The sequence below is a fragment of the Thermomonospora echinospora genome, from assembly GCF_900108175.1.
GTDB lineage: Bacteria > Actinomycetota > Actinomycetes > Streptosporangiales > Streptosporangiaceae > Thermomonospora > Thermomonospora echinospora.
In genome coordinates, this window is sequence record NZ_FNVO01000018.1 from 57,672 (window position 1) to 159,618 (window position 101,947).

The 101,947-nt window shown below is 72.6% G+C and carries 91 protein-coding genes (1 of these 91 running past the window's edge); 41 read left to right on the plus strand and 50 right to left on the minus strand.

Translation table 11 applies throughout. The features are described 5' to 3' along the window. Nucleotides 1-745, minus strand: the 5' portion of a protein-coding gene (locus tag C4U03_RS41345) for a S1C family serine protease (protein ID WP_200827568.1). The gene continues 521 nt to the left of window position 1, outside the view; 745 of the gene's 1,266 nt are visible here — the first part of the coding sequence; its start codon is at nt 743-745; its stop codon lies off the left edge, out of view. A gap of 215 nt (nt 746-960) precedes the next feature. On the opposite strand from C4U03_RS41345, the gene C4U03_RS30080 reads away from it, so the two are divergent. The 5 genes from C4U03_RS30080 (at nt 961) to C4U03_RS30100 (ending at nt 5,637) form a co-directional block, all read left to right on the plus strand. Further along, nucleotides 961-1,458, plus strand: a complete 498-nt coding sequence (locus C4U03_RS30080; RefSeq protein ID WP_103942548.1) for a hypothetical protein — start codon at nt 961-963, stop codon at nt 1,456-1,458. Further along, complete coding sequence (locus C4U03_RS30085; RefSeq protein WP_103942550.1) at nt 1,455-2,984, plus strand: NADH-quinone oxidoreductase subunit NuoF family protein; 1,530 nt, start codon at nt 1,455-1,457, stop codon at nt 2,982-2,984. The genes C4U03_RS30080 and C4U03_RS30085 overlap by 4 nt, the downstream gene beginning before the upstream one ends. A 110-nt stretch (nt 2,985-3,094) precedes the next feature. Further along, nucleotides 3,095-3,667: an NADPH-dependent FMN reductase gene (locus C4U03_RS30090; RefSeq protein WP_103942552.1), complete on the plus strand. Its 573-nt coding sequence runs from the start codon at nt 3,095-3,097 to the stop codon at nt 3,665-3,667. Nucleotides 3,668-3,721: 54 nt separating this feature from the next. Beyond that, the gene (locus tag C4U03_RS30095; RefSeq protein WP_103942716.1) at nt 3,722-4,750 is read left to right on the plus strand and encodes an ATP-binding cassette domain-containing protein; all 1,029 of its coding nucleotides are present in this window, start codon (nt 3,722-3,724) and stop codon (nt 4,748-4,750) included. After that, nucleotides 4,747-5,637, plus strand: coding sequence for an ABC transporter permease (locus tag C4U03_RS30100; RefSeq protein ID WP_103942554.1), 891 nt, complete (start codon nt 4,747-4,749; stop codon nt 5,635-5,637). The genes C4U03_RS30095 and C4U03_RS30100 overlap by 4 nt, the downstream gene beginning before the upstream one ends. A 160-nt stretch (nt 5,638-5,797) precedes the next feature. On the opposite strand, the gene C4U03_RS30105 is transcribed toward C4U03_RS30100, so the two are convergent. Continuing rightward, a complete protein-coding gene (locus tag C4U03_RS30105) occupies nt 5,798-8,950 on the minus strand; it encodes an ATP-binding protein (RefSeq protein WP_103942556.1) in 3,153 nt (1,050 codons plus the stop codon). 358 nt (nt 8,951-9,308) lie between these two features. Between C4U03_RS30105 and C4U03_RS30110 the strand changes: the two genes are divergently transcribed. Beyond that, a complete protein-coding gene (locus C4U03_RS30110; RefSeq protein ID WP_103942558.1) occupies nt 9,309-10,190 on the plus strand; it encodes a helix-turn-helix domain-containing protein in 882 nt (293 codons plus the stop codon). A gap of 44 nt (nt 10,191-10,234) precedes the next feature. On the opposite strand, the gene recQ is transcribed toward C4U03_RS30110, so the two are convergent. Beyond that, a complete protein-coding gene (recQ, locus tag C4U03_RS30115; RefSeq protein ID WP_268817553.1) occupies nt 10,235-12,058 on the minus strand; it encodes a DNA helicase RecQ in 1,824 nt (607 codons plus the stop codon). 89 nt (nt 12,059-12,147) lie between these two features. Further along, complete coding sequence (locus C4U03_RS42895) at nt 12,148-12,459, minus strand: DMT family transporter (RefSeq protein ID WP_200827581.1); 312 nt, start codon at nt 12,457-12,459, stop codon at nt 12,148-12,150. 161 nt (nt 12,460-12,620) lie between these two features. Here C4U03_RS42895 and C4U03_RS30125 point away from each other — a divergent pair, with 161 nt between their 5' ends. The 3 genes from C4U03_RS30125 (at nt 12,621) to C4U03_RS30135 (ending at nt 17,745) form a co-directional block, all read left to right on the plus strand. Beyond that, on the plus strand, nt 12,621-13,907 hold the full coding sequence (locus C4U03_RS30125; protein WP_103942562.1) for a hydroxyacid-oxoacid transhydrogenase: 1,287 nt from the start codon (nt 12,621-12,623) through the stop codon (nt 13,905-13,907). Nucleotides 13,908-13,948: 41 nt separating this feature from the next. Beyond that, nucleotides 13,949-16,921 (plus strand): FAD-binding and (Fe-S)-binding domain-containing protein, encoded by a 2,973-nt coding sequence (locus tag C4U03_RS30130; RefSeq protein WP_103942563.1) that lies wholly within the window; start codon nt 13,949-13,951, stop codon nt 16,919-16,921. A 110-nt stretch (nt 16,922-17,031) separates the two neighbouring features. After that, nucleotides 17,032-17,745, plus strand: a complete 714-nt coding sequence (locus C4U03_RS30135) for a GntR family transcriptional regulator (protein ID WP_103942565.1) — start codon at nt 17,032-17,034, stop codon at nt 17,743-17,745. 53 nt (nt 17,746-17,798) lie between these two features. Here C4U03_RS30135 and C4U03_RS30140 read toward each other — a convergent pair whose 3' ends face one another. Together C4U03_RS30140 and C4U03_RS30145 are read right to left on the minus strand one after the other, a co-directional pair. Beyond that, entirely contained in the window at nt 17,799-18,881 is a 1,083-nt protein-coding gene (locus C4U03_RS30140) for a M4 family metallopeptidase (protein ID WP_160147139.1), read from the minus strand. A gap of 237 nt (nt 18,882-19,118) precedes the next feature. Continuing rightward, nucleotides 19,119-19,850, minus strand: coding sequence for a GntR family transcriptional regulator (locus tag C4U03_RS30145; RefSeq protein ID WP_235018242.1), 732 nt, complete (start codon nt 19,848-19,850; stop codon nt 19,119-19,121). 304 nt (nt 19,851-20,154) lie between these two features. Here C4U03_RS30145 and C4U03_RS30150 point away from each other — a divergent pair, with 304 nt between their 5' ends. The 3 genes from C4U03_RS30150 to hemC are packed head-to-tail and all read left to right on the plus strand — an operon-like array spanning nt 20,155 to nt 21,910. Beyond that, the gene (locus C4U03_RS30150) at nt 20,155-20,415 is read left to right on the plus strand and encodes a hypothetical protein (RefSeq protein ID WP_146087574.1); all 261 of its coding nucleotides are present in this window, start codon (nt 20,155-20,157) and stop codon (nt 20,413-20,415) included. Then, nucleotides 20,412-20,900, plus strand: a complete 489-nt coding sequence (locus tag C4U03_RS30155; RefSeq protein WP_103942573.1) for an ATP-binding protein — start codon at nt 20,412-20,414, stop codon at nt 20,898-20,900. Before C4U03_RS30150 ends, C4U03_RS30155 begins: the two co-directional genes overlap by 4 nt. A gap of 56 nt (nt 20,901-20,956) precedes the next feature. Further along, nucleotides 20,957-21,910 carry a hydroxymethylbilane synthase gene (hemC, locus tag C4U03_RS30160; RefSeq protein ID WP_200827570.1) on the plus strand — a complete coding sequence of 318 codons (954 nt, stop codon included), beginning with the start codon at nt 20,957-20,959 and terminating at the stop codon, nt 21,908-21,910. 149 nt (nt 21,911-22,059) lie between these two features. Here the strand turns inward: hemC and C4U03_RS30165 are convergent, their stop codons facing one another. The 4 genes from C4U03_RS30165 to C4U03_RS30180 form a co-directional block, all read right to left on the minus strand. Continuing rightward, nucleotides 22,060-22,752, minus strand: coding sequence for a hypothetical protein (locus C4U03_RS30165; protein ID WP_200827571.1), 693 nt, complete (start codon nt 22,750-22,752; stop codon nt 22,060-22,062). Between the two features lie 30 nt (nt 22,753-22,782). Continuing rightward, nucleotides 22,783-23,706 (minus strand): 23S rRNA (guanosine(2251)-2'-O)-methyltransferase RlmB, encoded by a 924-nt coding sequence (gene rlmB, locus C4U03_RS30170; protein ID WP_103942578.1) that lies wholly within the window; start codon nt 23,704-23,706, stop codon nt 22,783-22,785. 279 nt (nt 23,707-23,985) lie between these two features. Next, entirely contained in the window at nt 23,986-25,383 is a 1,398-nt protein-coding gene (gene cysS / locus C4U03_RS30175) for a cysteine--tRNA ligase (protein WP_103942581.1), read from the minus strand. Nucleotides 25,384-25,424: 41 nt separating this feature from the next. Further along, on the minus strand, nt 25,425-26,234 hold the full coding sequence (locus tag C4U03_RS30180; RefSeq protein WP_103942583.1) for a DUF6585 family protein: 810 nt from the start codon (nt 26,232-26,234) through the stop codon (nt 25,425-25,427). Nucleotides 26,235-26,614: 380 nt separating this feature from the next. Here C4U03_RS30180 and C4U03_RS30190 point away from each other — a divergent pair, with 380 nt between their 5' ends. The 4 genes from C4U03_RS30190 (at nt 26,615) to C4U03_RS30205 (ending at nt 30,892) form a co-directional block, all read left to right on the plus strand. After that, nucleotides 26,615-28,117 carry a DUF2637 domain-containing protein gene (locus tag C4U03_RS30190; protein WP_103942586.1) on the plus strand — a complete coding sequence of 501 codons (1,503 nt, stop codon included), beginning with the start codon at nt 26,615-26,617 and terminating at the stop codon, nt 28,115-28,117. Between the two features lie 69 nt (nt 28,118-28,186). After that, nucleotides 28,187-29,137, plus strand: coding sequence for a hypothetical protein (locus C4U03_RS30195; protein WP_103942587.1), 951 nt, complete (start codon nt 28,187-28,189; stop codon nt 29,135-29,137). Next, entirely contained in the window at nt 29,134-30,384 is a 1,251-nt protein-coding gene (gene fahA, locus C4U03_RS30200; RefSeq protein ID WP_103942589.1) for a fumarylacetoacetase, read from the plus strand. Before C4U03_RS30195 ends, fahA begins: the two co-directional genes overlap by 4 nt. A 133-nt stretch (nt 30,385-30,517) precedes the next feature. Then, on the plus strand, nt 30,518-30,892 hold the full coding sequence (locus tag C4U03_RS30205; RefSeq protein WP_103942591.1) for a CBS domain-containing protein: 375 nt from the start codon (nt 30,518-30,520) through the stop codon (nt 30,890-30,892). A gap of 408 nt (nt 30,893-31,300) precedes the next feature. Here C4U03_RS30205 and ispF read toward each other — a convergent pair whose 3' ends face one another. Together ispF and C4U03_RS30215 are read right to left on the minus strand one after the other, a co-directional pair. Then, on the minus strand, nt 31,301-31,771 hold the full coding sequence (gene ispF / locus C4U03_RS30210; RefSeq protein WP_200827572.1) for a 2-C-methyl-D-erythritol 2,4-cyclodiphosphate synthase: 471 nt from the start codon (nt 31,769-31,771) through the stop codon (nt 31,301-31,303). A 23-nt stretch (nt 31,772-31,794) separates the two neighbouring features. Continuing rightward, nucleotides 31,795-32,277: a CarD family transcriptional regulator gene (locus tag C4U03_RS30215; protein ID WP_103942594.1), complete on the minus strand. Its 483-nt coding sequence runs from the start codon at nt 32,275-32,277 to the stop codon at nt 31,795-31,797. A 360-nt stretch (nt 32,278-32,637) separates the two neighbouring features. Between C4U03_RS30215 and C4U03_RS30220 the strand changes: the two genes are divergently transcribed. Then, complete coding sequence (locus tag C4U03_RS30220; protein ID WP_200827573.1) at nt 32,638-33,420, plus strand: hypothetical protein; 783 nt, start codon at nt 32,638-32,640, stop codon at nt 33,418-33,420. Nucleotides 33,421-33,668: 248 nt separating this feature from the next. Then, nucleotides 33,669-34,376 (plus strand): copper chaperone PCu(A)C, encoded by a 708-nt coding sequence (locus C4U03_RS30225; protein ID WP_103942596.1) that lies wholly within the window; start codon nt 33,669-33,671, stop codon nt 34,374-34,376. Nucleotides 34,377-35,240: 864 nt separating this feature from the next. Here C4U03_RS30225 and C4U03_RS30235 read toward each other — a convergent pair. Both C4U03_RS30235 and C4U03_RS30240 read right to left on the minus strand, forming a co-directional pair. Further along, the gene (locus C4U03_RS30235) at nt 35,241-35,921 is read right to left on the minus strand and encodes a response regulator transcription factor (protein ID WP_103942599.1); all 681 of its coding nucleotides are present in this window, start codon (nt 35,919-35,921) and stop codon (nt 35,241-35,243) included. Then, a complete protein-coding gene (locus C4U03_RS30240; RefSeq protein WP_103942601.1) occupies nt 35,918-37,138 on the minus strand; it encodes a sensor histidine kinase in 1,221 nt (406 codons plus the stop codon). Before C4U03_RS30240 ends, C4U03_RS30235 begins: the two co-directional genes overlap by 4 nt. A 162-nt stretch (nt 37,139-37,300) precedes the next feature. Between C4U03_RS30240 and phoU the strand changes: the two genes are divergently transcribed. Then, nucleotides 37,301-37,966 carry a phosphate signaling complex protein PhoU gene (gene phoU / locus C4U03_RS30245; RefSeq protein ID WP_103942603.1) on the plus strand — a complete coding sequence of 222 codons (666 nt, stop codon included), beginning with the start codon at nt 37,301-37,303 and terminating at the stop codon, nt 37,964-37,966. A 288-nt stretch (nt 37,967-38,254) separates the two neighbouring features. Here the strand turns inward: phoU and C4U03_RS30250 are convergent, their stop codons facing one another. The 3 genes from C4U03_RS30250 to mshA are packed head-to-tail and all read right to left on the minus strand — an operon-like array spanning nt 38,255 to nt 40,897. Beyond that, on the minus strand, nt 38,255-39,097 hold the full coding sequence (locus tag C4U03_RS30250; RefSeq protein WP_235018243.1) for a phosphoglyceromutase: 843 nt from the start codon (nt 39,095-39,097) through the stop codon (nt 38,255-38,257). 10 nt (nt 39,098-39,107) lie between these two features. Then, nucleotides 39,108-39,593 (minus strand): type III secretion system chaperone family protein, encoded by a 486-nt coding sequence (locus tag C4U03_RS30255; protein ID WP_103942605.1) that lies wholly within the window; start codon nt 39,591-39,593, stop codon nt 39,108-39,110. Further along, entirely contained in the window at nt 39,590-40,897 is a 1,308-nt protein-coding gene (gene mshA / locus C4U03_RS30260; protein WP_103942607.1) for a D-inositol-3-phosphate glycosyltransferase, read from the minus strand. Before mshA ends, C4U03_RS30255 begins: the two co-directional genes overlap by 4 nt. Before the next feature lie 110 nt (nt 40,898-41,007). Here mshA and C4U03_RS30265 point away from each other — a divergent pair, with 110 nt between their 5' ends. Next, entirely contained in the window at nt 41,008-41,781 is a 774-nt protein-coding gene (locus C4U03_RS30265; protein ID WP_103942609.1) for an SDR family NAD(P)-dependent oxidoreductase, read from the plus strand. A gap of 18 nt (nt 41,782-41,799) precedes the next feature. Here C4U03_RS30265 and C4U03_RS30270 read toward each other — a convergent pair whose 3' ends face one another. Continuing rightward, nucleotides 41,800-42,639, minus strand: coding sequence for a class I SAM-dependent methyltransferase (locus C4U03_RS30270; RefSeq protein WP_235018244.1), 840 nt, complete (start codon nt 42,637-42,639; stop codon nt 41,800-41,802). A 126-nt stretch (nt 42,640-42,765) separates the two neighbouring features. On the opposite strand from C4U03_RS30270, the gene C4U03_RS30275 reads away from it, so the two are divergent. After that, nucleotides 42,766-44,418 (plus strand): AMP-binding protein, encoded by a 1,653-nt coding sequence (locus C4U03_RS30275; RefSeq protein WP_103942611.1) that lies wholly within the window; start codon nt 42,766-42,768, stop codon nt 44,416-44,418. 168 nt (nt 44,419-44,586) lie between these two features. Further along, the gene (locus C4U03_RS30280) at nt 44,587-45,372 is read left to right on the plus strand and encodes a TIGR03084 family metal-binding protein (protein ID WP_103942613.1); all 786 of its coding nucleotides are present in this window, start codon (nt 44,587-44,589) and stop codon (nt 45,370-45,372) included. Nucleotides 45,373-45,382: 10 nt separating this feature from the next. On the opposite strand, the gene C4U03_RS30285 is transcribed toward C4U03_RS30280, so the two are convergent. Continuing rightward, entirely contained in the window at nt 45,383-45,898 is a 516-nt protein-coding gene (locus C4U03_RS30285) for an O-acetyl-ADP-ribose deacetylase (protein ID WP_103942615.1), read from the minus strand. A 147-nt stretch (nt 45,899-46,045) separates the two neighbouring features. Here C4U03_RS30285 and C4U03_RS30290 point away from each other — a divergent pair, with 147 nt between their 5' ends. After that, nucleotides 46,046-46,876: an NAD-dependent epimerase/dehydratase family protein gene (locus tag C4U03_RS30290; protein WP_103942617.1), complete on the plus strand. Its 831-nt coding sequence runs from the start codon at nt 46,046-46,048 to the stop codon at nt 46,874-46,876. 87 nt (nt 46,877-46,963) lie between these two features. Here C4U03_RS30290 and C4U03_RS30295 read toward each other — a convergent pair whose 3' ends face one another. Continuing rightward, nucleotides 46,964-47,743 (minus strand): dioxygenase family protein, encoded by a 780-nt coding sequence (locus C4U03_RS30295; protein ID WP_103942619.1) that lies wholly within the window; start codon nt 47,741-47,743, stop codon nt 46,964-46,966. A gap of 70 nt (nt 47,744-47,813) precedes the next feature. Between C4U03_RS30295 and C4U03_RS30300 the strand changes: the two genes are divergently transcribed. Then, on the plus strand, nt 47,814-48,296 hold the full coding sequence (locus C4U03_RS30300) for a MarR family winged helix-turn-helix transcriptional regulator (protein WP_200827575.1): 483 nt from the start codon (nt 47,814-47,816) through the stop codon (nt 48,294-48,296). 141 nt (nt 48,297-48,437) lie between these two features. Here C4U03_RS30300 and C4U03_RS30305 read toward each other — a convergent pair whose 3' ends face one another. Together C4U03_RS30305 and C4U03_RS30310 are read right to left on the minus strand one after the other, a co-directional pair. Continuing rightward, nucleotides 48,438-49,340: a M56 family metallopeptidase gene (locus tag C4U03_RS30305; RefSeq protein WP_103942624.1), complete on the minus strand. Its 903-nt coding sequence runs from the start codon at nt 49,338-49,340 to the stop codon at nt 48,438-48,440. Beyond that, on the minus strand, nt 49,337-49,741 hold the full coding sequence (locus tag C4U03_RS30310; protein ID WP_103942626.1) for a BlaI/MecI/CopY family transcriptional regulator: 405 nt from the start codon (nt 49,739-49,741) through the stop codon (nt 49,337-49,339). Before C4U03_RS30310 ends, C4U03_RS30305 begins: the two co-directional genes overlap by 4 nt. A 92-nt stretch (nt 49,742-49,833) precedes the next feature. Here C4U03_RS30310 and C4U03_RS30315 point away from each other — a divergent pair, with 92 nt between their 5' ends. Together C4U03_RS30315 and C4U03_RS30320 are read left to right on the plus strand one after the other, a co-directional pair. Next, entirely contained in the window at nt 49,834-51,192 is a 1,359-nt protein-coding gene (locus C4U03_RS30315; protein WP_103942628.1) for a cytochrome ubiquinol oxidase subunit I, read from the plus strand. Next, on the plus strand, nt 51,189-52,091 hold the full coding sequence (locus C4U03_RS30320) for a cytochrome d ubiquinol oxidase subunit II (protein ID WP_103942629.1): 903 nt from the start codon (nt 51,189-51,191) through the stop codon (nt 52,089-52,091). The genes C4U03_RS30315 and C4U03_RS30320 overlap by 4 nt, the downstream gene beginning before the upstream one ends. A gap of 45 nt (nt 52,092-52,136) precedes the next feature. Here the strand turns inward: C4U03_RS30320 and C4U03_RS30325 are convergent, their stop codons facing one another. Both C4U03_RS30325 and C4U03_RS30330 read right to left on the minus strand, forming a co-directional pair. Continuing rightward, a complete protein-coding gene (locus C4U03_RS30325; RefSeq protein WP_103942631.1) occupies nt 52,137-54,848 on the minus strand; it encodes a protein kinase domain-containing protein in 2,712 nt (903 codons plus the stop codon). A 68-nt stretch (nt 54,849-54,916) separates the two neighbouring features. Next, nucleotides 54,917-55,798: a class I SAM-dependent methyltransferase gene (locus tag C4U03_RS30330; RefSeq protein ID WP_103942633.1), complete on the minus strand. Its 882-nt coding sequence runs from the start codon at nt 55,796-55,798 to the stop codon at nt 54,917-54,919. A gap of 509 nt (nt 55,799-56,307) precedes the next feature. Between C4U03_RS30330 and C4U03_RS30335 the strand changes: the two genes are divergently transcribed. The 3 genes from C4U03_RS30335 to C4U03_RS30345 all read left to right on the plus strand — a co-directional run bounded on the left by C4U03_RS30335 (nt 56,308) and on the right by C4U03_RS30345 (nt 58,577). Further along, entirely contained in the window at nt 56,308-56,559 is a 252-nt protein-coding gene (locus tag C4U03_RS30335) for a hypothetical protein (protein ID WP_103942635.1), read from the plus strand. A gap of 712 nt (nt 56,560-57,271) precedes the next feature. Then, on the plus strand, nt 57,272-58,075 hold the full coding sequence (locus tag C4U03_RS30340; protein WP_103942637.1) for an ArsR/SmtB family transcription factor: 804 nt from the start codon (nt 57,272-57,274) through the stop codon (nt 58,073-58,075). 133 nt (nt 58,076-58,208) lie between these two features. Beyond that, nucleotides 58,209-58,577: a VOC family protein gene (locus tag C4U03_RS30345; protein WP_103942638.1), complete on the plus strand. Its 369-nt coding sequence runs from the start codon at nt 58,209-58,211 to the stop codon at nt 58,575-58,577. Nucleotides 58,578-58,615: 38 nt separating this feature from the next. Here the strand turns inward: C4U03_RS30345 and C4U03_RS30350 are convergent, their stop codons facing one another. Beyond that, entirely contained in the window at nt 58,616-60,994 is a 2,379-nt protein-coding gene (locus tag C4U03_RS30350) for an MMPL family transporter (RefSeq protein ID WP_103942640.1), read from the minus strand. A gap of 71 nt (nt 60,995-61,065) precedes the next feature. Between C4U03_RS30350 and C4U03_RS30355 the strand changes: the two genes are divergently transcribed. Continuing rightward, nucleotides 61,066-61,695, plus strand: a complete 630-nt coding sequence (locus tag C4U03_RS30355; protein ID WP_103942641.1) for a TetR family transcriptional regulator — start codon at nt 61,066-61,068, stop codon at nt 61,693-61,695. A 250-nt stretch (nt 61,696-61,945) separates the two neighbouring features. Then, complete coding sequence (locus C4U03_RS30360; RefSeq protein ID WP_103942643.1) at nt 61,946-62,761, plus strand: SGNH/GDSL hydrolase family protein; 816 nt, start codon at nt 61,946-61,948, stop codon at nt 62,759-62,761. 16 nt (nt 62,762-62,777) lie between these two features. Here C4U03_RS30360 and C4U03_RS30365 read toward each other — a convergent pair whose 3' ends face one another. The 4 genes from C4U03_RS30365 to C4U03_RS30380 all read right to left on the minus strand — a co-directional run bounded on the left by C4U03_RS30365 (nt 62,778) and on the right by C4U03_RS30380 (nt 65,275). Beyond that, entirely contained in the window at nt 62,778-63,107 is a 330-nt protein-coding gene (locus C4U03_RS30365) for a DUF2516 family protein (RefSeq protein ID WP_103942645.1), read from the minus strand. 163 nt (nt 63,108-63,270) lie between these two features. Beyond that, a complete protein-coding gene (locus tag C4U03_RS30370) occupies nt 63,271-63,717 on the minus strand; it encodes a DUF2397 family protein (protein WP_103942648.1) in 447 nt (148 codons plus the stop codon). A 16-nt stretch (nt 63,718-63,733) separates the two neighbouring features. Continuing rightward, nucleotides 63,734-64,147 (minus strand): helix-turn-helix domain-containing protein, encoded by a 414-nt coding sequence (locus C4U03_RS30375; protein WP_103942650.1) that lies wholly within the window; start codon nt 64,145-64,147, stop codon nt 63,734-63,736. A gap of 144 nt (nt 64,148-64,291) precedes the next feature. Continuing rightward, a complete protein-coding gene (locus C4U03_RS30380) occupies nt 64,292-65,275 on the minus strand; it encodes a neutral zinc metallopeptidase (RefSeq protein ID WP_103942652.1) in 984 nt (327 codons plus the stop codon). A gap of 131 nt (nt 65,276-65,406) precedes the next feature. Here C4U03_RS30380 and C4U03_RS30385 point away from each other — a divergent pair, with 131 nt between their 5' ends. Further along, complete coding sequence (locus C4U03_RS30385) at nt 65,407-67,140, plus strand: DUF2207 domain-containing protein (protein WP_103942655.1); 1,734 nt, start codon at nt 65,407-65,409, stop codon at nt 67,138-67,140. Nucleotides 67,141-67,210: 70 nt separating this feature from the next. Further along, the gene (locus C4U03_RS30390; protein ID WP_103942657.1) at nt 67,211-67,462 is read left to right on the plus strand and encodes a hypothetical protein; all 252 of its coding nucleotides are present in this window, start codon (nt 67,211-67,213) and stop codon (nt 67,460-67,462) included. An 87-nt stretch (nt 67,463-67,549) separates the two neighbouring features. On the opposite strand, the gene C4U03_RS30395 is transcribed toward C4U03_RS30390, so the two are convergent. Beyond that, the gene (locus tag C4U03_RS30395; protein WP_103942659.1) at nt 67,550-68,554 is read right to left on the minus strand and encodes an asparaginase; all 1,005 of its coding nucleotides are present in this window, start codon (nt 68,552-68,554) and stop codon (nt 67,550-67,552) included. A gap of 34 nt (nt 68,555-68,588) precedes the next feature. Continuing rightward, a complete protein-coding gene (locus C4U03_RS30400) occupies nt 68,589-69,419 on the minus strand; it encodes a BKACE family enzyme (protein WP_103942661.1) in 831 nt (276 codons plus the stop codon). 154 nt (nt 69,420-69,573) lie between these two features. Between C4U03_RS30400 and dtd the strand changes: the two genes are divergently transcribed. Next, nucleotides 69,574-69,999 carry a D-aminoacyl-tRNA deacylase gene (gene dtd, locus C4U03_RS30405; protein ID WP_103942662.1) on the plus strand — a complete coding sequence of 142 codons (426 nt, stop codon included), beginning with the start codon at nt 69,574-69,576 and terminating at the stop codon, nt 69,997-69,999. Nucleotides 70,000-70,008: 9 nt separating this feature from the next. Here dtd and C4U03_RS30410 read toward each other — a convergent pair whose 3' ends face one another. The 3 genes from C4U03_RS30410 to C4U03_RS30420 all read right to left on the minus strand — a co-directional run bounded on the left by C4U03_RS30410 (nt 70,009) and on the right by C4U03_RS30420 (nt 72,127). After that, the gene (locus C4U03_RS30410) at nt 70,009-70,464 is read right to left on the minus strand and encodes a hypothetical protein (protein ID WP_235018245.1); all 456 of its coding nucleotides are present in this window, start codon (nt 70,462-70,464) and stop codon (nt 70,009-70,011) included. Nucleotides 70,465-70,663: 199 nt separating this feature from the next. Next, entirely contained in the window at nt 70,664-71,650 is a 987-nt protein-coding gene (gene ygfZ, locus C4U03_RS30415) for a CAF17-like 4Fe-4S cluster assembly/insertion protein YgfZ (RefSeq protein ID WP_103942666.1), read from the minus strand. Between the two features lie 66 nt (nt 71,651-71,716). Then, nucleotides 71,717-72,127, minus strand: coding sequence for a Fur family transcriptional regulator (locus tag C4U03_RS30420; protein WP_103942668.1), 411 nt, complete (start codon nt 72,125-72,127; stop codon nt 71,717-71,719). A gap of 424 nt (nt 72,128-72,551) precedes the next feature. On the opposite strand from C4U03_RS30420, the gene C4U03_RS30425 reads away from it, so the two are divergent. Continuing rightward, nucleotides 72,552-73,202 carry a DedA family protein gene (locus tag C4U03_RS30425; RefSeq protein WP_103942722.1) on the plus strand — a complete coding sequence of 217 codons (651 nt, stop codon included), beginning with the start codon at nt 72,552-72,554 and terminating at the stop codon, nt 73,200-73,202. A gap of 19 nt (nt 73,203-73,221) precedes the next feature. Here the strand turns inward: C4U03_RS30425 and C4U03_RS30430 are convergent, their stop codons facing one another. Next, nucleotides 73,222-73,707, minus strand: coding sequence for an FABP family protein (locus C4U03_RS30430; protein ID WP_103942670.1), 486 nt, complete (start codon nt 73,705-73,707; stop codon nt 73,222-73,224). Nucleotides 73,708-73,941: 234 nt separating this feature from the next. Here C4U03_RS30430 and C4U03_RS30435 point away from each other — a divergent pair, with 234 nt between their 5' ends. Then, the gene (locus C4U03_RS30435) at nt 73,942-74,304 is read left to right on the plus strand and encodes a DsrE family protein (RefSeq protein ID WP_103942672.1); all 363 of its coding nucleotides are present in this window, start codon (nt 73,942-73,944) and stop codon (nt 74,302-74,304) included. Nucleotides 74,305-74,375: 71 nt separating this feature from the next. Next, on the plus strand, nt 74,376-75,401 hold the full coding sequence (locus tag C4U03_RS30440) for a TerC family protein (protein WP_103942674.1): 1,026 nt from the start codon (nt 74,376-74,378) through the stop codon (nt 75,399-75,401). A 15-nt stretch (nt 75,402-75,416) separates the two neighbouring features. Here C4U03_RS30440 and C4U03_RS30445 read toward each other — a convergent pair whose 3' ends face one another. The 3 genes from C4U03_RS30445 to C4U03_RS30455 form a co-directional block, all read right to left on the minus strand. Next, complete coding sequence (locus C4U03_RS30445; protein ID WP_103942676.1) at nt 75,417-76,895, minus strand: purple acid phosphatase family protein; 1,479 nt, start codon at nt 76,893-76,895, stop codon at nt 75,417-75,419. Between the two features lie 62 nt (nt 76,896-76,957). Next, on the minus strand, nt 76,958-77,671 hold the full coding sequence (locus C4U03_RS30450) for a type 1 glutamine amidotransferase (protein WP_103942678.1): 714 nt from the start codon (nt 77,669-77,671) through the stop codon (nt 76,958-76,960). Continuing rightward, entirely contained in the window at nt 77,661-78,899 is a 1,239-nt protein-coding gene (locus C4U03_RS30455) for a Mur ligase family protein (protein ID WP_103942724.1), read from the minus strand. The genes C4U03_RS30450 and C4U03_RS30455 overlap by 11 nt, the downstream gene beginning before the upstream one ends. A 338-nt stretch (nt 78,900-79,237) precedes the next feature. Between C4U03_RS30455 and C4U03_RS30460 the strand changes: the two genes are divergently transcribed. Continuing rightward, on the plus strand, nt 79,238-80,923 hold the full coding sequence (locus C4U03_RS30460) for a hypothetical protein (RefSeq protein WP_103942680.1): 1,686 nt from the start codon (nt 79,238-79,240) through the stop codon (nt 80,921-80,923). A 94-nt stretch (nt 80,924-81,017) separates the two neighbouring features. Further along, nucleotides 81,018-82,037, plus strand: coding sequence for a hypothetical protein (locus C4U03_RS40080; protein WP_146087575.1), 1,020 nt, complete (start codon nt 81,018-81,020; stop codon nt 82,035-82,037). A gap of 166 nt (nt 82,038-82,203) precedes the next feature. On the opposite strand, the gene C4U03_RS30470 is transcribed toward C4U03_RS40080, so the two are convergent. From C4U03_RS30470 to C4U03_RS30480, 3 genes are all read right to left on the minus strand, one after another. Continuing rightward, a complete protein-coding gene (locus C4U03_RS30470; RefSeq protein WP_103942684.1) occupies nt 82,204-82,560 on the minus strand; it encodes a DUF5955 family protein in 357 nt (118 codons plus the stop codon). Between the two features lie 10 nt (nt 82,561-82,570). Continuing rightward, nucleotides 82,571-84,391 carry a hypothetical protein gene (locus tag C4U03_RS30475; protein WP_146087576.1) on the minus strand — a complete coding sequence of 607 codons (1,821 nt, stop codon included), beginning with the start codon at nt 84,389-84,391 and terminating at the stop codon, nt 82,571-82,573. A 75-nt stretch (nt 84,392-84,466) separates the two neighbouring features. Next, entirely contained in the window at nt 84,467-87,481 is a 3,015-nt protein-coding gene (locus tag C4U03_RS30480; RefSeq protein WP_235018246.1) for an ATP-binding protein, read from the minus strand. 168 nt (nt 87,482-87,649) lie between these two features. Here C4U03_RS30480 and C4U03_RS30485 point away from each other — a divergent pair, with 168 nt between their 5' ends. Both C4U03_RS30485 and C4U03_RS30490 read left to right on the plus strand, forming a co-directional pair. After that, complete coding sequence (locus C4U03_RS30485) at nt 87,650-87,949, plus strand: type II toxin-antitoxin system Phd/YefM family antitoxin (protein ID WP_146087577.1); 300 nt, start codon at nt 87,650-87,652, stop codon at nt 87,947-87,949. Continuing rightward, nucleotides 87,949-88,344, plus strand: coding sequence for a type II toxin-antitoxin system VapC family toxin (locus tag C4U03_RS30490; protein ID WP_103942690.1), 396 nt, complete (start codon nt 87,949-87,951; stop codon nt 88,342-88,344). The genes C4U03_RS30485 and C4U03_RS30490 overlap by 1 nt, the downstream gene beginning before the upstream one ends. Before the next feature lie 72 nt (nt 88,345-88,416). On the opposite strand, the gene C4U03_RS30495 is transcribed toward C4U03_RS30490, so the two are convergent. From C4U03_RS30495 to C4U03_RS30535, 9 genes are all read right to left on the minus strand, one after another. Beyond that, nucleotides 88,417-90,498 (minus strand): hypothetical protein, encoded by a 2,082-nt coding sequence (locus C4U03_RS30495; RefSeq protein ID WP_235018247.1) that lies wholly within the window; start codon nt 90,496-90,498, stop codon nt 88,417-88,419. Nucleotides 90,499-90,796: 298 nt separating this feature from the next. Then, complete coding sequence (locus tag C4U03_RS30500) at nt 90,797-91,999, minus strand: acyltransferase family protein (protein WP_146087578.1); 1,203 nt, start codon at nt 91,997-91,999, stop codon at nt 90,797-90,799. A 7-nt stretch (nt 92,000-92,006) separates the two neighbouring features. After that, complete coding sequence (locus tag C4U03_RS30505; protein WP_103942695.1) at nt 92,007-93,191, minus strand: acyltransferase family protein; 1,185 nt, start codon at nt 93,189-93,191, stop codon at nt 92,007-92,009. Nucleotides 93,192-93,226: 35 nt separating this feature from the next. Beyond that, nucleotides 93,227-93,964, minus strand: a complete 738-nt coding sequence (locus tag C4U03_RS30510) for a polyprenol monophosphomannose synthase (protein ID WP_235018248.1) — start codon at nt 93,962-93,964, stop codon at nt 93,227-93,229. Nucleotides 93,965-93,990: 26 nt separating this feature from the next. Beyond that, nucleotides 93,991-95,634, minus strand: a complete 1,644-nt coding sequence (locus C4U03_RS30515; protein ID WP_103942699.1) for a glycosyltransferase family 39 protein — start codon at nt 95,632-95,634, stop codon at nt 93,991-93,993. A gap of 307 nt (nt 95,635-95,941) precedes the next feature. Continuing rightward, entirely contained in the window at nt 95,942-98,014 is a 2,073-nt protein-coding gene (locus tag C4U03_RS30520) for an acyltransferase family protein (protein WP_200827576.1), read from the minus strand. A 153-nt stretch (nt 98,015-98,167) separates the two neighbouring features. Beyond that, nucleotides 98,168-99,673 carry a hypothetical protein gene (locus C4U03_RS30525; protein ID WP_103942703.1) on the minus strand — a complete coding sequence of 502 codons (1,506 nt, stop codon included), beginning with the start codon at nt 99,671-99,673 and terminating at the stop codon, nt 98,168-98,170. A 208-nt stretch (nt 99,674-99,881) separates the two neighbouring features. Continuing rightward, on the minus strand, nt 99,882-101,213 hold the full coding sequence (locus C4U03_RS30530) for an alpha-2,8-polysialyltransferase family protein (protein ID WP_103942705.1): 1,332 nt from the start codon (nt 101,211-101,213) through the stop codon (nt 99,882-99,884). Further along, nucleotides 101,210-101,947, minus strand: a 738-nt coding sequence (locus C4U03_RS30535) for a glycosyltransferase (protein WP_103942707.1), incomplete at its 5' end; no start/stop codon positions are given. The genes C4U03_RS30535 and C4U03_RS30530, both read right to left, overlap by 4 nt.

The following is a 101,947-nucleotide window of genomic DNA, read 5'->3' on the forward strand; positions in this document are numbered from 1 at the left end:
TGGACCGGGACGCGGCCCGCCGCACCTGGATGGATACCACGCTGCGCTGCACCCGCGCCGCGATCCTGGTGAGGTCGGCCGTGGTCTCCACCGCCGCCGGGACGGCCTGCGGCGCCGCCCCGTCCCGTTCGCCCATCGCCCGCATCCCGGCCGCCCCGGCAAGGCCACCGGCCAGCGCCGCCGCCAGCACTCCCGCCGTCACCAGCGTCCGCCTCGTCCGCCGCCGCGCAGGAGCCGCCCGGAAGGACCCTCCGCCCTCCCGCGGGTCGGCCCGGGAGCCGTCGGCCCACAGCACGCTGGTCCGCGCGTCGGCACCGCCTGACCGGCCCGCCCACAGGCCACCGGCGGCCTGTTCCGCGGTACGCGGATCGGCCGTACGGAAAGCACCGCCCCAGGCCCCGCCGCCACGGGAGCCCTCGGCCCACGACCCGCCGCTACGCGGGTCGGCCGTACGCGATCCGCCGGACCACAGGTCACGAGCGGACCGGTCCGCCATACGCGGATCGGTAGTGCGTGCATCGCCGGGCCACGGGCCGCCGGCAGGCCGCTCGGCGGTGCGGGGGGTGCCGTTCCACAGGCCGTCGTTGCGCGGGTCGGGCGTTCCAGGGGCCGGCTGGGGGGTGGCCGTCCACCGGGGGTCGGGGGCCGAGGGAAACGGCTGCTGTGGCAGCTCGCGGGTGGGCTGGTCGTTCCGGCCCCGGGCGTGGCGCCCGTAGTACTCGCCGGGGAACGGCTCCTGGTGCATCTCGGCTCCTCGCAGTGGCCGCGGTGGCAACGGTGGCAGCGGGCGGTATGCCAGGAAGTACGGGCCGCACGGCCTCCGTGGGTCACCGCGGGACGCGAAAGATCTCCGCCGGGCCGGAGGCGCTGAACCCTCGGCCGGTTCCGCCGCGTACCACCGTCCGACGGGTTTTGGCTCGACCGAGGAGCGACGGCGGCAGAGGTGAGGTCACGGGTCCGATGACGATGCCGGACGACGCGGACAGGCTGATCGACCAGTGGTCCCGGTTCCTGGCGGCGCTGGAGGCCGACTGCCCGGTGTGCGCGGGTACGGGCGTCGTGCTGAGCGACGCCTGGCAGGCCTGGCACGAACGCGCCGGCGAGCTGAGCAGGGTGGCCCTGGCGGCGCGGCGGGCCTCGGGGATGCGGCTGGACGGCAACGGCGCCATGGTGCGGGTGCCGGACGAACTGCCGCGCCGCCGCGAGCCCGCCGAGGGGCATCCGGGCGCCGACGCGCCGACGGTGATGGCGGCCGTCGAGCGGGCGATCGACGAGCACGAGCGGGCCCGGCCGGCCGAGGCCGAGCACGTGCCGTGCCGGGCGTGCGCGGGCTGCGGCCTGGTGCTGACCCCGATCGGCCGGCGGCTGGCGCAACTGCTGCACCGGCACGGCTTCGTGACCGTTCCGGACGCGACACCACCGCCGGCGGCTCCCGGGACGAACGGAGGACGGGCATGACCGCCGTGAGCATCGTGACCATCGGCAGCCCCCGGCTGACGATGGGCTTCGACAGGTTCGACCGGATCGACCTGGACCGGCACCGGGCGCTGCACGGCGCGCTGTCGGTACCCGGCCTGGAAGAGCTGATGAAGATCACCGAGGCGGTCGACCTGCGCGGCCGGGGTGGCGCCGCGTTCCCGTTCGCCCGCAAGCTGATGGCGGTGGCCAAGCGGGTGGACCTGCCCAAGGACGACACCGACGGGTTCCTGCTGCCCGGTGAGGAGGACGACCGCTGGCGGTGGCGCGGCGGGCCGCAGGCGGTGATCGTGGTGAACGGGTCGGAGGGCGAGCCCGGCAGCCAGAAGGACAAGGTGCTGCTGACCCGCAACCCGCATCTGGTCCTGGACGGCGCGCAGATCGCCGCGACCGCGCTGGGCACCCGCGACATCGTGGTGGCGATCGAGAGCGAGACCGCCGCCCGTTCGATGCGCGCCGCCATCGCCGAACGCCGGATGCCCGCCGAGGTCGTCCGGCTGCCCGAACGCTTCATCTCCGGGGAGAGCGGCGCGGTGGTCCGCGCCATCAACGGCGAGACGCCCATCCCCCCGGGCCGCAAGGTGCGGGCGGCCGAGTCCGGGGTGGACGGCCGCCCCACCCTGCTGTCCAACACCGAGACCTTCGCCCAGCTCGCCGTGCTGGCCTCGCTCGGCCCCGACCTGTACTCCTCGGCCGGCACCGAGTCCGAGCCCGGCACCACCCTGCTGACGGTCGGCGGCTCCACCGTCGTCGAGTGCACGCTCGGCACGCCGCTGGCCGCCGTCTTCGCCCAGTGCGGCGTCCAGCCGGGGCAGGGCGTCCTGGTCGGCGGCTACCACGGCGAGTGGATCACTCCCGAGGCGGTACGGACGGCCGTGGTCTCCCGGGCCGGTTTCCAGGCGGTGGGCGGCTCGCTGGGCGCGGGCATCATCCTGCCGCTGCCCGAGGGCACCTGCCCGCTGAAGGAGGTCGCCCGTATCGCCTCCTACATGGCGGGCCAGTCGGCGGGCCAGTGCGGCCCCTGCCGGCTGGGCCTGCCCGACCTGTACCGCTCCATCGAGTCCCTGGTGGACGGCTCCGGCAGCCCCGAACTCGTGCGCCGCGCCGCCGGGATCGGCCGGGGCCGGGGCGCCTGCTCCCATCCGGACGGCACCGCCCGCTTCGCCCTGTCGGCCCTGAACACCTTCGCCCGCGACATCGAGATCCACCAGCTCAACGGCGACTGCGGCCAGCCCTGCTTCGGCGTGCTGCCGCTGCCGGTCCCCTCCGGCGGCGAGATGAAGATCGCCATCGACTGGAGCCGCTGCCAGGGCCACGGCCTGTGCGCCTACCTGGTCCCCGAGCTCGTCCAGCTCGACCGCTACGGCTACCCGGTCGTCCTGGACGCCGAGATCCCCTCCTGGATGGAGACCGACGCCCAGCGCGCCGTCGCCATGTGCCCCGCCCTGGCCCTCCGCCTCGTCCCCGTCATGGCCAAACAGGGCGGCAAACGCCCCAACCGCCAGTGACCGCCCAGGGAACGGGCCGGACGCCCGGCCGCTAGATCGGATCTAGCGGCCGGGCGGTCGCGATCTCGCGCCTTGAGGGGTGAGAGCCCGTAGGCGCGGAGGTGAGGCCGATGATCCGGAACGAGTGCCCGTTGCGGGTCGCGGTCGTCATCGGCAGTACCCGGGAGGGGCGGATCGGTGACGCCGTCGGCCGGTGGTTCGTCGGGGTGGCCGGGCGGTGCGAGGGCGTCGAGCTGGAGGTCCTCGACCTGCTCGACCATGAGCTGCCCGTTCGGCATCCCGGTGCGGTCACCCCGCAGATGGCGGCCTTCGCCGGGCGAATCGGGCAGGCGGACGGCTTCGTGGTCGTCACGCCGGAGTACAACCGCAGCTTCCCGGCCTCGCTCAAGCAGGCGATCGACTGCGCCTACGACGAGTGGCGGGCCAAGCCGGTCGGGTTCGTCTCCTACGGCTACCGGTTCGCCGGGCTGTACGCCGTGGAGCAGCTGCGGCCGGTCTTCACCGAGCTGCATGTGGTGACCATGCCCGGCGCGGTGCACATCGACCTGCGGCACTGCGACTTCGCGCGCGGCCGGCCGCCGGACGAAGGGCTCGTGCACGAGGCCGAGACGATGCTCGGCCAGCTCATCTGGTGGGGGCTGGCGCTGCGCGACGCGCGCGCCGCACGCCCCTACGCCTGCTAGCCCCTGAGGTGAGGACGAGATGTGGAGACGACGGAGGAGAAGGGAGCCGCGGCCATGAGCGAGCGGACCGCCGAACTGGCGATCGAGACGTCGCAGCTGGTCAAGACGTTCGGCGACAACCGGGCGGTGGACGGCATCGACCTGGCCGTGCCCACCGGCGCCGTGTACGGGGTGCTCGGGCCCAACGGCGCGGGCAAGACCACCACCGTCCGGATGCTGGCCACGCTGCTGCGCCCGGACGGCGGGCAGGCCAGGGTGTTCGGCCACGACGTGCTGCGCGAGCCCAACGCCGTACGCTCGCGGGTCAGCCTGACCGGGCAGTACGCCTCCGTGGACGAGGACCTGACCGGCGCGGAGAACCTGGTGCTGCTGGCCCGCCTGCTCGGCCACCGCAAGCCCGCGGCCCGGGACCGGGCGGCGGCGCTGCTGGCGGCGTTCGGGCTGGAGGAGGCCGCCGACCGGCAGGTCAAGAACTACTCGGGCGGGATGCGCCGGCGGCTGGACATCGCCGCCAGCATCCTCAACACCCCCGACCTGCTGTTCCTGGACGAGCCCACCACCGGTCTGGACCCGCGCAGCCGCAGCCAGGTCTGGGACATCGTGCGGGCCGTGGTGGCGCACGGCACCACCGTGCTGCTGACCACCCAGTACATGGAGGAGGCCGACCGGCTGGCCGGGCGGATCGCGGTGATCGACCACGGCAAGGTGATCGCCGAGGGCACTCCGGGCGAGCTGAAGTCCTCGGTCGGCGCGGGCGCCGTGCACGTCCGGCTGCGCGAGGCGTGGCAGCGCGAGCAGGCGCGCCAGGTGCTGGCGCGGACGCTGGACGCCCAGGTGCAGCTGGACGCCGACCCGGTGGCGCTGACCGCCCGGATCATGGACGGCGGCACCCGGGACCGGGCCGCCGCCCAGGCGTCCCGCGCGCTGGCCGAACTCGACGAGGCCGGCATCACCGTGGACGACTTCTCCCTCGGCCAGCCCAGCCTGGACGAGGTGTTCCTGGCCCTCACCGGCCACCCCGCCGAGCAGGCGGACGACAGCGAGCAGGACGGCGAGCGGGAGAGCGTGGAGGCGGCCAAATGAGCACTGCGAGCCCGGGGCAGGCGACCGGAACCTCCGAGTCGCCCGCGCGGACCGACCAGCCGGCGGTCCGGGACTACGTTCCCTCCGCGGAGACGATCGCCGCCGTGCTGTCGCCCGGGGCGCGGCCGGCCCGGCCCAGCGCGCTGTCGGCGTCGGTCACGTTCGGCTGGCGGGCCATGCTGAAGATCAAGCACGTGCCCGAGCAGCTGTTCGACGTCACCGCGTTCCCGATCATGATGACGCTGATGTTCACCTACCTGTTCGGCGGCGCGCTGGCCGGGTCCACCAGGGAGTACCTGCAGTTCCTGCTGCCGGGGATCATGGTGATGAGCGTGGTGATGACCACCATGTACACCGGGGTCACGGTCAACAACGACATCGAGAAGGGCGTGTTCGACCGGTTCCGCAGCCTGCCGATGTGGCGGCCCGCCCCCATGGTCGGCTACCTGCTGGGCGACATGTTCCGCTACACGATGGGCGCGACGGTGATCCTCGTGCTCGGCTTGGTGCTGGGCTTCCGTCCCGAGGGCGGCGTCGGCGGGGTGCTGGCCGGGATGGCGCTGCTGGTGGCCTTCTCGTTCGCCTTCTCGTGGGTGTGGACGATGTTCGGGCTGATGCTGCGCAGCGAGAAGTCGGTGATGGGGACCAGCATGCTGGTGCTGTTCCCGCTGACCTTCCTGTCCAACATCCTGGTCGACCCGGAGACCATGCCGGGCTGGCTGCAGGTGTTCGTGGACGTCAACCCGGTCGCCCACCTGGTGGCGGCGGTGCGCGGCCTGATGGCCGGCGAGGTCGACACCGGCGAGCTGGTCTGGGTCACGGCGTCCGGCGGCGTGCTCATCGTGGTCTTCGGCACCCTGACCATGCGCCTGTACAACCGCAAGTGACCGTTGCGGAGAACGCCCGGCCCTGTCACAGGCGCCGGGCGTTCTCCTGTTGCACGCGACACCGGCCTCCCCGCTCCCAGCACGAGCGCATGCCGACCGCACCAGGCGTCCTCCCGTTCCGGGGCGGGCAACGCCCATGACAGACCGCGCGGGCGGGGGTCTACAGGCGCCAGGAGATTTCGTGCGGCGGGCGGTAGACGCAGGTGGTGCCGGTGGAGACGGAGGCGCGGAGGTGGGCGGCCAGTTCGGGGTGGCGGTGGTCGAGGCGGCGCAGGGTGTCGCGGATGCGGGCGGTGACCGTCTTGCGGGCGCGTTCGGCCTCGTCGCCGAGGCGGCGGGTGCGTCCGGCCAGGCCGGCGGCGGCGCGCAGCTCGGCCAGCAGGGCCGCGCGTTCGCGGTCGCAGGCGGCGGCCCGGTCGTCGTCGCCCAGCGCGACGGCCCGGTCGATCTCCTCGTCCAGCTCGGCCAGACGGCGCTTGTAGCGAGTCTTGGCCTCCTCGTCCAGGACGGCGTCGCCGCCCAGGGCGCGGGCGGCGGCCGCCTCCCGGCCGCCCTCGGGGTTGGCCAGCCGGGACGCCGGGACGTCCGTACCGGGACGGGAGAGCAGCAGGTGCAGGTCGCGCAGGCCTTTGGCGTCGGGCATGTGAACGAGACGGCCCGCGTACGCCAGCGACCAGACCTCCCCGTCGAAGCGGAACTCGTTGACGTCCACGCCATGGTCGGTCACCGGCGTGGGCCGTTCGCGGGCGCGGCGGGCACGCTCCACGATGTGGCGCATGCCGAGTTCGGCGGCGTCCCGCTCCACTTCGTCCAGCAGTGCGGCGGCGGCCTCGGACGAGCCCCGGGCCGCCAGCGACCGCGCCAGGCCGGCGCGGGCCTCGATCGCCCAGGGATGCGCCCCGAGCCGGTCGGCCGACACGGCGGCGGCGGTGAACCCGGCGACCGCCTCGTCCCAGCGTTCCTGGGCGGCGTCGACCATCGCCAGCCAGAGCCGGTACGGGCCGCTGATGTCACATCCGTACACCGACACCGCCCACTGGTCGACGTAGGGGGTCAGGGCGGCGCGGGCCCGCTCGCACAGCTCCGGGTCCCGGGTGGCCGCCGCGACCTGTGCCTGGAACCGCAGCCACAGCGGGGCGTAGGTGCCGCTGATCGGTTTACCCGAGGTGGTGAGCGCCTCCAGATGGCGCAGCGCGGTGCCCAGGTCATCACGGTACAGCGCCGTGATGCCCTCCAGCAGCCGGGCGTGGACGCCGTCGCGCGAGGGACGCTGCCCCGGCAGCCCGTCCAGCTCGTCCGTGCGGCCCTGCAGCATGAGCAGCGCCCACCGCAGGTGGTGGAGCATGCCGGAGAAGTCGCCGTGCTCGGTCTCGCCGAAGCAGGTCACCTCTTCGAGCAGCCCGTCCGCCTCCTCGAAGCGGCCTTGCAGGCCCGCGATGATGCTTCGGTCCACCAGCGTGGCGACCTTGAGGCGGGGCAGGTCCTCGCGTTCGGCCACGGTGACGAAGGCGTCGAGGGCGTCCAGGTAGCGCGGATCGCCCTGCTCCAGCAGCGCCACCCAGCGCAGTGAGGAGGCCATGGCGGTCATGTCGGGGTCTGCGCCCCGGTCGGCGAGCGCGGACAGCTCGTAGGTGAGCCGTTCCCGCTCGGCGGCGGTGCCCGGCCCCCAGATGAGGTCGTGCATCGTCCACAGCGTGAACGCCAGCAGGTTGTCGTCCCGCTCGCGCCGGGCGAGCGCGGTGGTGTGCAGGGTCAGCTCCCTGGCCAGCCGGTCGCGCGGCGCCCGCTCGACGTCCCGGTCCTCCCCGAGCAGCGCGCGGTGCGCCTCGGGCAGCAGGTCCTCCTGCCGGCCATGGTGGTCGTGGAGGTACAGGCTGAGCGCGACCCGTGCCAGCACGGCCGGGTCACCGGACTCCCGGGCGCGGGCGACCGCGGTCCGCAGCACCGACCACGCCTGCTCGCTCTCGCCGCAGTGGTACAGCTCGCGGGTCATGTCCAGGGCGATGAGCGCCTGCCTGCCCGGCCCGAGCGCGGCGGCCGCCTCCAGCGCGCGGCGCCAGTGCCCGAGGGACTCCTCGACCGACAGCCTGCTGCTCGCGTGGCGGGCGGCGTCCAGGAGCCGGTCGACCACCTGCGCGGGTTCCAGCACGTCCCGGGCGAGGTGGGCGTGCCGGGCCAGCTCGGCGGGCTGGACGTCGCCGGCCAGGTCGGCAGATCGCTCCACCGCCCGGACGACCTCGGCGTGCCGCCGCGCGGCCGCGGCCTCGTCGAGGGTGTCGTACAGGGTCTCGCGGACGAGGTCGTGCGCGAAGGCGAAGCGGCCCCCGCCGAGCGTCACCGCGAGCCGGGCGGCCACCGCCTGGTCGAGCAGCCGGTCCACGTGCGCGGCCGGCTCCGCGGCGACGGCCGCCAGCAGCCGCCGGTGGAACTCGCGGCCGAGCACCGCCGCCGTGGTCAGCAGCCGTACGACCGGCTCGGGCAGCAGCGACAGCCGCCGCTGGACGGCGTCGCGCACTCCCGGGGCGATGGCGTCCACCGGGCTTCCGCCGTGCCACAGCCGGGCCGCCTGCTCCACGAAGAACGGGTTGCCCCCGGTGCGCCGGTGCACCTCGGCGACCAGGGCGTCGTCCGGCCGCCGGCCGACCGTACGGGCCATCAGCTCACCGACTTCAGCGCGGTCGAGCCCGGTCAGCGTCACCACGGTCGCCCTGGTGACCAGGGACGAGATCAGCGGGCGCAGCGGGTGCTCGGCCCACTCCACCTCGACGTCCCGGTAGGTGCCCACCAGCAGCAGCCGCTCGAACCAGGTGTGCTGCGCGGCGAACTCCAGCAGCCGGACCGACGCGGTGTCGGCCCAGTGCAGGTCGTCCAGGACGACCATCAGCGGGCGCCGCTGCGAGGCCGACACCAGCGCGGTGGTCACCCCGTCGTAGAGGACGAAGCCGCCGGGCTCGTCGGCGCCGGGCGTCTGTCCCGGATGCTCGCCGAGCAGCACGGCCAGCGCGCCGTCGGCGGCGTCCTCCAGCGCGGCCCACTCCTCGGCGGTGCAGGCCCTGCGCAGACCCCGGACGACCTGCATCCACGGCCAGTGGCCGGGGGCGCCGCCGGACTCCCAGCACGAGCCACTCAGCACCAGCGCGCCCCGCCGTCTGGCCTCCACCGCCGCGCCGGTGACCAGCGTGGTCTTGCCGATGCCCGCCTCGCCGGCGACCAGTACCAGCCCACCGTGGCTGTCGATGACGCGGGAGATCTCGCCGTGCAGCATCCCGGCGGCGTGCTCGCGCCCGATCAGCGGGGGTGTCACGGGTGTCATGGCCGCCGTCTCCGTGTGCTGCGCCTGGTCGTCCCGATGCCGGTGCCCCCGCCGGGGAGGGACCGTTCTCCGGATTAGAACAAGGTATCGAATCCGGTCGGCACACGCGACGGTTTCGGCTCTGGGACGGGTGGTCCCGCTCCGGGTACCAGGCACGCTCAGGGTCCCCATAGAGAACGCCATTAATGGAGATGCCACAGTTTTTTCGAGCCCGTCCGAAACCTGCGACGGCGGCGCGATTACCCGCCCCGAAGTCCGCGTATTCGGCAAAGGACGGCTGCGGTACGCGATTAGCATGAGAGGCTTCGGAGCTGTCCGGCGTTTATGTCGTGGTGGGGGCGAGAGCATGGACGACGCTATGGCCGGTGTTCCCGTGCTGGAGGCCGAGGAGGCGGGGCCGACGGCGCTGCGCATGCTGCTGGGGACCCGGCTGCGGCGGCTGCGCGAGGGCCGGGGCGTCACCCGCGAGGAGGCGGCGGGGGTCATCGGGGCGTCCCCCTCCAAGATCAGCCGGATGGAGCTGGGCCGGCACGGCTTCAAACCGCGGAACGTGACCGACCTGCTCGACCTGTACGGGGTGGACGATCCGGCCGAGCGGGAGGCGCTGCTGACGCTCGTCGAGCAGGCCGCCGCGCCCGGCTGGTGGCAGCCCTACGGTGACGTGGTGCCCCCCTGGTTCGAGCCCTACCTGGGGATGGAGCAGTCGGCCGCGGTCATCCGCACCTACGAAGTGCAGTTCGTCCCCGGCCTGCTGCAGACCCCCGGCTACGCCCGCGCGGTGATCCGGCTGGGGAGCGAGGACCCGCCGCCGGAGGAGGTCGAGCGCCGGGTGGCCCTGCGGATGCGGCGGGCGCGGATCCTGCACCGCCGGGCCGGGGCGCCTCGGCTGTGGGCGGTCATCGACGAGGGGGCGCTGCGCCGGGCGGTCTGCGATCCGCCGACCATGCGCGAGCAGATCGACCACCTGATCGAGATGTCCCGGGCGGCCCATGTGAACGTGCAGGTGCTGCCGTTCTCGGCCGGAGGGCATCCGGCGGCCGGCGGGCCGATCTGCATCCTGCGCTTCGCCCAGCGGGAACTGCCCGACATGGTCTATCTGGAGCAGTTGTCCAGCGCCCGATATCCCGCCAACGAATCCGAACTGACCCGCTACCGGCACATCATGGACCGGCTGGTGGTGCAGGCCGCGCCGCCGGACGAGACCACCGCGCTCCTGCACCGTATTCGCGCACGGCTGTGACCTTTCGCGATCGTGAACCGCGATCGTGAACGGTGCCGGGCGGCTCAGGCGTCCGGGGCGTCCTCGTCGGCGAGGACGTCGAGGATCTGCCGGCCGTACTTGGTCAGCTTGCTCTCGCCGATCCCCGATATCGAGCCCAGCTCGGCCAGGGAGGACGGCGTCCGTACCGCGATCTCCCGCAGCGTCGCGTCATGGAAGATCACGTACGCGGGCACGCCCTGCTCCTTGGCGGTGGCGGCGCGCCAGGCGCGCAGCCGCTCGAACAGCGGCAGCGCCTCCTGCGGCAGCTCGGCGGGGGCCTTGCGCTCCTTGGCCGCCTTCGCCGTCTTGGCAGGGCGTTCCGGCTCCCGCCGCAGCGGCACCTTGCGCTGCTGGAACAGCACCTCGGCACTGGCGGGGGTGAGGGCGAGCGTGCCGTAGTCGGACTCCACGGCCAGCAGCCCCTGGGCCAGCAACTGGCGGATGACGCCGCGCCACTCCCCCTCCTTGAGCTCGGCACCGACGCCGAACGGCTTGAGCTCGTGGTGGGCGTTCTGGGTGATCTTGGGGGTCTGCTTGCCGAGCAGGATGTCGATGATGTGGCCGGCGCCGAACCGCTGGCCGCGTTCCTTCCACAGCCGGTGGACGACCGACAGCACCTTCTGCGCGGCGATCGTGCCGTCCCAGGACTGTGGCGGCGCCAGGCAGGTGTCGCAGTTGCCGCAGGGGGCGCCCTGCTCGCCGAAGTAGTTCAGCAGTTGCACCCGGCGGCACTCGACCGTCTCGCACAGCGCCAGCATCGCGTCCAGGTGCATGCCGAGCCGGCGGCGGTGGGCGGCGTCGCCCTCGGAGGTGTCGATCAGCCGCCGCTGCTGGACGACGTCGGCCAGCCCGTAGGCCAGCCAGGCGGTGGACGGCAGCCCGTCGCGTCCGGCCCGGCCGGTCTCCTGGTAGTAGCCCTCGACCGACTTGGGCAGGTCCAGGTGGGCGACGAACCGCACGTCGGGCTTGTCGATGCCCATCCCGAACGCGATGGTGGCGACCACGATCAGCCCGTCCTCGCGCAGGAAGCGGGCCTGGTTGGCGGCGCGGGTGCGCGCGTCCAGCCCGGCGTGGTACGGCACCGCCTCGATGCCCTGCTCCACCAGCCAGGCGGCCGTCTTCTCCACCGACGAGCGCGACAGGCAGTAGACGATGCCGGCGTCCCCGTCGTGCTCGGTGCGCAGCAGGTGCAGCAACTGCCGCTTGGGGTCGTTCTTGGGGACGATGCGGTACTGGATGTTGGGCCGGTCGAAGCTGGCCACGAAGTGGCGGGCGTGCTCCAGGTCGAGCCGGGAGGCGATCTCGGCGTGGGTGGCCCGGGTGGCGGTCGCGGTGAGCGCGATGCGCGGCACGTCCGGCCAGCGCTCGTGCAGCTGGGACAGCTCCAGGTAGTCGGGCCGGAAGTCGTGCCCCCACTGGGCCACGCAGTGCGCCTCGTCGATGGCGAACAGCGCGATGCGGCCGCGCTCCAGCAGCCGCACCGTGGACTCCACCCGCAGCCGTTCCGGCGCCAGGTAGAGCAGGTCCAGCTCACCGGCCAGGAAAGCGGCCTCGACGGTGCGGCGCTCGTCGTAGTCCTGGGTGGAGTTGAGGAAGCCGGCCCGCACGCCCGCGGCGTTCAGCGCGTCCACCTGGTCCTGCATGAGCGCGATCAGCGGCGAGACGACCACGCCCACCCCGTCCCGCACCAGCGCGGGGATCTGGTAGCACAGCGACTTGCCGCCGCCGGTCGGCATCAGCACCAGCGCGTCACCGCCGGCGATCACATGCTCGATGATCTCCTGCTGGCCGGGGCGGAAGGAGTCGTAGCCGAAGACGCGCGAGAGCACCCGCGACGCTTCGCTCACCTGGGAGACGGTATCGGGGGCAGCCACCCGCCCACTCTATGAGCACGCGGGCGGCCGCGCGGCCCGAAGACGTTCCTGGGGAGAACCGTTCAGGCCAGCTTCGCCAGCACGATCCCCGAGACGATCAGAGTGAGCGCGGCGATCCGGCCCGCGCCGACGGGATCGTCGTTCAGCACGACGCCGAGGGTGATCGCGCCCACCGCGCCGATGCCGGTGAAGACCGCGCGTCGATCGCCGTCGCGCTCCTGGACGAGCACGAACGAGCACTCCAGGACAGGCTGCTGCGCGGGGAGCCGCCGCTGGGGCCGGGAGCGCCCCCCGCCGACCGGCTGGCTGCCTTCTACGCCGCCCTGGCCCGCCTGGCCCGCTCCGTACTGCCCGCCTGAGCGGGGTGGCTCCATCGAACGCAGCGGGCGTTGGTATGTTGCATGTTACGTACAACGCTTCCCGACGGTTCGAGCACGTCTTCGGGCACGTCTGGGAGCGGGGACGGCAGGGAGGTCTCCGTACGACGTCGACCAGCCCCGTCCGGGTTCTCCCCCAAACCCCAAGGAGCGTCGCCATGCACACCACCCCCGCCCACGCCGAAACGGTCTTCACGTACGGGTCCCCGGCGCTGAAGTTCGGCGCGGGCGCCTCGGACGAGATCGGCTTCGACCTGTCCCGGCTCGGCGTGCGCCGCGTGCTCGTGGTGACCGACGCCGGTGTCGCCGCCACCGGGCATCCCCAGCGGATCGCCGACCAGATGTCCGGGTACGGCATCGAGGCGCACGTCTATGACGGCGTCCGCGTCGAGCCCACCGACGCCAGCATGAACGAAGCCATCGACCACGCCCGGGGGACAGGCCCCTGGGACGCGTTCGTGGCGGTGGGCGGCGGGTCCAGCATCGACACCGCCAAGGCCGTCAACCTGCTCACCACCAACCCGGGCGGGCTGATGGACTACCTCAACGCCCCCGTGGGCGCCGCCAAGCCGCCGTCCCAGCCGCTCAAGCCGCTGGTCGCGGTGCCCACCACCACCGGCACCGGGGCCGAGAGCACCACCATCTGCGTACTGGACGTGCTGTCGCTGAAGGTCAAGACCGGCATCAGCCACGCCTGGCTGCGCCCCACCATGGCCGTGGTGGACCCGGAACTGACGGTCACCCAGCCACCCGAAGTGACCGCCTCGGCCGGGATGGACATCCTCTGTCACGCGCTGGAGAGCTACACCGCCCGCCCGTACACCTCCTACGAGCGCAGGGCACCCGAGCAGCGGGTGCCGTACTGCGGGTCCAACCCGATCTCCGACATGTGGTCCGAGCAGGCGCTGCGGCTGCTGTCCCGCTCGTTCCGCACCGCCGTACGCGAACCGGAGAACCTTGAGGCGCGCACCGAGATGGCACTGGCCGCCACCGTGGCCGGGCTGGGCTTCGGCAACGCCGGGGTACACATCCCGCACGCCAACGCCTACCCGATCGCCGGCCGCGTGCACGGCTACCACCCGCCGGGCTACCCGGGCGACGGGCCGCTGGTGCCGCACGGCATGTCGGTGTCGCTGACCGCGCCCGAGGCGTTCCGGTTCACCTTCCCCGCGCGGCCCGACCGGCACGTGCGCGCCGCCGAACTGCTCGCCCCGGGGCTGGAGCGCCCGAACGACCCGCAGCAGCACCTGCCGGCCGCGCTGCTGAACCTGATGCGCGACATCGGCATCCCGAACGGGGTCGGCGGGGTCGGCTTCACCGAGCCAGAGATCCCCGACCTGGTGGACGGCGCGATCAAGCAGCAGCGGCTGCTGTCGACCGCACCGCGCCCGGTGACCGAGGACGACCTCGCGCAGATCTTCACCCGATCCCTGTCCCTGTGGTGAGGCCGCCATGGCGAACCCGACCCCTGCCGGCGGAAACCCGCATGGCACCCCCTGAAGAGATCGCCGCGGCGCTGCGCGAGGCGGGCCTGCGGGACGCCGACGTCTCCACCCGGCGCCGCGCCGAGTACTCCACCGACGCCTCGCTGTACCGGGTGGTGCCGAGCGTCGTGGCGTTCCCCCGCGCCGCCGACGAGGTGGTGGCGGCACTGGAGGTGTGCCGCGCGCTGGGAGTGCCGCTGACGGCGCGCGGCGCGGGCACCTCGATCGCCGGGAACGCGGTCGGGGAGGGCGTGGTGCTGGACTTCTCCCGACACCTGGGCCGGATCCGGGGCGTCGATCCCGGCTCCGGCACCGCCGAGGTCGAGCCCGGCGTCGTCCTGGACGACCTGCAGCGGGCGGCGGCCCCGCACGGGCTGCGCTTCGGCCCCGACCCCTCCACCCACAGCCGCTGCACCATCGGCGGGATGATCGGCAACAACGCCTGCGGCTCGCGGGCCCTGGGCTTCGGGCGCACCAGCGACAACGTCACCGCACTGGACGTGCTGGCCGGGACGGGCGAGCGGCTGACCCTGCGGCACGGCGCCGACGCGGGCTCCTCCCCGGTACTGACCGCGCTGCACCAGGTCGTCGCCGCCGGCCTGGCCACGATCCGCACCGAGCTGGGCCGGTTCGGGCGGCAGATCTCCGGCTACTCGCTGGAGCATCTGCTGCCGGAGCGGGGCTTCGACCCGGCGCGGGCGTTCGTGGGCAGCGAGGGCACCTGGGGGGTGCTGCTCGGCGCGACCGTCAAGCTCGTCCCCGTGCCCGAACGGCCGGTGCTGGTGGTGCTGGGCTATCCCGACATGGCCGCCGCCGCCGACGCGGTGGTGCGCGTCCTGCCGTACCGGCCGATCGCCGCCGAGGGCCTGGACTCGCGGATCGTGGACGTCGTGCGGCGGCTGCGCGGCCCCGCCGCCGTGCCCGAGTTGCCCCGGGGCGGCGGCTGGCTGTTCGTCGAGTTGCCCGGCGAGGTCCCGGCCTCCCTGGTGGCCGACGCCGATGCCCTCGGCCACCGGATCGTGACCGATCCCGCCGAGGTGGCCACGCTGTGGCGCATCCGCGAGGACGGGGCGGGGCTGGCGGCCCGGCCCAAGGGCGGGCACCTGGCGCACGCGGGCTGGGAGGACGCCGCCGTGCCGCCCGAACGGCTCGGCGACTATCTGCGCGACTTCGAGACGCTGATGGCCGGGCGGGGCCTGAGCGGGATCCCGTACGGGCACTTCGGGGACGGCTGTGTGCACGTCCGCATCGACTTCCCGCTGAACCGGCCGGACGGCACGCGGGTCTTCCGCGACTTCCTCACCGACGCGGCCGAGCTGGTGGCCGGATACGGCGGCTCGATGTCCGGGGAGCACGGCGACGGGCGGGCTCGCAGCGAACTGTTGCCGATCATGTACTCCGACGCCGCGCTGCGTCTGTTCGAGGAGGTCAAGGGGGTCTTCGATCCCGACGACGTACTCAACCCCGGCGTGGTGGTGCGACCTCGGCCGGTGGACGCCGACCTGCGCGTGCCCGCCGCCTCCCCGCTGCGCCGTGGCCTGGCGTTCGCCTACGACGACGACGCTGGGGACTTCGCCGCCGCCGTCCACCGGTGCACCGGCGTGGGCAAGTGCCGCGCCGACCTGACCGGCTCGGGCGGGGTGATGTGCCCCTCCTATCTGGCGACCCGGGACGAGAAGGACTCCACCCGGGGGCGTGCCCGGGTGCTCCAGGAGATGGCCAACGGCTCGCTGGTCAAGGGCTGGCGTTCCCAGGAGGTGCACGAGGTCCTGGACCTGTGCCTGGCCTGCAAGGGCTGCTCGTCCGACTGCCCCACTGGCGTGGACATGGCCACCTACAAGGCCGAGGTCCTCTACCAGTCGTACCGGCGTCGCCTGCGGCCGATGTCGCATTACGTGCTGGGCGGGCTGCCTCGCTGGTCGCGGCTGGCCTCGCGGGCGCCCCGGCTGGCCAACCGGCTGCTGTCGAGCCCGCTGGCCGGGCCGGGCAAGCGGCTGGCCGGGGTGGACGCCCGCCGTGACCTGCCGTCCTTCGCGCCCCGGACGTTCCGCCAGTGGTTCCGCGGGCATCCGGCCGCGGCGGGCGATCCGGTGCTGCTGTGGGTCGACACCTTCACCGACCACTTCACCCCGCAGGTCGGCATCGCGGCCGTGCAGGTACTGGAGGACGCCGGGTTCTCGGTGCGGATCCCCGAGCGGCGGCTGTGCTGCGGCCTGACCTACATCTCCACCGGGCGGCTCGATGTCGCCCGCAGGCTGCTGGGCCGCTCCGTGGACGCCCTGACCCCGTACGCCGAGGCGGGCGTCCCGATCGTCGGTCTGGAGCCGTCCTGCACGGCGGTCTTCCGCTCCGACGCCCCTGAACTGCTGGGCATTCCGGGGGAGGCGGCATTCGGTGCGCCGAGACGGGGACCGGACCAGCCTCTCGCCGTGGACACCGGCGAGCCCGACCCCGCCCCTGCGCACCGGGGTCCCGGCGCGGACGCCGATGACCTGCTGCGGCGCTCTCCCGGCTCGGGCGGCGGTACCCCGGAGCGGGTGCCGGGTGGGCGCGGCACCGCGCGGCGGCCGTTCGTTCCCCTGGTGCGGACACTGGCCGAGCTGCTGTCGCAGCGGCCGGGCTGGACTCCGCCGTCGCTCGACGGCGTGACCGCCGTCGCGCAGCCGCACTGTCACCACCACGCCGTCATGGGTTGGGAGGCCGACCGGGCCCTGCTGGAACGGGCGGGCGCCACGGTCGAGGCGGTCGGCGGCTGCTGTGGCCTGGCCGGCAACTTCGGCGCCGAACGCGGCCACTACGACGTCAGCGTGGCGGTCGCCGAGACCGCGCTGCTACCCGCCGTCCGCGCGGCCGGGGCCGACGCCACCGTCCTGGCCGACGGCTTCTCCTGCCGCACCCAGCTCGCCGCGCTCGCCGACCGGACCGGTGTCCACCTCGCCGAACTCCTGGCGGCTCGGGGGCGCACGGACGGATAGGTTCTTACCCGCGGGTCGCCCCAGGCGATCCGGAACGAACGGAGGTGGTCTTCCCGCCTGGAAGGTGGGGATTCCGACCCATCGCTCTGCGTGGAGAGGGTGACCCGACGGTGCGCGAGATCGCCGGTACGTCCAACCTGAACCGGCAGGTGGCCGAGGTGCTCCGGGAGGCCATCGGATCCGGGGAGCTGCGGCCGGGCGAGCTGTACTCGGTCAGCCGCCTGGCCGACCGCCTCGGCGTCTCCCGCACTCCCGTGCGCGAGGCGCTGCTGGGGCTGGCCGACATGGGCCTGGTCCGCATCGAACGCAACCGGGGCTTCCGGGTCGTACGCCGCGACCCCCGCCACATCGCCGAGGTCTTCCACCTGCGGCTGCTGCTGGAGGTCCCCGCCGCCCGCCTGGCCGCCCATCATGCCGACCAGGCCCTGCTGGACGCCCTGCGCCACGAGCTGGCCCAGATGCGCGCCGCCGCCGCGGACCACGACGAGCCCCGCTTCATGCACCACGACCGGGCCTTCCACGAACTGGTGCTCGGTTCGTGCGGCAACGCGCTGCTGACCGCCACGGTCGCCAACCTGCGCGCCACGATCACCACGGTCGGCGCCTCCACCGCCGACCAGACCCGCTCCCTGGCCGACATCGCCGCCGAACACGAGCCCGTCCTCACCGCCCTGGCCGCCGCCGACCCCGACGCCGCCGCCGAGGCCATGCACCACCACATCGTCCACACCGGCGAACTCCTGCTGGCCCAGGTCTCCGCCGAGAACGACGCCCCGGTCGCCGCCTCCGACGCCGAACTGCTCCGCGGCGCCTCGACCGGCTGATCCCGCGTCCCGGCCCGCCCGGGGTACGCTGCCGGTCCCGGTCGCGGAAAGTCCTAGGAGTCGGGTGCCTCCCAGTGGCTCCAGGTGCCGTCCAGGCCGACCTCGTCGAAGGACGTGACGATGCTCCGGTAGGTCCAGTTCTTCTGCGGCTCCCCGAACAACTCGACCGACGCGTCGAGGACCGCACTGCGGAAGTCCTCGAAACCGGAGTTCTTCTGCATGTGCTTGGTCACCGCGCGATAGACGATGTCCTCCGCTGCCTTGCGGCCGATCCTCCCGGCCATTTTGAAGTAGGCATGGCCGATGATGTGGCTGTTATCGTAGGCATGGTCCCAGTCGTCCGTGAATTCGGAGACGTGCGCCGCGGAACCGACGTTGTGCGGGTCGGCGAGGTCGAACCTGGGAGGGTGGTCGGGTTTGGAGAAACTCTGCTCCCAGACCGACCGTTTCTGCTCCCCGACCTGCCAGTCCTGCTCGATGTTGCTGGCGAATATCTGGGCGAGACCCATCCTCAGGGCTCTCTGCTCACTGAGTGCGGTGCCGGTGGGGAGTTTCCTCCAGACCATCGCCTGAGCGAACGCGTACGCCATCTGGTCGGGTGTGATCTCGTCATCGTCCACGTCTATCGCGGGTTTGTACTCGTCCCACTTCGTGCTGGCACTCTTCCGGACGTCGACTTCGATCGTGCCGCCCTTGTCGTCGTACGAGTTGCGGCCATATCGATCCCAGAAGTACTGCTGGACCTTGTCCAGGGTGTCGTAGGCCCTGTCGACGGCCTGGTTCCCGGTCGGCGGCTGACCCTCGCGCCGTACGACCCTCCCCTCGTATTTGATCACGCGGGGCACCTTCGGGCGTCCCGGCCGGTGCGGTATCGGCCCGGCACCCGGCGGCTGGGGCGGCAGGGTGGGAGCGCTGCCCGAGGGCGCCGGCGCGTACTGCCGTGTCCGGGCGACCGGAGCATTCCAAAAGGCCGGCTTCGCCACGACGGCATCGGACCTTTGCCGGCAGTCCCCCCGGGAGAGCCTGCATATGGCCTGCCCGGCCCCCGCCGCGACCTGGCCGGGCAGCCCAGAGGTCACCAGCGCGCCGACGGTCCCGGCGGCGAGCACCAGCAACGCGACGTTCTCGACCGCCACGGCACCACGATCACTGCGAACACCCCTCCGGGCGGCACGCCACCTGCCGATCGTCATACCGCAGAGCGTCGCACCACCGAAAAGAACCTCCCAGGGCCCCCGGCCCCATTCCCCACCCGGGGGCCCAGACCACCGAACCACCCGACCGCCCTGCCGAGGCCCGATTCATGTCGGCGACGACGAGCCCACCGGACGCCGAGGTCCGCCCCAGGACAGGGTCGGCCCCTCCGATCCGTTCTAGAACTCGTCGAGACCGCCGACCTGGCCGATGGTGAAGATGTGACGGTTGGCCGAGCAGATCGTTTCGAGCGTGTGGATCGGCGTTCCCTCGCTGGAGTAGGACGCGCGAAGCACCTGGACGACCCACTCGCCCGGGTCGAGTTGCAGGGTGTCGGCCTCGAAGCGGGTCGCCGGGCGGGCGGTCAGGGTCTCCTCCGCGTGCCCGAAGGTGTAGCCGAGTGCCTGGATCGCCGACTGCAACGACGGCTTGACGAAGTCCGGCTCGGCGATACGGGTTCCCCCGAAAAGATCGTTGCGGAAGAACGAGGTGGCGATGCGGACGGGCACGTCGTTGGCGGTCATCATCTTCCGCCGGGCGATGACCTCCTCGTCCGGCTGGACGCGCAGACAGGCGGCGATGTGCTCGGCGGCCGGCTCAAGACCGACGTAAAGCATCTTGCGTCCCGGAGTGATGCCCTGCCGCTCGGCCTCCACCAGGAATAGTGAGACCGATCCACGCGTGGCCGGGTCGGTGGGCAGAGCGCGCTGCACGATCACCGGTGGCCGCTGACTGGCCGGCGGCGTCGGCGCCTTGGCCACCGGCCCCTTGCGCATCTGAGAGACCCGCCCCGGGGTGACGCCGAGCGCCTTGGCGATCTCCTCCAGCGTTTGACCGGCTTCCCTCGCCTCGGCAATGGCACTGCGACGAATCCGGGCGGCCTCCTCGGTGATCCCCTGCTGCTCCGTCATCGCACGAGTGATCGCCCGCGCCCTCTCAATGGGGTCCGCAATAGCGGAGATGTCACGAATCGTCCTCAAGTCCACGGTCGAATCTCCGTTTTCTCAACAGGGAGCTTTAGCCCCCCTATTGCGATCAACGAACAGTCTACTTATGCTCCCTCCAGAATGGCTTTAGCCCCCCTAAAGCGGGTTGGGTCACAGGAGGGATGTCATGAGTGACGTGCACGACGACCATCCTGCCGGAGGATCCCCCTCTGGGGGCATGGGGATTACATCGGGTCGGACCGGGCGGTGGCAGGCCGATCCCGGGCTGATGCAGACACGGGTGCGGCTGTTGGCGGACTTGGCGATCGCGCTGGTGGAGTGTGGCCGCGCGTCCCGGGTGGTGGTCGAGGCCAGCGGTGAGGCCGTACTGATGCTGCGGCCCGTGTGGGGAATGCGCGCGGTCGGTGTGGTGGTGGTCCGGGCCGGGGCGCAGTGGGCTTATCTGTGGGATGGGTCGCGCCGGCGTCCGGTCAACGACATGGGCGATGTGAGAGCGGCGGCGGCGGAACTGACGGGGGTGGAGCGGTGATCACGGCGGCTCTGCTGGCGTCCGCCGGGGCATCGGCGAAGGTGCGGTCCTTGGAGATGGTGCGGTTTCCGGCCGGGGACGCCGCGCCGGACGGACGGGTGAACGTGCGGGAGGTGCGGGCGTACCTGCGCCGGACACTGGACGGGACCGGGGTGGACCTGGACGACATGGACCTGATGGCGGCCGAGGTCGTCACCAACGCGGTGCGGCACACGACCAGCGGCCGTCCGGGCGGGCGGGTGTGGGTGGCGGTGATCACTGAGGACGCGCGGGTGCGGGTCGAGACCACCGACGAGGGCGGCGCGACGACGGAGCCGATGATCCCGCCGTGCCAGGTGCTCTCCGGACGGGGCCTGCTGATCGTGGAGCGGCTGTCGGACCGCTGGGACTGGAGCCGCGACGGCAAGGGCCGTACGACGGTGTGGTTCGAACTGCTCCGTGGCGAGGAAACGGCGATCACCAGTACAGCGGAAGGGAACGCATGAACGATTCGGGACACGACCCAGCGGCCACCGGTCTCGTGCCAGCCGGGCGAAGGTCGGTGGAGCCGGGGTTCTCGTGGTCGGGCGGGGGTGGGGTGCTGCGGCTGGGGACGCGGACCTCCCCGCTGGCGATGACGCAGGCCCGCTACGTGGCCGGTCGGCTCGAAGAGCTGGCCGACGCCAGGGTCGAGGTGGTGGGCATCCAGACGTCCGGGGACCGGCACACCGGGCACCTGGGCGAGCTGGGCGGCAAGGGCGCGTTCATGCGGGAGATCGACCGGGCCCTGCTGACGGGGCGGGTGGACATCGCCGTGCACTGCCTCAAGGACGTGCCGGGGGATGTTCCCAGGCCGGAAGGGCTGGTGTTCGCCGCCTACGTCGAACGCGAGGACACCGCCGACGTGATGCTGTTCCCGATGGCCTCCCCGGTTCAGCGTCTGGAGGGGCTTCCCGCCGGGGCACGGGTCGGCACGTCGGCCGTGCGCAGGCGCGCTCAGCTCGGCCGGATCCGACCGGATCTGCGGATCGAGTACCTGCGGGGCAACGTCAACTCCCGGCTGGGGCGGCTGGACGCCGGGGAGGAGTTCGACGCGGTCGTGCTCGCCAGGGTGAGCCTGGCCCGGCTCGGTCTCGACCGGCCCGGCGAAGTGCTGGACATCGTTCCGGCCGTGGGCTCCGGGGTCCTGGCGATCGACTGCCGGCGCACCGATCCCGACATCGTCGAACTCGCCCGCCTGCTGGATCACCGGCCGACCCGGCAATGCGTCACGGCCGAACGCACGATGCTGCACGGGCTGCGCGGCCATTGCAACAGTCCCATAGCCGGGCACGCGCGGTTCGAACGGGACGGGCAGCTGAGCCTGCGCGGCATGGTCTTCACCCGCGACGGAAGCCGCTTCGTCCACGCCCAGGAATGGGCACCCCCGGACAAGGCCGCCGACCTCGGCGCCTATATCGCCGGTGACCTGCTGCGCAAGGGCGCCCGCGACCTCATCGACGGCATCCCGCACTGACCGGGGCCGGCCCGATCCCACAGCCTCGCCTCGCTCCAGCCCGTGCAGGACACGTTCGGCTCCTGGACAGCTCCTGCTCCGTGTGAACGGGCCGGTGACCGTCACCGGATTGCCGGGGTTTCCGTATTGGCGGGGGGATGCCGGTGGCGTCAGGCCCTGGGGGCTTCCGGTGGGGGGAGATAGGGGCGGAAGTGATCGGCGACGAGGTCGGCGACGGCGTCGGCATCGCGGGTTCCGTCGATCTCGATCACGCGGATGCCGAGGCGCTGGGCGGAGCGGACGGCGTCATCGGCGACGAGACGGTCCCGTTCGAGCCGGTTGCGCTGGGCCCGGTCGGGGTCGCTGACGCCATGGCTGACTGCGGCGGCCCGGTCGAGTGCGCGAAGCTGCCGGGCGCGGAACTCCTCGGTAGGCACCATGACGACCATCTGCCGGGGCGAGCCGGTGACAGGTGCGACCAACTCGGGGCGCAGTCCCCAGCCTTCGGCGATGACGGGGCGTCCGGAGACCAGCGCGCGCAGGTCGTCCAGGGCCCATGCGAAGCGGACCGGGAAGCCGGCCAGCGTTTCGGCGGCCATGTCCTGTGGAGTGGTGTTCACCCAGGTGGCATCGGGGTCCGGCTCGGCGGGCGAGTGGCCGAGCCGGATGCGGCGGGCGATCCGCCGATCGTTGTGGCCGCGGGCGTCGTGGTAGTCGTAGTGGTAGGCGGTCAGCCCGTAGCGCAGGGCCAGCAGCCGGGCCACGGTGGACTTGCCGGCCCACTGCCCCCCGCCGATCCACAGCACCTGGCGAAGCGTGCCGAACGGATCCCACACGTCCGCGCTGGTGTCACTCCCGGTCACAGTTCTCCTCCGCTGCAACGGGCGGGGCGGTCAGGTGCGGCGGCGGGCGATCTCGTAGAGGGCGATGCCGGCGGCGACGCCGGCGTTCAGGGACTCGGCCTGGCCGGGCATGGGGATGGTGGCGAGCAGGTCGCAGGTCTCGGCGACCAGGCGGCCCAGGCCCTTGCCCTCGGAGCCGACCACCAGGACGAACGGGCCGTCGGCCAACTCCAGGTCGGCGACCGTGACGCCGCCGCGGGCGTCCAGCCCGGCCACGAAGCAGCCCGCCTGCTGATAGGCCTTCAACTGGCGGGCCAGGTTGGTGGTCTGCGCGACCGGCAGGTTCGCCAACATACCCGCCGACGCCTTCCAGGTGCCGGCGGTGACCCCGGCCGCACGCCGCTCGGGCACCACCACGCCGTCGGCCCCGAACGCCGCCGCCGAACGCACGATCGCCCCCAGGTTGCGGGGGTCGGTGACGCCGTCGGCCGCCACGATCAGCGGAGGCGTGCCGCGCCGCAGCAGGTCGTCGGGGTGCGCGTACCGGTACGGGCGGACCTGCAGGGCGATGCCCTGGTGGACGGCCCCGTCGGTGAGCCGGTCCAGCTCGCCCTTGCCCGCCTGCAGCAGCGGGATGTTCCGGTCGCCGGCCAGCTTGATCGCCTCGCGGACCCGCTCGTCGGTGTCCGACATCACGTACAGGGCGCTGCCGGGCACGCCCGCGCGCAGCGCCTCCACTACCGGATTGCGGCCCATCACCAGCTCGGGGGCCTCGGCCCCGCCCGCCCGCCGCGCACCCGCCGGACGCCCGGAACGGGCGGGCTCGGCAGGACGGGCGGCGCCGCGCGGCCCGGTGGTCCGGGTGCCGGTACGGGCGGCCGACTTGGCCGCGCGGGCCTGCTGGCGCTTGCCGTGCCAGTGCCGGTCCTCGGCCTTCGGGGTGAAGCTGGGCCCTTTCTTACGACGCTTGGCCATGCCGATGTTCCTCCGAGATCCCCTGGAAAATGCCGGGGCGGCGAAATCGTGGCGGCCCCTTCAGCGAACCCCCCATTTTACGCCGCCCCCGGGATCGCTCCGTCCGCTCTCCGCCGCGAACCGGCCGCCGACCCGATGCTCCCCCTGATCCGGCCCTCCGGACGGCCGGCAGCCCGACGGCATGGCCTCCCGAACACGCTCGGCGGCCCGGCCGGGCGGCGGTCCCCGCAGACCGACGCCCGGTGGACCGGCGTTCCGGGCCGGTGAGGGGCGGCGGGGTCAGTCGCGCTTGAGTTCCCAGCGGGGGCCGTGGGGGGTGTCCTCCACCAGGATGCCGGCGGCGGCCAGGCCGTCGCGGATCTCGTCGGCGGCGGCATAATCCTTGCGGGAACGGGCCGCCTGGCGCTGCTCCAGAGCCACCTTGACCAGGGCGTCCACCACGGGGCGCAGGTCCTCGTCGCGTTCGCCCATCCACGGCCCGGCCAGCGGGTCCAGGCCGAGCGTGCCGGTCATCGCCCGGACGGCCGCCAGGTGGCGGACCACCGCGTCGGTGTCGCCGGAGGCCAGTGCACTGTTGCCGTCCCGGACGGTCTCGTGCACCACGGCCAAAGCCTGCGGCACGCCGAGGTCGTCGTTCATCGCGGTGGTGAACGCCTCGGGCAGGTCGCCGTCCCCGGAGCCGGCGTCCACCAGCTCGGCGGCGCGGGTGACGAAGCCCTCGATCCGCTGGTAGGCGGCCACGGCCTCGGCCAGTGCGGCGTCGGTGTAGTCCATCAGGGAGCGGTAGTGCGCCGAGGCCAGGTAGTAGCGCACCTCCACCGGGCGGGCCCGGTCCAGCAGGTCGGTCAGCAGCACCACGTTGCCGATCGACTTGCTCATCTTCACCCCGTCCACGGTGAGCAGCCCGTTGTGCAGCCAGTAGCGGGCGAACCCGTCCCCGGCCGCCTGCGACTGGGCGATCTCGTTCTCGTGGTGCGGGAAGATCAGGTCGACGCCGCCGCCGTGGATGTCGAAGGTGGGCCCCAGGTACTTGGTGGCCATCGCCGAGCACTCCAGGTGCCAGCCGGGACGGCCCTCGCCCCACGGGGTCTCCCAGCTCGGCTCGCCGGGCTTGGCGCCCTTCCACAGCGCGAAGTCGCGGGGGTCGCGCTTGGCGTCCTCGTTCGGGGTGTCGCCGGCCGGGCGCATGTTGTCCAGCCGCTGGTTGGACAGCGCGCCGTAGCGGTCAGCCCAGGACTTGACGTCGAAGTAGACGTCCCCGCCGGCGGCGTAGGCGTGCCCCGCCTCGATCAGCCGGCGGATCAGCACGATCATCTCCGGGACGTGCCCGGTGGCCCGGGGCGCGACGGTCGGCGGCAGGCAGCCCAGCACGTCGTAGCCCTGGTCGAAGACCCGCTGGTTGGCCTCGGCCACCGCGAACCAGGGCGTGCCGCGCTCGGCCGCCACCGCGATGATCTTGTCGTCCACGTCGGTGACGTTGCGCACGAACGTCACCTCGTGGCCGGTGCGCCGCAGCCAGCGCAGCAGCAGGTCGTAGATCACCCCGGAGCGCAGGTGCCCGATATGCGGTGCGGCCTGCGGGGTGGCGCCGCACACGTACATCCCCACACGGCCTTCTTCGAGAGGCTCGAAGGCACGGACGGTACGGGTGCCGGTGTCATAAAGGTGCAGGCTCACGATGTCAAGGTTATGGGATCGCCCGGTGCCCCTGTCGCGCTTTACCGACTCGCGCGGCGCGCCGGAACGCTCCCGGCGGTGTCCCGCATCCGCCTGCACAGCCCGACGAACACCAGCGCGTCCGGAACGAGCCCGACCGCGGCCGACATGGCCCGTGTCCCGTCCGAACGGCGCACGTACACCTGGCCGTTGCCGATGCCGGACTCCCCGGCCGACTCCCACGGCACGACCTCGCCGTCCTTACCGTCCTCACCGTCCTTGCCCACCCCGGTCCCGTCCACGGTGAACGGGCCGAACCGGACGGTGCGCCCCTCCTCGACCTCGGCCAGCCGCCGGGGCAGCTCCCGCCGGGCGACCTCCGCCACGATCGCCTCACCGAGGTCGCGTACGCCGGGCAGCTCGTCCCCCAGCACGAAGTGCGCGCCGTCCGCCCCGGTGACGGTGAAGCGCCACTGGGTGCGCCGCCCTCTGGACGCCGGTCGCACCATGGCCATGGTCACGCTGTGCAGCTCGTCCCAGCGGTGGGCGGACGTGCCCCGTGGGGTGAGCCGGACCAGCCCGTCCTCGAAGGCGTAGACCGCCAGCCCTCGGCCGCGCAGCGCGGCACCGCGCACGATCGAGCCGACCCCGCCGAGGTAGGCCGCCGCGAGCAGGACGCCCACCGCACCCAGCCAGCGCGGCCCCACGACCAGATAGAACAACGACGAGGCCACCAGCAGCACGCCCGCCGGGCCGAGCAGCACCAGCCAGGTGACCGCCCGCCGGAAATCCGGCCGGGCGTCGAAGGCCCGGACCGGCTCACCCAGTCGCCGCGATTCCGCCAGGTCGAGAACATCCAGGGGGAACGACACGGGGTAGCGCCTACCCCGCCAGACCCGGACTAAAGCGCCTATTTCCCCTACGTAACCGTCATCACGCTTCGCGGTAAGCCCACGATCACGACAGCCGTGCCCAGCTCCAGGCGTACTCGGGGTCCTCGGGGTCCTCGCAGCGCGCCGCCGCGGGGCCCGACGGCAGGAGCCGGAAGGCATCGATCATGGCGGCGGTCTCGGCCGCGGTCGAAACCACCCGTTCCGCGCGATCCGGACCGTTCCCGGGCCCGGACCGTGCGGCCTGTTCGCGTGTCGCGGTCACCGGTGCGTAGATCATCAGCAAGATTAGGTATCAACCGTGTCCCGGCACGGTCGTGTCTCCGCAAGAGCTCCCGTACACCGCCCCCGAGAAGAGACCCATGGCCCCCGATCACAGCAATGCGGTCCCGTCCCCCGACGACACCGGGGCTCCTCCCGCCGTACAGCCGGACGCGCACCCCGGCAGGACCCAGCACCGGGTGCTGACCGCGCTCGCCGGGCTCGGGGTGGCCGCCCTGGCGGCCGGAACGTTCGTCCTCACCTACGAGGACCTGCGCACGCTGGCGCTGGCAGGCGGCGCCGCCCGCCGCTGGGCCCCCGTCTACCCCGTGCTGGTGGACGTGCTCATCGTGGTCACCGTGCTGGCCCTGGTCGCCACGCGCCACGCCCGCTGGTGGTCGCGCTGGCCGCGGTGGGCGCTGCTGCTGGTGGTGGTCGCGGGGGCCGCGGCGGCCAGTGTGCAGCGGGCGGTCAAGGGGTACGAGGCGCTGCCGGACGACCCCCTCAAGGTGGGGGTCGCCGTCGCCCCCTACGTCATCCTCGTCATCGTGACCTGGCTCTGGCTGGCCATGTTCCGGCAGTTCCGGAGGTCCTCGCCGCGCCGTGCCGCCCCCGCGCCGGCCCCCGAGCCCGTGGACGACCCCGAACCCGAGGCACCGGCCCCTCCTCCGCTCGCCGTCCCGGCGCCCCGTTCCGACGACACCTGGCTCTTCGGCGACACCGACGACGAGACACGGGAGGACTCCCGCGTACCGGACGTCTCTCCGGACGAGCCCGAGCCGGTGTCGTACCAGACCGCCGCGCACCCGCCCGAGCCGCTGCCGTACCAGGCCACCGCGCACCCGCACCCGCCCGAGCCGGCACGGCCGGTCACCCCGCTCTTCGACTCACCTGAGCCACCGCGACCGATCGCCCCGGTCTTCGACTCACCCGAGCCGCCGCAGCCGATCGCTCCCGTCTTCGACTCACCCGAGCCGTTCCCCGGCGAGGCTCCGCCCCTGGAGTCGATCCCCCGCAAGGCTCCCCCCATGGAACCGGTCTCCCGCAAGGCTCCGCCCCTAGAGCCGCTGCCGAACGAGGCCCCGCCCCTGGAGCCACTGCCAGGTGAGGCCCCGGACCTGGAGCCACTGCCAAGTGAGGCCCGGGACCTGGAGTCGCCCGAACCGCTCCATGACGTCGCCCAGGACTGGGACCCGGCGGCGCCGTACTCCGACGACCCGGCCCCGCAGACGTCCGAGCCGAGCCGCGACGTGGACATCGACGACGATCCGACCCCGCCCATCGAGTTCCCCTCCCTGCTGCCCACAGACGTGGAACTAGTCCGCGGCGGCGCGCGCCCGGCGGTCAAGCCCGCCGCGACCACCAGGCCCGACATCGTCATGCCGACCGAGCAGGAACTGGCGAACGGCCATCCCGTCCCCGAGCCCGACCCGGCCGAAGACGATGACGCCCCCGTGGTGGACCGGGCCGAGGACCCCGACGGGGGCGGCGAGGACCCGGTGCCCTCCTCCGACGACCTGGTCACCGGCGCCGAGGACGACCCGGCCGAGCCGTCCCCGCCGTCCGGGAGCCTGCGCAGCTCGCCCATCCCGCCCAAGGACTGACCTCGTCCACGGACGTATTGCCGCGGCCCGGCACGTGGCAGCGGCGCCGTGCGCGGGTACGCAAGAAAGGTGGGCATCCTCCTCGCCCGGCTCGTCGACGACGCGGCGCTGCTTCCGCCCGCCCGTGAGCCGATGCGGACCGCGCTCCCGGCCTACCGCACGGCGGCCGGTCATCCGCTGCTGGGCCGGTTCCTGTGCCCAGCGTCCCGGCTGGACGAGCTGCGCCGGCGACTGGTCCCCGAGGACCTGATCGATCTCGGGATCATCGCCGACACCGGCGTCGAGCACCTGCCGACGGCCCTGGAGACCGTCCGCCGCGAGCCCCGGGTACGGCTGCGGTCGGTGGAGATCTCTCCGGCCCCGGACGCCGACCAGGCCCGGGCCGCCGCCGTGGTGATCGCCCGGCTGCCCGCCGACCTGCCCTGCCTGATCGAGGTCAGGCGGATGCCCGGCTGGCGCGAGACACTGGACCGCCTGGCGGCCGCCCGCGGCCGCGGCGTACCGCTGGGCGCGAAACTGCGCACCGTCGGCACCGGCGGCGACGGCGCGGACGGACGCTCGAACGGCGTCACCGAGCAGCCGGCGGACGGTGCCGCGAAACGACGGGCGGACGGGGCCGCCGCGAACGGGCGTGCGGGCGGCGAGCACGGTCCCTCCCCGGCCGAGGTGGCCGCGTTCGTGGTCGCCTGCGCCGAACGCGACCTGCCGTTCACCTGCACGGCCGGGCTGCACCGCGCGGTCCGGCACGTGGACCCCGCCACCGGCCTGGCCCACCACGGCTTTCTCAACATCGTGGTGGCCGCCTGCCGGGCCCGTTCCGGCGCGTCCGGGCCCGGGGCCGTCGACGACGCGGTGGCCTCGACCGACGCCATCGCGCTGGCCGAGGAGGCGGCCGGTGTGGACGACGCCGCCGCCCGCGCCGCCCGGGAGCTGTTCGTCGCCTTCGGCTCCTGCGACATCGAAACCCCCCGCAGCGACCTGATCAAACTCGGGCTGGCCGGGGAAGGAACCGTGACATGACCGACGTTTCGTGGGCTCCAGTCCCCGAGGACAGCGGTTTCGGCATCGAGAACCTGCCTTACGGGGTGTTCACCCGGCCCGGAGAGCTGCCCCGGATCGGTGTCGCCATCGGCACCGCCGTGCTCGATCTGGCGGGGCTGGCCGCCGACGGTCTGCTGGAGGACCGCCGCTGGTTCGCCGCCGGCTCGCTGAACGGGTTCATGGCCGCGGGCCGGCCGGCCTGGCTGGCCAGCCGGGCGCGGATCATCGAACTGCTCACCATCGCCACCTACCGGGAACGGGTCGAGCCGCATCTGATCCCGCTCTCCCAGGTCGAGCTGGTACGGCCTGTCGAGGTGGCCGACTTCGCGGACTTCTACTCCTCCATCCACCACGCCGCCAACGTCGGCCAGATCTTCCGGCCGGACGCCATCCCGCTGACGCCCAACTGGCGACGGCTGCCGATCGCCTACCACGGCCGCGCCGGAACGGTGTACGTCTCCGGCACCCCGATCTTCCGACCCTGGGGCCAGCGCAGGGACGCGCACGACTCCGAGCCCTCCTACGGCCCCTCGCAGCGGCTCGACCTCGAAGCCGAGGTCGGCTACGTCGTGGGGGTGCCGTCCGCTCCGGGATGGCCGCTGCCCACCTCCGCGTTCCGCGACCACGTCTTCGGATTCGTCCTGGTGAACGACTGGAGCGCCCGCGACATCCAGTTCTGGGAGTCCCAGCCGCTGGGGCCGTTCGTCGGCAAGTCGTTCGCCACCTCGGTCTCTCCCTGGGTGGTGCCGGTGGCCGCGCTGGAGGCGGCCCGCGTCCCCCCGCCCGCGCAGGACCCTCCGGTGCTGCCCTACCTGCGCTGTGACGAGCCCTGGGGCCTCGACCTGACCCTGGAGATCGAGCTGAACGGGCATGTCATCGCCCGCCCGCCGTTCTCGTCGATGTACTGGACCCCACCCCAGCAACTGGCCCACGCCACGGTGGGCGGCGCCGCCGTGCGCACCGGCGACCTGTTCGCCTCCGGCACCGTGTCCGGCGCCGGCCGCCCCGAACGAGGCTGCCTGCTGGAGCTGACCTGGAACGGTCTGGAGCCCCTCCAGCTTCCCGACGGCACCCGCCGCGCGTACCTGCAGGACGGCGACACCGTCACCATCCGCGCCTTCGCGCCTACCGCCACCGGCGCCCGGCTGGCCATGGGAGAGGTGACCGGGGTGATCCACCCCGCCCCCGGCTCGCCCGCGGGCACGCCGACGCCGGGTGTCGCCTAGGTCCGGTGACGCGCGGGCTCGGACGGCCGGGGCCGCCCGAACGGTGTAGCCGCGCCCAGGACGGATAGGTCCCCCTCATCGACGAGGATCCGCCCGGAGAGGGAATCCGGGACGATCCATACGGGGGGAAGAGATGCGGATCGGCAACGTCTACCGGCCGGGCGTCCTCGGCTGCCAGGCCGACGACCGGCTTTCCGACGCGGCGCGGCGGATGACCGAGGAGAAGGTGGGCGCGCTGGCCGTGCTGGACGGCGACCAGATCACCGGGATCATCACCGAGCGGGACCTGGTGAGCGCGGTGGCCGCCGCGGACGACCCGGGCTCGGCCGCCGTGGCCGCCTACACCACGACCCGTGTGCAGACCGCCGGCATGGACGAGGACTCCCAGCAGGTCGCCCGGCGGATGCTCGACGCGGGCATCCGGCACCTGCCCGTGGAGGATCACGGCCGCATGGTCGGGATGGTGTCGATGCGCGACCTGCTCGCTCTGGAGACCTGGACCACCTGACCGCCCCTGCGCCCGCCGGACGTCACGCCCGCCTGCGCCGATCCCGTCAGCATCCGGGACGGCATCCGGGACGGCATCCGGGACGGCATCCGGGACGGCATCCGGCGACGCCGGCCGGACCGACACCAGCGGACCGCAAGGTCATCGGCCGGACGGCCGACCGAGATGATGCGGACGACCCGGATGCCGCCCGATCCGGGCGAACGCGCACCGGAGCGGACAGGCCCCGAAGGTCGTCGGCCGGGACGGTGCAGGTGGGCTAAAGGCCCGATGCCGTCCAGTGGAGGCGGTCCAGCGTCTCGCGCCGACCGGGCGTCCGCCTGACCTCGATCAGGCAGGGCAGGTCAGCGGGCAACCGGGCGATCGTCACCCGGCGTCGGCGCCTCGCCGGGAGGCGGCGCGGGTCCGTCAGGAGGCAGGGGGGACGACCAGGGCGGTGGCGATGGCGGCCAGGCCTTCGGAGCGGCCGGTGAGGCCGAGGCCGTCGGTGGTGGTGGCCGAGACGCTGACACAGGCGCCGCCCAAGGCCTCGCTGAGGGTCTTCTCGGCCTCGGCGCGGCGACGGCCGATCTTGGGCCGGTTGCCGATCACCTGGATCGCCACGTTGCCGATGACGCAGCCGCGTTCGGCCAGCAGCCGGGCGACCTCCCGGAGCAGGTCGGTGCCGGAGGCGCCGTGCCAGCGGGGGTCGGCGGTGCCGAACACCGCACCCAGATCGCCGAGCCCCGCGGCCGACAGCAAGGCGTCGCAGGCCGCGTGCGCGGCGACGTCGCCGTCGGAGTGACCCGACAGGCCGTCCCCCTCACCGGGCCAGTGCAGCCCGGCGACCCACAGCGGGCGGCCGGAACCGAACGGGTGGACGTCGGTCCCGACGCCCACCCGGGGAATCTGCGCGCCCAAAGTCAGCCGGTGAGAACCTCGTCGAGGAGGGCCTCGGCCTTGTCCTCGTTGGTCTTCTCTGCCAGCGCGAGCTCACTGACCAGTATCTGCCGCGCCTTGGCCAGCATCCGCTTCTCGCCCGCCGACAGGCCGCGTTCCTTGTCGCGCCGCCACAGGTCGCGGACCACCTCGGCGACCTTGTTGACGTCGCCGGAGGCGAGCTTCTCCAGATTGGCCTTGTAACGCCGCGACCAGTTGGTCGGCTCCTCGGTGTAGGGTGCGCGGAGCACCTCGAACACCTTCTCCAGACCCTCCTGGCCCACGACGTCGCGGACACCGACGTCCTCGACGTTCTCGACGGGGACGCGTACTGTCAGGTCGCCCTTGTCGACCTTCAAGACCAGGTAGGTCTTATCCTCACCTTTGATGGTGCGAGTCTCGATGGCTTCGATCCGAGCAGCCCCATGGTGGGGGTAGACGACGGTGTCGCCGACCGTGAAAGTCATGTGACGAGTACCCCTTCCGCTAAGAGCCAGGATACCACGGGCCCAGTGGTGACCGCATCGACCTTATGGACAAATCCGCAGGTCAGCCCCCTAAATGGGGCCTTGACAAAGGCCCTGAACAGTGTCTTCGGCACTGTTTTCACCGGACTGGGAGCCCTTTCGGCGGGCCGTCGCCGGCGCCGCGGACGGCCGCGCATACTCCCCGGCGACCTGGGGACACTCGACTCCAAGCGCGACATGGCGGGCGGGTCCCCTTCGGGATGCCGCGCCATACTGGAAGGTGAGCCCGCCGGACCGCCGGGTGAACCCCGGTCAGCCCCTTGGCCCGGTGCCCGGCGGCACGGAAGGCGGAGGTGCGGCGTGAGGCCAGACGGCGACCCCGAGCACGACGACTACGGCCTGCCCCGGATCGACGTGGTGATCCCCGACGATGCCCGGGAACTGGAACGCGACCTGATCGCCTACCGCCGCGAGGAGCGCCGCAAGCGCCGCGGCAGACGGCTGCGGCGGCTGGCACGGCCGTTCGAGCGCTTCGGGCCGGCGGCCCCCCTGCTCGTCGGAGCCCTGATCATCGCACTGATCAGCGGGACGCTGCTGACCGTGCTGGGCCCTCGGTCCACGCCCCGGCCCACCGTGGGCCCGATGGCCACCGGCCCGGCCGCGCCGCCCGGCCGGGTCGGCGGGACACTGCCGGCCGGCACGGTCACCGTGCTCACCGGGGCCGACTCCCGCGAACTGCCGCTGGCGGACCTGCGCGCGGGAGTGATCGGCATCGTGCCGCCCGGCTGTGACTGCGGGGACGCGGTGGCGGCGCTGGCCAAGGCCACCCGCACCCACACGGTCCGCTTCTGGCTGGTCGCCGACCGGCGGCGCGCCACCGTCCCGGCCCAGGAGTCCACCAGGCGGCTGCGCGCGCTGGCCGGGAAGTCTCACGAGGGGACACCCGGCCTGATCGAGGATCCCCGGCAGGTGCTCGCCTCCGCCTACGGCCCGGCTCCGGGCACCAACGGCGCCCGCATGACCGCGGTCCTCGTACACGCCGACGGGGTGGTGGGCGAGGTCGTCCGCGACCCTCATCCCGGCCCCGCGCTGACCGCCAGGATCGGCGGGCTCAAGACCGCCGGCGCCCACGCCCCGGGCTGAGCCGGGACTCCCGCCGCGACGCCCGCAGGGACGTCCGCAGGAACGTCCGCAGGGCGGACGGCCGGACGAGCGGCCACCGGGCGAGTCGGTGCCCGAATCGTCACCGCCGCCTGCAACGCCACCCCAATGGGCGGCCTTAGGGTTGTCCTCGCTACTCTTCCTCTGGCGAAAGACGCGTGCCTTGACCGGCAAGGTACGGCAGAGCCCGCGCATCGTCCCTGTATCCCTTTTGCGAGGAGATCGTCGCCGTGATCCGCAACAGCCGCCGAGTGTTCGCGCTCACCGTCGCGGGTGCCGTCGCCTTCGCACCGGTGATGTCCGGCTGCGCGGCCGGCCACGCCCCGCAGACGGCCATGCCCACCCAGCTGACCGAGGGCTTGAACGTGTCGGTGCCCGAGGGGGCCGCACGCTCCGAGATCGACATTCGCAACATGTTCGTGCTCGGCCCGGCGGCCGGCCCAACGGCGACCCCGACGGCCGGGCCGGCCGCACCGGGCAGCTCGGTACCGCTGTACGGCACCTTCATCAACCAGGTGAGGGGGCGCGCGGACCGGCTGGTGGCGGTGACCTCGCCGTCGTTCCGCCAGGCACAGATCACCGGCGGCGGCGTCGTTCTGCCGGCCGCGACGGAGTCCGGGGGCCAGGCCGTGCGGCTGTTCGCCCAGCAGGGACAGACCCCGCCGGTCGTGCTGCAGGGGCTGACCACCCCGCTGCTCGGCGGCGAAACGATCCGGCTGACGCTGCGCTTCGAGAAGGCCGGCTCGATCACCGTGCCGGTGCCGGTGGTGCCGCAGCAGGGCGAGTACGCCACCTACGCGGCCGTCCCGACCCCCACGCCCGCCCCGACGGGCGTCCCGCCGGTCACCGAGTCGCCGACCGTGCAGCAGACCGTCACCCCGGGGATCACCCAGACGCCGGTACCCACCCCGACCGTGCCCAGCGCCTCCCCGCACTGAGCCGACCCCACACCGACCACACGCGCGTAAGGGTCGGCCACCACACGGTGACCGGCCCTTCCCGTGGCCTGCGGAACCACGGTCCCGCGTGCTCGTCCACTCAACGCTGAGACGGTGCGACAGACAGCGAAGCCGCGCGACCATGCCCTCGGCTCCGCCTACGGACTCCGCTCCGCCTCGTCATCTCTGAGCCTGGGCTTGTCTGGCGGACATCCGCACCACGCATCCCGTCTGAGCTCCCCGGCCTCAACGACCGTCACAAGTGCGGACGGGCTTCCCGGAGTCGCAGGCCCCCGCCGGAGGCATGCCGGAACCTCTCCCGATGCCGGCCGATGGGTGATCATGAGACGGTGAGGGTGGAGGTGAGTGCGTATGGCTCGTGCTAAGCCCGTGTCCGTCACCATCGGGACTCAGCCGTTCGTGTGCACCGTGTGCAGGTCGGCGTTGTTCTGGGAGCGACGGACGCGCTTGCCGACGCACAGCGGAGTGGGGTTCGCGCCGTCGGCGACGGGGTTGCTCTGCACGGGATGCGGCTACCTCCACTGGTTCCAGAACGACAATTTGCGGCTCTGGAAGCAAGACGAGCAACAGTAGGTCCACAGGCGGCGGCACGGCCGCGTGACGGTCGGTCGGGTCGCGGGGCCGGCGGAGGTGGCACGATGCGCGGCCCGGCATGGCCGTCCGGTGACCGGCGCCCACGCCGCACGCTCCGGGCGGCCTGGCGCGGGGCCGCGCAGCGGCCTGAGCGCCGCTGCCCCTTGACCAGGTGGAGTCCGCGGCTGAGGCAAGATCGGGAACGCTAGTGCCCTGCATGTGCTCTCAGGGCCTGGGCGGTGAGGGCACATGCAGGGCACAGCGGGTCCGCTAGGGCTCGAACTTGTAGCCGAGGCCCCGTACGGTAACGATGTAGCGCGGGGTGGACGGGGACGGCTCGATCTTGGCGCGCAGCCGCTTGATGTGAACGTCCAGGGTCTTGGTGTCGCCCACGTAGTCGGCGCCCCACACCCGGTCGATGAGCTGCATCCGGGTCAGCACCCGCCCGGCGTTGCGCAGCAGGACCTCCAGCAGCTCGAACTCCTTCAGCGGCAGCTGTACGCTCTCGCCGTCCACGCTGACCACATGGCGTTCGACGTCCATCCGGACGGGGCCGGCCTCCAGGGTGGCGGGCGTGGGCTCCTCCACATCTCCCTGGCGGCGCAGCACGGCGCGCATGCGGGCGATCAGCTCGCGGGTGGAGAACGGCTTGGTGACGTAGTCGTCGGCGCCCAGCTCCAGGCCGACCACCTTGTCCACCTCGCTGTCCTTGGCGGTCAGCATGATCACCGGCACGTTGGAGCGGGCGCGTAGCTCCCGGCACACCTCGGTGCCGGGCAGCCCCGGCAGCATCAGGTCCAGCAGGACCAGGTCGGCGCCGTTGCGCTCGAAGATCTCCAGCGCGTCGGGGCCGGTGGCCGCGACCGCCACCTCGAAGCCCTCCTTGCGGAGGTTGTACGACAGTGCGTCGCTGAACGACTCCTCGTCTTCCACGACGAGCACACGAGTCACGGTGTGGCCTCCCGGGCATTGTCCATCGCAGACCCCGCAGAGGTTCTCGGGGCCGTAGGGGGCTGGGTGGAGTGGCCGTCGCCGCGCAGCAGCGGCAGCCGTAGCGTGAAGGTCGATCCGGAGCCCTCCTTGCTCCAGACGACGACCTCACCGCCGTGCTTGGTGGTCACGTGCTTGACGATGGCCAGGCCGAGGCCGGTGCCACCGGTCTGCCGGGACCGGGCCGGGTCGACCCGGTAGAAGCGCTCGAAGATCCGTTCGAGCTCGACCTCCGGGATGCCGATGCCCTGGTCGGTCACGGTGACCTCGACGTGGTCGGGATCGGCCTGGCGGGTGCCGATGGCGACCTTGGTGTGCTCGGGGCTGTAGGCCACCGCGTTGTCGATGAGGTTGCGCAGCGCGGTCGTCAGCAGCTCCTCGTCACCGCGGACCCGCAGCCCGCTCAGGCCGCCGCAGACCAGCTCGATGTCCTTGGCCTCGGCCTTGATCTGGCAGCGGTCCACGGCCTCGGCGATGATGTCGTCCACCGCCACCCGGCGCAGCGCGTCCAGCGGCTCGTCGCCCTGCACCCGCGACAGCGTCATCAAGTCCTGCACCAGGTTGGTCAGCCGTACCGACTCGTGCTGCATGCGGCCGGTGAAGCGGCGCACCGCGTCGGGGTCGTCGGCCGCTCCGGCGACGGTCTCGGCCAGCAGCGCCAGCGCGCCGACCGGGGTCTTGAGCTCGTGGCTGACGTTGGCGACGAAGTCGCGGCGGATGGCCTCCACCCGGCGCATCTCGGTGAGGTCCTCGGCCAGCACCAGCACCAGCCCGTGGGTGCCCAGCGGGGCGACCCGGACGGCGAACCACCGTCCCTCGACGCGGGCCCGGCTGCGCGAGGGCCGCACCTGGATCTCGGTCTCGCGGATCTCCCCGTCCCGGCGTACCAGCCGGGCCATCACCAGCAGCTCGTCGACGACCAGCCGGTCGCCGCTGACCAACCCGAACGCGCGGGCCGCGGAGCTGGCGCGCAGCACCCGGTCCTCCCGGTCCAGCACGACGGCGGACGAGCGCAGCACGCTGAGCACCGAGGCGACGCCCGGCGGCAGCACCGAGCCAGGTGCCGTGGGACGCTCGGCCCGTTGGGCGCGCTCGCTCACCCGGACGGCCAGCCCGGCGGTGAGGCCGATCGCCAGCCCGGCCAGCCCGGTCAGCGCCGCGACTATCTCCACCTCCACATCTCGGATCGTAGGCGGCGTTCCGGGCCGTCCTGCACCAGGCGGGTGTCCCAAGTCGTCACGTTCGCCCAAAGTTCACTTCTTTATTCGGGCTTGTTCACTGCGGTGGGTCATTCTGTGCGCTGGACCTTTCCGACTCCGACAGCAGCAGGGGCTCTCCAATTGCGCGACATCTACCACGAGGAACTCGACGGGCTCTCCGACAGGCTCGTCGAGATGACGCGGCTGGTCCGCCAGGCCATGACCCAGGCGGTGACCGCGCTGCTGGACGCCGACCTGCGGCTGTCGGAAGAGGTGATCGGCGGGGACGACCGGGTCAACAAGATCGACGCGGAGATCGAGGAGACCGTCTTCGACCTGATGGCCCGCCAGCAGCCGGTGGCCGGCGATCTGCGGACGTTGATCACCACGCTGCGGATGAGCGGTGACCTGGAGCGGATGGGTGACCTGGCGGTGCACATCGCCAAGACCGCGCGCCGCCGGCACCCCGAGTCGGCGGTGCCGCCGGAGCTGACGGTCACGGTGCTGGAGATGGGCCAGATCGCCGAGCGGATGGTCGCCAAGGCAGGCAGCGTGATCGCCTCCAGGAACGTGGAGATGGGCCTGGAGCTGGACGCCGACGACGACGCCATGGACCGGCTGCACCGCAGGCTGTTCGACGTGCTGCTGTCGCCCAAGTGGACGCACGGGGTCGAGCCGGCCGTGGACATCACGCTGGCCGGCCGGTACTTCGAGCGGTTCGCCGACCACGCGGTGCACGTTGCCGAGAACATGGTCTACCTGATCACCGGCCAGCGCCCCGCGGAGATCAACGACCTGTCCGATTGACGGCCGCGGCCCCGCCCCTGACGGACGGCGGGAGGGTCCGTCTTCGGTGGGCCGGCCTGTCGGGCGAGGCGTTCGCGCAGGCGGATCGAGGTTGCGCAGTCGGCGTGGACGCGAGTTCCACCGTTTTCCGGGCACTCCCCCGCCGGCGGGCGGCGGCAGGCGGGCCACTCGCGGGCGGCCCTCAGCGGAGTAAGGGGTTCCGCCCGGCCTGACGGCAGGATCTCGATCAGATGACAGAACGTCCGGCGGCCCCGAGGGGCGGCCGGACGTTCGTGCGGCGTGCGGCGGTTACTTCTTCTTGGCGGCCTTGCGGTCGGCCCGGCTGGGCTTCTTGGCGGCGGCCTTCGGGGCGGGCTTGGGGGCGGGGGCCTTGGCGCCGCCGGCCGAGGACGCGCCCTGGTTCTTGACGGCCTCGATGGCGGCCTTGGCGGCGGCCGGGTCCAGGTACTCCCCGCCCTTCTTGAGCGGCGCGAAGTCGTCGTCGAGCTCGTACACCAGCGGGATGCCGGTGGGGATGTTCAGCTCGGCGATGTCGGTGTCGGAGATGTCGTCCAGGTGCTTGACCAGGGCGCGCAGCGAGTTGCCGTGCGCGGCGACGAGCACGGTGCGCCCGGCGGCCAGGTCCGGCACGATCGCGTCGTACCAGTAGGGCAGCATCCGGTCCACCACGTCGGCCAGGCACTCGGTGCGCGGGATCAGCTCCGACGGCAGGTGCGCGTACTTCAGGTCGTTGACCTGGGACAGCGGGTCCTTGTCGTCGATCGGCGGCGGCGGGGTGTCATAGGAGCGGCGCCAGATCTTGAACTGCTCCTCGCCGTACTCCTCGCGGGTCTGCGCCTTGTTCTTGCCCTGCAGGGCGCCGTAGTGCCGCTCGTTGAGCCGCCAGGACCGGCGGACCGGGATCCACAGCAGGTCGGCCACGTCCAGGGCGATGTTGGCGGTGCGGATCGCCCGCTTGAGCACCGAGGTGTGTACCACGTCGGGGGTGATGTCGGCGTCCAGCAGCAGGTCGCCGCCGTTGGTCGCCTCGCTCTCGCCCTTGGCGGACAGGTCCACGTCCACCCATCCGGTGAACAGGCCCTCCGCGTTCCACACGCTTTCCCCATGCCGGAGCAAAACCAAGGTCGCCATAGTCGAAAGCCTACCGGGAGGGGTCGGCGAACCTGGCGAAGGCCCGCAGGTTGGCCAGGCTCTCGCCGCGCTTGACCCGCCAGGCCCACTCCTTGCGGATGGAGGTCTTGAAGCCCAGTTCGAGGGCCTTGTCGAAGTTGTCGTCGGAGTAGCTGAGCACGCACCCCAGCAGCCGGTCGATCTCCTCGGCGGTCACCGACGCCAGCGACACCCGGCCCACCAGGTAGACGTCGCCGGCCGGGTCCAGAGTGAACGCCACCCCGTACATGCGGCCGTTCTTCTCCAGCAGCCACCGGTAGAACTCGGTGTGGTTCTCGTCGGGCTGGCGGCAGAAGAACGCTTCGACGTGCAGGCTGTGGTCGCCCACGATCAGCCAGGTCATGGTGGCGAGTTTGTGCTCGCCGGGCAGCTTGACGAAGAAGGCGCCCTCGCGGGGCCGCTCGTACTCCAGCTCGGCGTCCTTGAGGGCCTGCTCGATCACCTCGACGGGGCTCATCGGCCCGCTCCCGCGGTCTGCGCGGTCTGTGCGGTCTGCTTCACGGCGTCCATCGCCCCGGTATACACCTCCAGGAGGCGGTCCACGGTGGCGTCCCAGCCGAGGGTGCGGGCGTGGCGGACGGCGGCCCGCGCCAGCCGTTCGCGCAGCCGGGGTTCGGCGTCCAGCCGGGCCAGCACGGCGGCGTAGTCGGCCGGGTCGTGGCCGTCGATCAGCACGCCGGACTCGCCGTCGCGGACGGCGGTGCACAGCCCGCCCACGGCGGCGGCCACCACCGGCGTGCCGCACGCCTGCGACTCGGCGGCCACCAGCCCGAACGACTCGTTGTGCGAGGGGACGACGGTGACGTCGGCGGCGCGGTACCACTCGGCCAGCTCGGCCTGCGGGCAGGGCGGCTCGAACCGGACCAGGTCGGCGATGCCCAGGTCGGTGGCCAGCTTCTGGAGCCGTTCGGGGCGGGCGCGGCCGCTGCCGCTGGGGCCGCCCACCACGGCCACCAGCAGCCGGCCGCGCAGCGCCGGGTCGCCCTCGACCATCCGGGCGGCGGCGCGCAGCAGCACGTCGGGGGCCTTCAGCGGCTGGATGCGCCCGACGAACAGCAGCACGTAGGCGTCGCGGGGCAGGCCGAGGCGGCGGCGGGCGGCGTCGGTGCGGTGGCCCAGCAGCCCGGCGCGCGGCCGGAACAGCGACAGGTCCACGCCGGGGGTGACGGCGGCGACCCGGTCCGGGTCCGCCCCGTAGAGGTCGATGAGCTGGCGGGCTTCCTCGGCGGTGTTGGCCACCAGCCGGTCGGCGCTGTCGACCACCTGCTCCTCGCCGAGCACCCGGGCGGCCGGCTCGGGGGTGTCGCCCTCGGCGAGGGCGGCGTTCTTGACCTTGGCCATGGTGTGCATGGAGTGCACCAGCGGTACGCCCCAGCGCTGTTTGGCGGCCCAGCCGACCTGCCCGGACAGCCAGTAGTGGGTGTGCAGCAGGTCGTAGTGGCCGGGGTCGTGGGCGGCCTCGACGCGTAGCACCCCGGAGGTGAACCCGCACAGCTCGGTGGGCAGCTCGCTCTTGTCCAGCTCCTCGAACGGCCCGGAGACCACGTGCCGCACCAGCACGCCGGGGACCAGTTCGGCCACCGGCGGGAGTTCCCGCGAGGTGGCCCGGGTGAAGATGTCGACCTCGACGCCCCTGGCCGCCAGCCGCTTGGCGATCTCGACGATGTAGACGTTCATGCCACCTGCGTCGCCCGTCCCGGGTTGGTCGAGCGGCGAGGTGTGCACACTTACCGTCGCAATCCGGGCTATAGGGAGCGACACGGGCACCACCTCCGTTAGCAGAACCTACCGACCGTGCGGTGTGTTCCCGTCACATCCCCTCCCATACGGGGCAGGGGTGTGGGGTCCGCCTCCACCCAGGTGGCGGGACAATGGACGGCGTGCGTAAGACAGCGGTGGTGACTGGAGCGAGCAGCGGGATCGGCGCGGCCACGGCCTGGCGGCTGGCCGCCGAGGGTTTCCACGTGGTGCTGGCGGCCCGGCGCAGGGACCGGCTGGACGCGCTGGCCAAGCGGATCGGCGAGGAGGTGCCGGGGGCGGGGCGGCTGGCCGCGGTCACCCTGGACGTCACCTCGCAGGAGTCAGTGGACGAGCTGGCGGCCGGGCTGCCCGAGTGCCACGTGCTGGTGAACAACGCCGGCGGGGCGGTGGGGATGGAGCCGGTGGCCGAGGCGGATCCGGCCGACTGGCAGGCGATGTACGACAGCAACGTGCTGGGCCTGCTGCGGGTCACCAAGGCGCTGCTGCCGAAGATGATCGCGAGCGGGGCCGGGCATGTGGTGAACATCACCTCGCTGGCGGCGCACGTGCCCTACGAGGGCGGCGCCGGCTACAACGCGGCCAAGCACGCGGCGGCGGCGGTGAACGAGGTGATGCGGCTGGAGCTGGTGGCGCAGCCGGTGCGGATCACCGAGATCGCGCCCGGCATGGTGCACACCGAGGAGTTCAGCCTGGTGCGTTTCCGGGGCGACGCCGAGCGGGCGGCCAGGACGTACGAGGGGGTGCCCGAGCCGCTGGTGGCCGAGGACGTGGCCGACTGCGTGGCGTGGGCGGTGACCCGCCCGGCGCACGTCAACATCGACCGCATCGACGTGCAGCCCAGGGTGCAGGCCGCCCCGTACAAGATCCACCGCGAGCCTTCCTGAGCCGGGGCGCGATCCCGTTCACCCGGCGGTCGGGCCGACCGCCGACCAGGGGAGGGTGACCTCGCCCAGCCGCCAGCGGGTCCGCCCGCCGAGCGGGGGGCGGGTCACCACCGGGTGGCTGCGGGCCAGCAGTGTCACGGCCTCGATCCAGCGGGCGCGAGGTCCGAACACCGACTGCGGGGCCGCCACCGCCCAGCAGCGGTCGAACTCGGTCAGCAGCGCGTGCACCGGCTCGCCGGGCACGTTGCGGTGGATCAGTGTCTTCGGCAGCCGTTCGGCCAGCTCGGACGGGCGGGGCAGGGACGGCAGATGCGCCGCGAACGTGATCGTCCGGGGGCCCTCGGGGCCCAGCGTCACCCAGACGGCGCGGCGGCCGGTCTCGCTGCACGTCCCTTCGACCAGGACGCCCTCGGGGGCCAGCCGTGACCGCAGGCCGTCCCACGCCTTCCAGGCCGCCGCCTCGTCGTACTGGCGCAGCACGTTGAAGGCCCGCACGAGCACGGGCGGCCGGTCCACCGGCAGTTCGAAGCCACCTCGCCGGAACGACAGGTCCCCGTAATCGCCGGCGGGGCGGACCGCCGCCAGGAACTCCTCTCCCGCCCTGACCCGGTCCGGCTCGATCTCGATGCCGACGACCTCCAGCCGGGGCGACACGACGCGCAGCCGGCTGTACAGCTCGACGGTGGTGACCGGCGAGGCCCCGTAGCCGAGGTCCACGGCCAGCGGGCGGGCGGTGGCGCGCAGGGCGCGGACCTGGGTCGCGGCGATCCACAGGTCGATCCGGCGCAGCCGGTTGGGCGCGGTGGTGCCCCGGGTCACCTCCCCGACCGGCCTGCCCGGCATCCTGCCCACGACCACGCCGTCGATTGTGCCCGGTGTCCGGCGGGGTGTGATGGCGGGTCCCTTGTCCGAAAGCCACCGAATGTGATTCGGTACGCTCTGACGACGGTGATCACCAGGTTTCCCGGTACCCGAGGAGCGTCGATGACCCGGCTCGATCTGGCGACCCTGCACGAGGCCATCGCGGCGGCCGTACCCGACCGCGAATGCCTGGTCTGGCGGGACCGCAGGCTCACCTGGAGGGAGGTCGCCGACCGCACCCGGCGGCTGGCGCGGGTGCTGCACGAGCACGGCTTGGGGCGCCGGGACGTCCCCGCCGAGCCCTGGGAGTCCCCGCACGACCACCTGGCGCTGTACCTGCACAACGGGCCCGAGTACCTGGAGGGGATGCTGGGCGCCCACAAGGCCCGCGTCGCCCCGTTCAACGTGAACTACCGGTACGTGGGCGACGAGCTGGCGTACCTGTTCGGCGACGCCCGGCCGGGCGCGATCATCTACCACGCCCGGTTCGCCGGGACGCTGGGCCAGGTGCTGGACCGGCTGGACCGGACCCCACTGCTGCTCCAGGTGGCCGACGAGTCAGGGGCCGGGCTGCTGCCCGGCGCCCTCGACTACGAGGCCGCGCTGGCCGCCGCCTCCCCCGAGCCCCTGCCCGTCCGGCCGGACGCCGGCGACCTGCACATCCTGTACACGGGCGGCACGACCGGCATGCCCAAGGGCGTGCTGTGGGAGATCGGCGACCTGATGGCCGGGCCGCTGGGCGTGCGCCGCCGCGACGGCGGGCCGTTCTCCGGAGTCGCGGAGGCCGTCGAGTCCGCCCTCGCCCGGCCCCCGGCCCGGGTCCTGGTGGCGCCGCCGATGATGCACGGCGGCGGCACCTGGAGCGCGCTGGGCGGCTGGTGCACGGGCGGCGTCGTGGTCGTCCCCGACCGTGTGGACCACCTCGACCCCGCCGACCTGCTCGCCACCGCCGCCCGGGAGCGGGTCACCCGGATACCGCTGGTCGGCGACGCGTTCGCCCGTCCGCTGGCCGAGGAACTGGAACGGGTCGGGCCGGGCGCCCACGACCTGTCGGCGCTGCGCACCATCGTCAACTCAGCCGCCGCGATCAGCCCCGGCGTCCGCGAGCGGCTGCTGGCCCGGCTGCCGGGCGTGCGGATCGTCGACGTGCTGGGCTCCTCGGAGTCCGGGTTCCAGGTCACCCGGCAGGCCGCCGGGAACGCGGCGTTCACGCCCTCCCCCGGCGCCGCCGTGGTCAGCGACGACCGCACGCGGGTGCTCGCACCGGGCGAGGACGAGGTGGGCTGGCTGGCCAAGGGCGGCGCCATTCCGCGGGGCTACCTGGGCGACCCCGGCCGGACCGCCGAGACCTTCGTGACCGTCGGCGGCCGCCGGCTGGTCGTCGCCGGGGACCGGGCCCGGCCGCTGGCCGACGGCCGCGTCGAGGTGTACGGGCGGGAGGCGACCACCATCAACACCGGCGGGGAGAAGGTCTTCGCCGAGGAGGTCGAGATCGTGCTGCGCGACCTGCCCGGGGTGGCCGAGGCGCTGGTGCTCGGCCGGCCCAGTGAGCGCTGGGGGCAGGAGGTGGTCGCGGTCGTCCGGCTGGACGGCGCGCCGGACGACGCCGAACTGCGCGCCGGCTGCGCCGCCCGGCTGGCCCGCTACAAGATCCCCAAGGCGTTCTTCCGGACCGCCGAGAGCCTGCGGCTGCCCAACGGCAAGGCCGACTACACCACCGCCCGCAAGATCGTGGCCTCCGGGCCGGACGACCACGGCGGAGCGCCGGCGGAGTGAGGATCGTCCGCCCGGCACCTCGGGGGTTCCGGGGCCGCCCCGGAAGGACACACCGGACGATCTCAGCAGGGCGCCGGCTGAGCAAGGGCGGCGCCCCGGGAGAACGGGCCGGATGACCGACGCCTCCCGGGCTGTACGGGAGAGCGCTATTGGAGGGATGCTTACCGAATGCCGGACCCGCAGATCCTGATCGCCGACCTCGACGCCGAAGGGGACGCGCTGGAGGCCCTGGTGGCCCCGCTCGACGCGGCCGGGTGGGCCACCTCGACGCCCGCCGAGGGATGGACCGTCGCCCACCAGATCTCCCATCTGGCGTGGACCGACCGGCAGGCGCTCCTGGCCGCCACCGACCCCGCCGCGTTCGCCGACGCCGTCGCCGGGCTGCGGGCCGACAGTGTGGACGAGGGCGCGGCCGAGGGCGCCGGCGAGGACCCCGCCCGGCTGCTGGAGCGCTGGCGGGCGGGCCGCCGGGACCTGTCCAAGGCCCTGCTCGCGGTGCCCGCCGGGACCAGGATCCCCTGGTTCGGACCGCCGATGAGCGCCGCGTCCATGGCCACCGCCCGGCTGATGGAGACCTGGGCGCACGGCCTGGACGTGGCTGACGCCCTCGGGGTGACCCCCGAGCCCACCGGGCGGCTGCGGCATGTGGCGCACCTCGGCGTCCGGACCCGGGACTACGCGTTCGGCGTGCGGGGGCTCACCCCGCCCGCGGAGGAGTTCCGGGTCGAGCTGACCGGTCCCGGCGGCCTGGAGTGGACCTGGGGCCCGACCGGCGCCCGGCAGTCGGTGTCCGGCCCGGCGCTGGACTTCTGCCTGCTGGTCACGCGCCGCCGCCACCGCGCCGATCTGGCGCTGGCCGCCGAGGGCGCCGACGCCGACCGCTGGCTGGACATCGCGCAGGCGTTCGCGGGCCCGCCCGGCCCCGACCGCCCGCCCTCGGCCGCCCGGTCATGAAAGGGGCGTCTCAGACCGCGGCCAGCGCCTGTTCGAACGCGGCGTAGGCGTCCTCGTTGAACAGGACGAAGCGAGCCTCCACCACCTGGGAGGGGGTGTTCAGCACGGTACCGACCGCGATCCGCGCCGCGTCCCGGATCGGCCAGCCGTAGATCCCGGCCGACACCGCCGGGAACGCCACCGTCCGCGCGCCCAGTTCGTCGGCCACCCGCAGCGACTCGCGGTAGCACGAGGCCAGCAGCGCGGAACGGTCCTCGGACTCGGAGTAGACCGGGCCCACCGTGTGGATGACCCAGTCGGCCGGTAGCTCACCGGCGGTGGTGGCGACGGCGTACCCTGTGGGGAGCCCACCGCCGAACCGGCTCGCCCGCAGCCTGCGGCACTCGTCCAGGATGGCCGGCCCGCCGCGACGGTGGACGGCACCGTCCACCCCGCCTCCGCCCATCAGCGAGGAGTTGGCCGCGTTGACGATCGCGTCCACTTCCTGCTCGGTGATGTCACCGTGTACAAGTGTGATGTCCGTCACGCCGCCCGCCCTCCTGCCCGACCGATTGCCAACGTATTGGATACCCACGTCGTGATAGGCGTTAAATCACTGCGCGTTAGCCCAGCACCCGGGTCGAACAGGCCCTAACGTGACAGAGGGATCCCCCGCTGTACCTGGAGGTCCACTGTGAAGATCCTCGTCGCCGGCGCCGCCGGCGTCATCGGACGTCGCCTGGTGCCGCTGCTGGTGGCCGCCGGGCATGACGTCACGGGCACGACCCGGCGCACCGAGCGGGCGCGGTTCCTGCAGGAGGCGGGGGCCCGGCCGCTGGTGGTCGACGTCCTCGACGCCGAGGCGCTGCGCGCGGCGGTCGCCGCCGAGCGGCCCGACGTCGTCGTCCACCAGCTCACCGACCTGGCCGCCAACGACTTCGAGGCCAACAACCGGCTGCGCATCGAGGGCACCCGCAACCTGGTCGAGGCCGCCAGGGCCGCCGGGGTGGAGACGGTGATCGCGCAGAGCATCGCGTGGTTGTACGTCTCGGGCGAGGCCCCGGCCGTGGAGGGCGACCCGCTCGACCGCAACGCCCCGCCCTACCCGGGGGTGTCCGCCCTGGAGGAGGCCGTGCGGACCATGCCGCACGGTGTCGTGTTGCGCTATGGAGCGTTTTACGGGCCGGGCACCTGGTACGCCCCGGACGGCGCCATCGCCGAGCGGGTCCGCTCGCGCGATCTGAAGCCGACTCCGGCCTGGACATCGTTCATCCATGTGGACGACGCCGCGGCCGCCGTGGTGGACGCCCTGGAGTGGCCCGCCGGGGCGGTCAACATCGTCGACGACGAGCCCGCCCAGGCCACCGAGTGGATGCCGGTCTACTGCGAGGCGATCGGCGTGCCGGTGCCCCCGCTGCCCCGGCACGCCGCCGCCACCGGCCGTCCCATCTCCAACGCCAAGGCCCGCGAGCTGGGCTGGAAGCCCAGGTTCGCCAGCTGGCGCACCGGTTTCTCACACCTGTAGAGGGCCCGGTGACCGGTGGCCCCGCCGTCCCCCCACCCCGGACGGCGGGGCCACCGGCCCGTCGTACCCGGCGGCCGGAGCCGCCGGTCAGCCGAGCTGGAACGACCGCTTGGCCAGGCCGTACCAGTAGCCGTCGATCACCGCCCGGGACTCGCCCGGCCGGTCGGCGTCGGCGCCGAGCGTGACGAACAGCGGCGCGAAGTGCTCAGTGCGCGGATGCGCGATCCGGGCGGCGGGCGCCTTGTGCCGGAAGTCCAGCAGCGCGTCGACGTCCCGGTCGGCGACCGCCCGGTCGGCCCACTCGTCGAACTCCGCCGACCAGCTCGGCGGCGGCGCGTCCGATCCCCTGCTCGGATCGAACTCCCGCAGGTTGTGGGTGGTGAAGCCGCTGCCGAGGATGAGCACGCCTTGGTCGCGCAGCGGGGCCAGCCTACGGCCCAGCTCGAACAGCTCGACCGGGTCGAGCGTGGGCATGGACACCTGGAGCACCGGGACGTCGGCCTCGGGATACATCTCCACGAGCGGCACGTACGCCCCGTGGTCCAGTCCCCGCGCGGGGTCCTGGTGGACGGGCCTCCCGGCCGCGGCGAGCAGCTTGCGCACGTCCTCGGCGAGCTGCGGCGCCCCCGGGGCGTCGTAGCGGACCTCGTAGTAGTGCCGGGGGAAGCCCCAGAAGTCGTAGACCAGCGGCACCGGCTCGGTGGCCCCCAGCGTCAGCGGGGCCGCCTCCCAGTGCGCGGAGACCACGAGGATCGCGCGTGGCCTGGGCAGCCCGGCCGCCCAGTCCGCGAGCTGGCGGGTCCAGACCGCGTCGTCGGCCAGCGGCGGCGCGCCGTGGCTGAGGTAGAGCGCAGGCATCCTGGTCATGGGACCAGCATAGGCACGATTATTTGAGTCTTCAAGTATTTAAATTTCAATCACAGCTAGACTGTGCGGCATGACACGTTGGCTGGACGACGACGAGCAGCAGACCTGGCGGGCCTTCCTGTGGACCTCCCGGCTCCTGAACGAGTCCCTGGACCGCCAGCTCCAGCGCGACTCGGGGATGCCGCACACCTACTACGTCATCCTGGCCATGCTGTCGGAGGCCCCCGGGCGGCGCCTGACGATGACGGAGCTGGCCCGCGTCGTCCGCTCGTCCCCCAGCCGCCTGTCCCACGCCGTCACCAGGCTGGAGAAGGAGGGCTGGGTGCGCCGCGTGCCGCATCCCACCGACCGCCGCACCACCATGGCCGAGCTGAGCGACGAGGGCTTCACGACCCTGGTGGAGGCCGCCCCCGGCCATGTCGAGGCCGTCCGCCGCCACCTGTTCGACCCGCTCACCCGCGAGCAGGTGCTCCAGCTCCGCGAGATCCTGCGCGCCGTCCTGCCCGCCCTCGACACCGAGGACGAGGCCGCCGACATCTTCGGCCCCGCCTGACCCCGGACGGCCCGTACCCGCCCGGCGTCATCGCGCTCCCCGCCCGGCGCCGCGGGCCGTTGCGAAGGGCCGTTGCGAAGGGCCGTTGCGAAAAATGAGGCCAGGCGACGCGGTCGCCTGGCCCGGTAGTGCAGGGTGCCGTCAGATCGGCAGGTGGTAGAGCAGGAACGGGGTCACCGCGATCACGGTGGCGCCCGCCAGGGCGGCGAAGCGGACACTGCGGCGGGGCTCGGTGGGCTCCATCAGCCGGCGGACCCGGGTCAGCACGGCAGGCTGGTCGCCGACGGCCGACAGGGCTCCGGACGGGGCGGCCACCGGGCGGGCGGCCGCGAACCGCAGCAGCGCGGTGGCCAGCTCCCGGGGCTGGCGGTGCTGCCGGGCGCGGTCGTCGGCGGCCATCTCGATCAGCAGCTCCACCGAGTCCAGGCAGCGTCCGACCAGCCCGATCTGCGGGAAGATCTGGCGCAGCGAGGCGAACGGCAGCAGGACCAGGTCGTGCCGCTCGCGGGCGTGCGCCCGCTCGTGCGCCAGCACCGCGGCCAGCTCGGCGGAGTCCAGCAGTTCCAGCGTCCCGGCGCTGACCACCACCTTGGACGAGCGCATCCCCGGCACGCAGTAGGCGGCGGCCCCGGGATGGTCGACCACGAGCGTGCCGGGCACCGCCGAGTCGCTGGCCACCAGGGCCAGCAGCGCGCGGTGCCGCCTGCGGGCCCGGCCGATCCGCACCACCGCGTACACCAGCATGACCAGCAGGACGGCGGTCAGCCCCAGCCCGGCCAGCAACGCGGCCAGGTGCCAGGCGTCCAGCCGGGCGGCACCGTCGGCGAAGGCCGCCGGGATACCGCCGGTGATGCCCTGCTCGTAGGGCAGCAGCGCGTAGCCCAGGAGCGTGCCGATGGTGGTCACGCCCCAGGCCAGCCCGAGGGCCTGCCACAGGGCGATGCCGGCCCGCGGCATGGTCCACGTCCAGCGGGCCCTGGACAGCACGTGCGCGCCGCCGACCGTGCTCAGGGCCATCAGTGCGAGCAGCGCGGTGCCGGTCATCCGCCAGGCTCCACTCTCGTCCGGTTGAGCTGGATGGAATTGATCTCTTCCAGGGCCTGGCGCAGCACGGCGACCTCGTCCTGCGACACCGAGCGCACGAAGTGCGCCAGCGCGGCGTCGCGGTCGCCGGTCTGGTCGAGCGCGCCCAGCATCAGTTCGGCGACGTAGCCCTCACGGCTGGCCGCCGGGCGGTAGCGCCAGGCGCGGCCGTCGCGCTCGCGCTCCAGGAAGCCCTTCTTGGCGAGCCGGTCCAGGACCGTCATCACCGTGGTGTGGGCGAGGTCCCGGTCACCGGCGAGGGCGCGGCTGACGTCGCGTGCGGTGGCCGCGCCGCCGCCGGCGTCCTCGCGCGCCCAGAGGACTTCCATGACCGTGCGTTCAAGCTCTCCCAGACCCTTCACGCGATCCAGGCTAACCGACCGAGACCAAGGTCACCACGACGGGTAGTACTACTCCTTTAAGTACTACGAGCTGTAGTACTACAATTCGTAGTATGGAGTTGCTCGCGACCTTGGCCGGTGCCGCCACCCCGGCCGACTTCGCCGCCGCGCGCCAGCAGATGGCGTTCACCCTCGGCTTTCACATCGTCCTGGCCAGCATCGGCATCGGACTGCCGGCCATCACCCTGCTCGCCGAGTGGCGCTCGCTGCGCACCGGCGACCAGGTCTACGCCGAGCTGGCCCGCCGCTGGATGAAGGCCGCCGGAGTGCTGTTCGCCGTCGGCGCGGTGTCGGGGACCGTGCTGTCGTTCGAGATGGGCACCCTGTGGCCGGGCTTCATGGACAAGTACGGCCAGGTGTTCGGGGCCGCCTTCGCGCTGGAGGGCATCGCCTTCTTCATCGAGGCCATCTTCATGGGGATCTACCTGTACGGCTGGGACCGGCTGCCGCCCAAGGTCCACTTCCTCACCGGGATCCCCGTGGTGATCGCGGGCCTGCTGTCGGCCTCGTTCGTGGTCACCGTGAACGCCTGGATGAACCAGCCGCGCGGCTTCACGCTGGTCGACGGCCAGGTCACCGAGGTCGACCCGATCGCGGCCATGCTCAACCCCAACACCCCCGTCCAGGCCGCCCACCTGATCCTGGCCTCGCTGATGGTGTGCGGCTTCACCGTCGCCTCGGTGTACGCGGTGGCGCTGCTGCGCGACCACCGGGCCGGCCGCCCGCTGGACCCGTACCACCGGCGGGGCTTCGCCATCCCGTTCACGCTGGGCGCGGTGTGCGCGCCGCTGCAGGTGCTGGTCGGCGACTGGGCGGTACGCCACGTCCACGAGTACCAGCCGATCAAGTTCGCCGCCATGGAGGGGATCGAGCACACCGCGGCCGGCGTGCCGTTCAAGTTCGCGATCTTCGAGATCCCCGGGATGCTGTCGCTGATGACCACCTTCGATCCGAACGGCGTGCTGCGCGGGCTGGACTCCTTCCCCGCCGACGTACGGCCGCCCGCCGAGGTCGTCCGGATCGGGTTCGAGCTCATGATCGCGATCGGCACCGCGCTGCTGGCACTGGCCGCCTGGTGGGCGTTCACCTGGTGGCGGCACCGCCGGGGGCGCCGCGACCTGCCCTGGAACCCCTGGTTCCTGCGGCTGGCCGCACTGGCCGGGGTCGGCGCGATCATCGCCATGGAGGCCGGCTGGACGACCACGGAGGTCGGCCGGCAGCCCTGGATCGTGTACGGGGTGATGCGCACGGAGGAGGCCGTCAACCCCTCCCCCGGCCTGCGCTTCGGCCTCTACGTGGTGCTCGCGGTGTACGCGGTGCTCGCCGTCGCCACCGTCAGCGTCCTGCGCCGGATGCGCCGCCGGCCGCAGGAGCCCACCGCCGAGGCCCGTGAACTGGAGGCCGCCCGATGAGCTACCCGGACATCGCGCTCGGCCTGATCCTGGTGGGCCTGTCGGCGTACCTGCTGTTCGGCGGGGCCGACTTCGGCGCCGGGCTGTGGCACCTGCTGTCGCGCCGCCCCTCCTGGCGGCAGGACCGCGAGGTGATCGAGCACGCTATGGGCCCCCTCTGGGAGGCCAACCACGTCTGGCTGATCTTCGCCATGGTGATGACCTGGACCGCCTTCCCGCCGGTCTTCGCCGAGATCATGTCCACGCACTGGATCCCGCTGTCGCTGGCGGCGCTGGGCATCGTGGCCCGGGGCAGCTCGTTCGTCTTCGCCAAGGCCGCCTCGGACGCCGTCTACCCCTGGGTCTTCGGGATCTCCTCGATCGTCACCCCGTACTGCATGGGCGCGGTCGCGGCCGTCATCGCCACCGGCGGGTCGAGCTGGCTGAGCCCCGCCGGGGTGTACGGCGGGCTGCTCACCACCGGGCTGTGCGCGTACCTGGCCGCCGTCTACCTGACCTGGGACGGCCGCCGGCTGGGCGCCGCGGGGCCCGCTCTGCGCTTTCGCGGGTACGCCCTGATCTCGGGGGCAGTCGTGGGGCTGCTGGCGCTGCCGGGGGCGCTGACGCTGGGCGTGCTGTCCCCGCTGATCACCCTGTCGGCGCTGGCCGGGGTGGTGTCGCTGGCGCTGCTGGTCTTCCGCCGTTATCTGGCGGTGCGGGTCACCGCCGCGCTGGCCGCCGCCACCGTCCTGTGGGGCGCCGCCGGGCTGGCCGACCTGGACCTGGACGCGGCGGCGGCCCACGACGCCGTGCTGCAGGTCGTCTTCGTCGCCCTGGGGGTCGGCGCCCTGATCCTCGTCCCGTCCATGACGTGGCTGTTCATCCTCTTCCAGCGGGCGCCCAAGCAGCCCGTCACCTGATCGTTCCGGGGCCGGTCATCTGGGGGACCGGCCCCGGAACCCCGATCATCCGAGGGCGGCGATGCGGCGGTGGGCGCCGGCGGCCTGCCCGGGGTCCTGGGCGGCCTGCTCGAAGGCGATGCGGGCGGCCTCCTTGTCGTCCTGCTCGGCCAGCATGAGCCCCAGGTTGTAGGCGGCCAAGCAGCTGCCGCGCCGGGCCGCACGACGGTAGGCGGTCTCCGCCTCGGTCAGGTCGCCGCGGTCCTGGAGCAGCACCCCCAGCCGGAACGTCCCCATGGCGTTGCCCCTGCGGTCGGCGCGGCGCAGCGCCACCTCGGCGCCCGCCACGTCGTGCCGCTCGTACAGCAGCACTCCGAGGTCGGAGGCGCCGTCGCCGCTGCCGAGCTCGTCGGCCCGCCGGTAGGCCGCCTCGGCGCCGCGCAGGTCGCCGGCCCGTTCCAGGTCCTGTCCGTCCCGTACCGCCTGCTCGGCCGCCTCAGGGTCGACGGGGCGCTCCACGGGCGTCCGGTCCAGCTCCCGGGCCCGCTGCCGGCAGCGCTCTTCCAGTTCGCTGAACCGCACGTACCACTGGTCCTGCGGCGGCCTGCCCGAGCGGCGCATGCCGGCGAGCACCCTGGCGCACAGCTCCACCGACCGGTGCGGGTCGCCCGCCAGGTCGGTCTGGGTGATCACGTCGATCCAGGCGCCGAGGGTGCGGGGGTGCTCCGGCCCGTCCAGCTCGGTGTACAGCTCGACGAGGCGGCGGCACAGCTGGACGGCGTGCTCGTGGTCCTTGGCCTCGATCCGTTCGGCGGCCTTGTCCTCCCATTCCCGTACGGTCTCCGGATGCAGGGGGCCGAGGGTGCGCTGCCGTTCCCGGATCCCGTCCCACGGACTCGCCTTGCGGGCCTGGGTGACCTGGCCGATCCAGACCTGCATCTCGTGGCCGGCCGCCTGCGCGCGCGGGTCGCCGGCGCCGAATCTGCCGCTGATGTCGTTGACCAGCGCGGCAAACCCCTCCACCGCCTCCATGGCGTTACCGGCATGCCCCATCCAGTGGGCCCGGCCGTGCCGGTAGGTGTAGGTGTCGGGATGGTGCGGGCCGAGGTGCTCCACCGCGTCGGCGACCAGCTCCCGGTACTCCACAGCCGCCGTGGCCGGGTCTCCCGCTCGGCCGGCGAAAGCGGCGTGCGCGGACCTGGCGGCCAGGGTCAGGGGGTGGAACGTCCCCAGGGCCCGTTCGGTGTCGGTGACCAGCTCCCGGGCGAGCGCCGTCCCCTGGGCCAGGTTCCCCGCCGCGACCAAAAGCACGTGGTCGTACCGGGCGGCGAGGGTCTTGGGGTGGTCGGCGCCCAGTACCCGCGCCCGGCCCGTCACCACGGCGTCGACCAGCTCGGCGGCGCCCGAGGTGTTGCCGGCCCGTTCCATCCACCGGGCCTGCTCGTGCTGGGCGTCCATCGCCCGGTCGTCGTGGGGGCCGAGGAGGCGCGCGTAGTCGCGGGCGACCTCACCGGCGAGCAGCGCCGCCCGGGCCGGCCCGTCGGTCTCGCCGACCACCGAGACCTGAACGGAACGGGCGTTCAGCGTCACGTCGTGGTCCGGGCCCAGCAGCCGGGCACAGCGGTCCGCCAGGGCATCGGCCAGCGCCCTCGCCTCACCGGGGTCCCCGGCCCTGGCCATCCAGTGGATCCGGCGGATCTGCACGCTCAGCGTGTCCGGGTGGTCGGGGCCCATCCGCCGCACGGCCTCCACGCTAAGCCTGGTGTAGACGTCCAGCGCGGACCCGGCGTCCCCGGCGTCTCCGGCGGCTTCGGCCTCCCGCGCCTGCGGCAGCACCTCGTCGAGGTACCGGCCGGGTCCCGTGGCCGGCGGGTCCAGCACGGTGGCGGCGGCCGTCTCGATCTCCTCGGCGGCACGGCCGACGGCGCGCAGCACGGCGACGGCGGCGGGCGGCAGCGCCCGTCCCGGCACCGGGCCGCACCACGACAGGATCTGCTCGGGGGTGGGCCGGTGCGCCGGGTCGGACGCCAGGCAGGGGACGATGAGGTCGCGCAGGCCGGCGGGAACGGGGCCGACGTCCGGCCCGTCCTGCGTCATCCGCCCGATGATCTGCGCGTGACCGGCTCCGGCGAACGGCCGCCGCCCGGTCGCCGCGTACATCAGCAGGGCGCCCAGGCAGAACACGTCGGCGGCCGGGCCGACGGTGTCGGGCGCCAGCAGTTGTTCGGGGGCCATGAAGCCGGGGGTCCCGGAGAAGCCGTCCTGGGTGAGGGTCTGCCCCTCGGCGCGGGCGATGCCGAAGTCGATCACCTTGGGGCCGTCCAGGGTCACCAGCACGTTGCCGGGCTTGAGGTCCCGGTGGACGAGCGCCGCTCCGTGGATGGCCCGCAGCGCCTGCGCGATCCCGGCGGCCAGCCAGCGCACGGTGTCCTCGGGAAGGACGCCGCACTCCTTGACCAGGGTGCGCAGGGAGGGCGCCGGGACGTACTCGGTGGCCATCCACGGGGTCTCCTCGTCGGGACCGGCGTCGATCACCTGGGCGGTGAAGGCGCCCCCGACCCGGCGCGCGGCGGCCACCTCACGGGCGAACCGCCGCCGGTAGCCGGGGTCCCGGGCCAGCTCGGCGTGCACGGTCTTGACCGCGACCGTGCGCCCGTCGCCGGAACGGGCCAGGTAGACCCGGCCCATCCCGCCCGCGCCGATCCGCGCGACCACCGTGAACGGGCCGATCCGCCGGGGATCGCCGGGGTGCGGCGCCGCCTCCGCTCGTGACTCCACCTTCGTCTCCCGCCGGTGTGCGAACGTTCGTTCTCACCCCGATCGGATGTCCCCGCGGCCTGGGAAGTTCACCGGTGGCCCCGCTCCGCCCCGCCGGTGTCCTCGGCGCGGCGGAGCAGGACGAACATGCCCTGCTGGCGGAAGAACTCGCGGGTGCGGGGCGGGCTGACGGTCCAGATGGCGCGCATCAGCGGGGGCTCGCGGCGCAGCCGCCTGCGCTCCACCCACGAGGAGCGCACATCGACCGGCTCCCAGCCCAGCGGCCGGAAGAACGCCGCGCCCTCCTGCGGGACGAACCGCAGACTCGCCTCCGCCCGCTCCATTCGGCGGCCGGCGATCTTCTTGGCGACCTGGACGAACAGCGGGCCGATCATGTCCAGCGCCCACCATCGCAGGGCGGGCCGCTCGGCGAGATCGCGGGCGAGCCCGGTCACGTCGTCGGCGTCCAGGTAGGCGATCAGGCCCTCGCACACCACCAGCACCGGCGGCCCCCCGGACACCTCGTCCAGCAGCCGGCGGCGCGCCGCCGCGTCGCTCAGGTCGACGCGCGCCCGGGTCAGCCGGCAGCGCGGCCGGGCGTCGGCCAGCACCTGCTCCTTGTGGTCGAGGATGCCGGGCAGGTCGGCCTCGACCCAGTCCAGGTCCTCGGGCAGATCCAGCCGGTACGGGCGGGTGTCCAGCCCGGCGCCCAGGTTCAGCACGCGGCCGACGCCCTCCTCCCGGACCATCCGGGTGATCAGCTCGTCGTACACGGCGGTCCGGGCGACTACCCCGGAGGAGATGATCCGCAGTTGCGCGCCGGTCGCCAGCCGACTGCCGCGCTCGCCCGCCAGCGCCTCGGCGTACGGGTCGCGGAACAGCGGGTCGCGCCGTGCCGACTCCCGGGCCCGCACCACCGCCGCGACCAGCGCGGTGTCCGAGACGTCCCGCAACGTCACCGCATCGTCCATGCCACCACCACTCTCCGGCCCACCGGCGCCCGAACGAAGATCCGGACATCGTTTCAGGCCGCCCGGCGGAGAACCTGCCCCGCACCGACAAACCCCGCCGGAACTTCGTGCCGGAGCTGACTTGACTTCCCCTCCGCCGGGCCCCCTCGTCGCGGGCCGGCGGCATGTCGCCGGACGTCCGGAAGACACCCGGAAGGCGCTCTGCGACCGCCACCGGCGCAATGCACGGCGGCCGAACGGACGGAATCCGGCGATCCGGTTACCCGGAACTGACCCGGTACATCACGAGTCTTGAACAGCCCATTCCATAATCGCCCAATAAGTCCGCTACGCTCGAAAGCGTAGATTTCATCTACTTCGGGGGGTTGTGGACGGATGACGGAGCGCGTTCGCCAAACGCGCGAAATACACCGTCTCCGCCACAGGGGCGCGAAAGAGAGCGTCGCCCGATATGCGTGTCTTTTCGCCCCAGACCAAGACGCTCCCCCGCAACCGATCAGGAGGCGCAGATGAACATGAAACGACTGGCAGCAACCGGTATCGCCGCCGTCGCTCTCAGCGGTGGCCTGCTGACCGCAGCGCCCGCCATGGCGCAGACCACGTACGCCGTCCAGCCCGCCAGTCCCTCGACCGTCACCAGCTGGGACAGCTGCGGCTGGGACAGCTGCGGCTTCGACAGCTTCGATAGCTTCGATAGCTTCGACAGCTGGAGCTACAGCGACTGGGGCTGGGACGACTGGGGCTGGGACGACTGCTGGTGACGTCCCGCACTCCGGCGGACCGCACCGCTCCACGCTCCCGCGCTCTCGGGTGAGAGCCGGAACGGGATCGGTGTGACCGGCCCACCGGCAACGTGATCTCCGGCCCTGCGCCGGGGCACGGCAAAAGGCCACCGCTCGCGGTGGCCTTTTGTCCGCCGGTCGGTGCTTGCGGACCACCGCACCATAGGCGTCGGGCCCGGTCCTGCCGATATCGACGACGTCCGGGCGTCACCGGATGATCGGCACCAGGTCCGGATCCACCATTTCCAGGCTCTCGAAGCACCGGCGAGTCGCCCGGGAGTGCACAGCGGATAGGGCAGCGCTCCGTTTTCCACGAATTTGCCCGCACTTTCCACCACGCCGTCGCCGCTCGCGGTACCGTCCCCCACCACCAGAGGGCCCCCGGACGAAACGACGTTCATCACCCGGGCACGCCGAAACACATTTCCGCGAAATCCTTGCCGTATCCAAGGACGCCCATGAACATCACCGCGACGGGGACCGAATCACCGGCCGTCCCGGGTCCTCCCGCGGTCGCACGGCGGGTTCGCCGGGCCGATCGGCACGTCGCGGCCGATCACTGGAGGACGCTTCCGACCGGCCGATCGTGGTCGGGCGCGGGCGCCGCCCATGCCGCTCACCTTGACTTGCAACCTTTTGGTTGCCTATCCTAAAAAGGCAACCATGAGGTTGCATAACTGGTGGGAGGCTCATGGACGCGGTGTTCAAGGCGCTGGCCGACCCCAGCCGGCGCCGGCTGCTGGACCTGCTGAACGCCCGCAACGGCCAGAGCCTGCGGGAGCTGTGCGCCGAGCTGGACATGAGCCGGCAGGCGGTGACCAAGCACCTGGCCGTACTGGAGGCGGCCGGGCTGGTGACCGTTGTGCGGTGCGGCCGGCAGCGGCTGCACCACCTCAACGCCGCGCCGATCAACGACATCGCCGAACGCTGGATCGGCCGGTACGACCGCGAGCGGGCGCGCGCGCTCGCCGACCTCAAACGAGTGCTGGAGGACGAGCCGATGGACAGGCCCTCATTCGTCTACACCACCTACATCAGGACCACTCCGGAAAGGCTCTGGCAGGCGCTCACCGACCCCGCCTTCACCCGGCGCTACTGGGGCGGCACGGCCCTGCGGTCGGACTGGCGGACCGGCTCGCCGGTGCTGTGGCAGATGGGCCCCGGCCAGGAGTTCCGCGACATGGGCCAGGTGGTGCTCGAAGCCGACCCGTACCGCAGGCTCTCCTACAGCTGGCACCACTTCCAGCCGGAGCACGCCGAGCTGTTCGGCTGGACGGAGGAGGAGTTCGCCGAGCAGGTCAAGGAGCGGCGCAGCAAGGTCACCTTCGATCTCGAGCCCGCCGGCGAGGTGGTCAGGCTGACGGTCGTCCACGACGACTTCGACCCCGGCAGCGAGATGCTCAAGGCGGTCAGTAACGGCTGGCCGGAGCTGCTGGCGAGCCTGAAGACCCTGCTGGAGACCGGCGACCCCCTCCCCGAGGCCGTCGCGCACTGAGGGCGCCGCCCCCGGCGACGTCGCCGGGGGCGGGGTTTGCACGGTGCGGCACCGAGCAGGGTGGACGAGGGGGCCGCGCCGCCCGCAGGACCCGCACAACGGTGCGCGGACACCACGACCAGCAAGGACGCCCATGCCGATCCAGCTCAGCCGCATCGTCGTCTTCGCCCGGGACAAGCGCGAGTCCGCTCGTTTCCTGGCCGACCTGCTCGGCCTGGACGAACCAAAGTCCGTCGGTGCCTTCACCGCCGTGCGGCTGGGCGACGGCGTCACGCTGCACTACGCCCAACCGGGGGCGGACTTCCCCAGGCAGCGCTACACCTTCCTGGTCGGTGACGCCGACTTCGACTCGATCTTCGCCCGGATCCGCGAGTGGGGCCTGCCCTACTGGGCCGATCCGTACCGCCGCCGCATGGGCGAACTCGACACCCAGGGCGGCGGCCGGCGGCTGTACCTCGACGACCCCTCCGGCCACGGCCTGGAGATCACCACCCGTCTCTGAGGGGCGGACCCCACCGGATCCGCCCGCGCCGTCAGGGGTCAGCCGACGGGTTCGAGGCTGCGGGGCTCCTTGACGAGGGAGACCTTGCCGGGCCCGGCGTCCTGCGGCGGGGACGCGGCACGCCGGCTCCCGCCGGGAAACCACCAGTTGGCATGGCCGAGCAGGCTCATCAGGGCCGGGACGAGGACGAGGCGGACGATGGTGGCGTCCACCGCGACGGCCACTGCCAGGCCCAGCGCCATCATCTTGACGGTCGGGTCGGGCTGCGGCACGAAGCTCACGAAGACGAAGATCATGATCAGTGCGGCCGAGGTGATCAGGCGGGCGGTGGCGCCGATGCCGGTCACCACGCTGCCGTGCGGATCGCCGGTGCGGTCGTACTCCTCCTTGATCCGCGACAGCAGGAAGACCTCGTAGTCCATGGACAGCCCGAAGATCAGGGCGAACATGAACAGCGGGATGAACGACACGATCGGCACGGCCTGGTCGGCGCCGAACAGCTGGATCCCCCAGCCCCACTGGAAGACGGCGGTGACCACGCCGTAGGAGGCCCCGATGGATAGCAGGTTCATCAGCGCGGCCTTGACCGGCACCATGATCGCGCGGAACGCGACGACCAGCAGCAGCAACGCGACGATCACCACCGCGACGACGACGACCGGCATCCGGCCGCCGACCGTGTCGGCCAGGTCGATGATCGCCGGGTTCTCGCCGCCCAGGTAGACCTCGGCGCCGGGGTGGGCCGCGGCGACGGCGGGGAGCTCGGTGGCGCGCAGCCGGTGCACCAGGTCGGTGGTGGCCTGGACGTGCGGGGCGGTGCGCGGGATGACGGTGAGGATCGCGGTGTCGCCGGCGACGACCGGATCTCCGACGAACGCGACGCCGGGCACCTCGGTGACGGCCTGTTTGAGCTCCTGCCCCAGCAGGACGGCGTCCCTGTTCGGCTTCTTGGCCGGGTCGGGCGCGCCCTTGACCGGCGGGGCGGCGGCGTCCGGCCCACCGCCGGGCGCGGCGGTGGCCGCCGGCGGGGCCTGCGGAGCGGTGAGGCCGGTCAGCCCGGCCGGGCCCTCGACCGCGGGGACACGGTCCTCGGATCCGCTCTCGGACCCGCTCCCGGACCCGGCGGGACTGCCGGGGACCCGCGCCACGACGACCCACGGGCTGTAGTGCCCCGCGCCGAACTCCTCGGCGACGGTGTCGTACGCCTGCCGAGCCGACATCGACGGGGCCGAGGTGCTGTCAGCCATCACGCCGAAGCGCAGGTCCAGCGTGGGCAGGGCGAAGACCAGCAGGACGAGCGTGGCCCCGATGGCGTAGGGCCAGGCGTGCCGGTCGACGTGCCGGCCCCAGCGCGCCCAGCGGTCGCCGGAGCGGTCCGGGCGGACGCGGGGCAGCGTGTAGCGGTCGATGCGAGTACCGATCGCGCCGAGGACGGCCGGCAGCAGGGTGAGCGCCGCCACCACCATCAGCGCGACGGTGAGCGCGGACGCGATCCCGATCCGGCCAACGAACGTGATGCCGGACAGGAACAGCCCGCAGATGGCGAACACGACGGTGCCGCCGGCGAAGACCACCGCATGGCCGGAGTGCGCCATCGCCCGGCCCACCGCCGTCTCGACGTCGTCCCCCTCGGCGAGCTGCTGCCGGTAGCGGGTGACGATGAACAGGGCGTAGTCGATGCCCGCGCCCAGCCCGAGCATGGCGGCCACCATCGGCGCGAGGGGGTGGATCTCCAGCACCGAGGCGCCGAAGTGGATGAGCGAGTAGGCGACGGCCAGCGCGCACAGCGACACCAGGATCGGCACGCAGGCGGCCAGGTAGGAGCCGAACGCCAGCAGCAGCACCAGCAGTGCCATGATCAGCCCGGCGGCCTCCCCGGGCCCCCCGTGGGGCTGGTTGAGCAGCATCGAGACGATGCCGCCGAACTCCACGTCCAGCCCGGCCATCCGGGCCGGTTCGACCGCCTGGTCGAGCCGGGCGAGGTCGGCGGCGCCGACGTCGCCCATCGTGCCCTTGAGGAAGACCCGCACCACCACGGCCCGGTCGCTCTTCAGCCCGCCCATGCCCTGGACGTAGGGGTTCTCCACGTAGCCGACCCGGTCGAGCCGGCCGATGTTCTCGATGGCCTCGCCGACGCCGAGCGCCACCCGCCAGTCGCCGGGGGCGGCCGCGCCGGGCCCCGGCCGGGCGGCGAACACCACGGTGGTGGTGGGGCCGGTCATGGCCGGGAAGTCCTGGCCGAGGGCGTCCACGGCCCGCTGGGTCTCGGTGCCGGGCAGGCTGGACTGCTGGACGAACACGCCGCCCTGGGTCAGCCCCAGGAAGCCGATGCCGAGGATCGCGGCGATCCACAGCTCGAAGACCGTCCGCCGCCGCCGGACGCACCAGCGTCCGAGCCCCTCCAGAGCGCGCGCCATGACGGCAGGAAACACCGTGCGATGCAATTCTGCAATAGCTGCAAGTTTGCATTCGTGTTACCGTAAGTGATATGCATCACCTCCGGACTCCGGGGCTGCGCGAGCGCAAGAAGCGGCGTACCCGGCAGGCCCTGGCCACCGCCGCGCTGCGGCTGTTCGCCGAGCGGGGGTACGAGGAGACGACGATCGCCGACATCGCGGCCGCCGCCGAGGTGTCCCCGCGCACGTTCTTCGCCTACTTCCCCAGCAAGGAGGACGTGATCTTCGCCGAGATCGACGACCGGCTGGCCGAGGTGCGCGACCGGCTGGCCCGCCGTACGCCCGGCGAGACCACCCTGGAGGCGATCCGGCAGAGCGTGGTGAACGTGCTGGAGGCGCTGGTCAACGAGCACGGCGAGTACGGCGCGGTACAGGTCCGGCTCGTCCTGGAGCGGCCCGCGCTGCAGGCCCGCGCCCTGCAGCGCATCCACCAGACCCAGCAGGAGGTCGCGCTGCGGATCCGCGACCTGTGCCCGGCCCTCGACGAGATCGACGCGGTGATCGTGTCCGGCATCGCGGTCGGCGCCATGCAGTCGGTGCTGACCCACTGCCGCCAGCACGGGCTGGACCCCGGCACCACCCGCGCCGCCCTGGACCGCGCCCTGATGATCATGGAAAGCGGGCTGGGCGCCGTCCCGGCCCTCAACGAGCCGGGCCGGTGAACGCACGCCCCGTCCCGGCGGTGTCACGCGAACGGGCGGCCATCGGCCGCCTCCTGGATAAAATGCCGACTTGTCGAGGATGACCCCGCGAGCCCCGGATCAGGACGACGGCATCCCAATCGGGTAGCGATTGGCCGTCGAGTCCGAATCGACCGGTACGCCCGCGGCGGGTTTCCCCATACTCGTCACTCTGAGCCGGGCCCCTGTCCGGTTCCGTGGTTCGCGGTCGATTCATGGAGGGCGTTCGGCGGTGCCCCGACTCGTCTGGTGTGCCTTCGCGGCGCTGCTCCTGCTCTGCAGCTGTACCAGCTCACAGGCGTCCGAGCCGCGCAGGACCGCGCGGCCCAAGACCGAGCCGGCCCGGCCGCACGTCCCGGTGGTGTTCATGCTCGGCGACAGCTACACCGCGGGCATCACCAGCGTGCCGCCCGAACAGACCTACGCCGGCGAGACCGCCCGCCGGCTGGGCTGGCAGGTCGTCATCGCCGGATACGCCGGCACCGGCTTCGTGTCGCGCGGCAGAATCGGCAAGGACTTCGCCGCGCTGTACGAGGCCCAGCTGGCGTGGCGGCCCGCCCCCGACATGGTGGTGGTCTCCGGCGGGCACAACGACGTCTACTACCCCTACCGGGTGGGGCCGGCCGCCAACCGGCTGCTGACCACCATCAAGAGCCGCTGGCCCAAGACCCATGTGGTGCTGGTCGGGCCGCTGTGGGGCGGCGACCCCCCGCCGCAGGCGCTGCGCGTGCGCGACACCCTGCGCGGTACCGCCGCGACGCTGCAGGTGCCGTTCATCGACCCGCTGGCCGAACGCTGGATCACCGGGAACATCCACCGCCGGACCGGCAACGCCCGGCGGTTCATCCTCCGGGACGGCACGCACCCCACGGCGGCCGGCAACCGCCATATCGCCGAACGGCTCGTCGCCGGCCTGCGCGCCCGGGGCCTGGAGCGGCCCGCTCTCGGCAAGCCCGCGCGGCGGCCCGCCCAGCAGACCCCCGGCGCCGGACGGACGGCGAACGCCGAGGACCGGGACGACCTGAAGGAACTTCAGCGGCGACCCTGAGCAGTGGGCCGTCGGCTCACCAGGGGCCGTAGGGGCCCGAGCTGGACGAGCCGCCGCCGCGCTTACGGTACTGCCGGACCGCAGGCCGCACGTCGGCCAGGTAGATCGCGGCGACCAGGAACGCGGCGATGGGCAGGATCGACAGCAGGTGCAGCATGTTGACCGCGCCGCCCAGCCCGACCACGCACGCCACCACCAGCAGGATCAGCCACAGGTTCTTGTTCTGCTTGTCGGCCGCCGCATAGGCCCCGGCCGGGGTCCGCAGTGCGTCGAACAGCGCCCACAGCTCGAACCCGAAGGCAATGATCGCCAGGAACCAGAAGAAGTAATTCAAACCTTGCGACACCGGAGACCACACCACTTTCGCTGAGCCGGTCGGCGCCGCGGCCCGACGCCCGAGGGATCTCCACTCCACCTTATTCAAGTCGGGCTACCGGCGGTGAGCGCGCGACGGGCCCGGCCGGAGGTCCCGGCCGGGCCCGTGCCCGAGGGCGCGTGCGCCCGGTGTGTCAGTCGCCGATCTTCTTGCTCGCGTCGCCGGCGGCGCGGGACGCGGCGCGGGCGGTCTTCTTGGCCTCGGTCACGGTGGCCTTGGCCCGGCGCTGGGTGCCCTTGGCGGAGGCCTCCAGCTCCTGGGTGGCGGCCTGGTTCTCGACCCGGGTGACGATCCTCTTGCCCCGCTCGGCCAGATCGTCGATCACGTCGGTCACGTACGCCACGGCGGCGCCGGGCAGCTCCTTGACCTCGATCCGCTCCTGCAGCCGGTTGAGGTTCTCGCGCACGTCGCCCTGGTAGCGGGTGACGTTCTCGCGGACCTCGTCCTGGTAGCGGGTCATGTTCTCGCGGATTCTGGTCACCTGCTCGGGGACCTCGCGGAGCTTCTCCACGGCCAGGTCGCCGGCGCCGGCGACCGCGTAGACGGCCTTGTTGTCGCGAAGCTTGGCGGCAAGCGTCATCGTGTCGCTTCCTTCCCTACGTCTCGTTCTGCACTGTGGTGCCCGGGGCGTCCGCGCCCGGGGCTTGGGGTCCGGCGGCCGCCACGGCGGCCTCGTTCTCCTTGCGGAACGACTCGTAGATGTCCATCAGGACCTGTTTCTGCCGCTCCGTCAGGATCAGGTCGGCCCGGATGGCGGCCTGCACGTCGGTGTCGGCCTCGCGCTCCTCGAGGATGCCGGCCTGGACGTACAGCGCCTCGGCCGAGATCCGCAGCCCCTTGGCGATCTGCTGCAGGATCTCCGCGCTCGGCTTGCGCAGCCCGCGCTCGATCTGGCTCAGGTACGGGTTGGAGATGCCCGACACATCGGCCAGTTGCCGCAGCGAGATCTTCGCCCGCTGCCGCTGGTCGCGGATGTACTCGCCGATCGAGCCGACCTTCGAACCTGTCATGTACCCAGCCTGCGTCAGGGTGCTTGCAATTGCAAGCGGACTTGCTAGCACTTGACCGTGAGGCCGGACACATGGCCGTCCGCCGCCGCGATCCTGGGGTGCGGCAGGGATTACCGAGACTGCAGAGACGCTTGGGAAGCGGGGTCAGTCCACCTGGGCGGCCGGAACCGTCCAGGTGTCGCAGGTTCCCACCACCCGCTCCCGGTAGCCCTTCTCGACCCAGCCCGCGTAGCTGCGCCCGGAGCCGTGGTCGCGCTTGTCGGCCGGCTGCCGGTCGTCGCCCCGCGCCCGCAGGTCGATCATCAGCGCGACGTACTGGGCCCGCGTCATGGGCAGCGTGCCGCGCTCGGCCCCCAGGAAGACCCCGGCCAGGCACTGGGCCTGCAGTTCGATGCGGCGGCTGATCTCGGTGCTGCCGGCGGCGGAGGCGGCGGCTGCGGCAGCGTCCATCCGCTGGTGCCCGTAGGCCAGGATGCCCGCCTGCTCCTGCACGTGGTGGCCGTACTCGTGGGCGATCACCCGGGCGTACACCGCGTAGTGCGAGACCGGCTCACCGCCGGAGGTCTCCACGATGTGCCGCAGCCCCACGTACATCGTGTCGTTCTCCGGGCAGTAGAAGGCGGCGGCACCGGGGCTGGGGAAGCTGCCGCAGGGGCCGCGGCCCGGAGTGTTCCAGAAGATCCGCTTGGGCGGCTCGAACGTCAGGTCCGCCTTGCCGAACTGCTGCTGCCAGGACCGGTCCAGGCACTGGCTGAGCGTGTCCATGAACCGCCGCATGGACTCGTCGGAGCCCGGCCGGATGCGCGGCAGCCGGCAGCCGACCGGGGTCAGCGGACCGGTCCGGTACAGCGGATTGGCGGTCGCCGTCTCCGCGGGAATCTGGGCCGGGTCGTTGCGGATCCGCGCCGCCACGGCCCCGCCGTCGGTGAACGCCGCCAGGCCCAGCACCGCCAGCACCAGGATCGCGGCGACCACGCCGAGGATCCCCGCCACCGCACCGCCCAGGCTCCGCCGGGGCCTGCGGCCGCGGGGCGGCAGCGCGTACGGCTGCGCGGCGTCGTACGGCCACCGTTCCTCGGACCTCGGGTCGTACCGCCGCACCGTCGGGGTCGGAGATCGGCGCACCATGGCCGGATCATCCCATAACCGGAAATGTCCAAGGACGACCGCGCAGGTCAGCGCACCGCGATGCCGTGCCGTCCCACCCGTACGCCGCCGTTATGACCGGCTTGGACCGGCAACCGCTACGATGTGCGCCCATGGTGGGACGTGCGCGGCCGGCGGCCGTGTCCTCGGCGGCTCTGGCGGGCCTGCTCGTCGCCGGTCCGCTGCTGTTCGCCGCGCCGGCGGCCGCCGGAACGCCGCAGAACCTGGCCTCGGGACGGGTCCTCAGCGACGAGGTCACCCTGACGGTCGGCCCGGACGGCGTGGCGCACGCCAAGGAGACCATCGTCTACGAGTTCGCCGGCGGACGCGGGTTCGACCGGTACTTCGTCACCCGCGCCCGCGACAGCGACACCCGCGACCGCGTCTACCAGGTCACCGGCGTCCGCGCGGCCAGCCCCGACAACGGCCCGACCGGCGTGACCACCACCACCCAGGGCGACCGCACCCTGGTCAAGGTCACCGGCGACGCACCGCTCAACGGGCGGCGCACCGTGACGCTGGAGTACGACGTGCGCGGCACGATCACCCCGCTGGGCGCCCTGGAGGAGCTGCGCTGGCCCGCGATCGGCGGCTGGCGGGTGCCGGTCGACTCCGCCAGGGCCACCGTCACCGGCGGCGCGGTGATCCGTAACATCAACTGCTTCGCCGGGCCGACGACCAGCGCGATCGGCTGCGCCCAGTTCTTCACCGACGACCACACCCGCACCCGGGGGGTGTTCACCCAGCGCAACATGCTGCCGGGCGACCACCTGACCGTGGTCGTGGGCTATCCGGCAGGCACCACCAAGGCGCAGCCGCTGTACGAGCAGCGCCGCACGCTGGCCACCGCGTTCTCCGTCAACGGCGTCACCGTGGGAGCGCTGGCCGCCCTGCTGGCACTGCTGCTCGGCGGGTTCGGCCTGCTGTACCTGCTGCGCGGACGGGACGCCCGCGCGGTCGGCAGGCACGCCGCCGAGGGCGACCGGCCGGCCGTGGACGGTGACGGGTTCGCCCCGCCGGACGGGGTGCGGCCCGGCCAGATCGGCACCCTGATCGACGAGCAGGCCGACGTCATCGACGTCACCGCCACCATCGTCGACCTGGCGGTCCGCGCCTACCTGCTGATCGAGGAGGAGGACCGGGCGGTCACCGGCCGCACCGACTGGACGCTGCGCAGGCTGCCGCGGCCGGTCGACGACCTGCTGCCCTACGAGCGGCTGCTGCTGGACGCGCTGTTCCACGAGCGCGACCAGGTCAAGCTGTCGGAGCTGGGCGGCACGTTCGCGACCCAGCTCGCCGAGGTCCGCTCGGCGATGTACGACGACGTGGTCAAGCAGGGCTGGTTCGCCCGCCGCCCGGACACCGTGCGCAGCCGCTGGTCCACCGCGGGCATCGTGCTGGCCGTGCTCGGCGTGGCCGGCACGGTGGCCCTGGCGGTCTTCACCGATCTGGCGCTGCTCGGGCTGGCCGTGATCGTCGGCGGCGCGGCGCTGGCGGTGGGCGGCCAGTACATGCCCGCCAAGACCGCCCGCGGCGCCACCGTGCTGGCGCACACCATCGGGTTCCGGGCCCATCTGGCGCGCGGCCAGGCCCCCGAGGGCGTCGAGGGGCCGCAGCGCATCGCGCTGTTCTCCCGCTACCTGCCGTACGCGGTGGTGTTCGACCTGGTCGGCAAGTGGGCCAAGACGGTCGAGGACGCCGGGGAACAGGCCGAGGGCGCCGACAACCTCTACTGGTACGAGGGCCCGGCCGAGTGGGACCTGTCGAAGTTCGCCGAGTCCATGCGCACCTTCACCCTCGCCACCTCCGGCGCCATCTCCCAGGCCCGGCAGTTCCGCAGCCTCTGACCGACCCTGTGACGCGGCACTCGCGTTGAAGCCCTTTTACCGGGTAGGGGCGGGGGCGGAGGTGGATCACATGGTGATCATGACCGTGCGTCTCGGCGACAACTACTGGCTCTGGCTCGCCCCGATCCTGCTGGGGCTGGCGCTCGTCACCTGGCTGCTGCTGACGTTGCGCGCGGCGCGCAGGCGGGTACCGCATCCCGAGAAGCTGCCGGGCGGCTCCCCGCACCGCGGGCCCATCCAGGGCGGCACCTTCGAGGGCGATCCAGGGCAGCGTAACCCCGGCGAGGGCAGCTATGACGACAGGAGCGCCGAGCGGCCCTGACCCGTCACCGCGGCGGCGCCGCCAGGCACCGCGAGGAGGATGGCGGCGTACCTGACCGCGCCGGCCGCCTCCTCCCCGCCGTGGGGCTCACCGCTGCGGCAGCGCGGCGAGGAAGGAGGGGGCGGCGCGGACCGTGCCGACCACCTCCTCGCCGCCGTGCACCGGGAGGGCGGCCAGCTCGTCCAGTTCCGGCCCGCCGTCCACGCCCAGGGCGCGCAGCAGCGCGACGGTGACCGGGGTGCGGGCCCGCATGGCACCGTCGTCGATCTTGACCGCTCCGGCCCGGCCGTCGGGCAGCGCGAACGCGTCCACCCCCTCGGCCCCGCACTTGACCAGCAGGCCCGGCACCGCGTCCATCAGCCGCCGCTCCTCGCGCCGGGTGCCCGAGGTCCACTCCGGATACGCCCGCATCGCGTCGGCCAGCCGCCGTTCCGGGCTGCCGGGCGGCGCCGTCACCAGCGCGCGGAACGCCCGTGCGACCCCCGTCGCCGAGACCGCGAACACCGGCGCACCACAGCCGTCCACCCCGGTGACGGCGGGCCGCTCGCCGGTCAGGTCGGCGACCGCCTCCCGGACGGCCTGCTGCAACGGGTGGTCGAACGCCCGGTAAGAGCCGGTCGGCCAGTCGTTGCGCACGCAGGTGGCCAGCATCGCCGCATGCTTGCCCGAGCAGTTCATCCGCAGCCGCGACCTGGTCCCGCCCGCCCTGGCCACCTCGGCCATGACGGCCGGCTCCAGCGGCCAGGACGCCGGGCAGCGCAGCGCCTCGGCGGTCAGCCCGGCCCCGGCCAGGATCTTCTCCACGCCTTCGACGTGGAAGTCCTCCCCGGAGTGGCTGGCGGCGGCCAGCGCCAGCAGTTCGTCGGCCAGCGCCAGGCCGCTGCGCAGCATGGCGACCGCCTGGATCGGCTTGTTGGCCGAGCGGGGCAGGATCGGCTCCTCGGCCGCGCCGAGTCGCGCCAGCGTCCTCCCGTCGGCGCCGAGCCCGACCACCACCCCGCGGTGCCGTGACTCCACGAACCCGGAACGCTCCACCTCGACCAGGACCGGATTCGCCTCCAAGGTCTCCCCCCACACGACCTCGATGATCATTTCTCCGGCACCCTACCCGCCGGCGGGGGTCCGCTCATCCGGCAGCGCCGACCCCCAGGAAGGCGCGGGCCTGCTCGGCCGTCATGGGCGGGCGCTGGGCGAACCGGGCCAGGGCGGCGGCCCGCTCGACGAGGATGGCGTTGGAGGTGACCGGCCTGCCCTTGGCGTAGGTGAGGGTGTCCTCCATGCCGACGCGCAGATGCCCGCCTGCCGACAGCGCCGCGAACATCACCGGCAGCGTGGTGCGGCCGATCCCGGTGGCCGACCAGGTGGCCCCGGCGGGCAGCGCCTCGACGGCGGCGACCAGGGTGCGGGCATCCCCGGGCATCCCGCCGGGCACGCCCATGACCAGGTCGCAGTGGACGTGACCGCCGTGGGGCTCCCCGCACTCGTCCAGCAGCCGGTGCAGCGTGGCGACGTGCCCCAGGTCGAACAGCTCGAACTCGGGGACGATCCGCAGCTCCTGGGTGCGCTGGTACAGCTCCGTCATGAACGGCCACGGGTTCATGAAGACGTCGTCGCCGAAGTTGACCGTTCCGCAGGTCAGCGAGCACGCGTCCGGCCCGGCCTCCAGCACCCGCAGCCGGTCCTCGTAGGAGTCGGTGACCGCACCCCCGGTGGACAGCTGGATGACCATCCCGGTGTTCTCGCGCAGCGCCTGGACGGTGTCGCGCACCCGGGGCGGATCCAGGGTGGGCCGGGCCCGCTCGTCGCGGACGTGGACGTGGATCACGGCGGCCTCAGCGGCCTCGCAGTCCTTGGCCGCCTGTACGAGCTCGTCCAACGTGACGGGCAGCTGCGGCACGTCGGCCTTGGCCGACTCGGCGCCGGTCGGCGCCACGGTGATGAGCGTCGTTGCTCCCATAAGGGCATCCTCACCCGGTCGTCGGGGACGGCACAATAGGCAGGTCAGGTGGCCACAGCGGGGCGGAAAGGCGTCCGGCCCGCGCCCACGGGCCCCACAGGCGTCCCGAAGACGGGTCGGGTGGCCGGGGCCGGTCATCCGGGAAAGGCAGGTCATGCGAGCGGTCGTACAGCGGGTGAGCCGGGCGAGCGTCACCGTCGACGGCGCGGTGGTGGGCGCGATCGAGGAGCCGGGGCTGCTGGCCCTGGTGGGGGTGACCCACGGCGACACCCCCGAGCAGGCGCGGCGGCTGGCCGGCAAGCTGTGGGGACTGCGGATCCTGGACGGCGAGAAATCCTGCTCCGACGTGGCCGCCCCGCTCCTGGTGATCAGCCAGTTCACGCTGTACGGGGACACCCGCAAGGGCCGCCGGCCGAGCTGGATCGAGGCCGCGCCGGGCCCGGTGGCCGAGCCGCTGGTGGAGGCGGTGGTCGCCGAGCTGCGCGGGCTGGGCGCCCAGGTGCAGACCGGGGTGTTCGGCGCGGACATGAAGGTCGCGCTGGTCAACGACGGACCGATCACCCTCGTCCTGGAGGTCTGACCGGGTGGCTCACTCGCCGCCGAAGCCGTAGACCATGCCGATGACGGTGATCAGGGTGCCGGCCGAGGCCAGCAGGATGAGCGCCCGGTCGGCCTGGGCCAGCCTGCCGCGGACCTTCGGCGAGTAGACCATCATCCCGGTCTCCCGGTTGGGGTCGGGCGCCGCTTTCTTGCGCCGCGGGTTCCGCAGGCCCACCAGCCGCCACAACGCGTCCGTCTTGACCTGCTGGTGCGCGGGGGTGCAGGCGAACAGCCGGCCGCGCACCGGCTCCCGGCAGGAGAAGCCCTGCCGGGTCATGACCCGGCAGATCGTCGGCACCAGCAGGAACTCGTACCCGCACCACAGCAGCAGGGTCAGCAGCGCCAGCCGCCAGGAGCGCTGCCATCCGGCGGCGGCCAGCAGCAGCCCGAACCCGGCCCACCACACCAGCGCCGACTCCCGCGAGCGCCGCCGCCGTCGCCCCATCCTGGCCCTCCGCACGCGAGGGGGCTCGTCATCGTCTGGATGACCGCCCGGTTCCGCCACCATCCTCGCGACCACCTTCTCACTACCGGGGCCCTGTTCGGATCTTGATTCGGGTGGCCGGGTCGGGCGGCCACGACAGTCGATTGTGCCCGTCCCGGCGGGGCTTCACGCCCCTTCCCGGGGGCGCCCCCGGAACCCGCTAGGAGCGGGCCGCGGGGCGGCGGCGCAGCGCGATGTCGGCGTTGGCGCCGGTGTCCGGGGAGACCACGACCTCCTGCGCGGCGGCCACTCCCCCGGCCAGCAGCGTGGCGTCCACCGGAACGGTCCGCTTGACCATCGCCAGCGCGATCGGGCCCAGTTCGTGGTGGCGGGCGGCCGAGCCGGTGAACCCGACGGTGCGCCCGTTCAGCTCGACCGGGTCGCCGTGCGCCGGCAGCCGGTCGGCGCTGCCGTCCAGGTGCAGCATGACCAGCCTGCGCGGCGGGCGGCCCAGGTTGTGCACCCGGGCGACGGTCTCCTGGCCTCGGTAGCAGCCCTTGTCGAGGTGGACGGCCTCACCGATCCAGCCGGCCTCGTGCGCAATGGTGCGGTGGTCGGTGTCCAGCCCCAGCCTGGGCCGGTGCGCGGCGATGCGGAACGCCTCGTACGCCCACAGCCCGGCCGGGCGCGCCGCCTCGGGCAGGCCCGGCAGGGCGGAGCGCTCGATGATCCGGCTGGGGCCCGCCACGTCCGGCAGCTCCAGAGCGCCCGGCACGTCCACCGCGCCGGTGACGACCGCGTACTCGCCGGTGACGTCGGCGACCTCGACGCGCAGCATGAAACGCATCCGGTCGAGGAACTCCACCAGCGCGGACGCGGTGCCCGGCTCCACATGGGCCCACACCGCTTCGCCGTCGTCCACCAGGTGCAGGTGGTGCTCGACATGGCCGTTGGGGCTCAGCAGCAGCGCCTGGGTCGGCCGGTGCGGCTCCAGCCGGTCCAGGTGCTGGCTGAGCAGGCTGTGCAGCCAGCTCAGCCGGTCGGGCCCGGACACCCGGACGACGCCCCGGTTACTGCGGTCGACGAAGGCCGTGCCCGACTCCAGGGCGCGTTGCTCGTGCGCGGGCTCCCCGTAGTGCGCGGCGACCTCCTGGTCGGGCCGGTCGGCGGCGACGGCACCGGGCAAGCTCAACAGCGGGCTCTCCATGGTCTCCAGCCTATGCGGATCTTCCGGAGCCGGTCCCCGCCCTCACAGCCGCCCGAGCTGCGCTTTTCAGTGGCAGTCCCGGCAGCGGCCGTAGACGGTCAGGTGGTGCACGTCGGTCTGGAAGCCGTGGTCGCGGGCCAGCACCTCCACCAGCCCGTCGGCGACCCTGGGCGTGACGTCGTTGACCGCCCCGCACTCCCGGCACACCAGGTGGACGTGCTCGGCCTCGGCGGCCAGATGGTAGGTGGGCGGGCCGTGGCCGAGGTGGGTGTGCTTGACCAGCCCCAGCTCCTCCAGCAGCTCCAGCGTCCGGTAGACGGTGGAGATGTTGACGCCGCGCGCGGTGCGCTGCACCTCGGTGCAGATCTCCTCAGGGGTGCCGTGCTCCAGTGAGGTGACCGCTTCGAGTACGAGCTGGCGCTGTGGGGTCACCCGGTAGCCATGCGCCCGCAGCTCCTCCTGCCACGTGTCGGCCATGCCCAGCAGTCTATGTCGCGCGGGTCACCCTGACCGGTCTGTCGGGCAGTAGCGCCGGCACCCGGGGAAAAACTCACTTGCCTCCGGGCCGGGGGCTCGCATAACGTGCGGTTACGCGCGAAAGGAGGTGGTCCGGAACATGCATGATTCTGGGACTCGCGAGGTGACTGTCCGCTAGTCGCCGTCCCGCCTCGGACGCCCCGCGCATGCGGGGATGTTCACCAGTCGTGTCGGCGGCTGGCGAATACCAGGCAATCACCCGATCCCCGGGCCGATGGATCAGTCCTGTCCATCCCCGCCTTGTGCGGGAAGGCCCGGGGATCGTTCTTTTCCACCCCCGTACGACCTCGCCGTTCCGGCCCATCGGAGGGAACGCGGCGCACGGCGCGGCATGAAACGCGTCACGATGGGCACCCTGTCACGCATGATCTTGGGCGCCGGACAGCAACAGCAGGAACTCACCGGCATCGCCGGCTGGGCGGCCGACGTCATCGAGGCGATGGGCGCGGTGGGCGTGGGCCTGCTGATCGCCCTGGAGAACCTCTTCCCCCCACTGCCCAGCGAGGTCATCCTGCCGCTGGCCGGATTCACCGCCAGCGAGGGCAGGGTCAACGTCATCGCCGTGATCGTGGGCGCCACCCTCGGGTCGCTGCTGGGCGCCCTGGCGCTGTACGGGCTGGGCGCCTGGCTCGGGCACGAGCGCGCCTGCCGGCTGGCCGACCGGATCCCGCTGGTCGACACCGCCGAACTCGACCGGGCCACGTCCTGGTTCGCCGACCACGGCGGCAAGGCGGTGCTGTTCGGCCGGGTGGTGCCGGTGGTGCGCAGCCTGGTGTCCGTGCCGGCGGGGATCGAACGGATGCCGCTGCCCCGCTTCTGCCTGTACACCGTGATCGGCAGCGGAGTGTGGAACACCCTGTTCGTGATCGTCGGCTACGTGCTGGGCGCCAAGTGGCAGCGCGCCGAGCAGTTCGCCAACTGGGCGACCTGGGCGGTGCTCGTCCTGGCGGTGCTGTGGATCGTCAAGTTCGTGGTGACCCGGACGCGCCGCCGGCGGGCCGGCTCCCACGCCTGACCCGCCCCGCGGCCCCGCCCTATTTGACCCGCTTGAGCTGGGCCGACAGGTGGGACTGCAGCGGCTGCCCGACCGCCGCCATGTCGTACGCCCAGCCGAGGTCCTCCCCGATCAGGCCGTACAGCCGATGGCCGCCGGTGACCTCCTTGGCGCTGGTAGTACGGGCGACCACGTCGGTGCGCAGCTCCACCCGGCTGAAGGCGACGTTGCCGACGTAGATCTCCACGATCCCGGTCGGGTGCGCCAGCGTCACCTCTACCTCATGGTCGGGGCGCGGCCTCCAGTAGCCCGTCTCGACGGCCAGCGGCCCGGCCAGCCCGCCCTCCTCGTCCAGCAACCAGGTACGGCTGGAGTAGATCAGGTAGGGCTTGCCGATGTGGGTGAAGGAGATCTCCTGGCCGAACCGGAAGCTGTCGATGGTGGGATAGCCGCCGACTCCGGCGCCCTCCCACTCGCCCAGCAGGAATTCCAGCGGCTTGAGGTCGGGGTGCAGCTCGGGCTCCATGTTCGATCAGCGTAGTGCCCCAGGTCAGGTGCCCGCAGCGCCGATCACCCGGTCCGGCGCCGGGATTCAGCGCAACCGGGACAGCGCGATCACCAGCAGCACCGACAACACCGCGACCACCCCGAGGACGGCCACCAGGACGATCGCGTTCACCATGCCCATGCGGCGGAGCGTAGCGGCCGTGGCGACGAACATCACGACGCCCCGGCCGGAACGCGCGCTACTGTGCGGACTATGGGGAGATCACTGGTGATCAAGGCCACGTCGGGCACGGACGGCATGGAGCGCTGCAACCAGGCGTTCACCGTGGCGGCGGCGGGTGTGGCGGCCGGCTCGCGGGTGTCGCTGTGGCTGACCGGCGAGGCCGCCTGGTACGCGCTGCCCGGCCGGGCCGAGGAGTTCGAACTGCCGCACGCGACCCCGCTGCAGGACCTGCTGGAGGTGGTACTGGCCGGCGGGACGGTGACGGTGTGCACGCAGTGCGCCGCCCGCCGCGACATCGGCCCCGACGACGTGATCCCCGGAGTGCGGATCGCGGGAGCCCCCACGTTCGTTGAGGAGATATCGGCGGAGGGCGCTCAGGCCCTCGTCTATTGATCCCAACGGGCCGGGTTGATCCGTCGCAAAGCGGTGATATACGGACCCGTGCGGCGGATGGAGTACTCCCTGTGATTGACATTCCCGGCTGGCTGTGGGCTGCGACGATCGTCTTCATCGTCGCGCTCTTCGCGTTCGATCTGGTGGTGGCGGTACGCCGACCCCACGCGGTGCACCTACGGGAGGCGACCTTCTGGTCGGTCTTCTATATCGCGGTTGCGGTCGGGTTCGGGTTCGTGTTGTGGGCGGTGTCCGGGCATGAGGCGGGCACCGAGTACTTCGCCGGCTGGGTGGTCGAGAAGAGCCTGTCGGTGGACAACCTGTTCGTCTTTGTGATCATTTTTGCCCGGTTCAGCGTGCCCCAGGAGTACCAGCAGAAGGTGCTGCTGTTCGGGATCGCGGGGGCGCTGATCCTGCGCACCGTGCTCATCGCGATCGGCTCGGCGGCCGTCAGCGCCTTCTCCTGGACGTTCCTGTTCTTCGGGCTGGTGCTGCTGTGGACGGCGATCCAGCTCATCCGGCACCGCAACGACGAGCCCGACGTCGACGACAACTTCCTGGTCCGGAACGCCCGCAAGGTGCTGCCGGTGACCGATGACTTCCACGGCGGCAGGCTGCTCACCCACGAGAACGGCCGCCGGGTGGTGACCCCGCTGCTGCTGGTGTTCATCGCCATCGGCAGCACCGACGTGCTGTTCGCGCTGGACTCCATCCCGGCGGTGTTCGGCGTCACCAGCGAGCCGTTCATCGTCTTCACCGCCAACGCCTTCGCCCTGCTGGGCCTGCGGGCGCTGTTCTTCCTGGTCGAAGGGCTGTTGGAGCGGCTGGTCTACCTGTCGATCGGGCTGTCGGTGATCCTGGCGTTCATCGCCGTCAAGCTGCTGCTGCACTTCGCCCACGAGGACGTCTCGACGTCGGTGCCGGAGATCCCGACCCCGCTGTCCCTGTCGGTGATCCTGGGCATCCTGGCCGTCACCGCCGTCGCCAGCCTGCTGCGGGTCCGCGCCCACCCCGAGGAGAAGGCCCGCGCCCACGCTGTCACCATCCGCAGCCGTACGCACGAGACGGAGCAGACCGAGACCGAGGCCGCTAAGTAGGCGCTCCGCGGACCCCTACGCGGGCCGGGCGGCGCTCGCCCGGCCCGCGACGGGCCTGCCGACGCCCGACAGGTCCCGGGCGACCACGGTGTTGCGGTCGGCGACGGACGAGCCCAGCGACAGTTGCGGCCACAGCCCGGCCAGTTCCTGGCGGCTGCGCTCGCTCCACTCCCTGGCCAGCGGCGCACGCGTCTTGTAGAAGTTCAGCGCGTATCCGCCGGTGTGCACGCGCAGCAGGGTGAACCCGCCGGGATACTCCTTGACCGCCGCGACCTCCTGCTGGAGGACACCGGTGGCGCCGGGCAGGGCGAACCGCTTGTTGCGATGGGTGTGCCCGGCATGGTGCAGGAACACCCCGGGCGCGCGGCTGTACTCGGCGAGGACCGCCCCCGCCTGCCGCACCTGCAGCGAGGTCCCGCCGGTGATGGCCTGCGGGGCGTCCGGGGTGATCAGCGGATGGTGGCCGAACACGATCGTGGGCTGGTCGCGGTGCGCCCGCAGGTCGGCGCGCAGCCAGGACAACTGCTCGTCCGACAGCCCGCCCGCGTCGCCGCCGTCGCCGGGCTTGTCGTAGGTGTCGAGGCCGACGACGCGCAGGCCGTGCAGGTCCCGGGCGAAGTAGGACGGCTCCGTGCCGTCGAGGAACCCATCGCGGAAGCAGTCGCGTCCCTGCCACTGGCCCGGCCCGCATCCGGCGTACTCCGCGCCCTCATGACCCCGGTCGTGGTTGCCGCGCGCCACGAAGTAGTCCGTTCCCAGCGTCCCGAACCGGTCGAGCAGCCGCCGGGCCACGCCGACGTCCTGTGGCTCCGCCTCGCTGGTGATGTCCCCGGCCGCCAGCAGATAGGCCGCTCCGCGCCGCCCGGCGTCGGCGACCAGCGCGGCCGTCATGATCTCCGGGTACGGCGGATGACCCGGGACCTGGGAGATCCCCTTGATCCACGGCAGCTGTCCCACCAGCCCGGCCACCGTCTCACCCAAATGCAGGTCATTGCACAGCGCCACCGAGAACAGGAACCGGCCGGGCGGCGGCTGCGGCGTGGTGAACGAGAACACCCGGGGCCGGTCCGCCGGGCGTCCCGCCGCGTGCCCACCGGCCAGGAACGTCGCGCTCGCCGCCCGGCCCCGCGACCGCGCCTGGTAGTAGTACGTGCGGCCCGGCTCCAGCCCGGTGACCTCCACGTAGTGGTACGGGGTGTTGCGCTCCCCGGCGACGCGGCGGTTCAGCCGCCCTGGACGGGTGCCGTAGACGATCTCCCCGTCGGCTGGGGCGGGTTTCATCCGCCCCAGCCCGTCGTCGGTGCCGGGCTCGCCGGTGTACCAGGTGAACACCGCACTGGTCTCGGTCAGCGTGACCAGTTCGAGGTTGACCGGCGACGCCGTGACGGCGCTTCCGTACGCCTGCGCCGGGTCGAGCCCCGGCACCAGCGACGCCCCGGCCAGGATCGCGCTCAGCCGGACGATGTCACGGCGACTGGGCCTGCAGCAGATCACGCCCGCCAGCGTGACAGCCGCCGCCGACCGCGCCCAGGCCCAAACCCGCGGCGGTGGAACCCTCAGCCGAGGACGACGCGGAGGCGTTCCTCGCGGAGGCGCTCGGACCAGGACTCGGCGATGGGCGGCAGGTCGTGCTTGACCGCCCAGCGCAGCAGCAGGTCGGCCAGGCCCGGGTTGCGGACCAGGGCCGGGCCGTGCATGTAGGTGCCGATGACGTGGCCCTGGTAGGCGCCTTCGTGGCCGTCGCCGTTGCCGATCCCGTGCACCACCCTGGCCAGCGGCTTGACCCCCGGGCCCAGGTGGGTGACGCCCTGGTGGTTCTCGAAGCCGGTGATGCGGGGCACGTTCAGGGCCTGGTCGACGTCGCCGACGATCTCGCCGACCGCCCGCTGCTGCCCCCGGCTGCTGCGGATGTCCAGCAGCCCCAGGCCCTGGACCGGCTGGCCCTCCTCGCCGCCGAACTCGGTGCCCAGCAACTGGTAGCCGGCGCAGACGGCGAAGATCACCGCACCGAAGTCGCGGGCCCGGTGCAGCCCGCCGTCGCCGTGCAGCCGGCGGGCGGCCAGGATCTGCGGCCGGTCCTCGCCGCCGCCGAGCAGGTAGATGTCGCCGTCCACCGGCACCGTCTCGTCGGAGCGGACGTGCACGGTGCGGGTGCGGATGCCGCGCAGCGCCGCCCGGCGCTCCAGGACGATGCAGTTGCCCTGGTCGCCATAGGTGCTGAGCAGGTCGGGATAGACCCAGACGATCTTGATGCTGTCGTTAGACGACACGGCCGTACCTCGTTCGGATGTCCTGGAAGGCGGTGTAGTTGGCGATCACGTCCAGATGTCCCGGCGGCACCGCCATGACCGCCTGCTCGATGTCCTCCACCAGGGTGAACTCGACCTCGGCGGCCTCCAGCCGGGCCGCCAGGTCCAGCCGGCGCTCCCCGGTCGCCCACACCGGGCGGCCGCGCAGGATGCGGTAGTCCACGTCCCACAGCCAGGAGGTGTCGCGGCCGTCCGGGCCCTGGGCGTTGATCGCCAGCGCCACCGGGCCGGGCGCCGGCTGCAGCACGTCGAACGCCTCCAGCCAGCCGGCCGGGTTCTTCGACAGCAGCAGCCGGATCCGCCGGCCCTCGTGCTCGACCGTGGTGTACCGGCCGGCCACCGACTTGACCTGGCCCAGCAGCGGCAGCGCCACGTCGGGCTCGACACCGAACCGCGCCACCACGGCCAGTGCGATGACCGCGTTGGAGCGGTTGGCCCGGCCGGGCAGTTGCAGCGACGACAGCTCGTAGGTCCGGCCGCCCGGCGCGGTCACCCGCCCGCCGTGCAGGATCCAGTCGGGCTTGGGACGGGCGAACGAGCACTCCCGGCAGGCCCAGTTGGTGCCCTCGCGGTCCAGCGGGCCGCCGCACTCGGGGCAGGACCAGGAGTCCTCCCGCCAGTGCTGCCCGGCCGCCACCCAGGTCACGCTCTTGGCGGTGGCCGCCCCCCAGGTCACCAGGGGGTCATCGCAGTTGGCGATGACATGGCTGTCGGGCGCGGCCTCCAGCGCCTTGCGCCACTTGCCGGCCAGCAGCCAGATCTCGGCGGCCCGGTCCATCTGGTCGCGGCTCAGGTTCATCAGGGCGACCACGTTGGCCCCGGTCTCCCGGAGCACCATCGGCACGTACTTCTCGTCGCACTCCAGCACCCCGTACTTGGCGTCGGGGGCGGCGGCCAGCGCCGAGACGTGCCCGGTCGGCATGTTGGCGCCGAAGGCGTTGGTGGCGACCTGGCCGAGCGGCGTCATCGCCGCGGTGATCAGCCGGGTGGTGGTCGTCTTGCCGTTGGTGGCGCTGACGAGCACCAGATTGCGGTCCCGGGCCAGTCTGGTCAGCAGCTCCGGGTCGAGCTTGAGCCCGATCCGGCCTCCGATCACCGAGCCGTCGCCACGGCCGGCCAGCCGCGACATCTTCGCGGCGGTACGGCCGAGGGCCACGGCCATCTGCGCGCGCAGCGGAAGATCGCTCATCGACTCCTGCTCTTCCGGGTTGGCCTGGAACATGGGACGCGACCAGCGGACGGGGGCGTCAGAGCGAGCCTAGTCGCTCGACACCGGACTTGGCGTTTCATTCCCGGCAGGACACCCGGGCATGATGATTCCGGAACGGTGCCCGCGGGCCGGCACGTCGCCCTGGATGCGATCAGCGTCACATAACCGGCGGGCCACCCCGCTTCTGCCATCCTGGACGTGACGAACGACCGGGGCGGACGGCTTCGTATCCGTCCGTACCCGCCGATCCCGCCCACGGAAGCGGCATTTCCCAGTACGTTGGCGGAAAACTGCGACAAGGCGAGGTCCGAGTAGCGATGCAGTGCCCACGGTGCGGCGAGAACACGCCCGGGACGCTGAGCGGATGCGCGCGCTGCGGCGCGCCAGTCGACCAGCGGCCGGACCAGCAGGTCCCACAGGGGCCGCAGGCGGGCGGAGCCGGGCAGGCGCTCGACGCCACGATGCTGGACCCGCTCCACGCCCCCCTTCCCGCCCCGCCGGCCATCGCCCCGGCGCCGCCCGCGCCGTGGGCGACCGAGATGACGCGGGTCGAGCCGCTGGGCGGAGCGAACTTCATGGGGCTGCCGGCCGGGCCGGGCGGCCCCGGCACGCCGCCCTCCCCCTCGGCCCCGCCTGCCGCGGACCCCGAGGCCACCCAGGCGTGGACGCTGCCGCCGGAGGACGACGAGCCCGGCCCCCCGGCCCCGTCCGCCCCGGCCATCCCGGCTACCCCGGCTACCCCGGCCGGGCCGCAAGGCGCGGGGATGCCCGAGCCGCCGCCCGTCCCGTCGTGGGCCGGCGGCACGCCGGAGCCGCCCGGCGGGCCGATCGTCCCGGACTCCTGGTTCGCCGAGCCGCGCCCGCCCTCGGCGGAGCCGTCCGTCGACCAGACCCGGGTCGCCATGCCCGAGGCGCCCGGTACGGGGGTGGAGGTGTGGACGCCCGGCGGCGCGGCGGCGGACCCGGCCTGGGGGCAGCCCATGCCCCCGCAGGCCCTGCCTGACGGCGTGGCCGGTGGCGGTTTCAACGGCCAGGCCGCGGACGCGGGCTGGCAGATGCAGCCGGGTCTGCCCGGTCCCCAGAACGGCGGCCATCCCGGCACCGAGGGCTACCCGCAGCCGAACGCCGGGTACCCGGGGCCTGACGGCGCGTACCCGGCACCCGGCGTCGCCTACCCCGGTCCGGACGGCGCCTATCCGGCACCCGGTGGCGGATATCCGGGCCCCGATGGCGCGTACCCCGCGCCCGGCGGCGCCTATCCCGATCCGAACGGCGCGTACCCCGATCCGAACGGTGCCTATCCCGATCCGAACGGCGCGTACCCCGGCCCGGACGGCGCCTACCCCGGCCCCGATGGCGGATACGGGCGTCAGCGGACGGGAGGGCGGTCGAACAAGCCGCTGGCCATCGTGGTCGGCGTGCTGGTCACGGTGGCGGTGGTCGCCGTCGGCATCGTGATGTGGCCCAACGGCGGCGACGGGTCCGCGGCCACCGCCTCCAGCTCGGCCACTCCGAGCAACGCCGCGCAGAAGAAGCCGGTGAAGAAGCCGCCCTCCGGTCCCGCACGCCAGCAGGCCCAGGTGGTCAACGAGCTGCTGGACGCCAGCGCGGCCACCCGCAACCAACTCGGCCGGGCGCTCAACGCCGCCGCCAGGTGCAAGGACCTGCCCACCGCGATCGCGGGGTTCCAGCGGGTGGCCAAGCGGCGCACCAACCAGATCAACCGGACCAACGCCCTCAAGGTCGACGCGCTGCGCAACGGCGAGCGGCTGCGGGCCTCGCTGCTGCGGTCGTTCCAGCTGTCGCTGCAGACCGACCAGGCGTTCCTGGCCTGGGCGCAGAGTGCCCAGGGCTGCAAGGGCAGGCCCCGGCAGGACGCCAACTACGCCCGCGGCAACAGCCTGTCGACCCAGGCGACGCTGGCCAAGAGGCAGTTCACCGTGCTGTGGAACCCGGTCGCCCGCGACGTGGGCCTGCCCGCCCGCACCGACAGCCAGTTCTGAACGCGTATTGCGACACAGTCACGACCCGGCGAACCTGCCAGGCTGAGCACTATCGTCCAAGGGGAATGCTCTCTCTGCGCAGGGGTGGTGGCTCATGCAGTGTCCGGTGTGCCACAGCGACACCACGCCGAGCCTGCCCCGTTGTACGCGCTGCAACGCCCGGCTCGACGAGGCCACGGTCCGGGACGCCGCCGTGCCCTCCCCCTGGCCGGCGCAGTGGCCTGAGCAGACCAGGAACGATGCCGGGTCGCCCGGCGAGGAGCCCGCCTCGCCACCCTCCGACCCGTGGCACGGCCCGCAGCCCTCAAGCTGGACGCAGGCATGGGGCGACTCCTCCAGTCCGCCCGGCGAGCAGGCCGCCTCGCCACCCTCCGACCCGTGGCACGGCCCACAGCCCTCGGCCTGGGCGCATGAAGGGGGCGCTTCCGGTCCGTCCGGCGAGGAGACCACCTCGCTGTCCCCCGAGCCATGGGACGCCCCACAGTCCTGGGGCCAGATGTGGGAGCCCCCGCCGCCGCGGCGCCGCAGCAAGGCGCTCCCCTATGTGCTGACCGGGCTGGGGGTCTGGATCCTCACCATGGTCGCGCTCGCCATCATCTTCTGGCCGCACGGCGACGACTCCACCGGCACCCTGCCGCAGCAGAGCGCGACGTCCGTCGAGCAGCCCACGGACGACCCCGGGGCCGGCACTCCCGAGCCCAGCGCCCCCGATGACGACGCCGAGGCCCGGCAGCAAGCCACCCAGATCGACGCGCTGCTCGGCGACATGGCGAGCACGCGCAGCGAACTCGGCGCGGTGGTCTCGGCCGGCTGCGACACCTCCGATCTGGAGCGCATCCGCGACCAGCGGCAGGAGCAGCTGAGCACCGCCGAGACCCTCCAGGTCGACGCCCTGCCCGACGGCGAGGCGCTCAAGAGCGCCCTCACCGGGGCCCTGCGGATCTCGGTCGAATCCAACCAGCTGTACCTGCAGTACGCCCCGGGCTGCCCCAGCGACGAGGACGCCGCGGACGTCAACGACCGCGCCACCCGCGCCAAGTCCGAGGTGATCGGCCTGTGGAACGCCATCGCCGCCGAGTACGGCCTGTCCCCCCGCGACTCCGGCAGCATCTGACCGGGCCCGGCCACCGCGGCACGAACGGATCCGGTCCGCGGACGGGCTGAGCTGCGGCCAGCAGGCTCACCAGTCCACGGACGACCTCAGTTACCGGTCAGCAAGCCCACCAGCCCACGGGCGGGCCCAGTTACCGGTCAGCAGGCATACCAGTCCACGGGCAAGCTCAGTTGCCGGTCAGCAGGCTCGCCAGTTCGCGGACGGCCGCGGCGATCGCGGCGATGCCGGCGACCCGGGCGGCCAGGCGGTCCAGGGCGTGGGCGATGCGGTCGGGGTCCGGGTCGTTCTCGGACACCTCCTGGCGGATGTCGTCGAGGTCCCGGTGGGCGCGGTGGACGTCGGGCAGTTCGGCCGAGTGCCGCTCCAGCAGTTCGGCGACCCGGTCGATGGCCTGTTCGACGGGCGAGCCGTCCTGGGCGCCGCTGAGGTGCTGGGTCTGGTCGACGTTCTGGCCGGAGGCGATCTGGCTGCCGGAGATGCGGGCGTTCCCGCCGATCTGCACGCGGTGGTCGTCACCTGTCACTGGAGGCTCCTCACGAACGGGGCCGGGGCCGGGGCTGCTGTTGCTGGGTGATGCGCGCCCCGGCGCCGCCCACCGCGATCTGGCTTCCCGAGATCGAGCCGCCGTTCATGATGAACGGGTTGTTCATCACCACGGCCGCCTGCTCGCGGTAGGCGGTGACGTCGACCCGGCATCGCTGGAGATAGTCGAGCACGGCCTCGTTGATGCGCCGCTCGATCAGGTTGGTGTACTTGTCGGCGTCCAGGGTCTGCATGAACGTCCGGAAGGTCGGCTCGGCCGCCTCCTCCCGGACGCTGAGCCGCGCGCCGTAGTCGTACGCCACGAAGGCCGCGGGCGCCCGGCCCCCGAGGGTCAGCCCCTCCTTGGCCATCCCGTACAGGGTGCGGACCAGCCGTGCCGGGCTCAGCAGTCCGTCCGTCACCGACCGCGGGCCGTGCTCCCGCAGCACCCGCCGTACGATCATGCCGGTGGTGTAGGAGGGCAGCACGTCCACGATCCGGAACGGCCGGCGGATCGGGGGCAGTGCGTTCATCACGAACTGGGCGTATAGCATCCGGCCCTCGACGGCCAGGTATAGGAACGCCGACAGCGCGAGGTCCTGGTACTCGGCGGGGGCGAGCACCTGACCGGTGCGGGTGCGGACGGTCTGGCCCTGGGTGCCCACGGTAACCCGCTGGTAGCAGCGGATGTCGGCCTGCGGATGGTTGATGATCGCCTCGATCGCCCGGTCACCGGCCAGGGAGTAGGGCAGCGAGGTGCGGTCGTCGATCAGCGGGTGGCCCCGGAACTCGGGGCCGGCCCCGCTGGGGTCGGCGGGACGGGGCCCCTGCATGCACTCGCCCTCGGCGACCACGTGCCAGTCGACCATCAGCCCGGGGATCCGCTCGTGCGCGGGCACTCCGTCGCGCATCTCCACCAGCCGTTCGCGGACGTGGCGGTGCAAGGCCACCGGGTCCACGATCGGCTGGACCCGTTCGCCGTTCGGTCCCTGGCCGGGGTTTTCGGCCACCCGGTCCAGTTCCACGATGATCGACCAGGCGCGGGCCCAGGGCTTGGCGAAGTCGCCGGAGCCGAGGAAGGGGTTCTGGTGCGAGTAGAGGGTGATGTTGCCGCGCTGCGCGCCGGCCACCCGTTCGAGCGTCGCCCGCACCCGTTCGCTGACCGCCTGCGGGGCGGGCGCACGCGAGCCGGGATGGAGGGTGCGCAGCGTCAGGAAGGCGAGATAACGGTAACCGAGCGGAATGATCGCCAATGTGAAGAACGCCAGCGCCCAGACGAACACGAATTTCCCGGTGACCGCGCCGCCGGTGAACGTCTCGGCGAATCCCGGCTCCCGGTAGGGGTCCCCGCCGGGGATCGCCATGATCAGGAACACGAAAAGGATCAGGCCGAAGGCGGCGATGACCCAGAACACGATCTCGACGACCCACGACACGCTGCGCCATAGGGGGCCGGACGCCGACAGCAGATATCTGGCCGGCGTCTGGAGAAACAGCGGCAGGAACACCACCGGCGACCACAGCATCAGCGCCATCAGCACGGCCTGCCACTGTAGGACCAGCGCGAGCAGCAGGACCAGCACGATCGCCAGGTCGCGGACCACGCGCATCCGCCGTGCCCGCAGGGCGTGGCTGATCACCGGCACCAGATCGAACCCGAAGGACGGCACCACCGCGCGGCTGTCGTCCTCCCCGAATTCGGCTATGACCTTCTGCCCGAAAGAGTCGTCCAGATATGTACCCGCACACAGATAACGGGTGGCGTGCTGCAACGGCTCGCCGTCGGCACGCCCGCCCCTCATGTGCGCGAAGTAGCCCTCAGAATCTGCCACCGAAGCCCCCCCTGCCGGCCCGACGGTTCTCTCTGGTCTTTGCTACCTGCTATCGGTGCTCGGGGTGACGGTATTTCAGTTTTCGGTAAGGAACGGCGGTGCGTCGTCCGGGTCCTGGGCGGGCAGGGCAAGGAACGGCGGTGCGCCATCCGAGTCCTGGGAGGGCAGGACGAAGCGGTCGGGCCAGCTCAATACCGGCTCCAGCCAGGAGGTCACCCGCATGGCCCGGGCGATCTCGGTGAGCTGCTCGTCGGGGTCCAGGCCGACGGCCACCACCGCCAGGTCGTCGGCGAAGCCCTCGTGGTCGTCCTCCCCGACCAGCGCGGTCAGCGCGATCGGCCGGTTGGCGGGCAGCTCCATCGACAGCGGATGGCGGCGCAACGCCCGCAGCCGGTGCCCCGCCCTGGCCTCTGGCGCCTGCCGCAGCCCTGGAAGCTGGTACTCCAGCGGCGGGGCGGGGGTGTGCTTGTCGGGCGTCGGCGCGCCGTAGGGGAAGATCCGTTCCATCTCGTGCAGCCACTTCACCTGGCCGATCACCCAGTTCGGTCCCGGCGACGTACCTGCCAGGGCGTACTCGCCGCCGAGCAGCCGCTGGGCGGTGGCGGCCACGGCGGTGGTCAGCTTGTCGGGCGCGTACGCCGACCGCAGCGCCCACGCCCGCCGGGTCACGCACCGCTCCACGACGGTGGCCAGCGCGCACTCGCGCAGCCGCGAGGTGAGCCGGGACCAGGCACTGCCCAGCTCGGGCGGCACCACGGGCAGCGGCCGGCCGACCACGTGGGCGAGCACCAGCGTGTCGGTCCACACCCGCAGCCAGGCCGAGTCGACGTGACCGGCCAGCAGGTCGGCCTCGCGCAGCTCGTACAGGTTGCAGGCGCGTCCGGAGCGGCACTCGCAGCCGCAGGCGGCCGAGCGGCGCCCGTCGATCGGCGGAGGCGGGCCCGGCAGCACGGCCTCCCGGCCCTCCCCGTACGGGATGCGCACCCGCAGCGGGCGGTCCATCCCATCGGCGAACACCGCCGCCGCCCCGGGCCGCAGCGACACCACCTCGCGGGACTGGTCGTCGTCCAGGTTCATCGCCGCGCCCACCTGGTGCCGGTCGTCGAAGGCCGGCAGCCGGTGGACGACCTTGAGCGCGGTGTTCTTGATGACGTCCGGCACCAGCTTGGTGGGGATCTGCTCGGCCACGATGATGCCCTCGCCGTAGGCGCGGATCTCCGCCAGCATCCCGGCGAACAGCTCCACGGCGTGCGAGCTGGTGCGCTCGGGGCCGCGGTTGCGCAGCAGCCGGTGCGCCTCCTCGATGACGATCACGTGCCGCAACCCGGCCTGCCCGCCGGCGGAGCCCCGCTCGCGCGCCCGCATCCGCAGATGCTCCACGATCCGGATGATCAGCGTTCCCATCAGGAACGCCTTGTCCTCGTCGTTGGCCACGTCCTCGATGGCCAGCACGATGTTCTCGCGCAGCATCCCGCCGACGTCGGCCGGATGCCCGCCCTCGAAGAAGCGGCCCGCCGACCCGATCCGCAGCGACCGCAGCCGTACGTCCACGAACCCCTTGACGTCGGCCATCAGCTCCCGGCCGTACCCGACCTCGCCGATCACGTCGAGCGCGGCCCGCTGGAGCTGCTCCAGCGTCGGCACCGCCGGCTCCACCAGCGAGCCCGGCATCCCGGCGCCGGTCACCACGTCCCACCCGTTGGCCTCGTAGACCCGTTGCAGCGCCTGCGACATGATTTGCGGGAACGGCTCCTCGGCGTCGAAGGCCGCCTGGAACAGCGCCCGCACCATGTCGATGTGCGCCTGCACCGGGTAGCCGGGTTCGGGCGCCAGCGGGTTCACCGACAGCGGCACCGACCGCAGGTCGGACGGGTTGATGACCGTCACCCGCCCGCCCAGGTCGCGGATGCGCCCGGCCATCGCCGCGTACTCCGACTTGGCCGGCTCGATCGCCAGCCACGGCACGCCCGCCCGGGTGAGCTGCTCCAGCAGGTGCCGGACGGTCTGCGACTTGCCCGCCCCGGTCGCCCCGGTCACGAACACGTGCCGGTTGACGGTCGACCTGGGCACGGTGAACGTCCCGACCCGCCGGTCCTGTCCGTCCAGGATGGCGCCCAGCTCGATCGGTGGCTCGGCGCCCTGGTGCTCGCCGTCGGTCTCCAAGGTCACGTCGAAGTACCCGGCCTCCAGCACCCGCAGTCCCGGCACCTCCCGGCGCGGCAGCCCGGCCAGCGCCGCCAGCGCGCCCGCCGTGGCCGCGAACGGGAAGCGCGGCTCCGCGTCCGCCGCCGGCCGGGTGTGCGGCGACTGGCGCGGGTGCGGCGCGACCGGCGACGGCGCGACCGGCTGCAACACCTCGGCGAAACTCCCGCTGCCGTACCCGGCCCGCAGCCGGTAGGGGTGATGGGTCAGCTCCATCGACCCGACCAGCACCGGCGCGACCCGGGCCAGCTCCTCAAGGGAGGCCGCCCCGGCCAGCACCCGCACCTGCCATAGCCCGGCCTGGTGGAAGGCGTCCAGCTCGGCCAGCCGCCGCTCGGCCCGCGCCACGTCCAGCCGCGCCTGCTCGTCCTCGCCCCGGCGCAGCATCCGCAGTTCGTGCTGCAGTTCGCGGATCTCGACGTCGATCAGCCGCTCGTCGGCGGGCTCGGCGACGACGAACCAGCCGAACGGCCGGTCCATCAGGGTGACCAGCGTCGACTCGAACAGGCTCGGCCCGCTGACCGTCTCGGTGCGGCTCACCGGCGGCGCCGGCCTGCCCGGGCACCGCGTCCACACCATCCGCCCGGCCTGCCGCAGCCACTCCTCCCCGACCGGCACGCCGCGCGCCCCGTTCGGGAACAGCAGCCCCTCGTGCCCGGGGCTGACCGGCCCCGCGTTGCTGATCAGCTCCAGTGGGGCCCCGCCCCCGCGCGACAGCCACCCCACCACGAACGCCCGCCGCTGCTGCCGCGCCGACAGCACCGCGGGCAGCACCGTCACGAAGTCCCACTCCGCCGACGGCGCCCGCTCCACCGCCGGCACCGCCAGGATCCGATACCACGGCCCGGGCAGCCCACCGCCCGGCACACTCTCAGGGGGGAAGCTCACCCGCCCATCCCTATCAACCTCGCCCCCGCCCCGCCACCAAGACGACCGCCGACATGGCGCCCTCAACGTTCGGCATGACCCACCGGATGACAGGCGGGGGCTCCACCAGGTATCGCCGTCACCTCGACAGAGGGAAGTTGTGACACATTTTTGTGGTACGTTATGGTCATGACTGCGATACCGATCCGGGAGCTCTCCCACCACACGGCCCGCTGCATGGCCGTGGTGAAGGCCGGAGAGACCGTCGACATCACCGAGCGCGGAAAGATCATCGGCCGCATCGTGCCGGTGGACCCCGTACACGACGTGCGCGCCCGGATGATCGCCGAAGGACGGATGCGCCCGGCCACCGCCGGCCGTGCCGCCCTCCTGGCGGCCGTCCGCCGCCGGCTGGCCGCCGAACCGGTCGACGCGGCAAGCCGAGGCACTGCCGCCCTCCTCGAGATGCGGGACGACGAGCGGTACTGATGCTGTACCTGGACACCAGCGCACTGGTGAAGCTCGTCCGCATCGAGCAGGAGAGCGCAGCGCTCGAACAGTGGCTGCAAGAGCGCACCGCAGCACCCTGGGTCGCATCCGCGCTCGTCGAAGTCGAACTACCCCGCGCCGTACGCATCGCCGACCCCGCGTCCCTGATCAACGTGCCGGGTGTGCTCGCCACAGTCGATCTCCTGGAGATCGATGCGACCGTGCGCACCAACGCTGCGGCGATCACCCCACCGACCGTGCGCAGCCTGGACTCCATACACCTGGCGACCGCCCTGGAACTGGCGGCGGACCTAGAGGCCCTGGTCACCTACGACAAACGCCTCGGCGAGGCGGCCCGGTCCGCCGGACTCGACTGGGTCGCCCCGACCGCCTGACACCGCCACGGGCCGACCTCGGATGCGTCCCAGGGAAGTGGGCGGTGTCGCCGCGCGGGTGAAGGGGGCCTGTCAGGGCCTCTTGCGGCGGAAGTCCAGGCGTTCGGGAGGTGGGCCGAGGTTGGGCGGCGGCTGCGGGGCGGGACCTTCGGCGGGGGTGCCGTTGGGCGGTGGGGCGGCGTGCCCGTCCGGCGGGTGCGGTTGTCCTTGCTGCGGCGGGACGGTACCGGCATGCCGGGCGTCGGGCTGGTGCGGATCGTGGGTGCCGAAGGTCGGGGGCGGGCCGCTCCCCTCCTGGCCCGGCTCGGAGAGCTGCGGGGGGTCGGCGGAGGTGGACGGCTGCTCGCCCTGCTGGTCGAGGAACTCCTCCAACTCCACCGAGTGGGTGGTGGGCAGGGTGATGATGCCCGGGTTGGCGTCCACCATGAGGATGCGGCGGCCCGTGGCGGTGGCATGGGTGAAGATCATCGCGGTGGGCGGGAGCTCCTGGAGCTGGTGGGGTTCGACCAGCAGTTCGCGGGCGCTCTGCCGTTTGTCGGTGGCGGGGATGCTGCGGCCCCAGGCGGTCGCGGAGCTGATGCCGGCCACCAGGTCGGCGTCGTCGGCGGCGGGGGCGGGCAGCGGCGTCCACACCGGGTCGGTGAGGGCGTCGCCGCGGACTCGGGCGTAGGCGACGGTGCTGGCGTAACCGGTCTCGACCGGGTCGGGCGGGGCGGCGGCGCCCGCGGTGTCGGTGATCTCGGCGACCAGCAGGCGGCGGCCGGTGCCGATGTGCTCGGCCGCCACCCGGGCGTCCTCGGCGTTGCCCAGGCGCATGAAGCCGACGGCGGCGTGGCCGCGGCGGCCGAGGCGCTCGCGGACGTGCGGCGGGATGGAACGGTACAGCAGCACCAGGCCGGTGCCGGTGGTCTCGCAGGCGTCGATCAGCCGGTCCAGGACGTCCCCGCGCAGCTTCTCGGCGCCGCACAGGAACATGGTGTGCTCCCAGCGGCGGGCGGGCGGGGAGTTGCGGATCCGGTGGGTCAGCGCGGTGGCGACGTACGTGCCGAGGACGCGGTTGGTCAGCACGCCGGCCCGGCGGTCCAGCGACACCACGTGCAGCCGGGACGGGGGCAGGCGCACCGGCTCGGCGCCCAGCCGCTCCAGCTTGCGCAGCTGGGCCTCCAGCGCCCAGGCCCGGCGGATCACGATCCGGTCGGTGGCGTCGCGCCCGTACATGGTGGTGACGCGGGCCAGTTGCTCGTCGGTGAGCAGGCCCAACCGCAGGTCGTCGCGCGGGTCCCCGACCTGGGCCAGGGCGCGCAGCGCGGCGGTGATCTGCGGGATGGTGGCGGTGCCGCCGAACACCCCGGAGATGATCCGCTCCAGGATGGAGTTGTCGAACGACAGGTCCTGGGTGGTGCCCTCCTCCTCGCCGGCCCCGACGACCAGGGACAGCACGTCCGCCAGGGCATCGGCGGGCAGCCCGCTGGACAGGTCCAGCCGGGGCAGGTCGGCGGGCAGCACCCACACCAGCGGGTCGTCGCCCCGGTCGGCCGCCAGCCGCACCAGGTCGTGCGCGACCGCGCCCTCCGACAGGTCCAGCACGGTCAGCCGGGCGCCGGCCGCCAGCCGGGCGGCGCCCATCGTGGTGACGGCGGCCGACCAGCCCGCCAGCGTGCCGCCGACGATGTCCACCCGGTCCACGCCGGGCGGGACCGCCACCGGGTACCACTCGCGCTGGGCCTCATAGGCCCGGCGGCGCCGCTCCCACTCCTGGTAGGCGGCGCGATGCTCCTCCTGGGCGGCGAACATCCGGCGTTCGCGGGCCTCGCGCTCCCGCTCCAGGCGCTCGTGCTCGGCCCGGATCCGGGCGCGCACGGCCCGTTCGCTCTGCCAGATCGGGTAGCCGGTGATGCCCAGGATGACCGCGCAGGCCAGCAGCGCGACCACCGCGAACCGCCAGGGCAGCACGCCCAGCGCCCCGCACAGCAGGAACACCGCCGCCCCGACGCCCGCGCCCACGGCGGTGATCTTGACCGGCCGGTAGAGCAGGTGGTCGCGGTCGCGCAGGTGCGCTCCGCGCGAGGGGTCGGCGGACTCGGCCTCCGGCGGCCGCGGACGGCGCGGCGGAGGCCCCGGGTCGGGGTGGACCTGGGCATAACGCCAGCCCACGTAGACGCGGCCGGATCGTATTAACCGCGTCGTCGCGGATCCGCTCGTCACGTCCGTCACGTCACGGCCCCAGGGGGATGAGCGGTGTTGCTTCGGCGGGGTTGCATGGACACTCGCTGCTCGGGATTCGTACCCGTACAGACTAAGGAGGAACGGCCGGATTCGCCCAACGTTCAACCGAACACCGCATCCGATGCGTGCCCAAGAACGACAATTCGGTCAGCATGATCACCTGTGCCGAAGACCGGGCGCCCGGTGTCGCCTCGCGTGACCGCTTCCGGCCGCCTCCCGTCCGGGCTTACGTGGCCGCCACCGCGGGCTCACCGGACGCCGCTCCCCTGCTCCCGTCAGGCTCCCCGGACACGGCGGCCACCTCGCTCCGGGGCGCCGCCGGAGCGCTCGCCTCCCGGATCCGCGCCGCCGCGGCCTTCAGATGACGTGACAGCAGCCGCCCGCCGGGCTTCTCCACGAACCGGTAGACCAGATAGGCCGACGCCAGCGCGACCGCCACGGCCACGACCAGCGTGGGCCAGCGCCCCGCCTCCGGGTAGAGGACGTCGACGACCGGCCGGAACACCGTCAGATGGACGAGGTAGAGCGGGTAGGTGAGCGCGCCGAGCACGGTCAGCCCCCGCCAGCGCACCCAGCCGAAGTGCCCGGTCGCCACCAACGCCATGACGACGAAAATCCCGGTCACCACCCCCACGCACACGTACTCGTGGACACCCGGCCAGTAACGCGGCTCCCTCGGCGACGTGGGCAGCGAATAACGCAACGCCAGCGCCCAGCACGCTCCCACGAACAGCCACAGGATGATGTTCCCGCCGTACCGGTAGACGAGGTAGAGCGCCATTCCGCCGATGAAGTACGGAGCCCAGCGCGGGATCAGCAGCGTCTCCAGCAGCGTCACGTCCGCCTCCTTGGCGAACAGCCCCGCCAGCAGCCAGACCGTCATGAAGCCGACGCACCGGCTGTAGGTGATCCCCCACCAGGCCAGCACCGTGACGAGGGCGTAGAAGTGCAACTCCACCCACAGCGTCCAGTAGAGGCCCTCCATGTTCGGGGACCCGACACCGGTCTGCAGCATCGTCAGATTGGGCAGGAAGCGCTCGTACACCCCGTCCATCTTCGGCCCGTATCCGTGCTCCAGCCCGGTCAGCGCGTACACCACCACGCACAGCACCACGCCGAACCAGTAGGCGGGAAAGAGCCTGGTGACCCGGGAGATCGCGAACGCGCCGGGGGTGCGGCCCCACGCGCTCATCAAGATGACGAACCCGCTGATGACGAAGAACAGGTCCACCCCGAAGGCGCCGAACCACGTCCAGGTCATCTCCGGGAACAGCTCGCGCGGGCTGACGGGCCAGATCCCCGCCGGCCGCACCCCGATGTAGTGGAACATCACCACCGCGAACGCGGCGACGAACCGCAGCAGGTCGATCATGACGAGCCGCCGCCCGCCCGCCGCGCCCGCCACGGCCTCCGGCCGATGCCCTCTCATCACCCGATCACCCCTCCGCCGGCGCGTGCACCGGCCGCGGGGCCACGGCGTCCGCCGGCCCCGTCCGTGCGGCGGGCCCGTCCCCGGCGGGACGGCCGTCCTCACCGCTCCTGATCCGTGCCAGCGCCTGCTGGATCCGGGTCCTCATCAACGGGGCGAGCGGCCTCTCGACGAACCGGTGCACCGCGTACGAGGCCGCGACCGTCGCCGTGACGGCCAGCGCCAGGACCGCCCACCGGTTCAGATGCGGCCGCAGCTCCACGATGACCACCCTGCCGATCGTCTCGTGCATGAGGTACATGGGGTACGTCAGGGCCGCCAGCGCGGTCGGCCACCGCCCGCGCAGGAACCCGAGCCGCCCCGTGGCGACCAGCGCCATCACCACGAAGATCAACGTGACGGCGAGCGGGGCCGCCCAGTGGTACAGCGTCCAGTCGTTCAGAACGGGGTCGGGCCGGAACTCCCTGAGCCGGTGGTAGGAGGCCAGCGCCCAGCAGAAGCCCACCAGCAGCCACAGCACGATGTTGCCGCCGAACCGGTACACCAGGAACAGCGCCATCCCCGCGATGAAGCAGGGCGCCCAGTCCGGCATCAGGAGGACCTGGAAGATCTCGCTCTTGCCCTCCTGGGCGTACACCCCCGCCAGCAGCCAGGCGCTCATGAACCACACACAGCGCGCATAGCTGATGCCCCACCAGGACAGCAGCGCGATGAGCGCGTAGAAGTGCAGCTCCACCCACAGCGTCCAGTAGCCGGCCTCCATGCCGGAGAAGCCCGCGCCCTCCTGCAACATCGTCAGGTTGGGCAGGAACCGCCACAGCGTGCCGTCGTACATCTCGTTCGGCCCGGCGGGATCGGCCTGCCCGGTCGCCAGATACACGACCACCGCCAGCGTCACCGCGAACCAGTACGCCGGCAGCAGCCGCACCAGCCGGGACCGTGCGAAGTCCCCCGGCCGGCGGTCCCACACGGTCATCAGGATGACGAAGCCGCTGAGGACGAAGAACAGGTCCGCCGCGATGCCCCCGAAGTGAGCGACGGCCTCCAGCTCCGGGAAGACCTCTCCCGATCCCAGGCCCCACAGCGGCCGGTCCCTGCGCGTGTAGGCGTAGAGCATCACCACGACCGCGGCCAGGAACCGCAGCAGGTCCAATTCGCGCAGGCGCGGAGCGGGGCGCTCGTCCAGCGTCACGTTTCCCACCGTCCCAAGCCGGATTGTCGAAGGTTCTAAAGGTTGTCGCGGCCCAGCCGCCCGGCGATGCCCCACCGGGTCACCTGCCACATGGCCTCGGCCACGATGTCGCCGCTCATCTTGCTGGCGCCGTGCTCGCGTTCGACGAAGGTGATCGGGACCTCGACGACCCGCAGCCCATGCCGGACCGCCCGCAGCGCCAGGTCGATCTGGAAGCAGTAACCGCGCGACTCGACGCCGTCCAGCCCGATCTTCTGCAGCGCGGTGGCCCGGTAGGCCCGGTAGCCGCCGGTGGCGTCGTGCAGCGGGACGTTCAGCATCAGCCGGGCGTAGGCGTTGCCGCCGCGCGACAGGACGGCGCGCGACCTCGGCCAGTTGCGGACCTCGCCGCCGGGCACCCAGCGGGCACCGATCACCAGGTCCGCCTCCGCCAGCGCCGCCAGCAGCCGGCCGAGCTCCTCGGGCTGGTGGGAGCCGTCGGCGTCCATCTCCACCAGCACGTCGTAGCCGTGCTCGAACGCCCACCGGAACCCCGCGATGTAGGCCGCGCCGAGACCGTCCTTGCCGGTCCGGTGCAGCACCTTCACCTGGTCGTCCGAGGCGGCCAGCGCGTCGGCCAGCGCACCGGTGCCGTCCGGGCTGGCGTCGTCGACGACCAGCACGTCCACCTGTGGGGCCGCCCGCCGGACCCGCCCGACGATCGGCTCGATGTTCTCCCGCTCGTTGTAGGTCGGGATGATCACGAGCACCCGTCCCAGGTCCCCGATCTGCACGAGGTCTCCTCCTCCGGTATCGAAGCTCACGGTCGCACCGGTCCCTTCGGCCGGGGCTCCGGCATGGGCCATCCGGCGGTGGACCCGGACCCCCGCCGCACCAACAAGGTCAGGTTCCCGCCCGCGTGCCGCCACCGCGTACGCATGGTGTACGGGCCGGTGCCATGGAGCGTCCGCAGCCGCCACTGAAGGTCAGGAGGAGGGAAGTCGACGAACGTGCTGTCCCGCATCACCCAGACCCGGGTGCTCTGCAACAGCCGCCGCCGCAGGGTCGGGCCGTCGGAGATGTCCGTGCCCACCAGGTTGGCCGCCTGCGGCCCGGTCCGGCCGAGCATCACATCGTGCAAGCCCTCGAAGGCGTCCGGGTATGCCTGCGCCCGCCATCTCAAGTCGGGGGTGAGGAACAACACCGCGTCGCCGGGCCTGGCGTGCTCGCGCAGGACGTCGGCCGCCGCGCGCAGGTCGTCGTTCCGTTCGCCCTGCTCCCTGATCGCCAGGTGCGCGGGCAGCGCCGCCGCCACCGCGACCGCCAGGGCGCCCGCGAGCAGCTCACGCCGGACACCGCCCAGCCAGGCCAGCCCCGCGCCCACCAGAAGGGCCAGCGCGGGCAGGCAGAACAGCACGTAACGCGGCCGGAAGATCGAGTCGAACGCGTTGGCCGCCAGCAGCAGCGCCGGGGGGATCAACAGCCACGGCACCGCCACCATCAGCAGGCTCGGCCCGGGACGGCGGTCGCCCGCGCCCGCCCCGGACCGCGCCACGGGCGCCGCCGCGGTCCGCGCCACCGGCGCCGTCGCGCCCAGGACGGCGAGCACCGCGACGACCGGGACGAGCCACTGGCCCCCTGCCAGGAACACCAGGAACTGCCACAGTTCGTCGCCCATGCCGAGCGGGATGATGACGACCTGGCCGCTCTGGTGCCGTGCCTTGTACGCGAACGGTGCGAGCAGCAGCCCGGCCGTACCGGCGGAGACCGCCCAGCGGACCAGGTCACGGCGCTCCACCCGGCCGGCACGGTGCAGCCACAGCAGTGTCACGGCGTGCGCCGCCACGACCATGAGCGCGAAGACGTTGAACAGGCAGACCAGGACCAGACCGGCCGCGTAACCGGCCGACCACCGCCACAGCCGGCGTCTTTCCTGGGTCATCCGCACGAACAGATAGGTCGACGCCGCCACCACGAGGACGACCATCGCGAACGGCCGCGCGTCCTGTGCGTACCGGGTGACCGTGACCGAGCATCCGAAGGCCAGCCCCGCGAACATGCCCACCGCCGGCGAGGCGCAGCGGCGGCCAAGCAGGGCCACCACGGCGGCGGCCAGTGCCATGGCCGCCGCCGAGGGGAACCGCAGCGCCACCTCGCCGGTGCCGAAGACCGCCGCCCACGGCCGCAGCAGCAGGTAGTAGAGAGCGTGCACCACGTCGAGATGGTCGACGGTGCGCCAGAAATCCGGCAGCGACCGCTGCGTCATGCTGATCGTGGCCGCCTCGTCGATCCAGTACGACGGCCCGGAGAGCCCGGCCAGGCAGACGGCCAGCGTCACCGCCGCCGGGACCGCCGGGACCAGGTATCGGCGGCGGGCCCCAGAGCGCGGGTCACGCGGTCCGGGCACCGGCGAACCGCCCGGTGCCGGCCCGGCCGGCGGCGCCGCGGTCTCCAGCGTGCTCATCGCACCGGACGGGCGGAGGGCGCTTGACACGGCACACCGTGCAAAGGCTCGGAGGTGTCCACCATCATGTCGCCCATCGTTGTCGTCGGCTGATCGGCCGGCCCGGCGGCCGGTTTCCGGCCCGCCTCGATCCGGCGCCACGGGCCGGACGGGTACAGCACCGGGGACGGCCGTCCGCCGGGAGGGCGGCGCGTAATGACGCCGCGGCGCACTGCACCGGAACCGGTCATGGCCGAAACTGTCGGCAGTTCGGCGGACACCCTATCGAAAACCCAGAAAAGGGAACGGTCATCGCCGGTTCCGGTCATCACCATCCGGCCGCGCGCCGGATCTCCCGCTCGACCATGGGGGCGAGCGTACGCGCGTAGGTCTCGGTGAAATGGCCGCGATCCCGCACGACCAGCACGTTCCCGATGACCATGGGGCAGCGTCCGGCCGCGCACACATAGCGGCTGAGGTCCACGAACCGCACGTTGGCGGGAATGCCCCGGCGGCCCCGGTGCGGTGAGACCTTCGCCAGGCTCCGGTACCTCACCTCGGCGCACGCCTCCAGGCCCAGATGGCCGAAGCACTGGGACGGGGGAACGGTCAGCCGGGGCGTGTCGCGGATCGCCAGCACCCGGATCCGGGCGGCCCGCAACTGCCGCCAGCGCGGCACGCCGCCGCGCTCCAGTTCCTCGGGCCTACCGCTGGGGTCGGTCCGGGTACCGATCGTGATCACGAAGTCCGGCCGGAGCGCCCGTACCTCCGTCATGACGTTGCGGCTCCAGGCGTCGCACTCCGGATAGGGCTGGCCGGTGTCGGGGTACCGGGCCCCGCCCGCCGTCAGCGCGCACCCGGCCTTGACCATCGTGACGAGCCGCCAGCCGGCGTTCTCGGCGGCCTTGTGCAGGGCGGGGAACCAGTGGGCCGCGTGCGAGTTGCCCACCAGCGCCAGCGTCCGGCGCGAGCCACGATGCCCGTACTCGCAAACCCTGACCGCACTCGCCTTGTACGGCGCCAGGCAGCCGTTCCCCTCGATGAGGGAGCGGTCCTGCTTGGCGTCGCGCAGGTCGGGCCGGAACGGCAGGCCGGGCGGGGCCGGCGCGCCGGTCAGCGCGGCCGCGCCGGGATAGTTCGCCGGATCGGCGGCCTGCGCCTCGCGGCGCCGGGCCTGCTCGTCCAGGTAGGCGGTCCCGCCCCCGGCGGCCATCACCACCGGCGCCAGGCAGGCCAGGCCCAGCGCGAACGACCAGGCGCGCGGGGAACGGCGGCCCGAGGCCCAGCCGACCGAGCGGTCCGACAGCCAGGTGGTGCCGACCGCCAGCAGGAACGAGGCGGCGAGGATCACCGAGCCGGCGGCCAGGCTCGCGGTGGAGCGGCCGGACGCGGCCAGGTAGAAGATGAACAGCGGCCAGTGCCACAGGTACAGCGCATACGAGATGTCGCCGACGTAGGTCAGCGGCCGGGTGGACAGCAGGCGGTCGGCGCCGAACCGGCTGCCCGTCGTGCCCGCCACGATGATCAGTACGGCCGCGCCGGTCGGCCATAGCGCCGCATACCCGGGGAACACCGTGGACACCTGCAGCAGCAGGCCGCACGCCACCAAGGCGACTAGGCCACCCCAGCCCAGCACCACCCGCAGCGGTCTGGGCAGCCGCGCAGAGTCCCAGCGGGCCAGTGCGAGCGCGACCAGGCCGCCGAGGGCCAGTTCCCACAGCCGCGCGCCGGTGTCGAAGTAGGCCCAGCGCTGCTCGGTCGCGGTACGTACCACCGAGTACAGCAGCGACCCGGCGAAGACCAGCCCGAGCATCCCGGTGAAGACCGCCCGCGGGCTGCGGCGGACCCGGACCGCCACGATCGTCGCGACGGCCAGCAGCAGCGGCCACAGAAGGTAGAACTGCCCCTGGATCGCCAGCGACCAGAAGTGCTGGACGGGGCTGGCCCCGTCCCCGCCGGCCAGGTAGTCGACGGCGGTCGTCGCCAGCCGCCAGTTCTCGTAGTACGCCGCCGAGGCGATCACCTCGGCCAGCGTGCCCTGCCAGCGGTCCTGCGGCAGCCACAGCAGCGTCCCGGCCAGCACCCCCGCCAGCACGATCGCCGCCGGTGGGAACAGCCGCCGGGCCAGCCGGGCGGCGAAGGCCAGGAACTCGACCCGGCCCTTGCGCTCCACCGTGCGCAGCAGGGACCCGGTGATCAGGAAGCCGGTGAGCATCAGGAAGACGTCCACGCCCCCCGACACCCGACCCAGCCAGATGTGGTAGACGGCCACCAGCAGCACGGCGACCGCCCGCAGCCCCTGGATCTCCGGCCGGTGTCCCGCCCGCGCCCGTGGCGGCGCACCGCCGGCGGACGCCTTGGAGGGGGTCGGACGCTCCAGCGTCTCTGGAGAAGGTGGCATCGGCATGTCCCAGCTCTCAGCCGAAAGGGCGGAACCCGTGAGCTCTCACCGCGCCGCCCGAGCTGCACCTTGTCCGATTGCGGACCGAGAATAGGGACCGCGCTCCACCGCCCACAAGGCCCCGGGACCACCTCGTGATGAAGCTGTTCCCGATCATCGAGAGTCCCCTTCGTTCGCCGTTTCCCCGCGCCGGTTCCGCACGCCGTTTCCGCGCGCCGGGCCGAACGCGAGCGCGGCGGCGATGCACAGCAGCGGGGCCACCGGCGGCAGATAGCGGTAGTCGAACATCACCGTGGCCGGCGGGAGCAGGAACAGCCCCGCGCCGACCGTCCACGGCAACAGCGCCGGGCCGCCCAGCCGCCGCCACCGCCGGGCCACTCCCCACAGCCCGAGCACAAGGACGCCCCCGAGCAGCGGGCCGCGCAGATAAACGTGCTCCTGGTAGGCCCCGAGGAATCCCGAGTACGGCTCGACGGCACGAACATGGCTCCAGCCGGAGTCGTATCTCCGGACCGTCTCGACGTCGACCCTGCCGTATCTCTTGTCCCCCGCGTCGAAGACGTAGTGGTCATAGGTGTAGGGCTCGGGGAACACCTTCCGTTTCCAGCGCAGGCCGATGAGCGACTCCTGCCACACCGTGTTCAGGTAGTCACCGGGCTGCGCGAGGATCGCCTTACGGGCGAACTTCCCGGCCAGGGCCTCCTGCTCGGCTGAGAACCACGGCTGCATCTGGGGGTCGCGCAACTCCCCCTTCTGCGCCCAGACGTACCAGTGCGCCGGATGGCGCTTGCTCAGCGGCTCCTCCGGGCACAGCTCCTCGGTCCCGGACGGCGGGGTGAACCTCGTGCAGTCGACGAACGTGGTCACCCGCGCGTACAGGAAGATGCCGCTGCTGTTGGAGAGGGCGAACCGGCCGTGCACGGAGTGGAACCACGTGGCGTACACGGCCACGGGGACCAGCCCGATGACGGCCGCCGCGACGACGGCCCGCCAGCCGACCCGGCGGATCAGCAGGTACCCCGTGAACAGCACCAGCAGCGGCAGGCCCACCGACCGGGTGATCGCGGCCAGGCCGAGCAGCAGCCCCGCCGCCGCCGTGGCCTTCGGCCCCGGCCTGCGCCACCAGAGCGCGAGCGTGACCGCTCCGGTGACCAGCGTGGTGAACAGCACGTCCGACATGACCATGTGCTCAAGCTGGATCTGGAACGCGTCCAGCAGCACCGGGGCGGCGGCCAGCGCCGCACCCCAGCGCGGGATCGCCGAGCGCCTGCACAGCAGGGCGTACACCATCACCGCGATGCCCAGCCCGGCCAGATGCTGAAGCGCCACCACCAGCCCGAAACTGTGGAACGGCTCCAGCGCCCGCAGCAGGAACGAATAGCCGATCGGCCGGAAGATACCGGGCCGCGGCTCCAGCGCCAGCCGCACGTACCCGTTCGTGTCCGGGAACCACATCATCGTGCGGTAGCCCAGCACCGTGACCACCCGCAGCGCCGCGCCGATGACGAGCAGCCCCAGGAACAGCCAGTGCGCACGCAGAAAACGCCGCACCCGGCCGTCCGCTCCCGCCACGGTCCCCGCCACGGCCTCCCGCGGCCCACCCGACCGCGGCGACGGCGGCTCCCGGCGGGTGGGCTCGTCGGTCAGCTCCAGTCCCACGCGGGCCTCCAGCAGGATGCCGGCACGGCCGACAGCGGCCGTTCCGGAACCCGCGGCGCCAGAGCCGTAACGGCTCCGTCCAAGACCGACACCCGCCGCCTCCTCCACTGATCGTCAACGCTCAGAAGAGGACGCCGAACGGCGGATGCCCGTTGTCACGGGGAACGAACGACCATCGAGCGGTGGATCCGGCCGGCGCGGCCTGCGCTCAGCGGCCCAGCAGTCCGCGCAGGGAGGGGCGCCATGCCGGCGTCTGCTCGACCGGCGCACGGCCGCCCGGCAGGCCGAGCTGGTACAGCCGTGGACGGAAGTACCGGCGGGGGATGTCGTCGGGGTCGAAAGAGGACAGGTATTCGACGGCCGTCCGGCGCAGATCCGGGCGCCGTCCCGGCTGCATGCAATAGGCGATCGACGTCACCAGCGGTACGAGCTTGCTTTCGACCTCCTGCGGACCGATCATAGGCGGCTGCAACGTGCCGTCGGGCATGAGCCTGGGCAAGATGGCGTCGATGATGGACGCCGGGATCCGGTTGCTGTTCTCGAACGGCTGGAGGCGGCGCAGCAACCGGACGACGCCGAGCGTCACCGTGGGAATGCCGAAGTAACACCTCGCCGTCATCATGGCGGTAGAGCAGATGCCCACCACGAGGGCCGGGCGCGCTCGCGCGAACCAGGCCTCGGCCGGCACCGGATCGTCGATGATGACCAGGCGGGCGCCCAGCCGCTTAGCCTCGTCGGTCAGCAGCTCGAACAACCGGGGCGGAGAGTGCGGATGCGGCTTGAAGAGCACGGTTGAATGCCCTCTGGCGACGACTCCCTGGAGCATCTCCAGATGCATCTGGTCTTCTTCATCAGGCTCGAGGATCCCCAGTTCACTGAAGTACTGGCCGACGATGAGCGCCGCGTTGTCGTGTTCGCCCAATGTCCCGTACCTGGATATCAACGGATCGATCTCGGCACAGACCTCGTCCAGGACCTTGAGGAAGGCCTCGCCCGGCAGCTCCTGCCCCGGTGCCCCGTACTCGCTCAGGAGATGGGGCGTCAGCCCGGGTACGAGATCGAGGTGGACGAGCCGGGAGAGCCTGCTGCCGACGCCCCTGGGAGGCGTGGCCCGTGTCGCCCCATACGTGGCGAGCCCGTCGGAGTAGACGGTCACCGTGGCCTCGTGGAAGATGGCCGCCAAGGTCTTGGCCGGGCTGGACTGGATCGCCTCGACCGCCAGTTCCACGGGATCGGCGCCCAGCCCCCACACCTGCCGCAGCAGCCGTTCGAGCATCGGCAGGTCCTCCGGGCGCGGATTCCAGCTCAACGGATGCTGCGGCGCGATCACCTCGTTGAGCGAGATGACCTCGTCGAACCGGGACAGCAGCGGCCGGTAACCCGGCCGCTCGTTCGGCGGCGGCGTCAGCTCGGGAATCTCAGCATCATGGCTGACCAGCAGGATCCTGCGGCGGCCGGGAGGTCCGAACAGACCCGCGTCGACGGCGGCGGCCAGCGACATCGCACCGAACAGCCTCGACGATACGAAGATCTGGGTCACCCGACTGCCTCCATGCCGACTAGTTCGGTGAGCATCAGAGAACGCTGACGCCCTAGCGCGGGAAGAACCGAGACCAGCTGTTCCCGGTCCATGCCCCGCAGCGTCGCCCGGGCCCGCAACCGCTGGACCTGCTGCAGGTCGGGCGTCAGCCTTTCCTCGTGCTTGAGGTGCCATGCGATCAGATCGCAGTAGTTGTACAGCGCCTTAGGTCGGAATCTGTCCTGCTCAGGGTCGTCCTGCAGCTCGGCGATCACCTTGTCGAAGGCGTCGAAGAAGTGCAGTTGCCGCTCGTCCCCGATCTTGGTCAGTGAGCCGGCGACCTCCCGCCGGTAGAACACCCCGAACAGCGAGACCACCGCGTACGAGGACGCATGGCGCAACAGCCGCCACGTCCACGGCCGGTCCTCGCAGGTGTGCAGATGTTCGTCGAAGGTCAGCAGGCCGTCGTCGGCCAGTTCCCGGCGGTAGACCCCCGACCACGCGTTGGGGTAGTCCACCATGGTCATGTCCAGTACGGGCAGGATCCCGTCCCGTGGCTTGAGCGCCACCCCCCGAACGCCCTGGGGCGCCCGGTGGATCTCCCGCCGCCTGCCGTACACCCGGATGTGGTCGGTCTTGATGAAGTCGCAGCCGATCGCGTCGATCGCCTCGACCGCCGCGGCCAGGTAGCCGGGGGCGATCCAGTCGTCGCCGTCCAGGTAGGTGATCAGGCGTCCCGAGGAGGCGGCCAGGCC

Coding starts and splice junctions, on each gene's coding strand:
- C4U03_RS30255 (WP_103942605.1), bottom strand. CDS start 39,593: ATGAGCCCCGTCGAGGTGATCGAGCAGGCCCTCAAGGACGCCGAGCTG.
- dtd (WP_103942662.1), top strand. CDS start 69,574: ATGCGAGCGGTCGTACAGCGGGTGAGCCGGGCGAGCGTCACCGTCGAC.
- C4U03_RS30280 (WP_103942613.1), top strand. CDS start 44,587: ATGCCGGACCCGCAGATCCTGATCGCCGACCTCGACGCCGAAGGGGAC.
- C4U03_RS30105 (WP_103942556.1), bottom strand. CDS start 8,950: ATGACACCCGTGACACCCCCGCTGATCGGGCGCGAGCACGCCGCCGGG.
- C4U03_RS30130 (WP_103942563.1), top strand. CDS start 13,949: ATGGCACCCCCTGAAGAGATCGCCGCGGCGCTGCGCGAGGCGGGCCTG.
- fahA (WP_103942589.1), top strand. CDS start 29,134: ATGACCGACGTTTCGTGGGCTCCAGTCCCCGAGGACAGCGGTTTCGGC.
- C4U03_RS30520 (WP_200827576.1), bottom strand. CDS start 98,014: ATGCCACCTTCTCCAGAGACGCTGGAGCGTCCGACCCCCTCCAAGGCG.
- C4U03_RS30400 (WP_103942661.1), bottom strand. CDS start 69,419: ATGGGAGCAACGACGCTCATCACCGTGGCGCCGACCGGCGCCGAGTCG.
- C4U03_RS30385 (WP_103942655.1), top strand. CDS start 65,407: ATGGTGGGACGTGCGCGGCCGGCGGCCGTGTCCTCGGCGGCTCTGGCG.
- C4U03_RS42895 (WP_200827581.1), bottom strand. CDS start 12,459: ATGGAGCCACCCCGCTCAGGCGGGCAGTACGGAGCGGGCCAGGCGGGC.
- C4U03_RS30205 (WP_103942591.1), top strand. CDS start 30,518: ATGCGGATCGGCAACGTCTACCGGCCGGGCGTCCTCGGCTGCCAGGCC.
- C4U03_RS30375 (WP_103942650.1), bottom strand. CDS start 64,147: ATGACAGGTTCGAAGGTCGGCTCGATCGGCGAGTACATCCGCGACCAG.
- C4U03_RS30355 (WP_103942641.1), top strand. CDS start 61,066: ATGCATCACCTCCGGACTCCGGGGCTGCGCGAGCGCAAGAAGCGGCGT.
- C4U03_RS30315 (WP_103942628.1), top strand. CDS start 49,834: ATGGAGTTGCTCGCGACCTTGGCCGGTGCCGCCACCCCGGCCGACTTC.
- C4U03_RS30420 (WP_103942668.1), bottom strand. CDS start 72,127: ATGGCCGACACGTGGCAGGAGGAGCTGCGGGCGCATGGCTACCGGGTG.
- C4U03_RS30515 (WP_103942699.1), bottom strand. CDS start 95,634: ATGAGCACGCTGGAGACCGCGGCGCCGCCGGCCGGGCCGGCACCGGGC.
- C4U03_RS30100 (WP_103942554.1), top strand. CDS start 4,747: ATGAGCACTGCGAGCCCGGGGCAGGCGACCGGAACCTCCGAGTCGCCC.
- ygfZ (WP_103942666.1), bottom strand. CDS start 71,650: ATGGAGAGCCCGCTGTTGAGCTTGCCCGGTGCCGTCGCCGCCGACCGG.
- C4U03_RS30345 (WP_103942638.1), top strand. CDS start 58,209: ATGCCGATCCAGCTCAGCCGCATCGTCGTCTTCGCCCGGGACAAGCGC.
- C4U03_RS30145 (WP_235018242.1), bottom strand. CDS start 19,850: ATGACGGAGCAGCAGGGGATCACCGAGGAGGCCGCCCGGATTCGTCGC.
- C4U03_RS30305 (WP_103942624.1), bottom strand. CDS start 49,340: ATGACCGGCACCGCGCTGCTCGCACTGATGGCCCTGAGCACGGTCGGC.
- C4U03_RS30085 (WP_103942550.1), top strand. CDS start 1,455: ATGACCGCCGTGAGCATCGTGACCATCGGCAGCCCCCGGCTGACGATG.
- C4U03_RS30275 (WP_103942611.1), top strand. CDS start 42,766: ATGACCCGGCTCGATCTGGCGACCCTGCACGAGGCCATCGCGGCGGCC.
- C4U03_RS30150 (WP_146087574.1), top strand. CDS start 20,155: ATGCAGACACGGGTGCGGCTGTTGGCGGACTTGGCGATCGCGCTGGTG.
- C4U03_RS30435 (WP_103942672.1), top strand. CDS start 73,942: ATGGGGAGATCACTGGTGATCAAGGCCACGTCGGGCACGGACGGCATG.
- C4U03_RS40080 (WP_146087575.1), top strand. CDS start 81,018: ATGCAGTGTCCGGTGTGCCACAGCGACACCACGCCGAGCCTGCCCCGT.
- C4U03_RS30490 (WP_103942690.1), top strand. CDS start 87,949: ATGCTGTACCTGGACACCAGCGCACTGGTGAAGCTCGTCCGCATCGAG.
- C4U03_RS30430 (WP_103942670.1), bottom strand. CDS start 73,707: ATGGAGCCCGAGCTGCACCCCGACCTCAAGCCGCTGGAATTCCTGCTG.
- C4U03_RS30190 (WP_103942586.1), top strand. CDS start 26,615: ATGGCCCCCGATCACAGCAATGCGGTCCCGTCCCCCGACGACACCGGG.
- C4U03_RS30370 (WP_103942648.1), bottom strand. CDS start 63,717: ATGACGCTTGCCGCCAAGCTTCGCGACAACAAGGCCGTCTACGCGGTC.
- C4U03_RS30095 (WP_103942716.1), top strand. CDS start 3,722: ATGAGCGAGCGGACCGCCGAACTGGCGATCGAGACGTCGCAGCTGGTC.
- C4U03_RS30460 (WP_103942680.1), top strand. CDS start 79,238: ATGCAGTGCCCACGGTGCGGCGAGAACACGCCCGGGACGCTGAGCGGA.
- C4U03_RS30295 (WP_103942619.1), bottom strand. CDS start 47,743: ATGACCAGGATGCCTGCGCTCTACCTCAGCCACGGCGCGCCGCCGCTG.
- C4U03_RS30330 (WP_103942633.1), bottom strand. CDS start 55,798: ATGGACGATGCGGTGACGTTGCGGGACGTCTCGGACACCGCGCTGGTC.
- C4U03_RS30380 (WP_103942652.1), bottom strand. CDS start 65,275: ATGGTGCGCCGATCTCCGACCCCGACGGTGCGGCGGTACGACCCGAGG.
- C4U03_RS30250 (WP_235018243.1), bottom strand. CDS start 39,097: ATGGCGACCTTGGTTTTGCTCCGGCATGGGGAAAGCGTGTGGAACGCG.
- C4U03_RS30300 (WP_200827575.1), top strand. CDS start 47,814: ATGACACGTTGGCTGGACGACGACGAGCAGCAGACCTGGCGGGCCTTC.
- rlmB (WP_103942578.1), bottom strand. CDS start 23,706: ATGGCCAAGCGTCGTAAGAAAGGGCCCAGCTTCACCCCGAAGGCCGAG.
- C4U03_RS30395 (WP_103942659.1), bottom strand. CDS start 68,554: ATGATCATCGAGGTCGTGTGGGGGGAGACCTTGGAGGCGAATCCGGTC.
- C4U03_RS30425 (WP_103942722.1), top strand. CDS start 72,552: ATGATCTTGGGCGCCGGACAGCAACAGCAGGAACTCACCGGCATCGCC.
- C4U03_RS30125 (WP_103942562.1), top strand. CDS start 12,621: ATGCACACCACCCCCGCCCACGCCGAAACGGTCTTCACGTACGGGTCC.
- C4U03_RS30080 (WP_103942548.1), top strand. CDS start 961: ATGACGATGCCGGACGACGCGGACAGGCTGATCGACCAGTGGTCCCGG.
- C4U03_RS30410 (WP_235018245.1), bottom strand. CDS start 70,464: ATGGGGCGACGGCGGCGGCGCTCGCGGGAGTCGGCGCTGGTGTGGTGG.
- C4U03_RS30350 (WP_103942640.1), bottom strand. CDS start 60,994: ATGGCGCGCGCTCTGGAGGGGCTCGGACGCTGGTGCGTCCGGCGGCGG.
- C4U03_RS30110 (WP_103942558.1), top strand. CDS start 9,309: ATGGCCGGTGTTCCCGTGCTGGAGGCCGAGGAGGCGGGGCCGACGGCG.
- C4U03_RS30335 (WP_103942635.1), top strand. CDS start 56,308: ATGAACATGAAACGACTGGCAGCAACCGGTATCGCCGCCGTCGCTCTC.
- C4U03_RS30215 (WP_103942594.1), bottom strand. CDS start 32,277: ATGACTTTCACGGTCGGCGACACCGTCGTCTACCCCCACCATGGGGCT.
- C4U03_RS30485 (WP_146087577.1), top strand. CDS start 87,650: ATGACTGCGATACCGATCCGGGAGCTCTCCCACCACACGGCCCGCTGC.
- C4U03_RS30090 (WP_103942552.1), top strand. CDS start 3,095: ATGATCCGGAACGAGTGCCCGTTGCGGGTCGCGGTCGTCATCGGCAGT.
- C4U03_RS30320 (WP_103942629.1), top strand. CDS start 51,189: ATGAGCTACCCGGACATCGCGCTCGGCCTGATCCTGGTGGGCCTGTCG.
- C4U03_RS30265 (WP_103942609.1), top strand. CDS start 41,008: ATGGACGGCGTGCGTAAGACAGCGGTGGTGACTGGAGCGAGCAGCGGG.
- C4U03_RS30390 (WP_103942657.1), top strand. CDS start 67,211: ATGGTGATCATGACCGTGCGTCTCGGCGACAACTACTGGCTCTGGCTC.
- C4U03_RS30500 (WP_146087578.1), bottom strand. CDS start 91,999: ATGAGAGGGCATCGGCCGGAGGCCGTGGCGGGCGCGGCGGGCGGGCGG.
- C4U03_RS30340 (WP_103942637.1), top strand. CDS start 57,272: ATGGACGCGGTGTTCAAGGCGCTGGCCGACCCCAGCCGGCGCCGGCTG.
- C4U03_RS30455 (WP_103942724.1), bottom strand. CDS start 78,899: ATGAGCGATCTTCCGCTGCGCGCGCAGATGGCCGTGGCCCTCGGCCGT.